Source organism: Diplocloster hominis, from assembly GCF_032380655.1.
Classification (GTDB): Bacteria; Bacillota; Clostridia; order Lachnospirales; family Lachnospiraceae; genus Diplocloster; species Diplocloster hominis.
The window spans coordinates 173,014-288,356 of record NZ_JAWDIY010000001.1 but is presented as its reverse complement, the minus strand read 5'-3'; the positions used below and the strand labels follow the sequence as shown (position 1 = coordinate 288,356).

Here is a 115,343-nt window from a genome sequence, read left to right as displayed (position 1 = left end):
TATCTCTCCCAGTAATGTGAACAAGGAGATTATCTCACGGCTGAATGAACGGGGGATCTTTAATCTGAAAGATGGGGTCGGCCAGGTGGCGGAGATGCTGGGATTGTCTAAAAATACGGTTTATCTGCATTTGAGGAATCATAAGTAGGAGCTGGCTTTGGCGATTGCCGTGGGCCGGGATGAACCCGTAGGAGAGGGGACTGGCATCTTTCGGTAGGAAAGCCAAATTTAATAGTAACTATGTGGAGAAAGGGGCCTGTCCCCGGATGCCGGTCTGTTCGAGGAAAAAAGCGCCTGCTCCCTCGGATTCCGTATGGGCCTAGCCAACATCCGGGGACAGGCCCCTTTCTCCACGCAGTTACTATTAAATTTGGCTTCCCTACCGAAAGATGCCAGTCCCCTCTCCTACGGCCGTCAATACGAATGAAATAACATAAAAAATATGAGAAATGATTGACATTTCTATATTTCCAGTATATGATGATCCTATAGAGCGAACCGGTTCGCTCTCTGAAAAAGGAACAGGAGGGATTTCGGTGGCAGCTACCATAAGAGACATTACAAAAATGACCGGCCTATCCCTGGCTACGGTGTCCAAATATCTGAACGGCGGTAACGTACTGCCGGAGAACCGGGCACTGATCGAGCAGGCTATTCGTGAACTTCGCTATGAAGTCAACGAAGTGGCCAGAGGACTGGCCAAGAATAAGACCAAGACGATCGGAGTACTGATCCATCATTTGGATAATATATTTGCCAGTACGATTATAGCCAGAATAGAAGACATTCTGAGGCAGCACGATTATGGAACGATCGTGTGTGACTGCCGGGGGGATCTGAATCTGGAGGAGCAGGAGATCCGGTTCCTTCTGAATAAACGGGTGGACGGGATTATCACACTGCCCACATCAGGAAACGCGGAATATCTGCAGCCGGCGGTCGAGCGGAAAGTACCTGTTGTATTAATAGACCGTACATTTGGTAACGGTATGTTCGATACGGTTCTGGTCGATAACCGCGAAGCGGTTAGGGGAGCGGTTTCGGTATTAATTGGGAAAGGACACCAGAGAATCGGTATGATCTGCGGTGGTGATCAGGAGTATACGGCGAGAGAGCGGCTTCGGGGTTACTTTGAGGCATTGGAGAGCGCCAACCAAAAGATTGAGGACAGACTGATCAAGCGGGGCGAACTTTCGGTGCAGCATGGGTACCGTGGAATGAAGGAACTGCTGGAGATGGAAGAACGGCCGACTGCGGTATTCCTGAGTAATTACGAGATTACTCTGGGGGCGATTGTAGCATTAAATGAGAGTGGGCTTAAGTTCCCGGAGGATATATCGATTGTGGGATTTGATAATATGATGCTTTCCCAGGTAATCCGTCCCAAACTGTGGATGGTCGTGCAGCCTATGGATGAGATCGCGGAACAGGCCGCAGAATTGATGCTGAAACGCCTGGAATTTGACATAGAGGGCGAACCGGTTAGCGTTCATCTGAAGACAGAACTGATCTGTGGGGATTCCATAAGGGAGATTTAATACATAAATTTGCCGGTTTATCATTTACCTACATAAATCAGCCTGGTGAAAAAAGGAAGAATAAAAAGAAAGGAAGAGAAGATTATGCCACTGGTTACAACAGAACAAATGTTACTGGATGCAAGAGATGGAGGATATGCGGTAGGCGCCTTTAACGTGGAAAACATGGAGATGGTGCAGGCGGTCCTGGCGGCAGCGGAGGAGTTAGGCGCTCCGGTTATTATGCAGACGACCCCCTCCACAGTGAAATACGCCAGCCTGGATTATTACTATTCCAATGCGCTGGCGGCGGCGAGGAACTCCGGGATTCCGGTTGCGATTCACCTGGATCACGGCAGCAGCTTTGAGCTGGCCATGCAGGCGCTCCGTGTCGGATATACCTCCCTTATGATCGATGGGTCCCACAGCGTATTTGAAGAGAATATCGCGGTGACGAAGCGTGTAGTGGACGCGTGCGCGCCATCCCGGGTTCCTGTGGAAGCGGAACTTGGCAAAGTGGGTGGGAAAGAGGACGATCTGGACGGAGGAAATGGCGGCTATACAGATCCGCTGGAGGCCAGGGAATTTGCAGAGAGAACAGGCGTGAACTCGCTGGCTGTGGCGATCGGAACCGCTCATGGTGTATACAGCGGAGAACCCAGGCTGGATCTGGAGCGTTTAAGTGAGATCCGCAAGGTGGTGGACATTCCGCTGGTGCTGCACGGTGCGTCCGGGTTGTCCGATGATGCAGTAAGGGAAAGTATAAAAAGAGGAATCTGTAAGGTGAATTTTGCAACAGAACTGCGGATCGCCTACAGCGACGGCGTAAAAAAAGTGCTGGCAGAAGCACCGGAGACTTTTGATCCGAAGAAATACGGCGCCGTGGGACGTGAAAATGTAAAGCAGCTGGTCATGAACCGCATGAAGGTCTGCGGCTGTGACGGAAAAGCCTGAATGACAAGGTGATAGCGGGGGATTAGGATGGATCAGTTACTATTGGGAATCGATATTGGAACTTCAGCGTGTAAAGTAGCGTTGTTTGAACCGTCCGGTAAGGTTTTGGCCCAGTCAAACCAGGGCTATCCGATCTATTATCCGAATCCGGGCTGGGTGGAGCAGAATCCGGAGGAATGGTGGGCGGCGATCTGCAAGGGAATCCGGGAGATCATCGAAACGGCGCAGATACGGCCGGAACAGATCGCTGGTGTCGGGATAGACGGACAGAGCTGGTCCTGTATACCGGTGGACAGAGATGGTAAATGTTTACATAACACACCTATATGGATGGATATAAGAGCCAGAGACATTGCCGGACGAGTGACGCAGGAGATCGGGTTCGACCGGATCTTCGGGGTATCGGGCAATGGATTCGAACCTGCCTATACCACACCTAAAATGATCTGGTTCAAAGAACAGAGGCCGGATATCTATAAAAAAACAGATAAATTTCTGCAAAGCAACAGTTATATCGGGATGAAGCTGACCGGTGTGGTGTCCCAGGAGGTCTGCCAGGGGTACGGATTGCATTTCTTCGATATAAATACACTGCGCTATGACGCGGAGCTTGCGAAGGATATGGGGCTTTCCGTGGAAAAGGTACCGCCGCTCTATGCCTGCCATGAAGTGATCGGGACAGTCAATGCTAAGGCGGCGGCCCAGACCGGACTGGCGGTCGGGACCCGGGTAGTCGCAGGCGGCCTGGACGCGGCGTGCGGAACGCTGGGCGCAGGGGTATACCTGCCGGGCCAGACCCAGGAACAGGGCGGCCAGGCGGGAGGGATGAGCATCTGTGTGGACCGGGCGACACCGCATCCGAAGCTGATTCTGGGCCCCCATGTGGTGCCGGGCCTGTGGCTTCTTCAGGGCGGTACGGTAGGCGGAGGCGGAGTCCTTAGATGGTTCAAACAGGAACTGGGAGCTGGAGATTCCTTTGATGACCTGACCGCACTGGCGGAGAAGATTCCGGCCGGAAGCGACGGAGTGATCTTCCTGCCTTATATGTCCGGCGAGCGCTCGCCGATCTGGGACCCGGATGCCAAAGGTGTATTCTATGGTCTGGGATTTGACAAGACCAGAGGACATATGGTGCGGGCTGCGCTGGAAGGCGTAGCGTTTGCGCTTCAGCATAACCTTGCCACAGCGGCAGAAACCGGAGTGCAGGTAGAAGAACTGGTCGCCATGGGAGGAGCTGCGAACAGCCGGCTGTGGACCCAGATCAAAGCGGATGTAACCGGAAAAACGATTCAGGTGCCCACTTCGGATACGGCAACCACCCTGGGCGCAGCGATATTGGCCGGTGTGGGCGTGGGCGTGTATGATAACTTCGCGCAGGCGGTGAGGGAGACGATCGTCATAACCAGAGAACATAAGCCGGATATGGAAAAACACCGTTTCTATCAGAAATCCATGGAGCTTTACCTGGAACTATACGAAGATCTGAAGGGAACCTTCCATAAATATCACTGAAGCGGCCCGCCGCAGGCGGAGAGTTTCGCAGGCGCACTATTTCATTTCAAAATTTCAAATCGATACAACTAACAGGATAATATGAAAACGGAAAAGTGAGGTTAGATCATGAAAGCAGGAGTTGTTCATGCAAGAGAGGATATCCGCTACGAGGAAATACAGACCCCTTCCCCCAAAGCCGGCCAGGTTCTGATTAAGGTAAAATATACCGGGATCTGCGGATCTGATGTTCCGAGAGTAAACGGGGATGCCTGCCATTTCTTCCCCAATGTGCTGGGCCATGAGTTTTCCGGAGTGGTGGAAGAGACCGGCGCAGGCGTTGCCAGCGTGAAGCCGGGCGACCGGGTAGCCGGTGTACCCTTGGTTCCCTGTATGCAGTGTGAGGACTGTCAGAAGGGAAATTATTCGCTTTGCAGGAATTATAGTTTCATCGGTTCCAGGGAATACGGAAGTTTTGCGGAATACGTGGTGGTGCCGGAACGCAACGCGGTGAAATTTGAGGACAACGTATCATTTGAGCAGGGGGCCTTTTTCGAACCATCTACGGTGGCTCTGCACGGCTTACTGCGTGTGAATTACCAGGGAGGCGGTACCGTGGCGATCCTTGGCGGAGGGACCATCGGGCTGTTCACGATGCAGTGGGCGAAGATTTTCGGCGCCAAAAAAGCAGTGGTATTCGATATCAGCGGGGAACGTCTGGCCCTGGCCAAAAAACTGGGGGCGGATGACGTAATCAACACGCTGGAAGAGAACTATATGGAAAAGGCGCTGGCCCTGACAGACGGAAGAGGATACGACTACGTATACGAAACCGCCGGAAATACGGCGACTATGCATATGGCGTTTGAAGCGGCCGGAAACAAGGCGCAGGTTTGCTTTATCGGGACGCCGACGAAAGAACTGACCTTTACGGTAAAAGATTGGGAAAATATGAACCGTAAGGAATTTACCCTGACCGGTTCCTGGATGTCCTACAGCGCTCCGTTCCCGGGCAGGGAGTGGGAATTGACTGCTCATTACTTTAAAACAGGAGAGCTAAAGTTTGACGAATCCCTGATTTACAGGAAAATCCCCCTGAGCAGGATTGACGAGGCATTTGCGATGTATAAAATACCCGGGCAGGTGAAAGGGAAGCTTTTAATTGATTCAGAAGCATAAGACCGGGAAAACGCCAAAAGACAAATTACTGATTTATTTCAATAAGTAAATAAAACGTTAAAAATGTGAGAAGGGGCCAAGAGCTCATTATTTAAAATTCAAATCAGAAAAGAGGTAATGTAAAATGGAAAACCATGTAATTCCCGAAGACGCGGTCAATCCCGCAGAAGTACCGCAAAGGCTCCTGTATACCGGGGCTAAAATGCCCGGAGTCGGCATCGGAACCTTCGGGTCCGACCGGTTCGGAGCGGATGACATAGCGAATGCGGTAGAAGATGCAGTAAAATCCGGCTATCGCCTGATCGACTGTGCCTCCTGCTACGGAAACGAGGACAAAATAGGTATCGCGCTGGAAAACGCTATGAAATCCGGTATCAAGAGGGAGGAACTGTTCATCACCTCCAAATTATGGAACGATATGCATGGAAAAGGAGATGTACTGCTCTCATGCGCTAAGACATTAAAGGATCTGAGGCTTGATTATCTGGATCTGTACTTTGTCCACTGGCCGTTCCCCAACTATCATCCGCCGGGATGTGATGTGGACACCAGGAATCCGAATTCCAGGCCATACATCCATGAAGAATTCATGGAGTGCTGGCGGCAGATGGAGCGTTTGGTTGACATGGGGCTGGTAAAACACATCGGTGTATCCAACGTCACGATTCCGAAACTCCAGCTAATCTTAAGAGACTGCCGGATCAAGCCGGCCGTCAATGAGATGGAACTGCATCCCTGCTTCCAGCAGCCTGAGCTCTACGATTTCTGCAAAGAAAACGGCATAGAGATCATCGGCTTCTGTCCCATCGGTTCTCCGACCCGTCCGGACAGAGATACAACCCCGGACGATATCGCGGACATCGAGCTGCCGGAAATACAGGCGATCGCAAAAGCCCACGGTGTGCATCCGGCCATCGTATGCCTGAAATGGGCGGTACAAAGAGGCCACACACCGATCCCGTTCTCCATTCACCGGGACCAATATCTAAGCAACCTTCGCTGCAGCTTCGAAGATCCCCTGACCGAAGAAGAATTAGAACTTCTGAAAGGTGTGGACAAAAACTGCCGTCTGATCAAAGGTCAGGTATTCCTCTGGGAAGGCGCAGGCGACTGGGAAGACTTGTGGGATCTGGGAGGCGAGATTCCGGGCTGGAACGGTTATACCAAAAAATAGGAGGCCCATATGATAACAGCAGTCACATTAAACACATCAATAGACAAGGCCTACCAGGTCGAGGATGTAATAAAAGGGACCGTCATGCGGGTAAAAAGCTGTAACAACACAGCCGGCGGAAAAGGGTTAAACGTAGCCCGCGTAATCAGGATCTGCGGCGAAGAGATACTGGCAACCGGCTTCTGCGGCGGACATGCCGGCGCCCTGCTGGAGGAGATGTTAGATAAAGCAGGTATCGCATACGATTTTGTCCATACAGCGAAAGAGACCCGGAACTGCCTGAACATCCTGTCCCAGGACGGTGTCTCCACCGAATTCCTGGAGCCCGGTGAACCGGTCTCCGAAGAAGAGATCAGCGCCTTCCTGAAAAAATACGAATCCATTGTCGGCAAAAGTAACGTGATCACGCTGTCCGGCAGTATCCCCCAGGGCGTCCCGGCAGATATCTATGCCACCCTGATCCGCATCGCCAAAGACAAAAAAAGGAAAGTGATCCTGGACACCAGCGGTGCGGCGCTGACTGAAGGGATCAAAGCGCTGCCCGACATGATAAAACCCAACGCGGATGAAATAGAAACTCTTCTAGGCATATCCATAACCAACCGGGATGACATCATCCGGGGAGCCGTCAGACTTCACGACATGGGTATCCCTTATGTGGTAGTCTCTCTGGGAAAAGAGGGTGCTGTCTGTGTATCCGGCCAGGGAATCCAAAAAGCCGTCCCACCGGCCGTCAACGCTATCAACACCGTAGGCTGCGGTGACTCGATGGTAGCCGCCTTTGCGGTAAGCTTTGAACGCGGATACAGTCTTAAAGAGGCCCTGAAATACGCAGTCGCGGTCTCCGCGGCCAATACGCTGACGACCACAACAGGGCATTACCACCCTGAGGATATGCGAAAAATCTATCATCTGATAGAGGTTGAGGCTTTATAAGAGGACTGCGCCCGGACGGACCGGGAGGGCCAAGAAAACTGGAAGGGCCGGGAATGCTGCTGCGGGACAGACCGGATTCTGCCAGACGAAGGGGAGCGTCCGCCGGTTTGGGCGGGAAAAAAGAGCGGGCTGTGAAATGCTTCGGCCAGACATAAGAATATCCAGCTGCGAAGGGATGAGAACCTTTTATTCGCAGGTCCGGGCCAAACTCGCCAAAAGGCGGCTCAAACAGTGGCCCGAACCTGCAAGGTTCTCCTCCCTTCTCCGCAGGATATTCTAATGTCTGGCCTCAAGCATTTCACAGCCCGCTCTTTTTCCCCGCCCAAACCGGCGGACGCTCCCCTTCGTCTGGCAGAATCCGGTCTGTCCCGCAGCAGCATTCCCTACACTGGTAAAGCTTTGATGCCTGAATTTTGAGACAGCCTCCCCGGCTTTAGAGATATCTTAGATTTATGCGCCTCCTAAGCCACATTCAACAAAGTGTATAAGGTTTCATTTCTGTCCGCTGTATGTGCGCAGAGATGAATAGTTTGATAACATGTAAACCAAAATACACCATGCAAACTGAAATACACCATTCAACAATACTACGAAACCATAAACCTTACGGAACATGGAACAAAGCCTTTTATAAAGCAGGGAGTGGAGGGAAGCGGTCCGGCCTTTTGCACCGGGCGGCAAATCCCGTGGGGCCAAATCACTTGAGGCCGGGCCTTAGAATGGCTTACGCAGAAGGTGGGAGAACCTCGCAGGGCCCGGAACACTGTCCGAGCCGTCCTTTGGCGAGTTTGTTCCGGACCCTGCCAATAAGAGGTTCTCCCGCCTTCGGAGTTAGCCATTCTTAGGTCCGGCCGAAGTGATTTGGCCCCACGGGATTCGCCGCCCGGTGCAAAAGGCCGGACCGCTTCCCTCCACTCCCGGAACTCCGGAACTCCCGGAACTCCCGGCCCCCGTCCAGCCCCGCCCCTTGCGTAAATCCCATATATCCGGTAAAATAGGAGACAAGTGATTAAACTTGGGAGGGATAGCCATGTACCGGGTTTTATTGGTGGATGATGAAGTTCTGATTCGTGAGGCAATTCAGGAGAACATCAAGTGGGAGCAGCTGGGGTTTGAACTGGCCGGGGCTTGTAAAGATGGACGGGAAGCGATGGAAGAAATCCGGAAGAATCCTCCGGATTTATTATTGACGGATATTTATATGCCGTATGTGGACGGCATGGAACTGACGAAATTTGTGTATGAGAATTATCCGAATACCAAAGTGGTTATTATCAGCGGGTATGATGAATTCGAATATGCGAAGCAGGCAGTGAAGTATCAGGTGGTGGAATACGTACTGAAACCGGTCACTGCTTTTGAACTCACAGAGACGTTGATGAAGATTAAAGAGAGCCTGGATGAGGAGAACCTCCAGAGCCAGAATATTAAGAAAATACGGGGAGCTTATATGAGCAACCTGCCGGTTCTGAAAGGACGCTTTCTGAACAGCCTTCTGCTGGGAAAACGGCTGAAGGAAGAGATTCGGGATAAAATGGAGGAGTTCGGTATCTGTCTGGAGGGCCGGGCTTTTACCACGGTTATGATTGAGGGGGATGATCTAAGCGCGTTTACGGATAATTATCCGGAGGAGAAGAATGATCTGGCCCTGTTTGCGATCTTTAATGTGACCGAAGAGCTGGTTAACAGCTTTGGAAACGGCGTGGCGTTCCAAAATGTGGAGGACAAGACGATCCTGATACTGGCCGGGGCGTCGGAAAGCGATCTGGAAGAGAGAACCGCAAAATTCTGCGAGACGGTCAAAGAGACGATCTATCGGCTGCTGAAACTGGAAGTGACATTGGGAGTCGGCAATACGGTGGGTACGATGAGCCGCCTGAGTGAAGCGTTTTCCGGAACAAAGATGGCGCTTGAGTACCGGTTCCTTGCCGGCGGCGGACAGGTACTGTATGCGAAAGAACTGCGTAACTTGTCAAAACCCGGGAATGTCAATATTAACGAATGGGCGGACCGTATTGTTCTGGCGGTGAAGTCCAATCATGAGTCGGAACTGCGCAGGGAGGTTCTGGATTTTATTAAGGCCCTGAAGGAGGTCTATGTGCCGAAAAACCGGAGCATGATTTACGTGCAGAACATTATTATGTCTGTCATGAATGTTCTGGATGATTCGGATCTGGCCGACAGTCCGATTTACACCACGGAAAATGAGATGATGTCCCGGATCTATGGGGAAGAACATCTGGATGATATCGGGCGGCATCTGCTGGATTTCTGTCAGGAAGCTGCCAGGGCACTGTCCGATGAGCGGGATAGCTACTGCAAACGCCAGGCGCTGCGGGCCCTGGATTATATTGATAAAAATTATAAGGACCCTAAGGTGTCGTTAAACTCGGTCTGCACCTATCTGGCTATGAGCACCAGTTATTTCAGCTCCGTGTTTAAGAATTTTACCGGCGAAACATTTATTGAGGCATTGACCAGAAAAAGGATGGAGAAGGCAAAGACACTGATAGAGAATACCTCCATGAAAGCCTACGAGATCGCGGAAGAAGTCGGTTACAGCGACCCTCATTATTTCAGCAGTATATTTAAAAAGACTACAGGCAAGACACCAACGGAATATGCGAGAGAGAAGAGAGCTTATGTCGGATGAGAAGGAGAAGTGGCAGTTGAAGCTGAATCCATTGTTTCATTTTCGAAGTATCCGGACGACGATCCTTGTTTCTTTCTCTGCGCTAATCGTATCCGGACTGCTGGTGTTTTTGCTGCTGTCCCTTGATTACACCACGGACACGGTGCTGAATAATTCTTCCAGCTATACCCTGCAGCTGATTGATCAGGTAAATGCGGATATTGATTCCTATATCAGTTACATGGACAACCTGTCCGATATGATGGTCGGAAGTGTGGATGTCAGGAATTACCTGTTCCGCTACAACAGTGAGGAAAATAAAGAGGCCATTACCCAGCGGCTTCTGAATACATTTAAGACCTTGAAGGACTCCAGAGAGGATATTTATAACATTGGGATCATCAGCAATAATGGTGCATACCTGATTAACGATGGAACGGACAAACTAAATGCCTATATGGATTATCGTGAGATGGACTGGTATCAGAAGGCGCTGCTGTCGGATAAAGAGGCGGTGATTTCCAGCTCCCATGTGCAGAATGTGGTTCAGAATGATTATAAATGGGTGGTCACATTGAGCAGGGGATTAGTGAACCCGGTGAGCAATCAGGTAGAAGGGGTTTTCTTTGTGGACCTTAACTATAGCTCCATTAACGATCTCTGTGAAAAAATAAGCCTTGGAAGCAAGGGTTATATCTTTGTGGTGGAGGAAAACGGAGGTATCGTCTATCATCCCCAGCAGCACCTGCTGTACAGCGGCTTGAAAACGGAGAGAGTGGACGAAGTCCGTAATTCTAAGACCAATTCATTTATTACGGATGAAGGGGACAACAGTAAATTATATACCATATCAAAATCCGACCGTACCCACTGGACCGTTGTGGGGGTAGCCTATCTGGAAGAACTGTTGGGAAACCGCAAGGAGACACAGTTGACCTATATGCTGATTGCTGCGGCGCTTTTTGTGGCAGCGGTCCTGATCGCTATTCTGCTCTCCAGCATGATCACCAAGCCGATGAAGGCCCTGGTGAAGTCCATGAAAAAGGTGGAGCAGGGGCAGTTTGAGAATGTGACGCTTCAAACGGTTGGTCACAATGAAATTTCGGCACTGACCAATTCCTTTAATATTATGACAAAGGAGATCCATCATCTGATGATCCAGAATATGGAAGAACAGGAGCAGAAGAGGAAGAGTGAGCTGATGGCACTGCAGTCCCAGATCAATCCCCACTTCCTATATAATACCCTGGATTCTATTATCTGGATGGCGGAGGGCGGCAAAAACCGTGAGGTGGTACTGATGACCTCTTCACTGGCGAAACTTCTGCGCCAGAGCATCAGCAATGAAGAGGAGATCGTGACCATCGCAAACGAGGTGGAATACACCCGCAGCTATCTGACGATCCAGAAAATGCGTTATCAGGACAGGCTGGAATTTTCTATCGATGTGGATCCGGATGTCCTTGACCTTAAGATTGTAAAACTGGTACTTCAGCCTTTGGTGGAAAACGCCATTTACCATGGTATAAAATATAAGGAAACCAAGGGAATGATCTGGGTGACAGGGCGTAATCTGGGTTCCATTATCGTGATCCGTGTGGAGGACAACGGGATCGGCATGACGCAAGAACAGCTGGCCCATGTATTTGAGAAGAAAACAAACAGGAAATCCAATGGAGTGGGAGCGGGCAACGTGAATAAGCGCCTGCGGCTCTACTACGGCCCTGAGTATGGCCTGACCTATGAAAGCCAGCTGAATGTAGGGACTACCGTAACGATCCGGATCCCGAACTCTGCGTGGGAGGAAGAAAATGAAGAAGAGCTATAGAAAATGGCTGATCATAGTCAGCAGTATCCTGTGTCTTGGTCTCCTTTTGTTTCTTATTTATAATATACAGACACACAAGGAGAAAAAAGTGATCCATATGGTGTATATCCCTAAGCTCATTGACGAGACTAACGATTTCTGGACCGCGTTGATCGAGGGAGCCAATATGGCGGCCAGGGATTACGACATTGATCTGGTCATAGACGGAGGGACTAACGAGACCGATTATGAAGATCAGAACAGGCGGATACAGAACGCGATCGACAGCAATGCGGATGTGATCGCAGTCTCTCCGATCTCCTACACGAATTCGACGGAGATGGTGAAAAAGGTAAAAGAAAGCGGGATAAAACTTATTTTCGTAGATTCTGGAGTGGATGAGGATGTGGCGGATGCCCTGATCGCCACTGATAATTTCGCGGCAGGCATGAAGATGGGGAAATTCATGCAGCAGAGTCTGGATGAGGATTCCCAAATCGCCATCGTCAGTCATGTAAAAGACGCATCAACGGCCATTGACCGGGAGAGAGGCCTTCGGGCAGGAATCGGCCCTTACGAAGATCAGATCGTGGAAGTCGTCTACTGTGATTCCAATTATCAGAAGGCCTACCGCCTTACCAAGGATCTGCTGGAAAAGTATCCGGATCTGGATTATATCGCGGGACTAAACGAGTATTCTGCCGTAGGCGCAGCCAGGGCTGTTGATGAAATACAGGGGGAGGCATCCCAACGGGTGAAAGTAATCGGATTCGATAACTCGATAGAACAGATTAAGTTTTTGGAAAAAGGGGTTTTTCAGGCGATCGTGGTTCAAAAATCTTTTAATATGGGCTATCTGGCCGTAGAAACCGCGTTAAAGGTTTTGAAGGGGGAAAATGTCCCACCGGTTATTGACTCCGGTTCGGAATTGATTACGAAAGAAAATATGTATACAGAGCAGAATCAGAAACTTTTGTTTCCATTTTTTGATAAATAGGGGACTGGAATTTTATCGATCGGAGAGACTTTTAGGGGGATTTTTTTCAATGGGAAAATAGTTCTTGTTAATTGAAAAAAATGTTCTTCCTTGAGATATATATTATTTACTATGAGAACTTAGCAGCCGTATTTTGGGAGCTTATGAGCCATATATGAAAATTTCGGCGGGGTATTTTCGAGCGCTGCTTTTTTATGTTCTTGCATATATCTCAAGGAGAACGGTTCAATTCTTAATAGGTATAACAGATCTTCAATACTTAATTCTTGTACATCCGGGCTTTAAAGGACTCGATAGAATCTGACCGGGCAGCTAATTTCAGCCAACGCTTTAACGTCTCAGAATCCGTTTCCGATTGAATGGCGTTTTTTAATTCAGCTGGAACCACCGCGCAGCATTCTCCCAGTAATTCGAGTATATCTTCCGCCTTCCCCTGGGCTTTACCCTCCTCATAACGTTCCTGGCCTATGTCGGCCAGAACCTGTTCTTCATCATATTCTGTCAGGATTGAATTCATCACTTCCGCCCTCCTTGTCAACAGGATTTCTCTCAATATTCCCTCACCAATGCACTCGTCTACCGCCTTCTTAACTGCCTCGCTGAAGTTCATTTCTCCGCGGTAGGTTTTTACCTTGCCGACCAGGATCGCATATTCTTTCAGGGTGGGGCACCGTTCCATTAAATGGGTATTATGACCATAATTGATATTGAGGATCTGTACCTGTAATTCCATTTTAGACTGCTCATTCCCATGAATAAAAGCATCGGATAACTTCAGCCATTTTTCTTCCCCTATCTCCTGGTCACCATTGTAAAATACGATGTAGACAGGGGTCGGCAGGGTTACCAGCTTTGTACCGTAGATATGCTTTCCATGCAGAATCCCCCGGAACATATCTGCGAAATAAAGCAGGCCGCGGACCGGCAGGTTCGGATTCATAGTGCTTTGATGCTCGTACAGAGAAAGGATATCACGGATCAGATAGGCCACATCATTTTTCATCTTCATCCAGATGGCATCATCCAGGGTCTTGATTTCCAGTTCCTCCGCGTTCCTGTAATCCGTATGGTTTAATGCGTTATACAGCTCGAGGCCGTACTTCTTTTCGGCAAACAAAAGGCGGAACAGCCGGTCCTTATAACTTTTGTTCGTCCCGATGTAATCGGTTGTGTTCATATTTTTTCCTCCTTGATGTGTTTTCAAGGAAGAAACAGGACTCTGTCATATCTATTTTGTTTCGCTGTGTTATTTATAGGAATATTATACATTGACGAGCAGCGGATGCTGCGAGCCAGCCCGTAGGGCATGTATTAATGGGATACTGCAAAGTATACACTAACGAGCAGCGAATGCTGCGAGTCCACTCGAAGGGTATGCATTAATGGGATACTGTAAAGTATAAGATTATTATAAGGGAAATAACAGAATACTACAAGCAATGAATGATTCGTTTCCTGAATGCCGGAATCAAATGCTTTCCAGCAGATATACAGCGTATTTGCGCGAAGTGCAAAATAGAGATCAAGAAGCTGTTTCTTCCTTAGATGTGTTCCCATATTATGTCATTTTTGGAAGATGCCGCTTACGCGGCCCGCCGCAGGCGGAGAGTTTTGCAAGCGAAACTTATTTATGTTCTTGCATATATATCAAAGAGAACGGTTTAATTCTTAATAGGTATAACAGACCTTCAATACTTAATTCTCGTACATCCGGGATTTAAAGGACTCGATAGAATCCGACCGGGCAGCCAATTTCAGCCAACGTCTTAACGTCTCAGAATCCGTTTCCGATTGAATGACGTTTTTTAATTCATCTGGAACCGCCGCGCAGCACTCTCCCAGCAATTCGAGGATAGCTTCCGCCTTCCCCTGAGCTATACCCTCTTCATAACGTTCCTGGCCTATATCAGCCAGAACCTGTTCTTCATCATATTCCGTCAGGATTGAATTCATCACTTCTGCCCTCCTTGTCGACAGGAAATCTCTCAATACTCCCTCTCCAATGCACTCGTCTACAGCTTTTTTAACCGCCTCCCCAAAGTCCATTACTCCGCGGTAGGTTTTTACCTTACCAACCAGGATCGCATATTCTTTCAGGGTAGGACATCGCTCCATTAAGCGGGTATTGTGACCATAATTGATATTGAGGATCTGCACCTGTAATTCCATTTTAGACTGCTCATTCCCATGAATAAAAGCATCGGATAACTTCAGCCATTTTTCTTCTCCTATCTCCTGGTCACCGTTGTAGAATACGATGTAAACAGGAGTCGGCAAGGTTACCAACTTTGTACCATAGATATGTTTTCCATGCAGTACACCCCGGAACATATCCGCGAAATAAAGCAGGCCGCGAACCGGTAGGTTCGGATTCATAGTACTTTGATGCTCGTACAGAGAAAGAATATCACGGATCAGATAGGCCACATCATTTTTCATCTTCATCCAGATGGCGTCCTCCAGGGTCCTGATTTCCAGTTCCTGCACATTCCTGTAATCCGTATGGTTTAATGCGTTATACAGCTCAAGGCCGTACTTCTTTTCGGCAAACAAAAGACGGAACAGCCGGTCCTTATAGCTTTTGTTCGTTCCGATGTAATCGGTTGTGTTCATAAGTTTTCCTCCTTGATGTGTTTTCAAGGAAGAAACAGGACTCTGGTATATCCATTTCATTTCGCTGTAAATTTATGGGAACTTTTACATTGACGAGCAGCGGATGCTGCGAGCCAGCCCGTAGGGCATGCATTAATGGGATACTGTAAAGTATACATTGACGAGCAGCGGATGCTGCGAGCCAGCCCGTAGGGCATGTATTAATGGGATACTGTAAAGTATACATTGACGAGCAGCGGATGCTGCGAGCCAGCCCATAGGGCATGTATTAATGGGATACTGCAAAGTATACGTTAATCGGATACTGTACGGTATAAGATTATTATAAGGGAAATATAAGATTACTACAAGCATTGAATGATTCGTTTCCTGAATGCAGGAATCATGCTTACAGGTAAATATACAACGTTTTGAGCGAAGTGCAAGAAAAGATATCGAGAAGCTGTTTCTTCCTTAGATTTTTATATTATGTCATTCAAATAAATATATGTCAAGAACTGTAATTTTCTCTATTAAAAGAAGAAAAAGATCCTCAAAAGAGGTAAGGGGGAAAATATTCTACAACTTCGTAAGATTTTTACCCTTTTCCATAAGATTCTCTATTAAAACGTTCATAATTTAGACATATAATAGACACATATCAGAGAGACAGTAACGAGTTCTGAAGAGAAATGGATGGTGAGATAGTGGGCGACGTAATATTGACAATGAAAGGGATAGACAAGTCCTTTCCAGGTGTCCATGCACTAAAGGAAGTAGACTTTGACCTGAGAAAGGGAGAAGTTCATGCGTTGATGGGCGAGAATGGTGCCGGAAAATCCACGTTGATGAAAGTGTTGACGGGCATTTATTCCAAGGACAGCGGAACGATCACTTTTGAGGGGCAGGAAGTGAACTTTACCACCCCGAAAGAGGCACAGGATATTGGAATATCCATCGTGCACCAGGAACTGAATATGATGAACCATCTGACGGTGGCGCAGAATATTTTTATCGGCCGTGAGAAGATGAACGGCAAGCTGATTAATGATAAGAAAATGAACGAGGAAGCGGCAAAGCTGTTTGAGAGATTGAATATCAAGATCAATCCGGCGGAGAAGATGGGGAACTTAACCGTAGGAAAACAGCAGATGTGCGAGATCGCGAAGGCAATTTCCAGAGATGCGAAAGTGATTATTTTCGATGAGCCCTCGGCGGCTTTGACGGAGGCGGAGATCGACGAGCTGTTCAAGATCATCCGTGACCTGCGGGCGAAGAATCTGGGGATCATCTACATTTCCCATCGTATGGATGAGATTAAGGTAATAACGGACCGTGTAACGGTTATGCGTGATGGTGAGTATGTGGGAACACTGATCACTGAGAAGTGCACGAAAGACGATATCATTAACATGATGGTCGGACGTGTAATCTACGAAGACCCGAAGGAAAAGAGCAATGTACCGGACGACGCGCCGGTGGTGCTGAGTGTGAAGAACTTAAATGCCGGTAAGATGGTAAGGGATGTCAGCTTTGATCTGAGAAAAGGCGAGATCCTGGGATTCTCCGGGCTGATGGGCGCTGGCAGAACAGAGACGGCCAGGGCGATCTTCGGAGCAGATAAGATCGACAGTGGCGAGATCTTTGTAAATGGGAAAAAGGTAGTGATCAAGAGCCCTCAGGATGCCGTTAACGCCGGTATCGGATATCTGTCGGAGGACCGTAAGAGATATGGTATCATCGTGGAAAAGACCGTTGCGGAAAATACCACGATGGCTTCGCTGGAACACTTTACCAATGGTTTGTTTATAGATAAAAGCAAAGAAAAAGAAGCTGCGGTGGAATATGTAGACAAATTAAAGACCAAAACTCCTACCGTGGATACGAAAGTAGTCAGCCTGTCCGGTGGTAACCAGCAGAAAGTCGTTATTGCCAAATGGCTGGTCCGGGATTGTGATATCCTGATTTTTGACGAACCTACCCGAGGCATCGATGTGGGTGCCAAGAGTGAGATCTACCATCTGATGAATGAACTGGTAGCACAAGGGAAGTCCATTATTATGATATCCTCTGAATTGACAGAGGTGTTGAGAATGAGCGATCGGATCGTTGTCATGTGCGAAGGCAGAAAGACTGGTGAACTTTCTATCGAAGAAGCGAGCCAGGAAGCAATCATGCGCGCAGCAACATTGAGAAATTAGGAGGGTAAAAGAAAATGGAAAAAAGTGTTGAAAAGAAAACCAGGGCAATGGGAACACAGAAGTTAGTTGCCATTGTAGCAATGGTAGCGTTGTTCATATTCTTCAGTATATTCGGTAAGGGATTCTTCAAATACAGTACGATTGTCAGTGTATTTGACTCGGCTTACTACATTGGTTTCATGGCAATCGGTGTTACATTTGTTATTATCACAGGCGGTATTGACCTGTCCATCGGTACCTTGTGTATCTGCTGTTCCCTGATCGGCGGTACCCTGTATCAGGCAGGGGTTCCCATGGCATTGGCCCTGGTCCTGATCATCGTGATCGGCGGCGTGTTTGGACTGGCCAACGGACTTATGGTTTCCGTGATGGGGCTGCCGGCCTTCATAGCCACATTGGGTACGATGATGATAACAAGGGGGCTCGGCTCCATCGTTACAGGAACCGCATCCGTATCCTTCCCGATGGGAGATGAGGCAGGCGCATGGTTTAAAAATATCTTCAAGTTCCAGCCTGACTGGCTGCCCCAGAACATGGCGGCAGGTATTCCTACCGGTTTCATCCTGTTGATCGTATTGGCTGTCATTATGGCGATCATTTTAAATAAGACCCGGCCCGGCCGTTATATCCTGGCTCTGGGCAGCAATAAAGAAGCTACCAGATTATCCGGTGTCAACGTAGTAAAATGGGAAACCCTTGCATTTATCATCAGCGGCCTGTTCGCTGCTCTGGCAGGTATCTCTTATGCAGCTATCAACGTAACCCTGATGCCTGGTACCGGAAACGGATTTGAGCTGGATGCCATCGCCGGTGTTGTAATCGGCGGAACTTCGCTCTCCGGTGGTGTTGGATCTATCGCAGGTACCCTGATCGGTGTATTTATCATGGCAATCCTGAAAACAGGCCTTCCTTTCGTAGGACTGCAGCCTCACTATCAGTTGTTTATCACCGGTTTCGTATTGATCATCGCAGTATTTGCCGATGTAGCCAACAGAAAAAAACAGGGTAACTAATCCATTCACAATATCATCTACTTATTTATTATGTTATTAACTGTCCTGCAATAGGGCAGGCAGTTATTATAAATCTATCAAATCAAGGGAGGATTTAAAGAATGAAGAAAAAAGTAATTAGCGTACTTTTATGTGTAGCCATGGTAGCAGCTATGGTAACAGGCTGCGGAAGCAAGACCGAAGAGCCTGCAGCAGAACCCGCAGCAACCGCAGCTCCTGAAGCTCCGGCAGAGACCAAAGCACCGGAAGCAACCGCAACACCGGAAGCTACGGAAGCTCCCGCTGAGAGCGAAGCTCCTGCAGCAGCAACCGGCGACCTGAAACCCGATCCCAGCGTAGATTACAGCGCACTGAATGTGCAGGTAGTTGCAAAAGGTTTCCAGCATGACTTCTGGAAAGCTGTTAAATTAGGCGCTCAGAAAGCTGGAGAAGATTACAAATTATCCGCAAATCCCGCTGACAGCTTCGTTGGACCGAACAGCGAGCAGGATATCGCTCAGCAGGTTGAGCAGGTGAAGAACGCAATCAACAAGAGCCCCGACGCGATCTGCCTGGCAGCTCTGGATACCAAATCCGTTCTGGATTCCATCAAACAGGCTCAGACCAGCGGTATTCCGATCGTAGGTTTTGACTCTGGTGTTCCGGATGCTCCGGAAGGCGCTATCGTTGCGAATGCTTCCACCGACAACTATGCAGCAGGCGGACTGGCAGCAGATGAGTTATACAAACTGATCAAAGATAAAGTAACAGATCCCGCTGAAACCGTAAGAATCGGTGTGGTTTCCCAGGAAGCGAACTCCCAGTCTATCGTAGACCGTACTCAGGGATTCCTTGACAAAATGGTTGAGCTGATCGGCGAAGGCAAAGTTTCCATCATCGGACATGACAAATTCAAAAAAGAAGTTGCTGATGCTAAGGTTATCTTAGAGATCGGTATCCCTGCAAACGTAGTAGACGCTGACTGCCAGACCGCTGCTTCCAAGATCATGAACGAGTCTGACCTGATCGCTATCTATGGTTCCAATGAATTCGCAGCTAAGAACATCATCACCGCCAACAAGAACTTAAACGTTCTGGGCGCTGACAAAGTTATCGGCGTTGGATTTGACTCCGGTAAAGTTCAGCTTGACGCTGTAAAGAATGGTATCTTCGCTGGTTCCGTAACACAGAACCCTGTACAGATCGGTTACAAAGCTGTTGAGCTGGCTATCATGGCTGCAACAGGACAGGAAGTACACGATGTTGACACCGGCTGCTTATTCTACACCGCTGAAAACATGGATTCCGAAGAGGTAAAACCTTGCCTGTACGAATAAGATTTGGTATAATTGCTTAAGGAATTGTTTCTGAGCATGGATAAACGAAATGCCCCGTTCTTCGGGGCATTTCATTTAGGTAATTTTAGGAATCGAAACGATTTTTTGGGTCAGAATAGGTTCCTGTTACAATCCCGTTTTATTACTATCGTATAAAAAAGAGGAGGATTATCATCATGTTAAAAGGAGTACCAAAAATCTTATCTCCTGAGTTACTGAAAGTATTATGCGAAATGGGTCACAGCGACCGTCTGGTTATTTCAGATGGAAATTTCCCCGCGGAGAGCATGGGAAAAGACGCTGTCGTAATCCGCTGTGACGGGCATGGGGTACCGGAACTGCTGGACGCGATCCTGCAGGTGTTCCCGTTGGATACTTATGTGGAGAAGCCCGTGAACCTGATGGAAGTCATGAAAGGTGATACCGTTAAGACCCCGATCTGGGAGACCTACAAAGAGATCGTGGCGAAACATGATGACCGCGGAGCGGATGCTATCGGACAGATCGAACGTTTCCAATTCTATGATGAGTCTAAAACAGCTTATGCGATTATCGCAACAGGTGAGAGCGCGCTATATGCGAATATCATGCTACAAAAAGGGGTCGTTACGGACTAATCTGCCGTATTCCCCTGAATTTCAGGATCGAACCTGCAGCAAGAGAGATTGTGAACCTGCCTGAAGTGCCAGGTGGGTTCTCGATCTCTTATTTTTATGGGAATTACTTCTAGAGAATAAGAAATATGGAAGGCGCCATCGTCAAAACAAATTTCTTAAATTTTTCTTATAACTTTTTAAATCCTCTTGTAATTCAAAGAAAGCGTGCTATGATAAACTTGAATTTTGCAAGAAATAAATCTATTCTTTACAATCAGGCTTGTCCTGTGGTATAACAGGTTTTGTTTGTTGGATTCAAAAGGGAGAGGAATCCATGGCGCAGTAATTGCGCCACAGGAGGTAATTATGAAGAAATTTGCGAGTTTGCTGGCGGCTTTTGGCATGATGGCGGGATTGTTGTCCGGCTGCGCCGAGGCCCAGGTACAGGCAGAGGAAAGCGAGATTGAACGGATCGACCCGATCGCAGTCAATGGAATTGACTACCAGTCCGTATTCGGCATAACGCTGGAGCCGGGAAGCGAGATCGTGATGATCGCCAAGGGGAATGCCAACCAGTATTGGAAGGCGGTCAGAGACGGCGCGGAACATGCGTTGGAGGATCTGAATGTTTCTCTTGGATATGAGGGATCGGATCAGGTCAAATTGGTCTATGAAGCACCCGATGTGGAAAATGATGTGGAAGATCAGATCAATATGCTCGATGAGATACTGGAGAATCAGCCCGCGGCACTGGCGCTGGCGATTATAGACATGAAGTCCTGTGAATTCCAGCTGGAGCAGGCGCAGGAAAATGACATACCAGTGGTTGCTTTCGATTCCGGCAAGAACAGCGACATCGTTCAGGCTACCTGCGCTACGGATCACTATGAGGCAGCCGCCCGGGCGGCTCAGGAGCTGTGCGACGCGATCGGCGGAAAAGGGCAGCTGGCAGTTCTGCTGGCAGATGATTCCTCGGAGGCTGGTGTCCAGAGGAGAAACGGGTTCATGGATAAGATCCGGATGGATTACCCGGATGTGGAAGTGGTGAATGTCTCTTATATGCTGGATCAGGATATGACGGCGGAAGAGATCGCGGAGCAGGTGATCCGGCAGTATCCGCAGCTGGACGGCTATTTCGGCGGCAATGAGGTGGCCAGCATCGGTATCCTGAACGCGGCCGATAAGCTGGCGGACAGCCAGCTGAAGATCGTAGGTTTTGATTCCGGCCAGGAGCAGATCGAAGCGGTAAAGGAAGGACGTGAGATCGGGTTTGTTTCACAGAAACCTTACGCTATCGGATATACGACCTTTGTGGCTGCTGCCCGGGCAGCCTCGGGTATGCCCAATGCATCGGAGATAAACACAGGTTTTGTGTGGGTAAATGCGGATAATCTGGAGAATGACAGCATTGCCAGAAATTTATATGAATAATAGAAAAAGATCCTCCCCGCAGGAAAGTTATTTTCCGCCGGGAGGATCTTTTTCTGATCAAGGGTATTTTCTTGTAAAGTTTACATAATATTTACAGAAGCTTTATCAGACATCAAAAATAAATATTAAAGAGCGGCATAAGTCCTTATCTGCCAGTGAATCGTGGGAAATATTAACATAAAATATCAATTTTACATTATGTAAATTAGGAATGTGTAAAATGGTTGATTTATCCTTGCAGAATGTGTATAATAAGACAAAACTGAACAAAATTCATAAAGGCAAAACTGTCGAAAGGCAGTGACGCAAAGCTATAGGGTCTACGTCTTATAAAATGAAAAGATATGACGGCCAGTTGCGACTTTTCAGTTTCCGGATAAAGGGGGACTGTTTACTTGCGCTGTGCTTGACTGAAATTTTGCGAGAAACAGGACGGTATAGAGAAACAGAAGGAGCCGGACTGTTTTTTTAGCTTTGAGCACTTAAGGCCCGAGAAATAGGAATATCCCTGTTGTGTAAAATCGCAGGGGTCCACACAGCGGAGAAAAGGGAGATATTGCGGAAGCGGATCGCCGCAGGTATAGAGTTTCCCAAGTGAAACTCTATGTCAAAATTCGCAGGAATAGGAAAGCAAGCAGGGATTTTATGAAGAAGCTTATGACTAAAAATAATCGCGGATTTACCCTGGTGGAAACCATCGTAACCTTGATCATACTGGTAATCTTGTTATCAGTCGCGGGCCTGGGGCTCACGGCTTATATTCGTCACGCGAATTATATTAGAAACAATAATTATGCGGAGACGATTTTTTATGCTGCGCAGACATCCTTAACCCACTATAAGGCAAACGGCCAGTTAAAGGATCTTCAGATTCTGATGGAGGATGAGAGCAAAAATGGAATCAACAAGGGTATGGTGGACATCAGCCGCATAAAGAACCCGGAGATAACGGGCGATCAATATGAAAACCGTCTCTATTACCTTATGATATCAAAGGATGAGAGCAGAAACGATGAGGCCTCTTTGGCGCTGCTGGACCTTCTGTCCGATTATATTTACGACAGCTCCATCCTGGACGCTTCCATCTGCCTGGAGTTTGATCCCTATGACGGCACCGTGTATTCGGCGCTTTACTGCGACAGGCAGCAGGCTTTTACATATGGGGAATCCACCGACACCGAGACCGGAATATCCGACCGTTCCGAAGAAATCAGAAAAGACAAATCTATCGGATTCTACAATGTGGATATGTCAAGTGCCGCTCCCGGCAGCAAGGGAAAGACCGCCCTCAACCGTGTACAGCTGATCAATGATGAGCGTTTAACCCTGAATTGGGCTATGAGCAAAGAATTCGAGCATCTGAGTTCCTTTTTAAGCTACTCCATCGATATCTATGACAGCGAGGAAAAGAGGCCGCTGCTGTCTCTGGCCGTGAACTCCGATGGTTCCGGACAGCCGGAAAAGGATAACTGGATCAAAGCCTATGAACCGGATGAGGACAGCCTGCCGGGGGCTGCAGATACCCGGAACCGTATCTACTGTGATGTCACCTGTCACGTCTATGACGCGGATGGAAATGATGTTCAGAAAGTGATTTCGAACGTACCGTTTTATGCTTATGGGGAAGAGGACAATTCCCTGACCATTGTACTGGACGCGCTGGACCTGGCAGCTCTAAAAGCACCCGCAGCCGGTGAGGCGGACCAGGATTCCAATACGGAAAAAGAAACCTTCAGCATTACCAGACTGGGCTTACAGGCTGAAAATATCTACGCCAGGGTCCAGGCTTCCGGAAAACCATATAAAACCAGCGCGTGGAAACAGAGTGGACCGGAAAACGCGCTGTTTGCAGACAAAAAAACCGATAAGAAAGAGACCGGTGAAGTAACTTATACTGTTAAAAACTTCAGGCATCTGAATAACATACGGTATACGGAAGACGCGAAAAAGACAGCTGCCGAGAAGATTACCTATATCCAGGCCCAGGATCTGATCTGGGCTGGAGAGAAGGGAATACTGGAACGCGGATACGTATATGAGAACGGACAGAAGCCGGAGGGGATCGCCATAAGTCCGGAGTTCCCGGAGGGGGCCGCGGCGGCCTTTGTCCCGGTTCCGGAGCTGAAGAGGAACTCTACGGTTAAAGTGGAGACCGGCCTGCTGCAGAAAAAATATAAGATTAACGGACTCGTATTGTATGAAGCTTCTTCACAGACGGCTGAACCGGCCGGTGATCTGGGGCTGTTCCGGATCAATTCCGGCACGGTGGAGAATCTGACTTTCCGGAATGCCCATGCGGCGGGTGAAGATTATGTAGGCATCGTCTGCGGGCAAAACTATGGGAATCTGGCAGGAATCAACGTGGCAGGCAAAGTGACCGGCGGAAATTATGTGGGCGGTATCGCCGGTTATATGGAGCCGCCGGCTGCTGCCGGAACCGGCGCCGGAGCCAGGGCGGAGAAGTGCGAGAACTATGCAGCCGTGAAAGGACGGGAAGCGGACAGCTTTTACATCGGCGGTATCGCCGGCTATAACAAGGGCGGCACCATAAAAGAATGTATCAGCGCGCCTGCCGACAATCCGTATGATGAGGAAGGAAACCTGGATTCCGGCAAACTGACCGGAATGTTTGTGGGGGGAATTGCCGGATACAACGACCACGGGTATATCGAGAACTGCGGTACTGTGAACCGGGATGAAAATGAAAAAAACGCGGCGGCCTATGTGATAGGAAACCGGTTTGTCGGGGGGATCGCCGGATACAATGCGGGGAAAGCCGTGGCAGACGGCGATGAATACATGATAGCGGGAAGCAGGAAAAACCAGGCAAATGTGGTGGGCGCGGAATATGTGGGCGGGATCGTTGGCGTAAACGGCGAACTGGATATTCCGGAGGACTTCAAACCCGATCCGTCCTCGGCGGATTTCGAAGAGCAGGTGAAGGCCATTCGTCCTCTCAAACGCTTCTCACAGGACGTGATCGTCAGAGGATGGATCAACGAGGGAATTATTACGGCCTGCGGATATGTGGAAGATGACACCATAACCGATCCTATGGCCCCTGATGTGGAGCGGCCGGGATATGCCGGAGGAATCGCAGGCTTCAACGCGGGAGTCCTGGAAAGCTGCTACAGCAAAGTAAACTCCGCCAATAACGGAAAGGATCTGGTGGACGAGGCCTACGTCCTGGGGGGAACCGGGGACTATGCCGGAGGACTCACGGGATACAACTGCGGCTACATCGACAGCGGCGGAAGCGATCTGAATGTGCGCAGTATCGTGGGCGGCAGGAATTACGTAGGGGGAATCGCAGGACAAAATGAACAGGCGGAGGATACCGCATCCGGCAGCGACATCGCTTACAGCGGCCGGATTACCGGATATGTGCTGGGTGGCGGGTACATTCGCGGGGAGAATTTTACCGGAGGCTATATCGGCCTGAATACGACTCCGGAACTGTTCACGGATATACATGGAAAATTGAACCGGATACAATCAAACCCGAATCTGGTGGAAGGCAGCTACTATGTGGGCGGCGCCTTCGGCGGACTTATCATGGCGGCTGATTCCGGCCGGGAGATCGTTATAGACTGTTCCGTGAATAACTTTCTGGGGGATGTGGTATCCCAGGATACGGAGGAGCCGGAGAAAGGGGCCTGCGTCGGCGGCTATGCCGGCTACACCTGCCTGACACAAAACGACCAGTCGGCGTCTGACCGGATCGGCGAAATGATCCGGCGGTTAAGCTCCGTCGGGTCGGTGGATGACATCCTGGCGGAGGATTCTGCGGGAAGCCATACGGACGGCAGGCTGATCTTCGAGGGAAGAGCTGATGAGTATAACAACCGTCTGAAGGGGGTTACAGCGCCCCTCTATGTGGGCGGGGTTGTGGGTTATAATGTACCCTATACCAGGATGGAGATCAGGAATATTCAGAACAGCGCCATTGTTCAGGCCCAGAGGGCGGTTAAGGATTCCTCCCTTGACAGCAGGGAAGACGTCACGTTTTCCTATGCCGGCGGGATCGCGGGAATCGTGACACAGAAGATGGTCATTGATAACTGCCGTAATGTGGAGAACGGGAAGGTTCTGGGCAAAGGCTACTACACCGGGGGTCTGGCGGAAGTAAACCGGGGAACGATCGAGAATTGCGGAAATATCGGAACGCTGAGCGGCTCGGATCATATCGGTTCGGTGGCCGGTCTCAATAAAGGGACGGTGCAAAAATGTACGCTGACCGGCCAGGTGACCGGCGGCAGTGAGGTAGGAGGCCTGGTGGCCTATAATGATGAGGACGGGCTGATCCGGGACAGCGGGGTGAACTACGAGGGAAAAGACAGCGCAGTGCGCGGAAACGGAAAAAATGTGGGCGGTATTGCTGCCCGGAACCGGGGAACCATCACCTCCTGTTTCATCCGAAGCTCTATCGGCATATCAGGAACCGGAGAAAATGTAGGAGGGATCACAGGGCAGAATCTGCCGGAAGGCCGCATTTATCAGACCACGTCGTATTCGGATGACAAGCCTGCCATAGCCGGAGCGGATAACGTAGGCGGGCTGGCGGGTTATAATCAGGGGAAACTGCAGGGGGTCCGGGATTCGGATGACCAGATGCTGATCAACTATGAGGTACAGGCCGCGTCCGGCAGAGCCGGAGGTATCGCCGGGTATCAGGACCAGACCGGACAGATTTCGGGATGGATCATTTCAGGAATCGTTCATTCGGACAGCGGTCTGTCCGGTGGAATCACAGCGGAAAATGACGGCCGGATTCTCAACTGTACGAATGCCGGAATCGTCCGTGCCAGCGGTGACGTAGGCGGTATCGCTGCCCATAATAATGAAAATGCATGGATCGAATCCAGCCGGTGCAAGAGTTTCGTGGAAACCGTACAGGTACAAGGCGCGGGTTATGTGGGCGGAATCGTCGGCTGGAACAACGGCACGGTAAAGGGCTGCTGGCTGGACAGCACCACTCATGTATCAAACAGCATAACTGCGAAAGCAGAAAACTATATTGGCGGAATCGCCGGATATAATCAGGCAGTGATCGAGGATGCGGGCCGCACAGGAAATGTAACGCAAGTGACAGACACGGGAATCGTGTCCAATGTCACAGACTCATCCATAGGCGGGGTATCCGGCTATAACAGCCCCGGAGCACAGATCCGCAGTTCCGACGGCCGGCTCAGGGTCATGGACCCGTCGGTGAAGTTTGGGACTCAGTCATTGAAGGGGAATATCGGTGGAATTACCGGTACTAATCTGGGAACGATTTCCGGCTATTCCTTCGCAGGAACGGTCAGTACCTATATGGGCGGAGATGCCTATGGGATCGGCGGTATCGCGGGGATCAACGGCAGTGATACACAGGAGGCGGTCATTGAAAACTGCTACCTGGACGGAACTGTAATCGGTAAAACCAGCAGTACATTTGACAGCAAATTATCCGGGGGCTACCTGGAAAGAGGACAGGACGCGGTGTTCGCGGGAGGGATCACGGGTCAAAACAAAAAGATGGGAGTGATCCGGGGTTCTGGTTTAAAAAGTGCCGCCAATTCCACGGTAAAACTGATGACAGCCAACAGTTACGCCGGTGGTATCACCGGGGATAATTATGGAACCATCACTGACAGCGGGGCTTCCGGCTATGAGAATAAAAGCTACCCGGTATGGCTGGGCGACACTTCTGCGACCAACAAAAACGGCCGCGGCATTCTGGGCGGAATTACTGGAATCAACGCGCCCACGGGCCGGCTGACCGGCTGTTCCACAGGAAGCGACTGGAGGATCGTCAATAATTACAGCAAGACCGAAGGGGATTATACCGGAGGAATCGCCGGGGTAAATCAGTCCGGGTATGAGATCCTGGAGTGCGAGAACAGAGCCCTTGTCTACGGCGGCTGGGGGGCCGGCGGTATCGTCGGCGGCCAGATCAACCGGTTAAACAGCGGTACCATGATATCCAAATGCACCAACCGGGGAAACGTAAATACGACTTACAGTGACAGCGGCGGAATCGTGGGTCACTGGCGGGAGCTGGGCGGTACCGTAACCGAGTGTGTCAACTATGGTGAGATCAGCACCAACGGGAATGACAGCGATGCCGGCAAATCTATGTTATCCATCGGCGGAATCGTCGGTTCCGGGTGGATCAATCAGAACAATATGGAAATCAATGTGATCCGCTGCGGGAATGAAGGCTATGTCCACGGGGGAAACACGGGAAATATGTCCGTGGCCGGGATATGCGGGGGATTTAATACGAATCAGAACAAGCTGAACCTGTTTATTGCGGACTCCTACAATGCCGGCATGGTCGGTAACAGCAGAGGAGAACGGGCTTCCGGGATCACAGCGGGGGCCGGGAACAAGAAAAATTTAAATATAAAGCTGTACCGGTGCGTAAATTACGGTATGGGCAGCACCAGTAAAAATTATTACGGGATCGGAGATATTTCCGGCAGCACCTTTGACATGAACTATTGCCTGAATACGGTAAATACAGCGATGGCATCTGCGGTCAACGGGAAAAACAATTATTACATCGGATATGAAACCGGTCAGAAGAATTCCGGACCGCCTTACCAGTTGTCCTACTATAACAATTCCAGCAGAAAGAATGTCTGGAATTATAAAAACTGCTCTGTAAATGAACCGCAGGCCCAGCTCACACTGAAAGCCAACGATTACGAGTGGGCGAAGCTTCAGTTCCAAAATCTGTATCTGCCTGCCGATTATGGTTATGACGCGGGACGGCTGAAACAGGATTTCTCCCAGAGCAGTACCATAAGCAGAGAGGATACCGGCGATTTTGACATTTACCGTTTGGCCTATTCCTATCCAGCGGGAGGTTTAAAACAGCTGAATCCGCCGTGGACAGCGAAGATAACGCCCGGAACGGATGATTTCTATACCTTGTCCTGGGAGCCGGATACGGGAACCCAATTATACACGGACCGGTATGAGATCGTGATTACCGGTAAAAAGGACGGAGACGGCGTGCCTGTTTTTACAAAGACCATGTATGCAAGCGGAATGCAAAATCATATGGATTTCCGTGTGGACCAGGAATGTGATTCTTTTGATATTTCCATCCGCGGGATCTGCGATGATGACAGATATGCGGCGTCAGACACCATAACCTTGAAGGACCAGAAGGCCAGAAAGACGCTGCCGGCACCGGAGCTTGTATTGTACCTGGGCTTTCAGTCCGCCGGCAGGATAGAAGGAAACCTGATGATCGAGAACCCGGAAGACTATGCGGATATTCCGGGCTGGAAGATACAGGTATTCAGCGGCAGCAGCACGACGCCGCTGGTGGATACTAAGACCGGACGAAACTCCATCAATCAGGATAACGACCATTTGTACACCCAGGGCGGCACAGGGGATTATACGTTCCGGGCGGTTGCCAGTGCGGACGGATATAACAGTTCCCAGTTCTCTTCCATACAGTATATTATGTCGCCGAACAGCGTTCGAAAAGCAACAGTGACGAATCAGGGTACATTCCGCGGCACCTCCGCGGAGGACTTTAACTACCAGATGCAGATGCGTATGCAGGATACCGATTTTCACCGGGGCATAGTTTACCGGGTGGATATGATCATCCGGGATCAAACGGCAGGCAAAGATAGCGGACGGGTCATAGCCAGCAGTATTGTCTCACTGCAGAGAAACGGTGCGCTGGCCGATGTGGAGCTGGAGCTGACCTCCCAAGAGCAGATCGACGCGCTGATGAACCGGGGGGCCGGGGAAGAGGTTATCATCCGGTATTATCCCTGGGAGAGCGGTATCGCCAAATATTATTATCCGAAGAACGGGCAGATGCAAAGTACTGTGCTGGAGCACTTAAATGCTTACAGTTCCTATGGCGAGTACTCGGCGAAAGGCCTTCCTTCCCGCCAGGAGCCGGTTCCTTTGATCGATGCAGATTACACAGTGGATGATTCCACAGGCCGGGCGATCTATCGTTTCCGGTGGGATCAGGGGAACCTGAACCCCAACGGATATGAAGTGATGCTCACAGGTTACAGCGGAGGTGCGGGGGCGGAGATCCAGACGGTACTCTATCCCAGGCAAAAACTGAATACGAATCTGCTGCAGATCGACGGGACCAACTGGAATTACAGCAGAGTGGAGCTGACGGTGACCCGTAACGGGCAGGAAGGCGTGTCAGTATCCAGTACCGGAAGCGCAGTGTATCCGCTGACCCTGCGGCTGCCGTCGGTAACCAGGCCAACGGCTTCCCTGATGGACGTGGATGAATTAAAATACCGGATTTCCTGGGGAGGTTTGACCGATACATCAGCCTTAGCCGGGTATAATCTGATCTTTACCAAACAGGGGGATTCCGCTGTCACGGCTTCCCTATCGTCGGGAGCCGGGGTGACACAGAAGGATGTCCAGATCGAGAGCGGAGAGCTGGCCGCGTTTAAGGCCGGTGATACAGTCCTGGTCAGTGTGGTGGCGGTGGCAAAACCCAACTCCGGGTATCAGAATTCCTATGCCAGCGACGCGGTTACGGTAATCGTCCCGACGCGGATGGAGCCTCCGGCGGTCAGCGGCTTCGGCCTGTATCACCAGAACAGCTCCGGAGCTGAGCAGGAGGTGGAGGTCTATCCAAATATCCCGCTGATCGAATTCGGGAATCCGGGCTTCAAATTCCGTGTAACCGGCACGGCCGGAGACGGATATTATAAATGTGAGTATGCGGTCCGGGATGGGAAAACCCCGGATTATGAACCGGGCGGAGCAGATTCGGAAGCCGCGGTGATGAGAGGGACGCTTTCCGCGTCGGAGATTACCTTCGGGAACCTGTCCGCGGGAGCGGACCGGGCCGCTCTGGGGCCGGAGAATGCCGGAAAATATCTCTGGATACGGGTGCGGAGTGCATCTGACGGACAGGTGAGTTCCAAGTGGACCGGATGGCAGATCTATCAGCTGCCGAAGGGGCTTATGGATGTGCCGGTATGGACGGCGTCGGCGCAGACCATCGAACACAGTGAAACCAGAGTCCTGGAGTCGGACAGCACCAGCAGTACGGAAAAGATCAGAGTTAACCATCCGGTGCTGGCATTCCAGCCGGTACAGTTTGCGAAGCAGTATGATCTGGAGATTACGCAGCAAAAGGCAGCCGAAGGCGGTAACAGCGGCAGCCCGCCCCAGGAAGAGACATATCGGTTCCGGGTCGGAGTGGACGGCGACGGTGCGGCAGCAGTGAATGTGCTGAACCAGGATGGTTCCGTGGGCGCAGCGCTGACCGGGTCCGCCAGGCCTGACGCGCCCCAGACCCAGGTGTTTACCTTATATGAAAATACGCTGACAGGAACGGACACCGCAGTACAGGGAACATACCGGTATACGTTAAAATTGCAGGCGCTGCTCTACATCACTACGGACAGTACCGGGAACATCAGCTATCAGCTGCAGCTGCCGGACGGCAGGGAGGTGGATGCCTCAGGAAAGGAAAAAGACGGAATCCACGAGAATGCGCAGGCCTATACGCCGACCGGTAAGGCGGTAATCCAGGCAGTTCCGGATGATGCCGGCAGGTACGACGTATTGGAGAGAAGCACCTGGATCAAAACAGACAGCGGATATGATATCATAAGTGAGCCGGTCCCTTCGGTCAGATCAGCAGAATCCGGAGGTGATGAAAATGGTTAATTGGCGGAAGATGAGAAAGGAAAGGGCGGACGGTCAAAAAGGGTATACCATGATCGTGGTGATGTGTCTGATGTGCCTGTTCGTGGCCCTGTCCCTTTCGATTCTGCTGTCCGCGACCCTGATCGTCAGCAGGGCGAACCAGTCCTTTGCCCAGGAGCAGAGCCGGATCTCGGCGATTACCTTCAGTGAATGGCTGAAGGAGCAGCTGGGTATGGACCCGGCGGACAGTGCGTTCTGTGCGAAGATAAACCAGCAGCTGGAAGATCCGTCCTGGTTTGATTATGACCCGGGGACGGCGGGACACGGAGCGTCGGAGACGATCAAGAAAACGGATGCGGTATTGTATCCGGACGATCCTGCCTTCCCGGCGAATGAAAAGTTCGGCACTATATCCACGCAGATCTATTGGGAGACCGCAGACCGGAATGATCCGGATAAACTGCACTGCGAACTGGTTATTATCGTAAAGTGCGAGGTGGATGACCAGCAGTACAGCATCACCGGCAGATATGAAAAGACATACCGGGCAGTGGATCAGGGCCAGGCGGTGACAAAGGATGACTGGCTTGGTACCTGGAGCCCGTCGGGGAGGGAATAAATATGAGAAAAAATCAGGAGGGATCTACTTTGGTGGAGGTCCTGGTATCCTTCTCCATACTGATGCTCTGCATGGCTATGATGTGGCAGTCGGTGGTATTCTCCGGGAACCTCTCCCAAAAGGCCGAGGAGATCTGGAAAAAGACGGAGGCCGCTTCCAATGCCTATTATACAGGGCAGGACGGGGATCATCAGAGGATTCACGTCAGCATGTTCGGGGAGGATATGGGAGAAGCCGATATGGGAGTGACGAAAACGGATCAGCCCGCGGACAGACAGATCTATTATATAAATGATTAGCGGACCCGGGAGAGTTCGGAGTATGAATCCGGGCCATTCAGGATGGGTAAGAGAACAACAGGTATAACAAAATTACGAAGCGGGTGAAGGAGGTGGCGGAATGAAGAAAAAGCAGAATAACAGGGGCGTTACCATGGTGGAAGTCATTGTGGCCTTTGCGCTGTCGGCCATCTTCATGGCTGCCGCTACCGCACTGATCTCGCCTTACACGAAGATCTATCTGAGGCTGAACGCCATGAACCGGGTGGAGGATGAAGTCAGAATCGTGTCGGAGACAATCGTGAATGAACTGACCTACGCTACTGGTTATGATACCGGCGGATTGTATATTCTGGAGGACCCGGATCTGGCAGGGTTTTCACAGATCAAGTACAGTGATAAGAGCGGCAATCCGGCCACGCTTCGGGCGGATAAAGAGAAAGGGCTGATCATCGACTACGAGGGGATCAAGTATCCGAACTCGGAGGATTACCTCTATGAACCGACTACCTGGTACTACGGGAAAGGGTTCTACAAGAAAAATGAGGTAACGGAGCTCAAATTTGAAAAGTGGGCAGACAACGACAATAAAATAAAGTATACTTTAACTGTTGAAAGCCCTTATTATTCCCGGACTGTGACCGGGTATCTGGAATGCCTGGACCTGACGGCGGATAAGATTACGGTTGGAACGAAGTAAGCCGGAGGATAGCCGAAGGTGTGGCGGAACGGGTTCGAGGATGTTCAGTGGTTGCTTTTGTGAAGGGTAAAGATGAGACTGGGAGTTGCGGTGTGTATGGAATCTTCATCGGAGTAGGTAACAAAAAGTAATCACTTTTATTATAAATTTCTAATAAAATAATTTTAAGGAGGATTTTCAAATGAAAATGATTCAGAAAATGCGCAATGCGAGGGAAAACAAAAAAGGATTCACGTTAACAGAGATGATTGTTGTATTGGTTATTATCGTTATTCTGATCGCTCTGCTTGTTCCTACATTAGTAGGTTATATTGATAAGGCGAAAGAGAAGAGTGTAATGGCAGAAGGAAAGAGAGTATTAGATGCTACACAGACTATAGTATCAGAAGCGTATGGGTTAGATTCCACTCTCCCGGGTCTGACAAAGAATACAGCTTTTTACGTTACAGGTCAGTCATCATATAGTGCAGAGACAGCAACTGATAACATTGGACTTAGAGTAGCTAGACTTTCAGAATTAAAAAATAATGTTACAGTTAAAATTACAATAAACACAGAAAATAAAGTAAGTGAATTAATAATTAATGATGGCGGAAAGGCGGCTAAATATGATGGAACCAAGTGGACCTTAGGTAAGGATACAGATACTGGAATGAGTGCAACTAATCCTAATCCTTAATTTCTCAATATAATTTGGAGCGTAATTATTATGAAAAACAATGTAAGAAACAGAAAAGGCTTTACCTTAACTGAAATGATTGTGGTATTAGTTATTATAGTTATATTAATAGCTCTACTGGTACCTACACTTATTGGTTACATAGATAAGGCAAAATACAAAAGTGTTATGGCAGAAGGCAAAATGGTATTGACGGCTACACAAACTATAGTTTCAGAGGACTATGGTGAAGGAAATCCAGTCGGTAGCAGTGAAACACCAGCAACTCCTGGAAACTTGATATTAACAATAAATGCATCTGATACTACTGGTTTGTCAGGTGAAATTGCAACTCTTGCAGAGATGAAAGCGGGCACACAGGCACAAGTCAAAATTGTGGATAATAAAGTTCAAAAAATAATATTCCATGATGCTGACAAAGCAGCAATATACGATTTAACCTCCACGACTGACAAATGGACTACAGGTAAAGCAGCAGATGATGATTTCAAATTTGAATAATTACTAAATGAAAAAGATGTAGAGAAAATGGGTTGTAAATGGGGTGGTAAAATGAGTAAGAGGAAACACAGTATATTAAAAAATATAAAAGGTTTTACTGCCATAGAATTATTAGCAGGATTAACAATAGTTCTAATAATACTCATAATTTTTATCCCAATAACCCTGCACTACACCAACAAGGCCTCCGCCAGGTCCATCCTGGCGGAAGCCAAAAATGTAAAACTCTCCATGTACTCCGTAGGCCTGGACTGCCGTGCCACCAACACCCCATTCCAGGATGGAAACGGAACCTACGGATTTGCCCCCGGCATTCTGAACGAAGTCAAAGAAACCGCTGATTGCCAGGGAGATATCTACCTGCTAAAATGGGATGCCGACACCTGTCAGCCCGAACAGTTCTTCTACATAGAAAACGGCTATATGGTAACATACCAGAAAGTAAATAACGAAAACCAGTGGGATGTTTTAAAGCTTAATCATCTCATTAACGGCAGCTAATGACCCTCTAACCAAATTTGAAAATAATTTCTACAGATAATTCAGAACCAAATATTATCCAGGGAATTACTATATATGTATAAAATCCAGCAGACAGGTTCAGTATGTATACCTAATGGAGCAGCGAATGCTGCGCCCCAGTCCGAAGGACATGTATTAAGGGATGCTGTAAAGTATACCTTATAGAGCAGCGAATGCTGCGACCCGGTCCGAAGGACATGTATTAAGGGATGCTGTAAAGTATACTTTATGGAGCCAATATCCTGCGCCCCCGCACGCAGCGCAAGTGTTACGGGGGATGGAAACAGTTAACCATTATCACCAGTTAACATACAACTGCCAGAAGGGAGGCATAATCAATGCCCAACCACCAGAGAAAAACAAGAGACGCAGCCGTCCATTCCCGGAAGGGCTTCACCCTGACCGAGATGATCGTAGTTCTGGTCATCATCGTGATTCTGATAGCGCTTTTGGTCCCGACCCTCACCGGCTATATCGACAAAGCGAAGGAAAAAAGTGTTATGGCTGAGGGCCAAAGGGTCCTGACTGCGACCAGAACCATCCTGGCAGAGCACTACGGAAACGAGGAGGACGTCTCTGTCTCCACTTTCCGCATCAACGATCCATTAAAGGATACGGATCTGGCAAAAGAGATCGTAGCCCTGGCGGAAATGAAAACGGACTCCCTGGCGGAGCTGGAGATCGAGAAGAACCAGATCGAGAGCCTGATCTACCAATCCGGAAATAAAGCAGCATTCTATTATGCCCCAGGCCATGTCCCTGAGGGAGAGAATGAGGGCTGGACCGTTAAAAACGGGGAGTTTATCCGGTAGATTACTCATATTCCTATGACATTAATTGCGAAAGAGGCCCTATGATACAACTACTACAGACGATCATTGCCATTTTAATATTTCTCTTCGGAGCATCGCTGTTTTCCTTCCTGAACGTGGTGATCTACCGGGTACCCCGTAAAATATCCTTTGTGGGCGGGCGCAGCTTCTGCCCGGACTGCAGACACGCGCTGGGGGCTCCGGACATGTTCCCGGTACTCAGCTACCTGTTCCTGCGGGGGAAGTGCCGGTACTGCAAGGCTCATATTTCCCTGCGCTATCCCATCGTGGAAATCCTGGGAGGACTGTCCTCCCTGCTGTGCATGACGGTATATATAGACTGGGAAGGGAATCTGTGGATGGGATTCCTGCGGTTTCTGACCGCATTTGCCCTGCTGGCGGTCCTGACTGTGGTAGCCTTTGTGGACTGGGATACGATGGAGATCCCAAATGGTTTCGTTCTGGCTGCCGCCGTCTGCGGCCTGGTTTCCTTTTTTACATTTCCGGAAACAGGGTGGTTGGAACGGCTGATCGGTATATTCGCAGTCAGTGTGCCATTGCTCCTGATTACACTGTTAGTTCCCGGTGCCTTCGGCGGCGGGGACATTAAGCTTATGGCCGCCTGCGGTCTTTACCTGGGCTGGAAGCTCTGCCTGACGGCCTTTGCAGCTGCAGTTCTGACAGGAGGTGCTTACGGAGCCTACCTTCTGCTTTCCAAAAAGAAGGGCCGGAAGGACCATTTCGCATTCGGTCCATTTCTGTGTATGGGAGTTGTGTTTGCCGTGTTTTGCGGACGGATGCTGATTGACTGGTATTTACAGTTTTTATAGAATAGAAGAATCATGAAATTGAAAATAACAAAATTATTATTACTAATTACGAAATAAGAACCAAGTTACGAAATAAGAACCAAGTGATCAATCTAAGAAAAGGAATCAATCTAGAAAAACCACGAATCCAAATAGAAAATAGGTGAGAACATGCCGAGGTATAAGTATACGGCCAAGGACCTGGACGGAAAAACAATCCGGGGAGAGGCCGAGGCCCCCGGGGAAGACGAGCTGTACGAACAGCTGCGGGAAGGAAATAAATACCTGGTCTCCTGTGATGAGGTAACCAGGGAACACAGCGAGCGACGATTGAAAGCCGATGTGCTGGCGGATTTCTGCCGGCAGCTGGGCACGCTTCTGAATGCCGGAGTGACGCTTGTGCGGACGTTAAATATCATCGCCCAGGAGGAAGGCCTGAATCCCAAGACGAAGAAGGTCTATAACGAGATCCTGCGCCAGATCCGCCAGGGTATTCCCTTGTCGGAAGCGATGGAAGCCCAGGGAAATGTATTTCCCGACCTGCTGGTACATATGATGCGTTCCGCAGAAGAGAGCGGAAGTATCGATCAGACGGCGCTTCGTATGGCCGATCATTATGATAAAGAGCACCGGATGAACGGCAAAGTCAAAAATGCTATGATTTATCCGGCTATTCTGCTGTTCCTGCTGGTGGTGGTGATGATCTTCGTCATGGTATACATCATTCCGCAGTTTAAGCCCATCTTCGATATGCTGGATGAGGTGCCGTTTATCACCAGAATCGTGCTGGCCTGCAGCGACGCGTTTATCAACCGCTGGGTAGTGATTGTAGCTGTCATCGTGATTGCGGTATTCGCCGTTCATCTGCTTCTGCGCCTGCCGAAAGTGCGGTACGGCTGGGATGCGTTAAAGTTAAAGCTGCCGAAGGTCGGTAAACTGCTGCGGGTAATCTATACCGCTCGTTTTGCCAGAACTTTAAGCTCCCTGTATGGCAGCGGGATACCTATGCTGCTGTCCCTGCAGATCGGACGCAGGACGGTAGGAAACAGATACATCGAGGCCCAGTTTGACGCGGTTATTGACCAGGTGCGCCGGGGCGAACCCCTCTCAAAGGCGCTGCGGGAAGTGGACGGGCTGGAGCTTAAGCTGTCCTCCACGATTCTCGTGGGAGAAGAGACCGGAAGCCTGGAAAATATGCTGAACTCCATCGCAGAGTCGCTGGAATTCGACGCAGATCAGGCTTTGAGCAAGATGGTTACCATGATGGAACCGGTCCTGATCATCATCATGGGCCTGGTCATCGGATTTGTCATGATCGCGGTGCTGCTGCCCATCTTCCAGTCCTACAACGCAATCGAAACATACGGAGCATAGTACAGCATATCTTGCGGAGCAGCTATGCCGTCGATTCGCAATCACGCTTATGATACGGATATGGGATACTCTGTTTAGCGAAACTTAGATAACGCTGTACCAGACAGGAGGAAATAAAACGTGAATACGTCCATCTATTTATCAAATCAAAATATACAGATCCTGACCGGCTCCGGCGGCCGCTCCAAGGTATCCGTGAAAAATGTGTTTCAGGCCAAGGCGCCGGAGGGCAGTCTGATCAACGGCGTCATAACCAGTGAAGCCGAACTGGCCGAATGCCTGGGCCGGCTCTGGAGCCAATACCGCCTTCCCAGGACCAATGTGGGACTGGTTATCGACAGCACCAAGTTCGTCACGAAGATCCTGACCCTGCCCGCGGTGAAGGGGAACAAGCTGCAGGAGCTGGTAAAACGGGAATTTTCCGATCTGGGCGACCGGGAAAAGCTCCTGTTCGACTATATGATCCTGAACAAAGATTCCAAGGGCAGGATGCTTAAGATACTGGCCGCGGCTGCAGAACGGGACTTTATCGGCAGCTACGTGCAGCTGTTTGAAAAGTTAAAAATCAGTATCTCCAGTGTCAATGTGGCTCTGGCTGCGGAGTTAAAAATTTTGGATATCCATCCGGCGCTGCGCGGAAGAACCTGTATCCTGGAGCTTTTGGATGGGGATAATCTGGTTAATACATTGATCGTAAACGGAGAATACAAGTATTCCAGCCGTTCCAGACTGTTCCAGGAACATGGAACCGAAGGCTTTGCGCTGGATATCGCCAGGAATGTAAGCGGTATTCTTCAGTTCCACGCTTCTGAACGCAGTGAGTACGCGATTACGGATGTATTTTTAGGTGGATTTTCCAAGGAAAATGAAATGCTGTGTGTGGACAGTATCCGTTCTCTGAATGCAAATCTTCAGACGGCCCTGTTCCCGGACACCCCAGCTGTGGCTATGCCGCCTGCCGCCCACGATCCTGCGGGACCAGACGGCCAGAACGGCGCGGCGGCTCTGCGTGACTGTATCTACGCGGCCGGAAATTTTGTGGTGAGGTGAGGTGGAAGGATGAGTGCAGCAGGAAAAGATATGAACTTTTACGTACAATATAAAAAGAAACCAAAGACTGCGGGCAATGGGAAAAAGGTCTGGCTGAAAGCGATTCCGATCGCGGTCACGCTGATCGTGTGTGTCGTGGCCAGCACGGTTCTGGTTGTCAGAAATATGGGCCTTCAGTCCCAGCTGGATGAGGTGAACGATTATATTACAGATCCTGCTGTAGTCGGGGCTTATACCCAGTCCCAGGATCTGGCCGGACAGATATCCGTGATCAGCAGCTATGTGGACCAGGACGAATATGCGCTTCAGGCCATTGACTCGTATCCGCTTCCGAATAGTTCGGTGACGAACGCGATCAAGGAGTGCGGGGAAGGGCAGGTAACCATCGATATTCAGAGCTATCAGGCCCCCACCGGCAGTTTTAATTTTACGGCGGAAGCGGTTGACGTAACCACGATCAACCATTTTATTGACAGACTGGAGGAATCGGAGCTGTTCGCCAAAGTCGAATATTCCGGTTATGTCTTCGTCAACGAGACCCAGAATTACCTCATCAATGTGAGCTGCTATCTGAATGAAATGGCCGGAAAGTGAGGGGAAGAATATGACAACGAAGTTAACGAAACGGGATAAAGTGCTGCTGTATTTCCTGGCCATATTTCTCATTATAACCGGATTTACCGCACTTCTGATCATCCCTTCCTGGAACAGAGCGGATGAATTAAGTACGAATCTGGAAGAAGCACAGAGCACAAGGGACAGAATGGATGCTTCCATCGCCATGATCCCCCAGTACACGAACGAACTGGAAGAGAAACAAAAGCAGAGGGATCAGCTGATAGCCGATCTATATCCTGTAATGGAGAATCAGGCAGTGGATAAGATGATCACGAACCTGATCCTGGATTACGGTCTGGAAGCCAAAGATTTTATCATTTCCGTAGATCCCCAGATGCGGCAGTTCGTGCCCTACAGCCTGTCGGCTATGGGATTAAAAGCCATGACCTCAGCCCAGGGACAGGCGGAAGAGATAATCAGCCAGGGAACTTCGGCCAATGCGGAAAGTGAGCTGGACGGGACTTCCTCCGGGGACGATGCTTCCGCACAGGGAGCTGCCGCCGCGGACGGTTCCTCTTCTTTGAATACCGGAACCGCCATGGAGATCTACACTTCTGATGTATCCGTGAAAGCAGTCGGCTCCCGGGAGAAGCTGCAGAGCCTGTTGGATTATATCATAAATGAGGAGCCTTCGATCCGAATCACCGGATATAACTTCGCAAGTGAAGCAGGCGCTTATGAAACCGGGGAGAACGCGGGAATGTCCACACTGACCATAACCATGGAATTATACATGTGCTACAAATAGAGAAGGTAAGAGGGAAAATATCGTGAAAAATATTCCGATTGGTGAAGTATTAAAAGAATCTGGTTATATTACGGAAGAACAGCTTCAGCAGGCCCTGGCCTACCAAAAGGAGCACCGGGGACGACTGGGAGAGGTCCTTCTGGAGCTGGGCTTCGTTACGGAGCGTCAGACACTGGAAGCCCTGGGGAAACGGCTGAACTTAAAGACCGTCAATATATCCGAATACCCGGTGGAAGCTGATGCGGTGGCCCTGGTCCCCCGTCCTCTGGCCATGAAATACCATATGCTGGCGGTAAAGACCGAGGGGCAGACGCTGTATCTGGTGACCAATGATCCGCTCAACTATTATGGGCTGGAAGACATCCGCCAGCTGACCGGAAAAAACGTGGAAGTCCTGCTCTGCGAGCTGGCTCCGCTGAATAAAGCCATCGATTATTATTATTCAGAGGTGGACGCCAGGCAGGCAGCCCAAAATGCGAACCAGAGCAGTGAGCCTCAGATCGAGGAACTGGAGGTGGCGCAGGAAGACGACGACGCGCCGATCATACAGCTGTTAAGCAGCCTGCTCCAGAGAGCATATAATACCAACGCCAGCGATATCCATATAGAACCCTTCGAGGATAAGACCCTGATCCGGATGAGAATAGACGGTACTATCATCGATTATGTCACACTCCAGAGATCCCTGCATCCGTCCCTGATCGCCCGTATTAAAATCCTGGCGGACATGGATATCGCCGAAAAGCGGGTGCCCCAGGACGGTCATTTCCGAACAAAGGTGAATGAAGAATATATCAATATCCGTGTGTCCGTCATCCCTACCGTATTCGGGGAAAAGGCGGTGCTGCGTCTGCTGTCCAATAACTCGGCCATCGACTACTCCGACCAGTTCGGTATGGATGAGGCCAATTATAAGAAGTTCCAGCGGCTGCTGCGCTCTCCCAATGGAATCATTTACCTGACCGGCCCTACCGGATCTGGTAAAACGACCACGCTATACATGATCCTGGAGTATCTGTCCAGAAGGCAGGTGAATCTGTCCACCATCGAAGATCCGGTGGAAAAGAACCTGGCCAAAGTCAATCAGATGCAGGTGAACAATACGGCGGGACTTACCTTTGATGTGGGACTGCGGGCCCTCCTGCGTCAGGACCCTGATATCATTATGGTCGGTGAGACCCGTGATTCCGAGACGGCGAATATCTCCATCCGGGCGGCCATCACGGGCCATCTGGTGCTCTCCACCCTTCATACGAACAATGCGGTGTCCTCCATCGTGCGTCTGCTGGATATGGGACTGGAACCCTATATGATATCCAGTTCGCTGATGGGCGTGGTCGCCCAGCGTCTGATGCGGAAGGTCTGTCCGTACTGTTCCGCGGAGGAAGATCCGACTGCAGAAGAAGCGGAATTATTAGGCCCTTTTGTACCCAGAGTCCGCCGGGCGAAGGGGTGCAACATGTGCAATAACACAGGATACCGCGGCCGTACCGCCATTCATGAAATGGTACTGATCGACGATCAGATCAGGAAAATGATTACCAACCATACTTCTATGGAGGAAATAACGGAATATGCGGTAAGGGAACAGGGAATGAAGACACTGAAAGAAAGCGCTGTGGAGCGTGTAAAACTGGGAATCACTACGGTGGATGAACTTCTTAAGGTCGCTTATTACTCTTAAGGGAATCGCCCATAGAGAAACAGATCAAATATAGTAAAGCTATAGCAAAAAGTAAAACTTCAGGAGGTATTGGAATGCCGGGGATAGAGCAGATTATAATGACTGCACGGGATCTGAAGTGTTCAGATGTGCATATATCAGAAGGGCTTCCCATGGCCGTCAGAATTCATGGAAAGCTTCAGCAGGCGCCCTTTCAGTTAACCGATGATGAGACCAGGGAAGCCATTCTCTCGATGGTTCCTGATCCCATGCGATCCCAGCTGGAGGCCGGGGAGGATCTGGACTTCGCGGTCCAGACTTTTGATGGCCACAGGCAGCGTATCAATGTGTTCCGGCAGCAGGGGAAGCTGGCGGCCACGATCCGTCTGCTGAACAGCACGATCCCCACGCTTGAGGAACTGGGGCTGCCACCGGTGCTGCGCGAGATGGCTTCCCAGCCCAGAGGGCTGATCCTGGTCACAGGCCCCACCGGCAGCGGTAAATCCACTACGCTGGCCGCCATGATCGACTATATCAATAACAGCCGGTCCGATCATATCCTGACCATCGAGGACCCGATTGAATATGTCTACAAACAGAATTTGTCCGTAATCCATCAGCGGGAAGTGGGCAGGGATACCGGAAGTTTCGCCTCGGCTCTGCGCTCTGCGCTTCGTGAGGACCCAGACGTGATCCTGGTCGGTGAGATGCGGGACTATGAGACGATATCCGCCGCCGTCACGGCCGCAGAGACCGGCCATCTGGTCATGTCCACCCTGCACACCACCGGGGCGGCCCAGACCATTGACCGTATTATCGATGTCTGTCCGCCGGAGGGCCAGAATCAGATCCGGACCCAGCTGGCCAGCATCCTTCAGGGGGTGATTACCCAGTGCCTGCTTCCCACGGCGGACGGCCAGGGAAGATGCGCGGCCACGGAGATCCTGGTCGGCACCGACGCGGCGCTGAACCTGATCCGTGAGGGAAAAGGACATCAGATGAGCTCGGTGATGCAGTCCGGCGCGGCGCTGGGAATGCACACACTGAACGGCGATCTGGTGCGTTTGGTGAATCTGGGTAAGATACGCCGGGATGTGGCTGTGCAGTATTCCAATGACCGAAAAGACCTGAACCAGTATTTCGGATAATCAGTTAGGAATAATATTCCAGATAAAAGGACAAACTTCTTGAGAAGAGAAGGGAGTCCTTTTGGTTTTTCCAAAATTTTACGAAAAGATTACGCAATATTAACGAAATTTAGAATCTATGAAAATCTATTTTTTAACAATATAGACAAAACTGGAAAAGATGTTATAATTATGTACAGAATGTCTATTTCTTAAAATGAGGAAAGGAGTAAGCATGTGAAGAAGAGCAAACGAAGCGTATGGAAAGCATTTGCCATGATTACGCAGTTTACCATTAACATGCTTGTCCCTATTTTTTTATGCGGCTTTTTAGGAATATGGATTCACCGCACCTTTGGGATTCCGGCGGAGATTCCGCTTTTTTTCCTGGGAGCGCTGGCGGGTTTTAGGAATGTCTATATCATGGCGAAGAGTGTGTATGACGATGACAAAGGGGCTAAGAAGAAATGAAGCGTTTGAGCCTTGTGTTAAAAGAACTTTTTATCGGAATACTGGTATACGGAATTGTGGTGATGGGGATCGGCCTGCTGATTGCCAAGGATAAACCGCAGTATGCCTTTGGGCTGCTGATCGGGCTTCTGACGGCGGGAGCCATGGCTTTTCATATGGAGAAGGCGCTGAACCGGGCGCTGGATCTGGGAGAGGCCGGGGCGCAGAATCACATACGAAAGACCTACATGATCCGTACGGCATTCGTCGTGCTGATTTTCGGCGTTACGGTATATTTTCACCTGGGAAGCGTATGGTCCTGTTTCCTGGGAGTGATGGGTTTGAAAGCAGCGGCTTATTTGCAGCCGTTTGTTGATAAACTGCCTTTTTTAAAAGAGGCGGGCTCTGAAGGGGATCAGGGCGAGAGGGGTAATAAATTAATAATGAAAGAAGGTGAGTAGATGGCACATATGATGGCGGTCAGCCATCTGTTGGCGACGTCCTCGGAGAATGTGGACTTCATGGTCCACGGCTTGCTGAAATACCGGCTGTTCGGACAGGATCTGTGGATTACCACCACTCATGTCAGTATTCTGATTGTCATGTTGCTGCTGATTATTTTCTTTATCGTGGTACACAGGAAGATGAAGAAAAAAGATCCGAATGAGGTACCGGGCGGATTCCAGAACGCGGTTGAGCTGATTGTGGAGATGGTGGACGGACTGGTCAGCGCCAATATGGGCAAGAATGCAAAGAAATTTGCCAATTACATCGGGACCATTTTTATCTTTATCCTGATCAGTAACATTTCGGGATTATTCGGTATCCGGCCGCCCACGGCAGATTACGGAGTTACGCTTCCTCTGGCGCTTATTACATTTGTGATGATTCATTATAATGATATCAAGCACAACCGGAGCGGAGCCTTTACCAGCCTGCTGGAGCCGATTCCGTTATTTCTGCCGATTAACCTGATCGGGGAAGTGGCGGTGCCGATTTCCATGTCCCTGCGTTTGTTCAGCAACATCCTGTCTGGGACCGTTATGATGGCGTTGGTTTACGGTTTACTGCCGATTTTTGTAAAGGTCGGTATCCCCGCATTCCTGCATATTTATTTTGATTTGTTCGCAGGCGCGATTCAGACATACGTATTCTGTATGCTGACCATGGTTTATGTCAATGACAAATTATCAGACGAATAAGAAAAGAGTTTAAGGAGGAATTTACTATGAATATTACAGGTCAGGATTTAATTTTAGCTTGTTCCGCAATCGGTGCGGGTCTTGCAGTTATCGCAGGTATCGGGCCTGGTGTAGGCCAGGGTTATGCAGCCGGCGCGGCGGCAGCGGCAGTTGGAAGAAACCCGGGTGCGAAAGGGGATATTACCTCTACCATGCTTTTGGGACAGGCCGTAGCCGAGACTACCGGTCTCTATGGATTGTTGATCGCCTTCCTGTTATTGTTCGTACAGCCTTTGACCTGAGAAGGATCGGACAAAATTATGAGAGGGAACACCCTTCGGGTATACCTGTATGTCCTGAAAAACGGACAAATTAAGGAAACACCCTTCGGGTATACCTGTATGTCCTGAAATACAGGACAAATTAAGGAAAGGAGGTCGAACCTTGGAACGATTATTTGGGCTTGATATGCAGCTGATCGCGGATACCCTGCTGACAGCTATCTCCGTGTTTGTATTGTTTACACTGGCGTCCTATCTGTTCTTCGATACTGTCCGGGATGTGCTGAAGAAGCGCCAGGACCGGATTCAGAGCGATCTGGACACCGCATCCAAAGAAAAATCCGACGCGCTTGGCTATAAAGCGGAGTACGAATCGAAACTGCGTGACGCGGACAGGGAAGTGGAGGAGATCTTAAGCGCAGCCAGAAAGAAAGCAATGCAAAGCGAGTCAAAAATTATAGATGAGGCCAAGGAAGAAGCGGCCAGAATCATAGCGCGGGCCAATGGCGAGATCGAGCTGGAGAAGAAGCGCGCGCGGGATGAAATGAAAAAGGAAATGATTCAGATCGCCACCCTTATGGCTGGAAAAGTGGTGGCGGCTTCCATCGATGAGAAGGCGCAGAATCTTCTGATTGAGGAAACGTTGAATGAGATGGGTGATGAGACATGGCTAAGCTAGCGGCGGCGACCTATGGGAATGCGCTCTTTGAGCTGGCCGTGGAGGAATCGAAAGTGGACCAACTGAATGAGGAGGCGGAAGCGGTGCTTCAGGTCTTAAAGTCAGAGGCGGGGCTTTCGAAGCTGATGGACCATCCCAAGATTGTCAAAGAAGAGAAAAATAAAATATTAGAGAGCATATTCAAAGGCAGGGTCAGCGATGACATGGTAGGCTTCCTGCTCCTTCTGCTGAAAAAAGACCATTATGCGGAAGTGATTCCCACCATCGAATATTTTCTGGCGGAAGTGAAGGAATATAAGAAAATCGGTATCGCCTACGTGACCACGGCGGTAGAATTGAGCCAGGCCCAAAAGAAAGCGGTGGAGGCGAAATTGCTTACCACGACCGGTTATCTGACCTTTGAGATGCACTTTTGTGTGGACGCGGCTTTGATCGGCGGCATGATAATCCGTGTAGGAGACCGGGTAGTGGACAGCAGTGTCCGCTCGAAACTCATGGATCTGTCAAGGGACCTGATGAAGCTGCAGCTTGCCTGAACAACAGAAATGGTATACAAATAACAAGTAAAGAGGGTGAAAACACTCCATGAATCTTAAACCAGAGGAAATAAGTTCGGTTATAAAGGAAGAAATTAAAAGATATTCCACACAGCTTAACGTCTCCAATGTGGGAACCGTCATACAGGTAGCAGACGGAATCGCCCGTGTCCATGGCCTGGAGAGCGCCATGCAGGGGGAATTGCTGGAATTCCCGGGGGACGTGTACGGTATGGTGTTGAACCTGGAAGAAGATAATGTGGGAGTCGTATTACTGGGTGATACGAGCAACATCAGTGAGGGTGATACCGTGAAAACTACCGGCCGGGTGGTAGAGGTGCCGGTAGGCGACGCGATGATCGGCCGGGTGGTCAATTCCCTGGGACATCCCATCGATGGAAAGGGACCAGTCCAGACCGACAAATACCGCAGAATCGAGCGGGTGGCATCCGGCGTTATCTCCAGAAAGTCCGTAGACACGCCGCTTCAGACAGGAATCAAGGCGATCGACTCCATGGTACCCATCGGAAGAGGCCAGCGTGAGCTCATTATCGGTGACCGCCAGACAGGTAAGACGGCCATCGCTATCGATACCATTATCAACCAGAAGGGGCAGGGAGTAAAATGTATCTATGTGGCCATCGGCCAGAAGGCCTCGACTTTGGCTACGATTGTGAAAACACTGGAAGAATACGGAGCCATGGATTACACTACCGTGGTAGCGTCTACGGCCAGTGAACTGGCGCCGCTTCAATATATTGCGCCATATTCCGGATGTGCGATCGGTGAAGAGTGGATGGAAAACGGGGAGGATGTGCTGATCGTTTATGACGATTTGTCCAAGCATGCGACCGCATACCGTACCCTATCCTTACTGCTTCGGCGTCCGCCTGGACGTGAGGCATATCCCGGGGATGTATTCTATCTGCATTCCAGGCTTCTGGAGCGTGCGGCGAAGCTGTCCGACGAATTAGGCGGCGGGTCCCTGACCGCGCTTCCGATCATCGAGACACAGGCAGGCGACGTATCCGCTTATATTCCTACCAACGTGATCTCGATTACCGATGGCCAGATTTATCTGGAGACAGAGATGTTCAACGCAGGCTTCCGCCCTGCAGTCAATGCCGGTCTGTCCGTATCCCGGGTGGGCGGTGCAGCTCAGATCAAGGCAATGAAAAAGATCGCGGCGCCGATCCGTGTGGATCTGGCCCAGTACCGTGAGCTGGCGGCGTTCTCCCAGTTTGGCTCCGAGTTGGATGATGATACCAGGGAGAAGTTAGCCCAGGGCGAACGGTTAAAAGAAATCTTAAAACAGCCGCAGTATAAACCTATGGCCGTGGAATACCAGGTCATCATTATCTTCGCGGCGGTCCATAAATATCTGCTGGATATTCCGGTAGACAGCATTCAGGATTTCGAAAAGGGATTATTTGAATTTATCGATACGAAATATCCGGAAATACCCGAACAGATCCGGACGGATAAGCAGATGTCGGAGGAAACCCAGCAGCAGCTGGAAAAAGCAATTCAGGAGTTTAAAGCGAACTTTGGTAAATAAGCGAGGTGAAAACAGATGGCCTCTATGAGGGATATCAAACGCCGGAAAGGCAGTATACAGAGTACTCAGCAGATTACCAAAGCCATGAAGCTGGTATCCACCGTCAAGCTGCAGAAAGCCAGGGGCAAGGCGGAGAATACCAAAGCATATTTCGAGAGCATGTACCGGACGGTGACCTCCATGCTGGCCCGCTCGGGGAACATCGACCATCCCTATCTGAAAGGCGGGGAGTCTTCGAAAAAGGCAGTCATCGTGATCACTTCCAACCGTGGCCTGGCCGGCGGTTATAACATGAACGTCGCCAAGCTGGTGACCGGGTCGGGATTTCCGAAAGAAGATGTGGAGCTCTACACCATCGGAAACAAAGGCCGGGAATATCTGGCCGGTAAGGGCTATCTGGTCCGGGAGGACTACTCCGATGTGATCAATGAACCCATCTACCGGGATGCCATGGATATCGGGAAAAAGGTGCTGGAATCCTTTGCAGCCGGGGAAGTCGGGGAGATTTACCTGGCCTATACCTGGTTCAAGAATACGGTGGTCCACGAGCCTCGGATGATGAAGCTTCTGCCCATCGAGATCGGGGATGTGAAGGAAGAGGATACCGGTTCTTCGGCTCCCATGAATTATGAGCCGGAAGAAGAGACAGCCCTGAACATGATCATACCGAAATATGTGACCAGTCTTTTGTACGGCGCGCTGCTGGAAGCGCTGGCCAGTGAAAACGGGGCCAGAATGCAGGCCATGGACGCCGCTACGAGCAATGCTGAAGAAATGATAGAACATTTATCCTTGTTGTATAACCGTGCCCGTCAGGGTTCCATTACACAGGAAATAACCGAAATAATCGCGGGTGCGGAGGCGATCAGCTGATGCCGGCAGCCGTGAAAGGAGTGAATAAGATGGCAGATAACAATAGAGGAAATATCGGAAAAATCACTCAGATCATCGGTGCGGTACTTGACATTAAGTTCAGTGAGGGACAGCTTCCTGAAATTAATGAGGCAATCCATATTGTCAATACGAACGGCGAAAAGCTGGTCGTGGAAGTATCTCAGCATCTGGGTGACGATACGGTGCGCTGCATCTCCATGGGCCCTACGGACGGACTGGTCCGGGGCATGGACGCCGCGGCCACCGGCTCCCCTATTATGGTACCGGTCGGCGAGCGGACGCTGGGACGGCTGTTCAATGTGCTGGGTGAGCCGATCGATGAGAAGCCGGCCCCCTCGGATGTGGAATACTTACCGATCCACAGGCCGGCGCCTGACTTTGAAGAGCAGGCGACATCCACAGAGATGCTGGAGACCGGAATTAAGGTCGTGGATCTCCTCTGCCCTTACCAGAAGGGTGGAAAGACCGGGCTGTTCGGCGGCGCCGGTGTTGGGAAAACCGTGCTGATCCAGGAGCTGATCCGAAACGTGGCTACCGAGCACGGCGGCTATTCCGTATTTACCGGCGTAGGCGAGCGTACCAGAGAGGGAAATGACCTGTATTACGAAATGCAGGAATCCGGGGTAATCAATAAAACCACCATGGTGTTCGGCCAGATGAACGAGCCGCCGGGCGCCAGAATGAGGGTGGGACTTACCGGTCTTACCATGGCAGAATATTTCCGCGATCAGGGCGGAAAGGATGTACTGCTGTTTATCGATAATATTTTCCGATTTACCCAGGCGGGCTCTGAGGTATCCGCGCTGTTAGGGCGTATGCCCTCGGCGGTAGGCTATCAGCCCACGCTGCAGACGGAGATGGGTGCGTTACAGGAGCGGATCACATCCACGAAGAATGGCTCCATCACTTCCGTGCAGGCAGTCTATGTGCCGGCTGATGACCTGACGGACCCGGCTCCGGCCACGACCTTCGCCCATCTGGACGCGACCACGGTACTGTCCCGTTCCATCGTGGAATTGGGTATCTATCCCGCGGTAGATCCGTTGGAGTCCACTTCCCGTATTCTGGATCCCAGAATCGTCGGGGAGGAGCACTATCAGGTGGCCCGCGGTGTGCAGGAGATCCTGCAGCGCTATAAGGAATTGCAGGATATCATCGCGATCCTGGGTATGGATGAGCTGTCCGAAGAGGAGAAGCTGGTCGTATCCAGAGCCAGAAAGGTGCAAAGATTCCTGTCCCAGCCGTTCCATGTGGCTGTACAGTTTACCGGCCTGGAAGGACGCTATGTTCCCATAGCGGAGACGATCCAGGGATTTAAGGAGATTCTGGAGGGCAAGCACGACGATATTCCCGAGAGCTATTTCCTGAACTGCGGAAGCATCGACGACGTTTTAGCCAAGGTGAAACAGGGGTGACCATATGGCAGACGATAGATTATTTCGATTAGAGATCATATCTCCCGACCGGGTGTTCTACCAGGGCGACGTGGCGATGGTAGAGCTGACGACCAGTGAGGGGGACGTAGGTATCTATAAGAATCATATCCCCATGACCATGATCGTTGTCCCGGGCATCGTTACGATTACCGAGGAAGAGGGACAGAAAAAAGCGGCCCTGCATTCCGGGTTTATCGAAGTTCTTCAGGATAAGGTGACGATTCTGGCGGAGCTGGCCGAATGGCCCGATGAGATCGACTTAAACCGTGCGGAGGAAGCCCGTGTGCGGGCGCAGCGCCGGTTGGAGACCGCTGACTCCAGCATGAATATGATCCGGGCGAATATGGCGCTTCGAAAAGCGCTGGTGCGGATCGAGCTGGCGGAAGGAAAACAGAAATAGAAACGAAAAAGCATTCAGATAGTAAGAAAACCCCTGCCGGGATGGTTGGTTCTGATATCCCGGCAGGGGCTTTCTTATGGCCGTTTACTGCATTTTCTTGTATTCTGTAATATCAAAACATGTCAGGAGGTAGGCGTCCAATTCCCCCCATTTCATGGGGGATGCCTTTGCCCGGGTCCAGACTCCATACTGCGGATTATAGATTTCCCCTACTCCGCCGGATAAAGGACAGGTTTTACAGGGAGTCTCCCTGCCAAAAAACGTTTTGTAGCAGGTCATGCCGGGTTTTGCTTTAGGGTCCAGTTCCCGGGTTTTAAGATTGAGATATAATAATTCGCAGGTGTCCTGTTCGATGGCATAGATATAGGCGTCCTGGGTGTCCAGGATCGTGTTGAGCCGTATAGCCAGTTCGCTGTCATGTTTTGTAGTACGCTTCTTCAGCAAAAAGGTAGTCAGAAGCTGGGAAATCAGGGTCAGTGTCGCAATCTCCTCTTTATTCCATAAACGCATTCCCGTACATTCGTCAAAACCCACGAACCCATGGAAAGCATCTCCCTCTAAGATAGCGCATTGGAGCGTAGAACAAATTCCCTGGCTCTCAAACAACGCCGTCTGCACAGGGGTCAGAGAATGGATGTCCCGGCAGTAGAATACGGAATGATCTTTGAATAAGTCCCGATAACCCTCCACATCCGCATAAGGAAAATGCTGCAGGTTCTCCTTTTGTGATGCGATCCCATCGTTACACCATTCATAAGTATTATCGCAATAGGTGCCGTCGTCAGAGTCTTCGAAAATATAGGCCCGGCTCACGTCAAACCGCTTTCCTACGATTTCCAGAATCAGCTGGATCACATGATCGATATCGCTTGTATCGTACAGAACCTGGAATACATAGTTCACCAGATCTTTTGGCGCCTCCGATGTGTCCAGGTCGGAATCAATCGTTGCTCCCAGGGAAGAATACCCGGTATCCCCGACGGTACTGCCGTGCTCTTTGTCAAACAGCAGATATTGGTTTTTTCCCTGTTTTTTTGCCTGGTACAGGGCCAGGTCGGCGCTGTGATACAGGGATTGGAAATTTTTCCCGTCATCCGGATAAATAGCAATACCCGCGCTGCAGGTGACTTCAATGGGGCGTTTGCCCTGCTGAAACAGACGCTGGAACAGTTCCAGTAAACAGGCTGCCTTCTCAGCGGCCATCTCCCTGGAAGTGATATTCTTTAAAAAAATCATAAATTCGTCTCCGCCGATCCTACCTACCACATCCGTTTGCCGTGTCAGTTTTTTCATTCCGGCTGCTAGCTCTGAAAGGACGGCATCCCCAAACAGATGGCCCTGGGTATCGTTAACTTTTTTGAAGTTATCGGTATCAATCATTAGCAGGGCGCAGGGCTCATCCGGGTTATCCCGCAGGTAATTACGGATCTGCCGTTCACTCTCCTCACGGTTAAGAAGGCCGGTCAGGGCATCTCGTTCCGCCCGCTGCCGCAGGTCGTCGATCATCTTTTTATCATTGTCGATATCGGTGATGATTCCCACTGCCTTGATCGGTTTTCCGGTGCTGTCATACTGATCGGTATATCGAATCCTGCACCAAATATACATACCCTCCGCATTCAGAATACGGATCTCTGCATCAGACAGAGAAACACCGTCTTTGGCATTGGCCATAAGCCTCTTCAGAGCAGTGATATCATCAGGATGAACATGTCTGGCAAAGGACAAATCGCGATTCGTCCCATCGCAGTTCGGATCATAACCAAACTTTTTCTGCCAGTTTGCGGAATAGAGAATAGTATCGTTTCCTATATCCCACTCGAATATAATATCGGTTGTCTGGTTCAGGATAATCCGATGCCGCTCCAGGGAGAGACGCAGTTCTTCCCGGTCATTTCTGGAATCAGTGACATCCAGCAGGATACAGAAGATCCGTTCTTCCCCTTCTTCGTTTTGATTCAGCTGAGCGTTGTCCAATACCCATTTAAATTTGCCGTTCTTGCACAAAACCCGGTAATTGGACGAGCATTTCCCAGTCCTGCGAAACTGTTCCGCTGTTTCGGCCAAAATATCCTGTCGGTCAGCTGGATGAATCATTTCAATAAAATGGTCATGAAATCGTTCCGTAATCTCCTCCCGTGAAAAACCAAAGAGATCTAAAAAGCCCTGGTTGACTTCCACCAAAGTAAAAAAACGATCATTGAGACACTGCTGAACGCCTCCGGGGATATTGTTCAGCAGCGTTTGGTATTCACGGCTGTGCTGTTTTCCCATGTTGTTTTACCTTCTTTATAATTTTACGCCGCAGCTATCATAACCAAACATCCTGCGATACTTGCGGAAAAGGACATCTGGTCAGGATATATGCAGCTTATCCTTGCTCATATGCCTATATAATGATAGTATACCAAACTACATGGAAGATAGCAATCCTTTGTACAACACCCGGTGTGCGATAGCTGGTTTGAGTATGAGTTTCAGCAGACAGGGTATATTACATTTTGAAAAACTCATCCGCAGCTTCCATGATAAAAATATGACTGCTGGAAAAAAACACCACCCGTCACCAGTAAATGAATAAGGCCTCCTGAAAATGTCAAAACTAAGAAAAAGAGTACCACTTAGGAGGTCTTTAAAATGAAGAAAGTATTAGTTGGACTTGTATTGATTCTATGGGTCCTGGCCGGTGTCCAGTTATGGAATCTGTACGGAGTCCGGGATCAGGGAAAAATAGTAGAAGCTTTCCACAGTTCCGACTTTATGAATACAAAGAGTGTAGTGGAAGGCAGCGGCCGCCTGAACACCACTTATCTGAGCCTGAGCGGAAGAAAAACGATGGTTCAGGACATAGCCAATATCCTGGGGATTCATGAAAACTATACGCTGACGGAGACTTACGAAGACGGACAGGCCAAGACGGTTCTCCATGTAAAAGCCAAACAGGCTGAAACTACGATCCAGATTATCACCAATGAACAAAAGCACGATGCGAATGTAATCGACGCCAAACAATATCTCCTGACAGATATCACCCTGTACGATCTGGACAGCGCCCTGGGCTATAAAGAAATACTGGATAAAATCTACGAGGACTACCGGATAGACACCGAAGTATCTCTGAATCTGATCGGTACCCATCCCGGTCAGATGCCCCTGAATGAGCGCAACACGATGGCGGACCGGCTGTTAGAGCAGATCGAGGGCAAGGTAGTCTCCGAACACCGGGATGAAGAACTGTTCACCATCTATGCATACACCAAGTTAATCAAGGATTATGATATGCGAAGCGGAGAACCGGTGAATGTGAATATAGCCTTTAACTACGACGAATCTCAGAATGTAACAAATGTATACCTCTCTACCCCAATAATCCGGGAAGACTACTAAGTTTATGGGAATGGAACGGCCGAAACAATTCGGCCCCCATTCCTTTTTCATACATTAGGTTTTAGGTACTCTAATTCCACTTAAAAGTTTTAGAGCACCAAAGTACGGATGGCCCCCGCCCCTGCCCTCTCCGGCCCATCTTCCAAATTCCTGAGGACAATACTTGAATAATTCAGCAAGAAAGGTTATTATGTTACATATACTGTTGTATCGGTTTATTGATAGAGAGTAAGGGCATGAGGTAATACAACCATGAAAGATACAGACATTCATCAGGCTCCGATCGGGGTGTTTGATTCCGGGGTCGGCGGCCTGACCGTTGTCCGGGAGATCATGCGTCAGATTCCCCAGGAGCGGATCGTGTACTTCGGGGACACGGCCAGAGTCCCCTACGGAAACAAGTCAAAGGATAATATCATCCGATATTCCAGGCAGATCATTCGGTTTTTAAGGACTCAAAATGTAAAGGCGATCGTGGTAGCCTGCAACACGGCCAGTGCCTGCGCGCTGGAGGAGATCCGCCCCGAGCTGGAGCTTCCGATTATCGGGGTGATCAAACCCGGAGCGAAAGTGGCGGCTAACACCACCAGGAATGGGCGTATCGGGGTGATCGGCACGGAAAGCACGGTAAAAAGCCAGATGTATACGGATTTTATACACGACCTTAATCCGGATATCCAGGTGATCGGTAAGGCCTGCCCTCTGTTTGTGCCGCTGGTGGAAGAGGGATGGCTTAAGGACCCTGTGACAGAAGAAGTGGCGGGCCGGTATCTGGAGGATATGAAACAGGCGGACGTGGATACCTTGATTCTGGGGTGTACCCATTATCCCCTGCTGCGCTCTACGGTTGGCAAGGTGATGGGCGGCCGGGTGACTCTTGTAAATCCTGCCTATGAGACGGCACTGGAATTAAAGGAACTGTTACGAAGAGAAGGAATCGCCGCAGTGGCCTCTGGCTCTGCGCAGGAGGTGTGGCCGGAACACCGGTTTTTTGTTAGTGATCTGGCAGACAAATTCAAAGATTTTGCCAAATCGATTCTGGCCTGTGAAATTAGTCAGATCAGGCAGATTCCCATTGAAAATTATTAGGAGAAACATATGACAGACCAAGTTTTATTAAGTATATCCGGCCTGCAGTTTATGGAAGGTGAAGGGGTAGAACCGGTAGAGGTGGTAACGGTTGCGGATTATTACAGGAAAGAAAAGAGCCACTATCTGATCTACGATGAAGTACTGGAAGGCATCGAGGGAAAGATTAAGAATATCATTAAGGTAAAAGAACATGTACTGGAGGTCACGAAAAAAGGCCTTGCTAACGTACATATGGTATTTGAAGAAAATAAGAAAAATGTGACCTATTATACCACTCCCTACGGCAATCTTCTGATCGGCCTGATGGCTACCAGCGTTGATGTCAATGAGAGCGATAAAAATATTAATATCCAGGTGGAATACCAGCTGGAAGTGAACTACGAGTTCCTGGCAGACTGTACCATAACCATGAATATTAAAAGCAAAGAGGCCGGGGATTTTTCGCTCCAGCAGTAACAGTTTACTCCTGAAATGAAAATGAGAACAGACATGATAAATGAGGACAGCTAAGAAAAGAAAGACAAAAAATACCAGATTCAGTAATACGGTAAGGATGCCGTTTACTCGATCTGGTATATTTCATTCTTCTATGCATTTATTTTCATAATTATCCCGGCAGCAGTCTGCCGGAATTCTTATGTGTGATTCGGTCTGTTAAGGCGTGCAGCTTTATTAACTGGAAAAAGCTTATTTGGTATTCTTATCCACATAATTTTTCGCTTTGTTTCTCATCCGTTTGAAGAAGCCCTGTTTTTTCTTCGGCGCCTCCAGCGGACCGCGGATTCCGCGCACACTGGTTATGTAGATTCCGCTGACAACAGCTTTTACTTCCTTTTTCACGGGAACCAGTTCAAAGATCGATTCCTCACAGACCAGAGACATAACTTTAGGACCAACTTTAGCTTTTACAATCGGAAGTTTGGAACGGCGCAGCCACTTAGGTGTCTGGTCAATCACCATCTGGGGCAGTCCGGATTCCTTCATCCGCATTCGTTTCTTATCAATAATCAACATGCTGACATTCTGAGCCATGGCGTCCATCTGTTCTTTTTGGGCTGCCTGTTTCTTCTGGGCTCTTTTACCAAAGAAATATAATGCAACAACTGCGACAATCAGCACTCCAAGTATCACTAACAAAACAATAGTTAACGTATTCACGGTATCCCTCCTACTTTCCTGACAATTTCATATCGCTTGTCTTCCCGCGTAAATAATATTGTAGCATTGATTTGCGCCGTGCGCAAGCATTCCCAACCGCAAAATGAAAAAAATAATGGGGCCGGCCCTCCCCGTTGAAAAACAGAAAAAAACATCTACAAAAAAGGATGTTTGTGGTATCATATACGAAAAGGAGGATTCCGCTATGCTAGAGACAGCGTGGGGTTATGTTGTTACAGGCTGGGATTGGATCATGAGTAATCTGATTTATATTAATATTATCCTGGCTATATTGATTGTATTTTTCCAGCGGCGTGAACCGATGACGGTCTGGGCATGGCTTCTGGTGTTATATTTTATACCGATACTGGGGTTCCTGCTTTATCTGGTTCTGGGACAAGATCTGCATAAAAAGCATATGTTCAAGATGAAAGAGATCGAAGATGAGATGAACTATGCGATCCGAAAGCAGGAAGAAACGATATATAAAAATGAGTTTGAACCGGAAAATGAGGAGATGAGCCGTTTTTCCAACCTGATCCTGTATAATCTGGAGGCTTCCCATGCGGTGTATACCACTGATAATGAGGTTTCCATTTATACGGATGGAAATGACAAGTTAAAGGCGGTGCTGGAGGAGATAAAAAAAGCCAGGCATTATGTCCATCTTCAATATTATATTATTAAGAACGATGAGATGTGGAAGCCTATCGAGGATCTGCTGGAACAGAAGGTGAAGGAAGGGGTCGAGGTAAGAATCCTTTACGACAGTATGGGATGCAGGTCTATGAAAGCATCGGACTGGAAACGGATCCGGTCCAAAGGGATCATTACGGGGGAATTCTTTCCCGCTGTTCTGAAGAAATTTCAGATGCGCCTGAACTACCGGAATCACAGGAAAATTATTATTATAGATGGTAAGACTGCGTTTGTCGGAGGGTTTAATATTGGCCGGGAGTATCTGGGGCTGAACCAGAAGAAATTCGGCTACTGGCGGGATACCCATTTGAAAATCAGCGGTTCGGCAGTCCTCTCACTCCATATCCGTTTTATACTGGATTGGAATTATGCCACCAAACAAAATTTGTTCGTTCAGGATAAATATTTTGTGGAGCAGGAGGATATGGTAAAGGGCAGGAACGCGATTCAGATCATATCCAGCGGCCCGGATTCCAAAGTGCCCAATGTCAGGGATAATTACCTGCGGCTGATCCATATGGCCCAGAATCATATCTATATCCAGACCCCGTATTTTATACCGGATGAGTCGGTACTGGACGCTCTGAAGATCGCCGCGTCGTCCGGGGTGGACGTGCGGGTTATGATCCCGTGCAAACCGGATCATCCGTTTGTATACTGGTGTACGTATTCCTACATCGAAGATCTGCTGGAGGCCGGAGCCAAATGCTATACCTATGACGACGGTTTCCTGCATGCTAAAACCCTGACGGTGGACGGGATGGTCAGCTGTGTGGGAACAGCCAATATGGATATCCGCAGCTTTAAACTGAACTTTGAGGTGAACGCTACAATCTATAACCAGGATACGACCTATAAGCTGGAGCAGATATTCCTGGATGATCTGAAACGGTGTACCCATGTCACACCGTATGTGTATGCCAGCCGTTCTCTGCTGATCCGCTTCAAGGAGCAGTTCTGCCGGCTGCTATCTCCGCTGCTGTAGAAGTGAGCCGGCTGCTATCTCCGCTGCTGTAGACGTGAGCTGGCTGCTATCCCCGCTGCTGTAGACGTGAGTTGGCTGCTATCCCCGCTGCTGTAGAAGTGTACCGGCGGTTAACCCTGTTGCTGTAGAAGCCGCTGGACGTTATAAGATTTTGGGCCTTCTTTCTATTAATTCTACGACTTAACATAGATTTAACATAAGCACGATGAAAATTTTACAACTGAGTGATATGGTTTAAAAACGGTAATATAAAATAGAATTTTATAAAAAGGAAATTTATAATAACAGAAATGTTATAGAAACAGTATATTATAGAAACAGTATGTTAAAGAAACCGAAATGATAGAGATACCGAAACAGCGGAGAAAATGAACGGGAGCAGGTGCGACGATGAAAACGATCCTGGCAGTCGATGATGAAGAACATATCCTGGAATTAATCGCATATAACCTGGAGGGCGGCGGATATGAGGTGCGAAAGGCCGAGACCGGGGAAGAGGCGCTGGAAGTGCTGAACAGGGAAAAAATAGATCTGGTATTGCTGGATCTGATGCTGCCGGGAATCGACGGAATCGAAGTGCTGAAGCAGATTCGAAGTGATCCGGTGAAGCGGAAGATGCCGGTTATTATGCTGACGGCCAAGAGCGATGAGATCAGCAAAGTAGTCGGCCTGGAGCTGGGGGCGGACGACTATCTGGGAAAGCCCTTTGGTGTCCATGAGCTGCTGGCCAGAATAAAGGCGGTCTTAAGAAGAAGCGGCGGAGAGCTGGACAGGTCCTCTCAGGAGGAAGAAGTGCTGGTGGTGGATCATATCGTGATCAATAAGAGCAGCCGTGTGGTTTCCGTTGACGGGAAGCCCGTGGAGCTGTCGCTGAAAGAGTTTGAGCTTTTGTATCTGCTGGTCAGAAACCGGGGACGGGTACTTTCAAGAGATATGCTTCTCGAAAAAATATGGGGATATGACTATCTGGGTGAGACCCGGACGGTGGATGTCCATATCAGGAATCTGAGAAAGAAGATTGAAAAGGATGATAATCATCCGCAATATATCATAACCGTGCGGGGCGTCGGATATAAATTCGCCCGGGAGAGCGTATGAGACGAAAAATATTTATCACATATCTGATACTGATCGTTGTAACCCTGACCGCTGCTGTCGGGGTATTTTGGTTTAAGGGATATCATTTTATCGATGACCAGAGCGCTGTGCAGTACGAGAGCCAGGCCCGAATGCTGGCGGAGATCTTTTCGGTCCAGGAAGAATATGATCATATGGACTATCAGGAATTCGTGGACACCTATGGCAGGGAATACGGGGTCCGGATCACGCTGATTCAGCAGGACGGCACTGTGGCTGCAGACTCAGAGGCGCTGGGGAGCCTGGGTAATCATGATAACCGGGAAGAGGTGCAGGAGGCGCTGCAAGGGGTGACCGCCAGTGCCAGGCGTTATTCTGAAACTATGCAGATACAGACTTTCTACACCGCCGTACCCGTCACCACGCCGGGATTCCAGGGAGTATTGCGGGTATCCGTGCCTATGGCAGAACTGAACAGCCTGACGGCGGAACTGCTTCAGACCGTGCTGGCCGCGCTGGTATTTATCTGTATCGTGGCCCTGCTCATGGCGGACTGCTTCAGCCGGTATCTGATCCGGCCCCTGGATGAGGTGACAAAAGCGGCGGAAGAGATCGCCGACGGCAATTACGGAGGGAAAATCCATACCCGCCAGAATGGGGAGATCGGCCGCCTGGCCTATACGTTCAATGAGATGTCCCAGACACTTCGGATACACGTGGACCGTCTGGAACGCCGGAACCGGGAACTGGAGGCCATGCTCTGCAGTATGGACAGTGCGGTGGCCGCCATCGATGACCTCAATACAATCCTGTTCTATAACGACGGTCTGGTGAAGCTTACCGGGAGCGGTACACGGAACCTGACAGGACAGGCCCTTTACAGCGTGATCCGGAATTCGCTGATATTTGATGTGGTGGACGGAGTGCGCAAAAGAGGGGACAGCTTTGTACAGGAGGGAAGGATCAGCAACGGGCAGGAACGCTATATCCGTGTGATGGGAACGCCGCTGCACGAGCTGGAGAATAAGAACCTGGGCGTTTTGCTGATTCTTGAGGATATCACAGAGATCAAAAAGCTGGAAAATATGCGCAGCGATTTTGTCTCCAATGTGACCCATGAGCTGAAAACGCCGCTGACCTCCATCCGGGGATTTGTGGATACGCTGAAAAACGGAGCTATTCATAACGAAAAGATCGCCATGAAATTTCTGGATATTATCGACATCGAATCGGAGCGTCTCTATCATCTGATTCAGGATATCCTGCTGCTCTCTGAGATTGAATCAAAAAATGACTATCAAATCGAATTCTGTGAGGTCAATCAAGTGATCGGAGAAGTAGTCGAACTGCTGGAACCTAAGTGTAGTGAGCATACCCAGCTGATTTTCCATCCACAGGCCTATGTAAAGCCTTACCCCTGCAACCGGAACAGGATCAAACAGCTGCTGATCAATCTGGTGGACAACGCGATCAAAAATACTGAGGTGGGTCAGGTTCAGATCTCTGGTTACAGCAGTGACCATGAACTGCATCTGGAGGTTTCCGATACCGGTATCGGCATCAGGGAAGAGGCACTCCCCAGGATTTTTGAACGCTTTTACCGTGTGGATAAAGGCCGTTCCCGCAAACAGGGCGGAACCGGCCTTGGACTCTCGATCGTAAAACATATCGTGGAGATGTATAACGGAAATATTCAGGTCACCAGTAAGCCCAACGAAGGGACGATATTTACCGTGACACTTCCTTATTGACAGACATCGGCACCAAAGACCGGATGGGGGAAGGGCAGATGGAACCGGCTTAAATACCGGATGCCTCGCGGATCTCACGGATCACCTCCTCCGGGATCTGCGGTATGTCAAAATCAGCTTTCGCAATGTAGAAGCCCTGCAGATAATCCACACCACATTCTATGAGGGTTAGAAGCTCTGCCTTCGTCTCCACGCCCTCTGCCAAAACTTTGATGTTCCGGTCTTTGGCGTAGGAGATCAGATTCGTCAGAAGGGCATGGCGGTCATCGTCGTGATCGATATCGTGGATGATGGAGATATCCACCTTCACCAGGTCAGGGTTCACGTGGATGAGCACGGTTTCGCTGTTGAATCCTGTTCCAAAGTCATCGATGGCGATCTGCGCCCCCCATTGGCTGACGATCTTCTGCTTCGCGTGGATAATGTCGGAGCCGAACTCTTCACTCTCGGTTAACTCCATGACGATGCGCGGCAGCAGACTGTTATACTGGTTGGTGAGATAATCCAGATCGGTTGGCGTCAGCATCTGATTGCCGATGGAATTGATGAAAATGTGTTCCTCGCTGCCGATTTTTCCGATCCTTATCTGATGGGTGAAGGTTTCCAGAGCTTCAAACCATGTGAGCTGTTCCATCTGATAGAGCTTGGACTGGGATTTTGCCAGCCGGAATAAGGTCTCCAGGTTTGCCAGCTGCTCGATCAGCGGGCGCATCAGCATTTCATACCCGTACACCTCTCCGGTGACTGCGGATATGATCGGCTGGAAGGCATAACGCACCAGCCGGTTCTCCAGGAAACGGTTTAAGTCATCCTGTCCCCAGATCAGAATGGATTTTTCCTTGTAGGATTCCGCTTCGAATTCATAGATCATGCCTTTGACCGTATGCTTGATGTGATACATGGCGAAGTCGGACAGACGGAGCAGTTCCGAATAATTGTCGGAGTCCTCGGGATACCACGCCATTCCGCCGGATGCCCGGACCCTTAAGGTGACGCCGTCCGGCATATCGATGTAGGTCTCAGACAGAACGGACCAGGCTTCATCGATGTAGGCCTTGACCTCTTCCTTTGTCTCATAGCCATAGAGAAAGACGTTAAACTCGTCGCCGGAACGCCGGCCGATTAAAGCGTTTTTATATTTGAGGAAACAGGTCAGGTGGTCGGCAAAGGTTTTAATGTAGCGGTCGCCGGAATCATGGCCGTAGGAGTCGTTGACAAACTTTAAGTTATCCAGATCAAACATGATAAGAGCAGCCACTTTAAGCTCATCTTTGTGATCCCGGAACAGTGTTTCTATGCGCCCGTCCAGGGCACGGCGGTTATAGATATTAGTCAGGATGTCATAGTCGCGCTCATAGGCCAGCTGCTGCTGTGCCTTGATATTCCGGGTGACATCCATGAAGGCTCCTAAGAATAGCTCCCCTTCTGTTTTGTAGAACAGACGTACATAGACATCGTCCGAATCCTGTTTCTGCAGATGATAAATATCCTTATCGGCATCATAAGGATTGGCAAGGGTGAGTTCCATTCGTCTGCGGAATTCAGACAGAAGGATATAAGTATCATTTACAGGCACATCCTCCCAGCCCAGTACCAGAAACAGCGTGCGGCTGCAGAATACCAGCTCTTCTTTTTCATAATACTCATATACGCCCACGGGCAGATTTGCCATGTTGATAATCTTGGAAGTCCGGGCAGCGGCTTCCGCCGCACGGCTGCTCAGATCCTCTATAACCGTGGTGAGCGTATCGATCTCGTTTAACTTCACACGGTTTAGACGTATGGGTTTCGTGGGATCGCTCTGCCGCAGATCCTCGATCAGATTGGTGATCGGTGAGGTGGTAGCTTTGGCAGCGATAAAGATCATCACCATACCGATGACAAATGCCAGAAGCAGGGCAGCCAGGAAAAGCCCCTGAATCCGGTAGGAGAAGGACAGCAGATTACTGTCATCCAGGATACCGATCAGAACCCACTGGTTTTTGACAAACGGCGTGTTTACATCATAGAGCTTTAGGGGCTGTGCAGAGGCATAAATGGTCAGATCCGTCTTGGATTTCGCATCAAGTTTTACTATATTGTTATAATCATAGGGTATGGTTGTTATGGCCCCCGGAGTGCTGAAATATGCCTGATAGACAGGACCGCTGGACACCACAGGCTCATATGTAAGGCCGTCATCACGGGTGATTCCCAGTAGATAAGCGCCGGCTTTGCCTGAGGCCAGTTCGTCGTATTTTAACTGGCTGGCCAGATAATCCAGGGTAATATCCACACCCAGAATCGCCAGTACCTCACCCTGTTCGGAGAGCAGAGGAATGGAATAGGTGATAATTTGTCTGTCCATTTCCGACATGTGAAACGCGCTGCTCCAGAAGGCAAAATACCGGCTGTCCCGGTTTTCGGCAGGAACATCCTCTGCCGCCTCCAGGGGGGCATAGAAGAAACGGGCATTATCAGCTGCTGGGTCTGCGAAGGTGAAGGAGGAACTCCAGAAGCTGTCCATAGGGATATTCATGGACTGGGCGATGGCCGGGAGGCCTCTTTCCAGCAGCAGGTCGGCATTGGAGTCCGAATAGGTGGCCGGATCATAGTCCCGGACATAGAAACCGGGATAGGAGGTGAGATCCCCGTCCTCCGCGGGAGCGTTCAGAATCAGAAACGCTCCGGTTACCGAATTACTGCGGAGCATACTGATGATGTGCGTGGCTGATTGGGCCAGGATGGTCTGACACAGTTCGGAATCCTGCAGGACTGCCTCTTCCATGATGCTGTTCTGCTGCGCTTCGCTGCGGATGATCTTGCCCACTTCGCCTGCGCAGGCCTCGGTCTTGGACCAGCGCTGTATCATCTCGTTTTCCAGATATACTTTTCGTCCGGAAGTCTTTTCATTTAAAATATCAAATGCGTTGGCCCTGGTTTCTCCCAGGATATTTCCTCCCAGAAAAACCACAAAATAAATTCCCAATTGAATCAACAGCACGGCCACTAACAGGAGGATCAACTGACTGAAAATCGTATGACCCTGTTTTTTGTGGGTGTTTTGCTTCATTCAGGCATCCCCCTTTGCTGTTGAATTAAGGTGTGCATTACTTGCTGATCGCCTGGTTGAGAGCCGTTTCAAAGGTATTAAGCCAGTTTTCGAAATTCTCATCCGTATTATACCGGGCCACTGCGTCCGCGCGGGAGGTACCCTGGCTCATCAGATTCTGTATCTGTTCCAAGTCCGCGTTGGCCTGGTCCATCATGGAATACTCTACGATATTGCGGGCGTCAAAGCCATTCTTGAACGCCTTGCTGGTATAGAAGGTGTAATTCTGTGTCATGGATACCCCAATGTCCAGGCTGGACCGGACGATATCGGAGACCGGCTGTTCGCTGTCCGCGATAGCCTGATCGATGGCAGACTGGCTATTACCTTCATAGGTGACGGGGAGGTAACCGGAACTCATGGCAAACCGGACATTCTGTTCCGGAGCGGTAAACCATTTTAAGAAGGTGACGGCTGCTTTTTCCCTTGTCTCGTCGGATTTGGTCACTACCATACCGGCTCCCTGCTGGACCGCCATAGCGTTATCGGTTCCTTCAAAATTAGGCAATGGATATACGCTGCCTTCGATCGGATAGGAAGTGCCGTCCGAGGATGTCACTTCGGTAGGGAAATAGGTGGCGCCGCTGGAAGCGCATACCATAGCCACCAGATCTCCGGTTTTCATATCGTCGCTGCGGAAACGTCCGTAAGCGCCGTAATAGCCATTAATATAAGGAACATAAAAGTTGTCCCACAATTTCCGCATCACTTTTTCATTGACCTGAAGGTTCACTTTACCGCCGGAAACCTGGAACAATTCAGTCCCCAGCTGTTTACTGCCTATGATGATATAATTGGCGAACGCGTCACGGCCAAAGAATACTTTCCCGTCATCCGGCACATCCGGGGTCTGCGCATCCGTCCATTTATAATACTCTTCCGCAGCTTTGGCAATACCTTCCCAGGTACTCAGTAAAGTAGTGTCGATTCCGGTCGCACTGCTGAACTCCTGCCATGCGGTATTATTTAACATGAGTAATTCTGTTGATTTGGCCACCGGGAAGATTTTGAGATCCCCATCGTCGCTGAACCGGCCTTCTTCCAGATAGGAAGCGACATATTTGTCCATCTCTTCCTGTGATAAATAGGAAGAAAGGTCAGCCGCCATATCCATCTGATCAATCTCATAGGCCGTATCGGCATAAGCCGCAAATACATCGGGCACCTCATCTGCGCCGATCTCCCCATGGATCGCTTTTAATACTTTATCCGTCAATTCGGAGATGGTTCCCTGATTCTGGGAATCCACCACGATTTTCTGCTCCGCGCCGACCGTTTCATTAAATTCCTGTACCAGTTCATCAAAAATCTGCTGTTGAGCTCCATTATAATAGTGCCAGACGATCACGCTGGTAGGAGTTTCTGATTTGGAGCTACTGCCACATGAGGTTAAACCCAATGCCACGACCAGACCCGACAGTAGAACAGCCGTTATTTTACGTATTTTCATAGTGAATCCCCTTATCCTGTTTTTAGATGTTAGTTCTATTATAGCAGGTGCGAATATTTTTTCAATTCATTTTAAAAGGAGGGTATAAAAAGAAGAAATCCAGATACTTTCCTGGAAAATAGAAATCAGCCTGACCGGTTGGCTCCGGTCAGGCTGATGAATGAAAGGAAACGGGAATTATTTTACTTCAATTTTCCGGGGTTCGGGTACGACCGTTTCCAGTTTGGGCAGCTTCAGCTCCAGAACACCATTGATATAGGAAGCGTCAATATCGGAGGTGTTAATATTCGAAACATCGAAGCTTCTGGAGAAGGAGCCGTATCTGCGCTCACGTCTTACATAGTTGTCGTTTTTCGTTTCGTTTTCTTCCTTGTGTTCCGCATGGATCGTCAGCGTATTGTCGTTTAAGTCGATGTGAATATCTTCTTTGGCGAAGCCAGGAAGATCCGCCTTCATTGTATAGTGATCTCCGTCATCGATAATATCCGTCCGGAACTGGGAAAGATTCTGGTCCATATCTCCGAAGAAATTCTTCTCCAGATTGTCCAGATAGTTGAATAAATTATCTTCTCTGCGGCTAAAAGGCATTAAGTTTAACATATGAATTCCTCCTTTTATAATGTTGTAAACTTCTTGCTAAAGAGTTTACATAACTGTTTTTTCTTTACGATTATATAGTAGCTCTGAATTGTGTATAAATTGTGTAGTAAATGTGATAAAAGTGTGAAATTTAGCACTCAACGAGCGAGAGTGCTAACAAAACCGATTTTACACAAAATTTACATAAGGAAAATACGGACTTAATAGGAAACGATTAAATTTAGATACCGTAGAGAAGAAAAATAAAACAAATCAGACAAACAATATCTTGAGGAGGATATGTGTAATGAAAAAGACAATTGCGGCTTTATTGACAGGAATCATGATGATAGGATTAACAGCCTGCGGTTCTGAACCCGCAGCAAACGATGCCGGACAGACAGCGCCCACACCGGACACGGCAGCAGAAGCTCCGGCGGTTACCGCAGAGACCACACCGGCGGACACGGACGCCACACAGTCGGGGGCAGCCACGGATGAACTGTCCGGGACGATCACCATGTCAGGTTCCACATCTATGGAAAAATTTGCAAACGCTCTGGCGGAGGCTTTTAATAAAGCGCATCCCAATGTAACCATCACCCCCGAGTTCACAGGCTCTTCCGCCGGTATCGAGGCAGCCCTGGCCGGCACCGTGGACATCGGTAATTCCTCCAGGAATCTGAAGGAGGAAGAAAAAACGGCAGGAGCGGTAGAGAACATCGTAGCCATCGACGGAATCGCTGTAGTTGTGGATCCGGCGAATACGGCCACCGGCTTGACCAAGCAGCAGTTAAGTGATGTATACACCGGAGCCATCAAGAACTGGAAAGACGTGGGCGGTGCTGACCAGCCGATCGTAGTAGTGGGCAGAGAAGCAGGGTCAGGTACCAGAGGCGCTTTCGAAGAAATTCTGGACATTGAAGAAAAATGTGCGTACTCCAACGAGCTGGACAGCACAGGCGCGGTAGTGGCCAAAGTGGCTTCCACCCCCGGCGCAATCGGATATATTTCCCTGGATGTACTGGACGACAAGGTAAAAGCAGTGGCACTGGACGGGGTAGAACCTACAGTGGAGACGATCAAAGACGGCAGCTATTTCCTGAGCAGACCTTTCGTAATGGCTACCAAGGGTGCGGTCGCAGACCAGAGCCCGCTGGTACAGTCCCTGTTCGAATATCTGAAATCAGAGGAAGGAAAAGCTTTAGTTGAATCTGTTGGACTGATTTCCGTCGACTAAGTTCGAGAAATCAATGCCGCAGGAAATGCGACTCTGGAGGAACGCGCAGAGCGCATACCTGAATTGAGTCGCAGTAAATGCGACTCTGGAGGAAAAGATGACAGAACAAAAAACGGGTAGCTTCTCCATTGTCGGAAGCTATAAAACAAAAAAAACGATAGAAAAGATTGCACAGGTGGTATTTACCATCTGCGCATTCTTCGCCGTACTGGCTGTTTTTTCCATTACGCTATATATGATTATGAACGGGACACCGGCTCTGCATAAGATCGGACTCACCGATATCCTGTTCGGCTCCGAGTGGGCCCCTACCGCGTCAGATCCCAAGTTTGGGATTCTTTCCATCATTCTGACCTCGATTCTGGGAACGGCTATGGCGATCCTGCTGGGAGTTCCCATCGGTGTGATGACAGCGGTTTTCCTGGCGGAAGTAGCGCCGAAGAGACTGGCGGCGATCGTAAAGCCTGCGGTTGAACTGCTGGCCGGTATTCCTTCCGTGATCTATGGACTGCTGGGTATACTGATTCTGAATCCTCTGATGTATAAATGGGAACTGGCTCTGTTCAAGGGCTCTGAGACCCACCAGTTTACCGGAGGAGCGAATCTGCTATCAGCAGTGCTGGTTCTGGCGATCATGATTCTGCCCACGGTGATTAATATCAGTGAATCCGCTCTGCGATCCGTCCCGGACCACTTAAAGGCGGCTTCCCTCGCCATGGGAGCGTCCAGGATTCAGACTATCTTCAAAGTGATTCTCCCCACGGCAAAATCGGGCATTATCACGGCAATCGTACTGGGTGTCGGCAGGGCGATCGGGGAAGCCATGGCGATCACACTGGTATCCGGCAGTTCGGTGAACTTCCCTCTGCCCTTTAACTCCGTACGTTTTCTGACCACGGCAATCGTGGCGGAGATGGGCTATGCCGCCGGAGAGCACCGGCAAGTACTGTTTACCATCGGTCTGGTACTGTTTGCATTTATCATGCTGATCAATATCGCTCTGACCAGAATATTAAAGAAGGGAGCGTGTGAACGTGAGTAACAGTATCTGCAGAAAACGTGTACGAGTGTCAGACTACATTCTAACGGGAATTATCTACATGTGTGCTTCCGTGTCCATCCTTCTGCTGGTCGGAATCGTGGGATATGTATTTGTAAAAGGAATCGGCCAGATCAACTGGAATTTCCTGACCACGGTTCAGAGTCCCACCAAGGGGACCTTCGGTATCGCGGGGAATATTGTAAACACGCTGTATATTATTATCATCACACTGCTGATCGCTACCCCGATCGGAGTGGGCTCTGCGGTTTACTTGAATGAATATGCAAAACCCGGCCGGATCGTAAGACTGATCGAATTCACGACGGAAACCTTATCCGGCATTCCTTCAATTATATTCGGGCTATTCGGCATGGTGTTTTTCGGCACTACCCTGAAATTAGGCTACTCCATTCTGACCGGGGCCCTGACACTGACCATTATGGTATTACCGCTGATCACCAGAAATACCCAGGAAGCGTTAAAGACCGTACCGGAATCCTACCGGAGCGGCTCCCTGGGAATCGGCGCCACAAAATGGTATATGATTCGTACCATACTCCTTCCCTCATCCATGCCCGGGATCGTAACCGGTATTATTTTGGCGATCGGAAGAATCGTAGGCGAGTCCGCCGCTTTATTGTTTACAGCAGGGAGTAGTTTTCTGCTGCCCAAAGCCGGAGAGTGGCTGGAAAAAATCACAGAATCCGGCGGAACGCTGACGATCCAGCTGTATCTGTGCATGAACAATGCGCAGTATGGGGAAGCTTTCGGGATCGCGCTGGTACTTCTCATCATCGTACTGGGCATCAATATTCTGACAAAATACCTGTCAAAACGTTTCGATGTTAACAGCCGGAAATAAAAGCCGCAGCGAGTGCGGCGCTGGAGGAAATGGTTACACCATACCTGAATATAGCCGCAGCGAGTGCGGCACCTGGAGGAAAGTATGAAGAACGCGAAAATCAGTATTCGTAAATTAAATTTATATTATGGGCAGAATCATGCTCTGAAAGATATAGATATGGACATCAGGTCCAATGCCATCACTGCGTTTATCGGTCCCAGCGGATGCGGGAAATCCACATTTCTGAAAACCCTGAACCGTATGAACGATCTGGTGGACGGCGTAAAGATAGAGGGAGAGGTCCTTCTGGACGGTGAAAATATCTATGACAGCAAAGTCGACACCACGCTGCTGAGGAAAAAGGTAGGAATGGTATTCCAGCAGCCGAATCCATTTCCTATGAGTATCTATGACAATATCGCATACGGCCCCAGGATTCATGGAATCAAATCCAAGGCGGACCTGGACGAAATAGTGGAAAGAAGCCTGCGGGGCGCAGCTATATTTGATGAAGTCAAAGACCGGCTGAAAAAGTCAGCGTTAGGACTCTCAGGAGGCCAGCAGCAGCGTCTGTGCATAGCCAGAGCCCTGGCTGTAGAGCCGGAGGTCCTGCTGATGGATGAGCCCACCTCCGCCCTGGATCCCATATCCACATTAAAGATCGAAGATCTGATGGTAGAATTAAAGGAAAAATACACGGTAGCGGTAGTAACCCACAATATGCAGCAGGCCAGCCGTGTCTCTGACATGACGGCATTTTTCCTGTTGGGAGATGTCATCGAATACGGCGAGACCCTGCAGATCTTCAACAATCCCAGGGAAAAGGAAACAGAAAACTATATTACCGGACGTTTCGGTTGATAGGAGAGAACAGACATGACCACAAGAGTAGTATATTTGGAAGAATTAAAAGATTTAAATAATGACGTCATCAGAATGGGGACATTTCTGGAAAACTCCATTGACGATATGGTAACCGCTCTGCAAAACATGGACAAAGATCTGGCCCGGGAAATTATCGAGAAAGATGATTTTGCCGATGATCTGGAACGAAGCATCGAGCAGCAGTGTATCCACATCGTGGCAAAACAGCAGCCGGTCGCCACAGACCTGCGCAGAATCACTTCCTTTATGCGCATCATATCCGACCTGGAGCGGATCGCGGACCACTGCAGTGATATCTCCGAATATATCTTAAGTATCGCCGACGGTCCTGAGATTCCCATGCCCGACCATATCGAAGAGATGATCAGGGAAATGAAATACATGGTAAAACAGACCATCGACAGCTTCGTCGAAGAAGACGAACAAAAAGCGGTTGAAGTAGTGAAACACGATGATGTCGTGGATGATTATTTTGAAAAAATCAAGGATGAACTCTGTACGGCGATGAAGCATAATCCCAGTCAGATCCGGCAGTATGCGGACTATCTGATGATCATCAAATACGTAGAGCGTATGGCCGACCACGCTACGAATGTGGCTCAATGGATCGGGTTTATTGTTACGGGAGATTTGGTGCTGTGACAGTTAAGGACGGCTTCAAGTCATTTGAACCCACGAAAGGTGCCTCCCGGTTTCAAAAGGCCCCGCCGCTTCCCTCCCTTGGTATAAATAGAATTAACCTGGTGTAGTTGATTACAGGACAGAGAGTATTGAAAGATAAAAACCTTGAATATAAGCCCGAGTAATGCTATATTATAGATAAGAGGAATAACCGCCCACAAGTTGGGTTGGCCTGTTATTGAGATAGAAATTCCACCCCGCTACTGGTCAAAGTTTAGGGGTGGTTTTTCTATGTTTAGCTATCGACATATCATGTAAATAAATGTCAGTAATGCCAATATAAACATCCCAAAGGCTATAAGGTCCTTAAAACTGAAATGCTTCATAGACATCACCTCCATTCTATGTAGAATGAAGGCCAACACCACCCTGCAACACGGTTATTCCTTATGTTAAAATATATCATAATTCACATTATCTGTCATCGTCAATAATAGCTGAATGAACCCCCAAAAATATACCCATAAATTTATATACAATCAGCCTTCACCAAAGCAGGTGTGGAATGGGCGGGTCTGCGGCGTGGGCTCCTTTGGAGGCTTTGGGGGCCGGCTCTCATCCTGGCGGGCGGGAGGCCTTGCGTTCGTTCCGGCACATAAGGCGCCCGTGTGAAATCTTAATGGAATGCGGCCGGGCTGTTATGGGCGACAGACTGCGTTCCCTGCAGTCTGTCGGTGGCTTCTGAACCGTGAATGCATCAGGCATTCGCGGTGAATAAGCCACGAACCCATAACAGCCCGGCCGGATTCCATTTAGATTTCCCCGGGTAACAGCCTTAAGTGCCGGAACGAACGCAAGGCCTCCCGCCCGCCAGGATGAGAGCCGGCCCCCAAAGCCTCCAAAGGAGCCCACGCCGCAGACCCGCCCATTCCACACCGGGCCCAACAAGAAAAATGTCGATTGGCGAACATAGTCGAGTATGTTATAATCTGAAATAGAAAGTGAGGTGCCTTATGGAGTTTACGCATTTACACGTCCATACGGAGTATAGTCTGCTGGACGGTTCGAATAAGATAAAAGAATACGTGGCCCGGGTGAAGGAGCTGGGAATGGACAGCGCGGCGATCACAGACCATGGGGCGATGTATGGAGTGATCGATTTTTACCGGGCGGCAAGAGAAGCCGGGATTAAGCCGATTCTGGGATGTGAGGTCTATGTGGCCCCGAATTCAAGATTCGATAAGGAGACCACCGGCGGGGATGACCGGTATTATCATCTCGTCCTGCTGGCTGAGAATAATCAGGGCTACAGCAACCTGATGAAGATCGTTTCCAAGGGGTATGTGGAAGGGTTTTATTACAGGCCCCGGGTGGACATGGAGGTGCTGCGGGAATACCACGAAGGAATTATCGCGCTGAGCGCGTGCCTGGCCGGTGAGGTGCAGCGGTATATTCAAAAAGGTCTGTACGAGGAAGCGAAAAAGACCGCATTAAAATACGAAGATGCTTTTGGAAAAGGGAATTTCTTCCTGGAACTTCAGGATCATGGAATTCCGGCCCAGAAGACAGTGAATCAGCAGCTGGTCCGAATGAGCCAGGAACTGGGGATCGAACTGGTCGCTACAAATGATGTGCATTATACATACGCGGAGGATGAAAAGCCCCACGATATTTTATTGTGCATCCAGACCGCGAAGAAGCTGGCGGATGAGGATAGAATGCGCTATGAGGGCGGACAGTATTATGTCAAGTCTGCGGAAGAGATGGAGGCGCTGTTCCCTTATGCCAAACAGGCGCTTGAGAATACCCATAAGATCGCAATGCGCTGTAACGTAGAGATCGAGTTCGGCGTTACGAAGCTGCCGAAGTATGATGTGCCGGAAGGATATACCTCCTGGGAGTACCTGAATAAACTGTGCTTCGACGGCTTTGCCGGAAGATATCCCGACGACGACGGGACCCTGAAAAAGAGACTGGAATATGAGCTGGATACCATCAAAACCATGGGATATGTGGATTATTTCCTGATCGTATGGGACTTCATTAATTATGCGAAGAGGAATGACATTATGGTGGGGCCGGGGCGTGGGAGCGCGGCCGGCAGTATCGTATCCTATTGCCTGGAGATTACGAATATTGATCCGATCCGCTATAATCTTTTGTTCGAACGGTTCCTGAATCCGGAACGGGTATCCATGCCGGATATTGATATCGACTTCTGTTTCGAACGAAGACAGGAGGTCATAGATTATGTGACCAGGAAATACGGGAAGGACCGGGTGGTGCAGATCGTTACCTTCGGTACCATGGCGGCCCGGGGTGTGATCCGGGATGTGGGCCGGGTCATGGACCTGCCTTATGCCCTGTGCGATACCATCGCGAAAGCGATCCCCATGGAACTGGGAATTACGATAGATAAGGCGCTGAAGATGAATCCGGAGCTCCGCAAGATGTATCAGGAGGATGATCAGGTGCACAGCCTGATTGATATGTCCAAGAGGCTTGAGGGTCTGCCGCGCCATACTTCCATGCATGCGGCCGGTGTGGTGATCAGCCAGAAATCAGTGGATGAATATGTACCGCTGTCCCGTGCGGCTGACGGTTCGATTACCACACAGTTTACCATGACGACGTTAGAGGAGCTGGGGCTTCTGAAGATGGATTTCCTCGGCCTGCGGACCCTGACGGTGATCCAGAACGCGGTGAAAATGGTAGAAAAAGGCCATCTTCTTAAGCTGGATATGGAAAAAATAGATTACAATGATCCCGATGTGCTGGCCTCCCTGGGGACAGGAAAAACAGACGGGGTGTTCCAGTTGGAAAGCGGCGGGATGAAGAGCTTTATGAAGGAACTTAAGCCCAGGAGCCTGGAGGACATTATCGCAGGTATTTCCCTGTACCGTCCGGGCCCTATGGATTTTATCCCACTCTATATTAAAGGAAAGAATTCGCCGGAGAGTATCACCTATGACTGTCCGGAGCTGGAATCCATTCTGGAACCCACCTATGGCTGCATCGTCTACCAGGAGCAGGTGATGCAGATCGTGCAGAAGCTGGCAGGCTATACGCTGGGCCGAAGCGACCTGGTTCGCCGGGCCATGTCCAAGAAAAAAGTAGCGGTCATGGAGAAGGAACGCAAGAACTTTGTCTACGGAAATGAGGAAGAAGGGGTACCCGGCTGTGTTAACCGGGGGATCGAAGAGAAAACGGCCAATAAAATATTTGACGACATGATTGATTTTGCCAAATACGCGTTTAACAAGTCCCACGCGGCCGCGTATGCGGTGGTGGCCTATCAGACCGCTTATCTGAAATATTATTATCCGGTGGAGTTCATGGCTGCCCTGATGACGTCCGTCATAGATAATCCGGGCAAGGTGTCGGAGTATATCCTGACCTGCCGCCAGATGAATATTCAGATTCTGCCGCCTGACGTGAATGAGGGCGAGACTCATTTCTCCGTTTCAAACGGTAAGATCCGGTACGCGCTGTCCGCAATCAAAAACGTGGGCCGGCCCATTATTGACGCGCTGGTGGAGGAGCGGGAACGAAATGGAACCTTCGCCAACCTGAAGGATTTTCTGACCAGAATGGCCGAAAAGGACATGAACAAAAGAGTGATCGAAAATCTGATAAAGGCAGGCGCGCTGGACAGCCTGGGCGGTACCAGGAAGCAGTTTATGATGATCTATGTGCAGGTGCTGGACAGTGTCAATCAGGAACGGAAATATTCCATGACCGGCCAGATGTCCCTGTTTGATCTGGTGGAGGAGGAGGACAAACAGGCGTTTGAGATTCAGCTTCCGGATGTGGGGGAATATTCCAAGGAAATGAAGCTGGGATTTGAGAAGGAAGTGCTGGGCGTGTATATTAGCGGCCATCCTTTGGAAGAATATGAAGAGAAGTGGAGAAAGAATATTACCCAGGTTACTACGGACTTCCTGCCCGATGAGGATTCCGGCGCGGCCAAGGTGCGGGACGGCGCGAAAGCGATTATCGGGGGCATGATCACCGGTAAAACGGTGAAGCCTACCAGGACCAATACTATGATGGCTTTTATTCAGATCGAGGATCTGGTGGGTACTGTGGAGGTTATTATCTTTCCCAGGGATTATGAAAAATATAGCTCAATACTCATAGAGGACAGCAAAGTTTTCGTATTAGGACGTATTTCTGCGGAGGAAGAAAAAGCAAGTAAGCTGATCTGCGAGAAGATTATCCCGTTTGACACCATTCCCAGAGAGCTCTGGGTGAAATTTCCCGACCTGGACGCCTTCCGAGTCGGGGAACAGGATCTGTATGATACACTGCGGGATTCCGACGGACAGGACCGGGTGGTGGTCTATATAGAGAATCCCAAAGCGGTAAAACGGCTGCCTCCGGCCAGGAATATCAGAATTAATCCGGAGCTCCTAAGCAGTTTAACTACAAAATATGGAGAAAATAACATTAAAGTTGTTGAAATGAGTATTGAAAATAAAAAAGAAATCCTTTAGAATGGAAAGGAAATGTGAACAAATTAACGAAAGATAGTTCGAAATATATGGGAGGAATTCAGCATGGCAAAAGAGTTATCCTCCGGGTCCGCAATGCCCGGTATCGAAGGCAATAAGGAAATCAATACAATCGGTGTCCTGACCAGCGGCGGCGACGCCCCCGGAATGAATGCGGCGATCCGTGCGGTTGTCAGAAGGGCAATTGATCAGGGAAAGACAGTCAAGGGCATTTTAAAAGGATATAATGGTCTGTTAAACGAAGAAATTATCGATATGGATAAAAGAAAAGTATCCGACATTATCCAAAAGGGCGGCACGATTCTCTACACCGCGCGCTGTGCTGAGTTCCGTACTCTGGAAGGGCAGCAGAAGGGAGCGGAAGTATGCCGCAAACACGGTATCGAGGGCCTGATCGTTATCGGTGGAGACGGTTCCTTCCAGGGCGCGCAGAAGCTGTCCGCACTGGGGATTAACACGATCGGTGTGCCCGGAACCATTGATCTGGACATCGCCTGCACAGAATATACCATCGGATTCGACACGGCGGTGAATACCGCTATGGAAGCCATCGACAAAGTACGGGATACTTCCACGTCCCACGAGCGGTGCAGTATTATCGAGGTAATGGGCCGTAATGCCGGTTATATCGCGCTATGGTGCGGAATCGCCAATGGCGCGGAAGACATCCTGCTTCCTGAGAAATATGATTATGATGAACAAAAACTGATTAATAATATTATCCGGAACCGGAAACGTGGCAAAAAGCACCATATCGTTATCAACGCCGAGGGAATCGGACATTCCGAGAGTATGGCGAAACGGATCGAAGCGGCCACCGGGGTAGAGACGAGAGCTACCATCTTAGGCCACATGCAGCGGGGCGGCAGTCCGACCTGTAAAGACAGAATGTACGCGTCCATCATGGGAGCCTACGCCGTGGATCTTCTGTGCGCCGGTAAGACCAACCGTGTCGTCGGCTACAAAAACGGCGATTATGTTGATTTTGACATCGACGAAGCACTGGCTATGAAAAAAGATATCCCTGCATACCAATATGAAATCAGTAAGGCGCTGTCAAGATAATGATAACAAGTACGCATAACCAACAAGTCAAACATGTCATGCAACTAAATAAAAAACCCCGGCTTCGGAAGGAAGAAGGGGTTTTTGTCGTAGAAGGTTTTAAGATGCTAAAGGAGGCCCCGAAGGACCGGGTCGTGAAGGCCTATGTAAGTGAATCTGCACTTGCGGAGCCAACCTGTCAGGAAATGCTTGAGGATCTTTCCTTTGAAGCGGTGGAAGATCATGTATTTACGCAGATGTCTGATACTCAGACACCTCAAGGGGTTCTCGCCATCATCAGACGGCAGGAGCCTGATCCGGACCAGCTGCTGGATCAGCCGGACCCATTTCTCCTGCTGATCGAAAACCTTCAGGATCCGGGTAACTTAGGGACTATGATCAGAACTGCGGAGGGAGCCGGTGTCACCGGTATCCTGATCAGCCGTGAAAGTGTGGATCTGTATAACCCCAAGACGATCCGCTCCACCATGGGTTCTATTTACCGGGTCCCTGTCCATATCGCTGACAGCCTAACCGGTCTTATTCCCCTGCTGCATCAGCGGGGGATCAGGACGTACGCTGCGCATCTGCGCGGTACCGAATCCTACACGGACGCCGACTATCGGAAAGGAACTGCATTCCTGATCGGAAATGAAGGGAACGGACTTACAGAAGAACTGGCCGATGCAGCGGATCAGTACATCCGGATTCCCATGGAGGGACAGGTAGAATCCTTGAATGCCGCCATGGCTGCGGGAATATTGATGTATGAAGTGAAGAGGCAGAGAACAGGCTCTAAATGAAGGAGATTCTGAATTGGAAAATACTGCAAAGGTGTTACTATATATAATGCCCGCCGCTCTGTGCGCTGATCTCATAATACCCTTCCTGCTGGGGCCATTTTATAAAGGTTACAGTCAGCTATATCAGGTTATGAGTGTATTAGGTAATCATAATTTTTTCTTACATAGATTATATAATACGTGGCTTGTACTTTTAGGTCTGATCATAATGGCCGGCAGTGTGCAGTTATACAAGCTTATCGTCTTTGTTTCCATGCCTGTGGCGATTGCGCTGATGACCATCCTCCTTCTATACGCAGTTGGGGGCTGCATACTTTCCGGGCTGTTTTCCGTCGGCCAAGACAAATCCCTTGAAAGTATCCCGGCAAAAATCCACGGTATAGGGGCAGCAGTTGGATTTATGATCTTAACATTAGCTGGCCTTACGGTTTCTGTCTATTTTTACAAAATAAATGCGTTGCCCTGGATGGCGGCAGGCGTTATCAGTTTTCTTTGCTCAGTAATGTTTTTTGTTTTATTTATAATGGCAGATAAACCAGCCTATGCGAATTCCATCATCTCTCTGGAAGGTTTATGGCAGCGTTTAAGTCTGGTGTTCATGTATGTGCCTATTATACTGCTTTGTTTCTATATTTTATGATCAAATAGAGAGGGTTCATAACTTAGATTAAATAATCAATTGATTGAAACAAAGCATAAAAATGTTATTTAAATAAGTGTTTCTTCCTATTATAAAAAGTCCTTAAAAAAATCGGAATTGGTTGCAGAATAATAGAAAACAAATATTATGTTAACTAGAACCTGGGCTTGTGCAATTCTGCGTTGATCTGCCATAAGAATGTAGTTTATATCCTAAAATTCCAGAAATTTTTACAGAAACATGAAATTCGTATAAATAAAAATAGCTATAACATGTAAAGTATTATAAAATAAAATAACAGAGGTTAAAATATTTACTGGCCCTTTTACTAAGCGTACAGATAGATGTCTCGATGGCAGCCAGTAAGGCGTATAATCATTTAAATGAATATGGGAGGAGAAAAAATGGCAACTGGTTTCTTGTTAATAGCACTGATCGTTTTTATAATTGTAGCACTTGGCTGTGCTGGGATAGCGATATATTTTACTAGAAAGAAAAAATAAGGCGGTAAGATTGGACCAACAGAAAATAGGATCAGAAATAATAATGTATTTACCAAATGAATATTTCAGATTTACCAAATTATGTAAACAAATAAAAAGACCCAAATTTGGGGTCTTTTTATTTATCAAACGAGTTCTTAAAAAAGTTAAATCAGATTCTTAAAAAAGATAAATCGGGTTCTTAAAAAAGATAAATCGGGTTTAGCACCAAAAATCTAAATCATTTGTTTTAGAATCTGGATTTTTCGTAATTATAAGGGATACTGGTACCCACTACCACGTCCTCTATTTTATCGAGAATCAGCCAGTCATCCATATTTCCCTGGTGGTCAAATTCCATTACCGGTATCGCCTGGACATCTTCAAAAGCAACCAGACATAGACACTTTTTATGCCAACGGGTCTTTTGCTTTTCAGATAAATTCAGCATGGGCTGAAACTCATCCAGTATCCTGGAAATTTCCTCATCAGACAATTTTACAAAATTTTTCACATCCTTAACTACTGCTCTGGCAGAAATCTGTTTTGTCCCCTTCTCCATAAAATAAAGCGTTTCCCCGGCAAATACTCTGCTGTGAGGGATTTTTCTTCCTGCCGCTCCCCGGACTACCATTGTTTTCGTACCAGACATAATCTTATCAAGAACTTTTTCCCCCTTTGCCCCGGCATTATCACAATAAACTAAATGAACCATTTTTATCCTCCTATACTCACACAACCTTACATTTCCAAAAGGAACAGCTCATTCCTTTTTTTATTATCTGGGATATCCTTATCGTACCACCAATTAATCGAAATTTCCTCTCATTTTCTGCACAATACAGATAGTTTTAAAATAATTACTTAAAGACCATACTTCCCTAAAATCTTAAAAATCATCCATCTGTTTAACAGAAATGCGGAGATTGAAATTGAAGGGCGGAATCTATTGCAGTACTTGCTATACAGAAATTGCCATCAATGCCTGTAATTTCAATTTCTGGAATCTGATTTTTCCTCAAAATTCCTTGCAGCTCTGGATTAGAAAAAGCACTGGCTGTTTCTTTGCACTGGAAAAAGAATCCGCTGATAATTTATTATTTTTTATACACCGCATGGAAGCGGGATCAATACGGCCGCCAAGTGTTCAACTATAAAAAAATAATTATCGCCCATTCTTTCATATTTCGCCAAAATCCCTCCAAAACCCTTAAAAATCTCATATCCAAAATTACACAAGCCTCCCCAAAAACCACCTCTCTATCCCCATTTTTTCAGTCTCAAACATACCCCCCAACCACCGGTCAGATACCAAAAAAGCCCAGGTTATCCCCACCCGTCCTGTATCCGTTCTCTGGATCAGCCGGAATCTCTTTTTGACAGCTCCTAAATTTACAGCTCATTTTTTGTAGATAATCACCCCTTGACAAATAAATTTAACTTTGCTATTATAAGTCCGTAATAAATTTAATAAAATTGTAACAATTGTAATAAAAACGCAATTGTTCAGGAGGACACAATGAAAGCGAAATGGACGAAAACCCTGGCTTGTGTGATGGTTTGCACATCCTGCCTTGTGGTTCCATCTATGGAAGCGCTGGCATCCGGGGGATTGGCTGGAATCCAGAGAGATCTGGTTTCGGTCAGCACATCAGATATTACGCCGAAAACTGTGGTTCTACCGACTGCAACACCAGAAATCAATCCAACCGCATCACCGCAGACTGATCAAGGTGATAAAGTAATGGCCCAGGCAGGGGTGGCCGCCGATCTTGCGCAAAGCACACCGGCTCCCCAGGACGCTCAGGTTCCGGCAACGACAGGAACGGGTGATCCGGCAGATGAGGCCGTGACAGGAGCTGTGGATGCGCCGGCCGAAGGGCAGGCAGAGACATCCGAGTGGTCCGCCCGCCTGATGGCGAAAGTGGACGAGTCGCTGAATATCCGCGCAGAGGCCAGTGAAGAATCAGAGCTGGTCGGAAAATTATTTAAAGGCGGAGCGGCTGACATCCTGGAGCGGGGAGATGAATGGACGAAGATTTCGTCCGGGTCGGTGGAAGGCTATGTAAAGAATGATTATGTAGCATTTGACGATGAGGCAAAAGCCTTAGCGGAAGAAGAAGCAGTTACAACGGCGACGGTCAATACCGAAACACTGAAAGTTCGTTCCGAGGCCAGCACGGAAGCATCCGTACTTGGACTTGCGGCAAACGGAGAGCAGTATACAGTTACCGAGCAGAATGATGAGTGGGTAACCGTAGAATTCGGATCGGAGCAGACCGGTTATGTAGCGAAAGAATATGTTACCGTAGAAGTACAGCTCGGTGAAGCGAAATCCGTAGAGGAGATCGCGGAAGAGCAAAGGGCTGCGGAAGCAGAAAAAGCAAAACAGAACGGTAAAGAGGTAACGCAGAAGGAAGCCGTATCCGCAAATGCGGATGAAGCGACCATACTGGCCGCCATCATCCAGATGGAAGCAGGTAATGAAAGTTACGAAGGCAAGCTCGGTGTGGCCAGCGTAGTTATGAACCGTGTACGAAGCGGCAGATATCCGGGTTCCATCAGCGGAGTGGTATACCAGAGCGGACAGTTCCCTCCGGCACACAGTGACCGGATGCAGAGCATCATCGCCAACGGACCCAGCGGTTCCTGTATGGAAGCTGCTCAGGCGGCCATCGGCGGAGCCGATAATGTAGGAGGAGCGACCCAGTTCCGTCCCGCAAGTTCCGGAGCAGACGGAACAGTGATCGGAAATCATGTTTTTTGGTAATCGCTTCGAAATATAAATTGTAAAATTGGAAACCCTATATAAACCAACACTGGTTTATGTAGGGTTCTTTTTATTTCATAGAATGCGGAGAGTTTCGCAACCGAAACTCATTTATATCATTGGCCTCCCCGTTTTTGTAATAGCAGACGGTTTATGTAAAGTCTTTTTTAAAAATATTGTAATTCAAAACAAATTATAGTAAGATAAGGGGAAAGGAGCGATGGACATGGACGCAATCATTTGGCTGGCTTTATTTGTGGTACTTTTGATCATTGAGATCATTACGCTGGGGCTTACTACGATATGGTTTGCAGGCGGTGCGCTGGTAGCTTTTATCGCAGCGGCGCTGGGAGCGAATCTGGGTATACAGCTGGCCCTGTTTTTTATGGTATCACTATTTTTACTGTTTGTCACAAGACCGATCGCGGTACGGTATTTTAACAAGGATCGGGAGAAAACGAATGTGGATAGTCTGATCGGCGGGAAAGGCGTTGTGCTGGAGACGATCGATAATATACACGGATTAGGGGCTGTCTCCCTGAAAGGGAAGGTATGGACGGCCAGAACTACGGATAACGCGGTTATGATAGAGAAAGATGAGATCGTAACAGTGAAAGCTATTGAGGGTGTGAAGCTCATAGTAGAAAAAACAGAAAAGAAAACGGAGGAATCAACATGCCAGGAACAGGAGTAGGAGTAGGGATTTTAATTGTAGCCATTGTTATAATATTGCTGATTGTTTTGGCGTCCTGTGTAAAGATTGTGCCGCAGGCTCAGGCCAGGGTTTTAGAGCGTCTGGGAGCTTATCAGGGTACCTGGGGCGTCGGTATTCACTTTAAAGTACCGTTTATTGACCGCATTGCCAAAAAGGTGACATTGAAAGAACAGGTGGTGGATTTCGCACCGCAGCCGGTTATCACGAAGGATAATGTTACCATGAGAATTGATACGGTCGTATTTTTCCAGATTACGGACCCGAAGCTTTTTGCTTATGGTGTGGAGAATCCGATCATGGCGATCGAGAATCTGACCGCTACGACCCTCCGTAATATCATTGGTGATCTGGAACTGGATCAGACTCTGACTTCCAGAGAGATCATTAACGCTAAGATGAGACAGTCCCTGGATGAAGCCACAGATCCGTGGGGTATTAAAGTAAACCGTGTGGAACTGAAGAACATCATTCCTCCGGATGCGATCCGGGATGCCATGGAAAAACAGATGAAGGCAGAACGTGAACGCCGGGAGTCTATTCTTCGCGCGGAAGGTGAGAAGAAGTCTGCGATCCTGGTAGCGGAAGGCCAGAAGGAATCTGTAATTCTGCAGGCGGAGGCGGAGAAACAGTCCGCGATCCTGCGCGCGGAAGCGAAGAAGGAAGCGACCATCCGGGAAGCGGAAGGTCAGGCTACCGCCATCCAGAAGGTACAGCAGGCCAATGCCGATGGTATCCGCTTTATCAAGGAAGCCGGTGCGGATCAGGCAGTTCTCCAGATCAAGAGCCTGGAAGCATTTGCAAAGGCTGCAGATGGGAAAGCCACAAAGATTATCATTCCGTCCGAGATTCAGGGAATTGCAGGTCTGGTAAAATCGATTACCGAGGTTGCCGGTGACAAAATACCGGAATAAAAACGTAAGCTAAAGGGGTGTTCCGAAATTTGCAGCCGCATATTTTGGGACGCCCCTGTTTTAGATTTTGCAGAAAATATGTATCGCTGCGTGCAAAGGAGGCGGCATCATGGAACCGGTGATAGATCTGACGAAAGAGTATGGGCTGGTGCTGGAGGGCGGAGGCGCCAGAGGGGCTTACCAGGTGGGGGCCTGGCGGGCGCTTAAAGAGGCCGGGGTGAAGATCAATGCGGTGGCGGGCACTTCGGTGGGCGCGCTGAACGGGGCCCTGATCTGCATGGGGGATATCGATAAAGCGGAGCATCTGTGGAGGGAAGTCTCTTATTCCCAGGTTATGGATGTGGATGATGTCCTGATGTCGCAGATATTCATGGGCACCGCAGATCCCATAGAGACGATGAAGGAAATGATGCGTTTGCTGAAGGACGGCGGAGCCGATATCACACCTCTTCGCAATCTGATCGAAGAAAATGTGGATGAGGAATATATTCGGAAAAGTCCTGTGGCGTTTTATCTGCTTACCTTTTCCATCTCCGAGTTAAAGGAGCTGGATCTGGGGATCGGGGATATTCCGCAGGGGATGCTGAATGACCTGCTGATCGCCAGCGCCTATCTGCCGGTGTTCAAGACGGAGCGGCTCCATGGAAAGGTATACATGGACGGGGGGATGTTCAACAATGTACCGCTGCCGTCCCTGATCAACCGGGATTATAAGGATATCATCATGATCCGGATCTTCGGGCCGGGCAGGGAGAAGAAGGTAAAGATCCCGGAGGATGCTACGATCTACAGCATTGAGCCCCGGGTACATCTGGGGAACATTCTGGATTTTGACCACCGAAAGAGCGTCCGGAATATGAAAATCGGGTATTATGACGCGAAACGGCTGCTCTACGGCCTGAAAGGAATGATTTACTATATTGATCAAACGCAGGAAGAGTGTTATTATTTAAAGCAATTGGTGGATTTGAGGCCGGAGACGCTGCGTTTCGTATCGGAGGCTTATAAATTGGATAAAGACCCGGCAATGCTTTACAGGAACCTGTTTGAAGTGATTCTGCCGGTGATCGCATCGGAGTTAAAGCTTGAGAAATGCTGGACCTATGACGAGCTCTATCTCACGATGATGGAGGCGACAGCCAAGCTGTTCCGGGTTCAAAAATATAAGATTTATACCGATACAAAGCTTTTGGAGCTGATCCGGAGCAGAGCCGGAAAATTAGACACGCTAGAAGAAATTCCGGTATTCGTCTATCTGATACTGAACATACCGGGGGAAGAATAGGAAGGAGAACACAATCATGGATTTAAAAGGAAGAAATTTTTTGACGCTGAAAGATTTTACGCCGGAGGAGATTCAATATCTGATCGACCTTGCAGCTGATTTGAAAGCGAAGAAAAAACAGGGAGAGACAGGAGAAAGCCTGAAAGGTAAAAATATAGCGCTGCTGTTTGAAAAACCGTCAACCAGAACCAGATGCGCGTTTACCGTGGCCTGCGTGGATGAAGGAGCCCACCCGGAATATCTGGGTAAGGATGATATCCAGCTGGGACACAAGGAAAGCGTGGAAGATACGGCTCGGGTTCTGGGACGTATGTTTGACGGCATAGAATTCCGCGGATTTAAACACGAAACTGTGGAGAAACTGGCACAGTTCAGCGGTGTACCGGTATGGAACGGTCTGACCGACACCTATCACCCGACCCAGATCCTGGCCGACTGCCTGACCATGCAGGAGCATTTCGGCTATCTGAAAGGCCTGAACTTCGCATATCTCGGAGACGGAAGAAATAATATGGCCAACAGCCTGATGATCGGCTGCGGTAAACTGGGAATCAATTGCAAGATCGTGGCTCCGAAGAGCCTGTGGCCGTCGGATGATCTGGTACAGTTATGCCAGGACTATGCCAAAGCGGCGGGAAGCACAGTGGAAGTCACCGACCAGGTGGACGCCGTACAGGGGGCTGATGTGCTGTACACGGACGTATGGTGCTCCATGGGAGAAGAAGAGAAGGCGGCTGAGAGAGTCGGCCTGCTGAAACCCTATCAGATCAATAAGGCTATGATGGAAAAGACCGGAAAAGAGACCACGATCTTCATGCACTGCCTGCCGGCAGTAAAAGGCAATGAAGTGACGGAAGAGGTGTTCGAATCCCCTGCGTCTGTGGTATTCGATGAGGCGGAGAACCGGATGCATACCATAAAGGCAGTTATGGTGGCTACTCTGGGAGAGAGATAAAGCATGAGCGGCACAACCCAGAGCAGCACAACCAGAAGCGGTAAAACCAGAACCGGCACAACCAGAAGCAGAGTGCTGGCGGCACTTCGGGACACAGAGGGCTATTTATCCGGCCAGGAGCTCTGTGAGCGTCTGCAGATCTCACGGACAGCTGTGTGGAAAGCGGTCCAAAAACTGTCGGATGACGGATACCGGATCGAGGCGGTGCAGAATAAAGGCTACCGGCTGCTGTCCCTGCCGGAGACGCTGTCGGCGGAGGAACTGGAAAGCCGCCTGAAAACCCGCTGGCTTGGTAAAAAAGTTTACGCTTATGATACCGTGGATTCCACCAACAACCGGGCAAAACAGCTGGCCATGGATGGGGCGGAGAACGGAGCGGTGGTATTATCCGAGATCCAGACAGCCGGCAAGGGGAGACGCGGCAGAAGCTGGTGTTCCCCTCCCGGCAGCGGAATCTGGATGTCCTTGATCCTGAAACCGAAATTCATGCCGGAATGCGCGCCCATGCTGACGCTGGTCATGGCTCACAGCGTGGCCATGGGAATCCGTGAGGCCACCGGCCTGGAAGCGGGCATCAAGTGGCCCAACGATGTGGTGGTGAACCGGAAAAAAGTCTGCGGCATCCTGACAGAGATGAGCGCGGAAGTGGACTACATTCATCATATCGTGATTGGCTGCGGCATCAATGTCAATATCGGCGGGTTCCCGGATGAGATCGCGCAGACGGCTACCTCCCTGCAGATCGAGGCAGGCAGGACATTTTCCCGCGCCGCGGTGGCGGAACATGTCCTGAACTGGTTTGAAAAGGATTATGAGATCTTTTTAAAAGATCTGGACCTGTCCGGCCTGAAGGACATTTACAATGAACTTCTGGTGGGGAAAGACGGTATGGTCCGTGTGATGGAACCCAAAGGGGAATACAGCGGTATATCCAGAGGGATCGATGAGCGTGGAGAGCTTCTGGTGGAAAAAGAGGACAAGACGCTTCAGAAGGTATACGCCGGAGAAGTTTCTGTGCGCGGTGTATACGGGTATATATAAAAGGGAGACAAGTCATGGGACAACAGGAAAATATGGTTCTGTGCGGCGCGAGTGCCTACGAGAGAAAATACTATCTCAATGAGGAATTCGAAACGCTGCCGGACTCCATCAAAGATGAGCTGAAAATCATGTGTGTCCTGTTTACGGAAGACGTGGGCGGGATTCTGACACTTCGTTTCACGGAGGATGGAACCCTGGAATTTGTGGTGGACGCAGACGAAGGGGATCTGCTGTACGATGAGATCGGCAGCGCCCTTAAGATCAAAGACATACAGCGGACCAGGCAGGATCTTCTGGAATCGCTGGAACTGTTCTACAAAGTATTTTTTCTGGGACAGGGAATCGATATCGAAGAGGAGGAGTAAGAGATATGCTATTAGTAATCGATGTGGGAAATACAAACATCACCCTCGGCGTATTCGACGACGATGAGCTGATCGGTACGTTCCGGATGACGACCAAGCTACCCAGGACATCCGACGAATACGGAATCTTTATCTGCAATCTGGTGGAACACCGGAACCTGAAAGTAACGGATATCACCGATATCATTATCGCGTCCGTAGTGCCGGATATCATGTATTCCCTGACCAGCGCGATCATCAAATATTTCAAAGTATCCCCGATCGTCGTGGGTCCCGGGATCAAAACAGGAATTAAAATCGTAACTGAAAATCCAAAAGAAATCGGCGCCGACCGGATCGTGGATGCGGTAGCGGCTTATGAACTATACGGCGGGCCGGTCCTGGTTCTGGACTTCGGCACAGCCACCACCTATGACCTGATCACTGCGGAAGGAGCCTTTATCGCCGGTGTCACCTCACCAGGAATCCGTATTTCCGCAAAAGCGCTGTGGGAAGATGCGGCCAAGCTCCCGGAGATCGAGATCAAGAAGCCCGATTCCATATTGGCCAAAGAAACCATCTCCAGTATGCAGGCAGGGCTGGTATACGGCCACATCGGCCAGACCGAATACATCATCCGCCATATGATCGCCGAGTCCGGCCTGACCAATGTAAAAGTAGTAGCCACCGGCGGCCTGGGCAAACTGATCGCCGACAGTACCGAATGCATCGACATTTACGAACCAATGCTGACCTTACAGGGATTGAGATTAATCTATGAAAAATGTAAAAACAGATAAACAAACTTTCACAACAGACCAAGCGGAAAAAGAACCCAAATCCGTCAATAAAAAGAAAAAACTGCTCATCGGAAATGTAGAGCTTGATAACAATTTGATTTTGGCACCAATGGCAGGGGTAACAGACCTGCCATTTCGATTGCTCTGCAAAGAGCAGGGGGCTGGCCTTCTGTGTATGGAAATGGTCAGCGCCAAAGCCATCTTCTATAAAAACAAAAACACGGAAAACCTGCTCCGGATCCATCCCGACGAGCCCCCGGTATCCCTCCAGCTCTTCGGCTCAGACCCGGTCATCCTAAGCGAGATGGCCAAACAAATCGAACCTCTGCCCTTCTCCATCCTGGACATCAATATGGGCTGTCCGGTGCCCAAAGTAGTCAACAACGGCGAAGGCTCCGCCCTGATGAAAAATCCCGCCCTCGTAGAACAGATACTGACCCGCACCGTAAAGGCCATCCAAAAACCGGTCACCGTAAAAATAAGAAAAGGCTTCGACGACGCCCACATCAACGCCGTGGAAATCGCCAAAATCGCGGAAGCCTGCGGTGTCGCCGCCATCGCCGTCCACGGCCGCACCCGGGAACAGTACTACTCCGGCAAAGCCGATTGGGACATCATCCGCCAGGTCAAAGAAGCCGTCCGCATCCCCGTCATCGGCAACGGCGACATCACCACCCCTGAGAGCGCTCTTCAGATGCAGACCCAAACCAACTGCGACGCCCTCATGCTGGCCCGCGGAGTCCGCGGCAATCCCTGGCTCTTCCGTCAGATCCTCACCTACCTGGAAACCGGAAAAACCATCCCCAAACCCACCCAGGAAGAAATCAAAACCATGATCCTGCGCCACGCCACCCTGGCCTGCCAATACAAAGGTGAAAACACCGCCATTCGGGAAATGCGCAAACACGTCGCCTGGTACACCGCCGGAATCCCGCACTCCGCCGATCTGCGCCGCCGCTCCAACGACATGGAAACCCTGGACGACCTAAAACACCTGCTGTCCTTCTAAAACACCTGCTGTCGTTCTACTTCCCACGTCCAAAAATGCTGTAATTAAAGCAGGGATTGAGGAGACGGTTGGGGTGCGGGCCAGCCCGGCCGGCCCGCACCCCAACCGTCTCCTCAATCCCGGACCTCATAATAATCGCACGTTCTGCACATATAATCAGCAAAGGACAAATATACTAGCAGTAATAAAACGATCCGGGGCATGATAGAATGATGAACGGCTATGCTTACACATATCTGATGCCGGCCGGGCAGAATAAAGAAATTCCGGTCCCTGCTTATCTGGAATGGCTTCCGGGAAAGCTCAGGACATATTTTCAGGAAAAGTATTTTTACAAAAAACTGCCGGTGCAAAAAGAACAGATGGAAGTATTGAAAGTGGAGGGGCAGAAGCTGACGCTCCCCTATACATACGACAGACTGAAAAAATTTTCAAAGGAAGATATCACCAATATTTTAAACCGTATAATAATGCGGGAAGGCGTGCAAAATATCGTGGTGGAAAAGAAGCTGGAACCCTATCTGGACGATTCGCTGCTGATCGATGGCCGGCTGCTTCCCTATCTCATGATCCGGGAGGGGACAGCTTGGGTGTGTCACAGGCATCATATTGACCGGAGAGGATTCCAGCCGGTCGTGGTGGACTCCGGTGACTCAGATACGGAATACGTGCTGGCGCAGATTGGACAGGACCTGAATTTTCTGACGCTCCTGACCAGCCGCCCCGAATTCTTCGAAGAGTATGTAGAACAGCTATATGCCCAGACGGGTCTGATGGCAAGTGTACTTACAAAACCATTGTACGGTCAGATTCAGGGAAATGTAGTGCTGGATCTGAACAAGGAAGCGGACCGGGATTACCGCTACTATCCGGAGAACGCGGTTGTGCTGGACCTGACCGGTATGGAGAAAAAACGGCGGGATATCATGGCGAAACGGCGGGATATCACGTTTTACAACCGTTTTGATATAGCGGATGGGGATAAAATTATCGACAACCGTCTGCTTCAGGCGGCTCTTTGCGGGGAATGCACCTGGATCAGCAAATGTGAGCTGGACAGCATGCGCCTGGAGATAGAAGAGTTTCATCTGAAGATACGAAGGTTAAGTGTACAAACTTCGTAGATTTGTGATAAGGAACAGTGTTAGGAAATGGTAAAACAGTGCTGGATACAATGTTAAGAAAATCCATGGAAAAGCGATAAAAACATTGGCTTGACAAGGGTTGGTCTATAGGCTATAATATCATGATTGTTAAAGTAAATTAAAATAGTTATGGATTAAGTCCGGAGTAACTATTTACCGCCGTCCTTTCTTACGGAAGGGGTGCCGCCCAGCTTATACAGAGCAGATGCGGGAATAAAATTCATCAAGTTAGATAGATACAGGAGGGTGTAGATTACATGGAAGAAAAGAAGAACCTACTAACCTATGCAGGTCTTAAGAGCCTGGAAGAGGAGCTTCAGGACCTGAAGGTGGTTAAACGCAAACAAGTAGCGCAGAAAATCAAAGAGGCCAGAGAGCAGGGGGATCTGTCGGAGAACGCGGAATACGACGCAGCCAAAGACGAACAGAGGGACATCGAGGCCAGAATTGAAGAGATCGAGAAGATTCTCAAGAACGCGGAAGTGGTCGTGGAAGATGAAGTGGACCTGGATAAGATCAATGTAGGATGCAAGGTGAAGGTCTACGATGTGGAGTACGACGAAGAGATGGAGTTCAAGATCGTAGGTTCCACAGAGGCCAACAGCCTGGAGGGTAAGATCTCCAATGAATCCCCGGTAGGAAAAGCACTGCTGGGCGCCAAGGTTGGCGAAACGGTATCCGTAGAAGCCCAGGCCGGCTGTATCCAATATAAAATATTAGAAATCCAGAGATCCAACTAAGGAGTGAAAAATTTTGGCTGAACAAAAGAATGTACAGGAACAGGACATCAATCAGCTGCGGAAGATCCGCCGGGAAAAGCTGGAAGAATTACAGGCGAACGGAAAAGACCCGTTTCAGATCATGAAATATGATGCCACGCATCATAGCCAGGAAGTGAAGGATAACTATGAGACGCTGGAAGGAACGCAGGTATCCGTGGCGGGCCGTGTTATGTCCAAACGTGTGATGGGAAAAGCGTCTTTCTGCAATATTCAGGATCTCAAGGGGAATATCCAGTCTTACGTAGCCAGAGACAGCATCGGGGAAGAGGCCTATAAAGAGTTTAAGAAATTTGATATCGGAGATATTGTAGGTATAAAAGGCGAGGTCTTTACCACTAAGACCGGAGAGATCTCCATCCATGCGGCACAAGTGACCCTTCTGTCCAAAAGCCTGCAGATTCTTCCTGAAAAGTTCCATGGGTTAAAGGATACAGATATCCGTTACCGCCAAAGATATGTGGATCTGATCATGAACCAGGAGGTAAAAGATACCTTTATCAAACGGTCGAAGATTATCAGTACGATCCGCAGATTCCTGGACGCGCAGGGCTTCATGGAAGTGGAGACGCCCATGCTGGTATCCAATGCCGGAGGCGCGGCAGCCAGACCTTTTGAGACACATTTTAATGCGCTGGATGAGGACCTAAAGCTTCGGATATCGCTGGAACTTTACCTCAAGAGACTGATCGTCGGCGGGCTGGAGAGAGTCTACGAGATCGGAAGAGTATTCCGTAATGAGGGACTGGACACCAGGCATAATCCGGAATTTACCTTAATGGAGCTATATCAGGCGTACACGGATTATAACGGAATGATGGACCTGACTGAGAACCTGTACCGATATGTGGCTCAGGAAGTTCTGGGCACCACGAAGATCGTTTATAATGGGGTCGAGATGGATCTGGGCAAGCCTTTTGAACGGATTACCATGGTCGACGCTGTCAAGAAATATGCAGGGATTGATTTTGACGAGATTCAGACCGAGGAAGAAGCCAAGGCGCTGGCGAAAGAGAGAGGAATCGCTTTCGAGGCCCGCCATAAGAAGGGTGATATCTTAAGCCTGTTCTTTGAGGAATATGTGGAAGAACACCTGATTCAGCCGACCTTTGTGATGGATCATCCGGTGGAGATCTCGCCGCTTACCAAGAGAAAACCCGGGAATCCGGATTATGTGGAGCGGTTCGAGTTCTTTATGAACGGGTGGGAGATGGCGAATGCTTATTCCGAGTTAAACGACCCGATCGATCAGAGAGAACGGTTCCGGGCGCAGGAGGAATTACTGGCTCAGGGTGATGAAGAGGCCAACCATACGGATGAGGATTTCCTGAACGCGCTGGAGATCGGTATGCCGCCTACAGGTGGGATTGGTTATGGTATTGACCGGATGTGTATGCTGATGACGGATTCTTCAGCGATCCGGGATGTGCTGCTGTTCCCCACGATGAAGAGTATCGGTGGCTCCGATGCGCCTAAGAGATCGGAAAAAGCTGCCCCGCAAGAAGCTGTATATGCTTCGGAGGCATCTGTAAAAGCTTCGGAAACATTTGAAAAAGTTCCTGAAGCGATCGACTTCTCTAAGGTTAAGATTGAACCGTTATTTGAAGAACAGGTGGATTTCGAGACCTTTAGCAAGTCGGATTTCCGTGCGGTGAAGATCAAAGACTGCGCTGCGGTTCCGAAAAGCAAGAAGCTGTTACAGTTTGTGCTGGATGATGGGTCCGGTACGGATCGTACGATTTTAAGCGGAATTCATGATTATTATGAGCCGGAAGAACTGATCGGAAAGACAGCGATTGCGATCGTTAATCTGCCGCCGAGAAAAATGATGGGGATTGACTCCTGTGGGATGCTGATTTCCGCAGTTCATGAGGAAGATGGGCATGAAGGACTGAATCTGCTGATAGTGGATGACCGTATTCCGGCTGGAGCGAAGTTGTATTAAAGAGTTTGGTTTTGAAAATTTATTTAATGAATAGATGGAGACGAGCCGGTTGGTGATTAAATTGCCAGGTGGCTCGTTTTTTTGTTAACGGAGAATGGCAGGAAGGATAGCTATTACATTTATTACCTGTATTTTAAAGTAGTGCAAGCTATTTATGGGGGATTTCATGTTATATTGACAATAGCAAACAGTAGGAGGTAAAAAGCTTTACTGGAGCATTCAAGATATGGTGTGTGCAGACGAATGGATGACTTTATCGTTTCAATTATGTATTTGGGGATGTGACGATTAAGAAAGCGGAGAAGGCACAGGGCCTACTGAAGTGTACATGGAATGTTACGCTTTCCTAATTTTTCTGTTAGGCAAAAATGAGAAAATATTGATTTTGGCTGATAGAATCAAAAGGCGAAGAACGATTGGAATTAGAAAAGTGTTGTATAGATCTGGTTCAGTGTGTTCCTAAGCTGATTCGGATCGATGATCACGTAGTAGGATAACTACATAGCTTTAGATTAAAAGAACTAATATGGTGAAAGATGCCTGGGAAGGCATCAGAAGGAAGCCGCTGCCTGTCGTTAGTCTTATTTTCAAACTGTCGTTAGTCTTATTTTCAAACAGAATTGATTGTTAAATACCCCCGTGGTATAATGTTAAATATATTTTTCAATCCTCTAGTGTCTGCTTTCTCCTATAAATTTAATGCTTATGGGATATAGAGTGGTATGTCAATGTTATTTCTATCGAAGTGCTTTGCAAAATGAATCATATTTTTATTGTAAGCTTGAGGATTTCTCTGAGTTTGTATAAAACATGATGGGTGATATTAATATCCTGTATCATGTTCAGTATAATTAGTTACGTGTTAAATTAAAAACGAATTAAGGTGGGACAATGATTAAATACTTCTGTAAAAAGTGTAACATTGATGCCGGTAAGAGTGAATGTCCCGTCTGTGGAGAGCGAACTGAAGTTAAAAGCAAAATTTACTGGTGTGAATATTGCCAAATTCCGACCTACGACGAAGAATGTCCTATATGTCATTCCCTTGGCAAATATTTGACTTCGGATGTTAGACCTGTCTTTCCGGAAGAAAGATTATTATTAGAAATTCTAATTGATAAACCGCTGGCTTTCTTAAAAGATTCTGTCTGGAATGGTGTGGGTAATAGATATTACGTAAATGGGAAGAAGCTTTCATTTTCTGTTTCTAAGGTGAAAGAATTAAACCCGAATGATATTAGAGAACAGCTGGAACACTATAGAGATCAAAATAGTTATGATTATTTTGACATAATCATCGGACGCTGGATTCTTGCGAACGCAGATCATTATAATTTTATATCGTCTGAGGCAAAGCAGTTTATCCAGGAGTATTCCAGGCGCTTTGTTAAAGGGAATACGAATGCAGCCTTTATTTCTTTTTCAGGGGGAAAGGATTCAACGGTGGTAAGCGACTTGGTGCGAAAGGCATTAGGGACGCCGTCTATCATACATATATTTGGGAATACGACACTAGAATTCCCTCAGACATATGAATATGTGCAGCGATTTCGGGAGGCGAATAGAAAAACACCAGTTCTTCGTGCAGAGAACAAAGAACAGGATTTTTTTCATTTATGCGAGACGTTTGGACCGCCGAGCCGTACATTGCGCTGGTGCTGCACTATATTTAAAACGGGTTTTATTGGAGACAAAATCAAGAAAACGTTTGGGGATCTCAATACGATACTAACGTTCTATGGTATTCGCAGAAGTGAATCGTCAAGCAGAAACAATTATGAGAGATCCTCTATTGGGAAGAAAATCAGTAAACAGCTGGTTGCGTCACCAATTATTGACTGGTTCGATTATGATATTTGGCTGTACATATTAACGACAAAAATTGATTTTAACGACGCATACCGCTTGGGCTACACCAGGGTAGGATGCTGGTGTTGTCCGAATAACAGTCAATGGTCGCAGTTTCTTGCCGGCATATATTTGCCCGATCAATCGAAGCGGTTCCATGAAATACTTTTGGACTTTGCCACGAAAATGGGAAAAGAGGACCCGGAAGATTATGTGAATAGTGGCGGCTGGAAAGCGCGGCAAGGCGGCGCGGGCATTGAATTGAGTAAAAATGTTGCAATAGATTTCAAACCATGCGCCACCGATGCGAAAAGCTTTCATTATATTTTAAATAAACCGATCACAAAAGAGCTGTATGAATTCTTCAAACCATTTGGGGAATTGAATTTTGATATGGGAAAGTCCCGTTTAGGCGAAGTGTACGTTTTAGACGCAAAAACGAAACAGCCGCTTATGAAGCTGCAGGGCAGGCTGGAGACAAATGAACTGCGAATTTCTATTCTTAGTACCCCGATTGCGGCTAGGACGAAAACCGTTGAAATAGAGTTGAAGTTTAAATGCCAGATTACCAAATTTCAGCTTTGCGCCGGATGTCATGCCTGTGAAAATGTATGCAGATATGGAGCGATTCGGCTTGTCAAATGTGGTGAATCAGATACGGATTACCGCTATGAAGTTGATGCGGATAAATGTGTTCATTGCTTTAAGTGCATTAATCATTACACAGGCGGCTGCTATATGAGAAAGGTACTATTGCCCAGAGGAAAGGGATATTCTGAAAATGAAAGATAAATTGAAAAAGGTAACACTGAAAGGGAATGCGTCTTTTAATTGAGAAACGACGTGTTTAGCGCAAATTGCCTAGCAATAATGAGGAGAAGCTTACAAAATATTACTAGAAACGGAGTACTTTATGTTTAAAGTTAAGTGGGATGCTCAGAATAACGGAATTATCTTGAGCGATAATATACCTGATGAAGAAGCAATACCGGCACCTCGCCCGGTTTATTTACAGGAATTACAGATTCTCGAGGTGAATAAAAAATACTGTCTTCCAAAAACAGACAAACCTATTTGTTGGAATATAGATGCGCGATATTATTATAAGGGTCAGCCATTTTTTGAAAGACGAGGAGCAGGTATCTATACGAAACCTACGGTTGTATACAATGATGGGTTTACTTTTACAAACCTGGAGGAAGTTGATATTGATAAGCTGCTTAAAATCAACCGGGAAGCAATAGAAACCATTGAGAATGAAGCGATGGATTTTATTTTAGGGTGCTATGATGCTTTCAAAGGAAAAGTAGATGACTTTGTTGTTGCTTTTTCTGGAGGTAAGGATTCGCAGGTTATCTTGGATTTGGTAACAAGAGTTCTACCAGTAGAGTCATTTAAGGCAGTATTCCAGGATACGGATATGGAGCTTCCGTGTACATACGACATTGTTGCATATACGGAAGAGGATTATAAATATAGATTTCCACACTTCAAGCTTTATCACGCGGAGAGTGATCGTAAGGCTATTGATTTATGGAAACAGTATGGACCGCCGAGCCGGATGAATAGATGGTGCTGCGCTGTTATGAAAACAACTGTTTTCAGAAGAACTATGAAGGAAATACATAATACAGATATTCAGCCTAAGGTAGCAGTATTTGAGGGGGTTAGAGCAGATGAAAGCACAAGAAGAGAAGCATATGAGCGTATAGGCGTTAATGTAAAACATCCTAATTTGATAAATTGTAGAGCTATCTTTAGATGGAACAATGCGGAAATTTTCCTATACCTTTTTGCAAGGGATATAGAACTGAATCCGGCCTATAGAATGGGATTAAATAGAGTAGGATGCGGCGTTTGTCCGTTCGCCTCGGATTGGTCAGAATACTTAATTCGAAGAATATATCCGGATATATCCAAGAAATATGTGGAGGTTATAGAAGAAATGGCCAGGAATCTTGGCTTGAATTCGAATGAAAAGATCAATAACTATATCAGCTCAAACAATTGGAAGAAAAATGCCGGAGGAAGAGGACTGATTCCAGATGGCTCCAGAGTTGACCTTATCAGCAAGGAACCGAATTTCGAATGTGTAGTAACTCAGCCTAAATCAGATTGGAGAATATGGCTCTTTGCTTTATGCCAGTATGTTTCCCGTGAAGAAAATGGCATCGTAAAAGGAGAAATGAATTATAACGGGGAGCTCTACCGATTTAGCGTTGAAGAAAAGGAAAATACAGTCAGATTTATAGTTGAGGGAACGGTGAATAAGCCAGCTTTACATGGTATGCTTTCAAGAGTTCTTACAAAGACTGCTGGCTGTGAGGTTTGCGGAGTCTGCGAAGCTGAGTGTCCTACGGGTGCACTCACGGTAAGGAACAAAGTTGAAATCAATAAAAATATGTGTGTACATTGCCATAAGTGCCTGGAAGTAAGCTCACGAGGTTGTATTATTGCACACAGAAAACAGATTAATGAAGGTGGTATGCTTGTGAAGTCTGCAAATTTGAGGACAAGCGGTATTGACAGATATTCCACTTTTGGATTACGTGACGAATGGGTAGATGTATTCTTTGACAAGGGGAATGACTGGTTTGGAACTTATCCGAATCTGGGATCCAAGATGATACCAGCCGCCAAGAACTGGTTAAGAGAAGCAGAACTGATTGATGAGAAGGAAAATAAAATCTCAGATAAATTTGATATGGTTAAAGGATTATATAACCGTAATAAGCTTGCTGCATGGCAGATTATCTGGGTTGGTTTGGCTTATAACTCGGCAATCGTAAATAGTTTTGTTAAATCTATAAAGCAGGAGATTCCGTATACCAGGGATGATATTGTTGCAATTATGAAGGAGGACTTTCCGACACTAAATGATAATACAATAAAGAATCCTACAAATGCATTGATTACGATGCTGAGATATTCGCCGCTTGGATATTGTACAAATATGCAGACAGAAGCGCAGAATATATATGTGGCAGAATTACAAATGGCAGGAAATTCGACGAAGGGCATCAGAAGAATATCTCCCGGTTATGTTTCTATACCAGCGCTGGCATATTTGTTGTACAAAGGAGCTAAAGAAACAAATTATTATGATATTATAGTAAGTGACCTTCTTATTCCAGAAGTATTAAATCCTTATACTGTATTTGGAATGACAACGATGAATCTTATTCCGGCGTTAAAAGCATTAACCCAGATGGGAGTACTCACCGCCGATTTGACCGGCGGATTAGAGAATGTGCATCTAAACAAGGATATGTCGCCGGATGATGCGCTGGCTGCCGTAATTAAGAGAGTGTGACGAAAGATGGAAGAATGTTATTACTGTAAGACAACCTTGTCAAAGGATGATAAGGCTTTGTGCAAAAAATTATTAGGCAAGAAGATAAAACAGTTTTTCTGCAGAGAACATTTGGCGGAAGTGTTAGATACAGACGAGGAAACACTTACTAAAAAGGTAGAACAGTTTAAAGAAGAGGGCTGTACACTATTTTTGTAGGAGGAAAAGATGCAATATTCAGATATTATAGGAATTGAACCGTTTTTTGATTCCACTTTCAACATGACAGAAGAAAGGGAGAATTATTGGAAACAATTCATTACAAATGAAAAATTTGAATCCAATCTCAAAGAGATCGTAAATGCGTTCACTTCCCCGACAAGTGATCAGCATAAATCTATTTGGGTACAAGGTACTTATGGAACTGGAAAAAGCCATTCTACATCTGTAATCAAGCATCTTTTGTGCGATGATTTGGATGATATAAAAGATTATGCAGAAAAATTGTCGAATCCTCAACTGAAAGCTATGCTTTTAAATTTTCGCAAAAAGGAACGTGTATTTCCGGTTGTTCTTAAAGGCACATATTCTATTGTAGATACGGAAGAACTTAAATATACCGTTCAACGTGCTGTTGTGCAGCAGTTGGAAGATGCAGGTGTTTCAATGACGGTAAAGTCTGATTTTCAGGCTGTAATTGAGATGCTAAATGATAAAAAGTTTGATTCTTTTTGGCAGATTATGCTTACAAATGAGCTATACAGATATGCATCTACGGTGGAAGAATTAAAAGAACTTCTGAAAAACGGAGACGTTGAAGTATTAAAAGAAATCAATATGGCCTTAAAGAAATCAAATATGATCAAGGCCACACCCGATATTAAGCAGTGGCTTACAGAAGTAATGGATGAGCTGCGTAAGCAGAATGTGGCGCAATATCTTGTAATATTTTGGGATGAGTTTACATCATTGCTTGAGATAACGGAAAGAAGAAGTATCCTTAATTGTATACAGGATATCGCGGAACTAAGTAAGGCCCCTAGAAAAGACGATAAGAATAAATATATTGGTGTCTATGTTTTTCTCGTTACCCATAAAAATATGGAGGCAATTGATAGTTATAAAGACCTCAAGGAAGACGAAAAAACTATGGCTAAAGCACGTTTCCTTGGACTGAAATATGACATGCAGGATATTACAACTTACCATATTTTGTCAAATGCTATAAAGATAAAGGATACAACAAAATATGATGCGCTGGTCGAAGAGAGGATGCAGCTTCAGTCGGAGGTGGCAGAAGCGTTGAAGGAAATCGTTGCTCCAATGGATAAACCTGCTCAAACACAGGCAATTATTAAGAGACTGTATCCGTTCCATCCATATACGGCATATCTTGCGACATTTGTATCGAGAGCGATTGGTTCCGTTGAAAGAAGTATATTTGAATTTTTGAATGATGATAATAGAGGTTTCAAGGATTTTATAAAGAACGACATTGATTCCGTGGAATATCTTACTGCAGATAAAGTATGGGATTTTTTTTCTGAGGCATTTTCAGAAGATCGTACGAATAATTTTGATGCGATAATGAATAAATTCTCAATGTATTCAACAAAATTGAAAGATACTGATGTTCCGGAATTGTCGGTATTCAAGGTTATCCTTTTGCTCAATCTTTTGAACCGTGTAACACAATTGGATGATGGGGAACAGGAAAAAAGTCTGGTTCATCCGAGTAAGCGTAACATCTTGTATGTGTTAAGCGGAGCATGGACAAATGAAGAGATTAACAAAGCTCTTACAGCAATTGACGAAAAACAGATCATATTAAAAGGGCCTGATGATGTTTATGAGGTATCCTCATCTGCATTGTCATTAGAAAAGATACAGGCCGAAAAAAATAAGCTGTATAATAAGTATGAAGATGTCAGTGTGCTTCTTGATGAATACGTTGGCTATAAGAATGATATTACCAAAATCATATCAAATACTGACGGATTCAATCGTGCTATAGAGTTCTCATTGATTTGGGGGAATTCACAGGCTGTCTCTATGGAGGCCAAGCTATTGAAGAACTTCAAAAAGAGCTATGCTGCCAAAGTTGCAATCTTTGTGTTCAGAGGTGAAACACCCACTTACGACAATAAGTCCAATCGGGCGGAAAGTGCATTGGAGACTCAGAAAAACATAATTCAAAAACTTTCGCAAAAAGATACAATGAAGAACATTGTTTTTGTGATTTCGGATGTTTTTTTGGGCCAGCAGCGATTTGAGGGAGTTATTGATGCGAAAGCCCGTGAGAATGTTGCCAGAGAAACGAAATTGGAGGATCCTTCTCCATATGAGAAGAAAGCAAGCCACTGGATGGAAAAATGGAGAACGGAAATCATCGATGGATCAACAACTATTATATTTAGAGGAGAACGTGTTAATACGACAACATTCAAGTCTGCATGCAATGCCGGATTGATTTCGGATGTGGCTAGAATATTCACGAATGGAGCAGAGAGGATACCACAGGTAGCAAGTGCAAGTACTGGTTGGAAACAAATATATGCCAAGAAAACAGTTGAGAAAGTTTGTTATGCTGTTAATAGGAAGGAAATAGAGAGCTTTAGCGGAGCTGAATCCGCAGTATCGCATTTATTAAAAGACAAGTCAGGTAATTGGATATTCGATGAAAATTTGAACTATATAGGTCACTATGATGCTACCAATCCGATGACGGTCCTAGTCAAAGCTATTGATGATAAGATAGCAGAATTGCGCAACAAAACTGTGGTTAATATAGGTGTAGACTTTAAGTTTTTAACGGAGCCGCCTTATGGATATTACAACAATTATATTTGTATGGCAGCTGTTGCTTTGGCTTTTAGGCGTTTTATAGAGAAAATGTATTTATCGGACCAGGGAAGCCTTGTATCAGCAACTATCATGCGGGACATTATTAATGCAGCATTTGATTTTTGGATTGGTGGGAAGCAGGATGCTAAGCTTAGAGTAAGATTTTCTACTGCGGAAGAAAAAGATCTTATTGATCTGATTCAGTCGATATTTGGTGTTAAAGGGGATGGAATCTCCGAAACAAAATGGGCGATGCGAGCTAGCTTTGAGTTTAAATATAAATCACCATTATGGGCATTAAAGTATATTGTTGATAAAGGGGCAGAGTTTAATTCCGTTATTGATGCCTTATTCTCATTGGCTAATGCTACGGGGGATAGTATCACTCAGGAGGATGTATCTGATTTATTAGAATCTCTAAAAAAACAGAAGACATCGATTGCACTAACGCTTGAAAGGATAAAGGATTCAACTTGTATCTATGCATTTGTTGACAGGTGTTTGGCAAAAGTAAAGATTAAGTTAGATGATTATTCTAATCTGTTTGCCTATCTAAATCAGAATCTTTCAGATGCAATTGTATTTTGGCGGGAAGAAGATGTAGAAAAACAGATTTTGCAGTGGTGCGTACTGCAAAGCAAGCAATCAGCACCGGTTGTGAATCCAACTCCGCCGGAAGAAGGTTTCGAAGATAGTTATGATGATGCAGATACTGATAACGATAATCCGGTAGATGGTGGTCAAAACGAAGACTATGATAATGAAACATTTGCTGGTCCTGGTTTTGAGCCGATTGAGATTACACCGATTGCTATTGGAAAAACGCATGCGACTATAGAAGCGGCAACAGCAATGATTAATGAGAAAGAGTTTGGAGATGGAGAGGCAAAACAAATTCTTGTGAAATTGTGTAAAGAGTATCCAGTTGTATGTTCTGCGGTAATGAAATTACTGAGTGAGGAATAATAATAAATGGATGTTGGAGCACTAAAGAGAAAATTAATTGAAGACAAAGAGAAAAACACGTACTCTTATAGGAGGTATCCGGTTCGTTTTTTGTTCATGGAGCTGAACAATAATACGCAGAACGAAATCGAGGATCTCGTAAAGAGTTCAAATGGGGAACTTCTGGAGTTAAGTGATTATATAATGAAAAAGGACGATGGCTGGATGACCAAAAGCAGGTTTATTCAAATCATCAGGAATGATACGTCACAAACCAAAGATACATTTGTTGTGGGGTTCTCTGAATTGATCCGATTTTTCTCCAAAATGGAGATAGAGTCTACCGTTCTGTCTTTGTTCGATATTGAGAACAGCAATATTACGGATCCCATCAGCGCTCAGAGAAGAATTTACTTAATCTGTTTTTCTATGAAGGATAACGTATATAAGGTGCTTCAGAAGAGCTTTGCCCGAAAGGATTTAATTGATCCATTTATAAACTCAGACTATGAATTAAGCGGTAAGTACCGGGAGATATGTTTTGTATCCAGTGATTATGCTGCTAATATTAAAAAGAACAAAATCACTACAAGCGTTGAATGGATAGGTTTATGGCGGCATGCGGTAATTATTGATTTTACAATTCCGATCTGGTGTTGCTCTGAAAGCCTATATGAGTGGCACAGCAAGGCTTCTCCGGATAATGCTTTTCAGATAGATGTCGTATATAATACTAAGGACTATCTTCAAAAAGCATATTCTTTTGAGGTTGAAATCCCATATGAAGCGGTAGATGAGGAATATTGGGAACAACTTTGCACCGAGTATACCCGGCAAGCGTCAGGCATGGACATGCAAGGGCTGGTTTCACATTCTCTTGGCATAGATGCAAGATCCACAAGTGCGCTGGCAGGCAAATTTTTAACAACGGAAAGTGCATATGAAAAGTGGCTGCTTAAATGTTATGTGGTGGCCTACTTACCAAACACATTTTTAGGTTTCGTCCTGAAAGTGTTAAAATCATATTCTAAAAAGGAATTTTTAATAAAAATTTGGCAGCAGGGTTATTGGATTCATGATGTTTCACAATTGGATGAACGTTTAACGATAATCAGGGAAATAAATAAGTTTGCGGGAACAATGCCGCCCGAAAATGAAATACAAGAAGTAATCTATGATGGAGTGGTAAAAGAGCTTGGTATAGAGATTGCCTTAGATGTAAAACAGAATGGAATTCAACTTGCTGAGTTGGGCAAGTTGACCGGAAGGGATATCGCTGATCTCAAAGACCGTTTATTATCCTATTATATGAGATTTTTTAAACCAGCATTTACGGGTTTAAGTAAGAAAGAAAAAGAATTTGTTATCAATCTCTGCTCAAATGGAATTTTAGATAAGGCAGAGGTGAAAAATGTATATCCGGCTTTATATTTTTATCTATATAGTCAGGCGGAAAACCAAATAAAAGAAAAAGACGAGTTCAAATTCTACATGCAGGCGTATAGAGAAAGTAAAATTGCAGATAAGGACAATCCGTTTCTGCAGCGTTACTATGATGATGGATGTGCTAACTCCACAAATCTTTATAGTATGTATTATGCGATTCATCATCAGGAAGTAGCCATTGAAGAATATTCGGAAGATTCGGATATATACATATTGGATGGCGTGGGCGCTGAATATTTACCGCTGATAGCAGAACTGTTGAGGATGAATGAATATGTTGTGGAATATTGCGATTATGCAGTGTGTCATTTACCATCTATAACCGATATAAACAAGGATTATCTTGCTGCTGTGCCTTACAAAGAATGGTTCCTTAATTTTGACCGGGAAGTAATACATGGTGAATTCTATAAGACTGCGGTAAATCTTAGAAAGGCTTTCGATATTTTAGAGGAAAAGATGAAAGATATCACTTTAGAGTCATCCGGAAGACGTATTGTTATAACAGCTGATCACGGTGCTACAGCAAGAGCGCGATGGACAGACGCAAAAAAGAAATATAATTTTTCTGCAGCAGATCATGAAGGCCGCTGTTGTAAGGTGTCAGCGAAATCAGATTATGAAGATACGAATGATTACATTGCTTATGAGGATGTGATTAAGCCCGGAACACCATATGTCATATCGCTAAATGATCAATCTTTGTATAACAGGCCGCGATATGAAGATCATGGTGGGGCAACAATAGAAGAAATGTTAGTACCAGTTATTGTGGCGGTACCACACGATGTAAACAGTATTGCGTATAAAGTATTGGAGGATAAACTTGAGGTAAGCGGTTTGGATAAGCTGGTATCATTCACAATTATTCCGGATCCAGAAGGGGAATCCTATGTTATTGAGGCTGATATGAGTAAGCATGTCCTGAAAAAGTCAGGCTTTGTATATTCCACAGAATTATTGTCAGGAAAGGAACAAGACATTACTGTAGTCGTTGCGGACAAGGAATATGAATTCCGCACTAAGAACAGAGCTAAGAGTAATTTAGAAGGAGACGACGGATTTGATGACTGATTTAGATCTTAAGATCAAAGACATTTTTCCGGAAGAATCTATGCACAAGACCCCGGATCGGTATAGCCTTTTTTCAGGCGTAAATGTACCTTCATTTATAAAAGATTGGTTAATCAAAAGGTTTTCCAATGATGATGTTATCTACACGGAAGGATTATACGATTTTATTAAAAAGCATATTCCAACAAAGGATAGCAATATCAGAAGTAGACTTCTGAACGGTGAAGTAATACAGATACTCGCAAGAATTATATTTGAATCAGATATAAAGAGCGGAGAACACCGCTTCCAAATTCCGGATATAGGAATTAAAAGCGGAGAAGGAAAAGTTTCACCATATCTCGCACGTCAGGAAGATCTCCTCAAGGAAGGTGAGAACTGGGGAGTAATAACGATGCAGTATGTAGAGCCCGATGGAAAAGAAAAAGGTTATGCTGAAATGGTTAAGTTCAAGCCTTTTCGTCCCTATAAGCCGGATTTCGAGTATTATTGCCAGGCAAGAGAACGGTTTACTTTAGAGGAGTGGGTGGATTTTCTCATTTGCAACATGGAATATAATCCCAACTCTTCATCTTTTGAATCACTAGATCAGAAATTGCTGTTTTTAACAAGGTTGCTCGTCTTTGTTGAGCCAAATCTCAATATGATCGAGCTAGCACCAAAAGGAACCGGTAAGTCATATATATTTAATAACCTGTCAAAATACGGATGGCAGATCAGTGGAGGAAAGATCACCAGAGCTAAACTGTTTTACGATATGAGTAAAAATACTCTTGGCATCATTCCTTCATATGAATTTGTGTCACTGGATGAAGTAAAGACAATATCGTTTGATAACCCTGAAGAAATACAAGGAGCACTTAAAAATTACATGGAGCAGGGATCCTTCACTGTTGGAAAATCCAAATTTACTTCTCTGGCCGGACTGATTCTTCTGGGAAATATAGATCTGGGTTCTGATAGACGTCCTTTGAATAATCATTATTTTGAGGAACTTCCGGAGGCATTCCAGGACCATGCGCTGATTGACAGATTTCATGGATTCATTGAGGGCTGGTACCTTCCCAGAATCAGTGAGGACTTGAAATTAAATGGATATTCGCTAAATGTTGAATATTTCTCGGAAATTCTTTCATATAGCAGGACACAGTCTTTCTACAGCGCAATAGTAAAAGATCTTTTGGATATTCCAATGAACGCAGATACACGTGACACAAACGCTGTGATTAAGATGTGCTCCGGATATCTGAAATTATTATATCCGCATGTGCGAAAAGCATCAGACATATCATCTGAGGAGTTCAGGCTGGTATGTTTCGACCCTGCTTTTGAAAAAAGAAAAATTATCAGGCAGCAGTTGGCAGCTATAGACAGAGAATTTACCGATCGCATGCCTGATATTAGAGTAAGAGGCGTATAAATGATATATTTTGATAATGCGGCCACCACCGTAATGAGTGAAGCATCACTGCGTGCATTGATCGAGATTTCTTCCAAGCAATATGGAAATCCATCATCTGCTTATAGCTTTGGACGAATAGCGAAAGAGTTACTGGAAGATTCCAGAGCGATCATTGCCGATTGTATTGGAGCAGAAGCTGAGGAGATTTTTTTTACTTCTTGTGGTACGGAAAGCGATAATTGGGTAATTAGCCAGGCAGGATCAAGATGGAGCAAAGTTATTACGTCTAAGATCGAGCATCATGCTATTCTGCATCCGGCAGAAAAATGTGGGACAGAGGGCGTCCGTGTAAGCTTTCTTGCTGCTAATAATCAATGTATTATTACAAAAGATGAATTAAAAAGAAACTTGGATGGTACCCCTGTCCTAGCTTCTGTGATGATGCAGAATAATGAGACCGGGGTGATTCAGCCCGTCAAAGAATTAGCCGAGATCGTACATTCAGATAACAATGAATCGGTTTTCCATACGGATGCAGTTCAGGCTGTTGGGCATATGAGAATCAATGTTAAAGAAATGGGTATAGATATGCTTTCGGCTAGTGCTCATAAGTTTAATGGCCCTAAGGGTGTAGGCTTCCTCTATATAAGGAAGGATTGTATAGTCAACCCTTACATACTTGGTGGGGGGCAAGAGAACGGATTACGTTCCGGAACGGAAAATGTAGCCGGTATCTACGCTATGGCAAAGGCCCTTGAAGATAATATGAATAATTTAGAAGAGAACCGTATTCATATAAAGTATTTGGAGCAGCTTTTGATGGAATTATTATCTGCTGCTGGTATTAATTTTATGGTAAATGGAGACAGTGCTCATAGGGCGGCAGGAATAATTAATATTGCTATTACAGGCCTTGATGGTGAAGGCTTGTTAAATATGTTGGATATGCATGATATCTGCATTTCTATCGGTTCCGCCTGCAATTCGAATTCTCAAAACAGGACTCATGTCCTAAAAGCCATGGGAATTTCAGATGAACAGATTGATTCCTCTGTACGTATTTCCATAGGTAGATATAATACGGAAGATGATGTCCGGACTTTGGTTAAGTGGATAATAAAATATCATAATATTGCAACGATGACAGAAGCTTAGGTGGTGTTTTGATGCCGGGATGGAATTTAAAAGAAGGTACGCTGGTAGAAAGCAAAGTAAATGAAGATGAACTATGGTCTTTGTTTAACTATGTATTTTCCGATGCCTGTAAGAAGACGAATACATATAAATTTGGACTAATAAAATCTATCTGTGATCAAATATATGATTTATATGAAGAGGAGCTAGGATACTTTTTACCATATGACAAGCTCTTTTCTAAATTTGCAGAAAATTATTGGAATCTTGTAAATAAATATGATATTAAACAAATGTCATATAATGGAGTGTCGGAGTATTCGAAGGTAGAAATAATTATTAAGGATGCGGTAAAGACTTATGATATTCCCGAAAATGTATTATTCCAATCCTTAAATGATGCTGAAAGACTAAATATAACGAAGACAGTAACAAATGAATGTAAGCGCTGTGTCATTGGCGCTCTTTATAACGATTTTGAAGGCAAACTGTATGCATTTAACCTTCGGGGAAAGGGATTATACCTGGGCTATGAGGCATATCGTTTTATATCGAAGTATAAAATGGAAATTGAACGCTTGAACTATTATGCGTGGGCCCGTTTCCTTGAAAAAATTAATGATGATAATGCATTGATAAGGGTTTTAGAGAAGCTTGAACTTGCAACACCACAAAGGAAAGATTTGTCAGTGTACAGGGAATTACTTTATAAGGAATTTCAAGAAGACAGATGTTTTTATTGTGGAAGAAAATTAGACAAGAACATTCATGTGGATCACTTTATTCCTTGGTCATTTGTCAAAAATGATAACTTATGGAATTTTGTTTTATCATGCCCGAGATGTAATGTACGTAAGAGTAATAATTTAGTTAGCCAAGATTACCTTGTTAAGATTGAAAATCGAAATAATATAATAATGGAAGAATCCACACAATCTTCTTTTATTAAAGATGAGTTCTGCGGATATTATCCCGGCTTACTGGACCGAATGTGGAAATATGCCAGAATGAGTGGAATACGAGAACGGAGTGATTTTTTAGAGGCATCTACGGAGTTAAAATTATAGTAATTTGACTACTTCGAACTTTATAAAGACAGAGTGGATGATCTTTTGGCCAAGCAGGTTAAAATATCTAAGGCAGACCAGGCCCCCCAGGTTGGAAGTGATTAACCGGTACATTGAGGAAAAACTGACGTATTATAAAGCGATTGCCGAACCCATGGCATACGACAGGAACCCCGACAGGGAATCTCTTGAGCTGAAATTCAGGAAACTGATAAAAGGTAATTACACATAGCACAGGAGGAGGATCATTTATCATGGTAGAAATCTCAAAACAGGATTGGAAATTATATCGGGAGAGACTTCCGCAGTGGCAGGAGCGTTACATGGAGCAGCTGACAAAGGAATATATCGATTTGCTAAGCTCTCCGGGAAAAGCCTCTGACCATTTCTGGGAGCTCGAGAAGAGGGTAAAACAGGACAAGAAGCATCCAGGTGTATTGATCGAGGTGAGAAAATCAACTGCATTCTGGGATATTGCAAGTTTTGTTGGATATAAAGTTATTACAATGGATGAACTGGATGGCTTCAGTGCGGAGCTGATTGATGCGGTAAAGCTGATCCTTAGCAGGTTGATGTAGTTTGTGTATTAAAATATAATGTTTGCTATGGCTGGCATAGAGCAGCCAAACGTATTTAATCAGGAATCTTTGGTTTGATGGTTTTAAAAAACTATGTATTGTATGAAGAAGCAAATTTAATGGAATCCCTGAGTGGACAGGTGAGGTTGAAAAGAAAATGAACATACAGATTTTCGGCACAAAGAAGTGCAACGAAACAAAGAAAGCGGAGCGCTTTTTCAAGGAGCGCGGCATCAAGTATCAGTTTATCGATATGAAAGAAAAGGGCATGAGCAAAGGAGAGTTTACTTCTGTTGCTCAGGCGAATGGCGGAATAGAAAAAATGATTAACTGGGAAGGCAAGGATCAGGATACGCTTGCGCTGATCAAGTACATTGCCGATGAGGATAAGCTGGAGAAGATTCTGGAGAATCCTCAAGTGATCAGGACCCCGGTGGTCAGAAATGGAAAGCAGTCTACAATAGGCTATCAGCCGGAAGTGTGGAAGGGATGGAGCTAACCAGAAAGAAGCTCAAAAAATACTATTAAGGGCTATCGGCCAGCTGATCATTCAGCTGGTGCGATAGCCCTAATTTTGGGCCGTATTTCCAGATATAATAAATAAGCTAAAACATACACCTAACATACACCTAACATAACCTCGTCATAACTTCTCCGAAATCTCATGAGCAATACTCTTTAAAGCTGCCAGGTTCCGTTCATGATTCATCCACATTCGCGACGCGGGACCTGATATACTGATCGCAGCATAAGGCTGCCGGAACGAATCATATATCACATCAGCCATGCATACGAGGCCGATCTCGCTCTCTTCGTTATCTACGGCATACCCCTGCTCCCTGATTTTCCGGATTTCAGCAAACAGCGCATTCCCGGAAGTGATTGTTGTATCGGTAAGCCGGGTAAACTCGGTCTCGTTGATATACTCCTGAATACGTTCATCGGAACACACGGACAGCAATATCTTTCCGGAAGCGGTAAGATGAGCCGGCCGGCTGTAACCGATATAAGAGCCCATATGAAGGGAAGTATTAGTACTGACAACTTTATCAATAAACACGATATTTAAACGGTCCTTCCATATAGAAATATGGGCGGTTTCCTCCGCTTCGTTTGATAAGCGCTCCAGATAGGGATGCGCCAGCTGAATGATTCCATAATCTTTTTCCACGATCTTACCCAGGGAAAAGAGTTTGAGGCCCAGCCGGTACCTTCCGGTTTCCATGCGTGTAATATAATTGCGGCTTTCCAATGTATATAAAATACGAAAAACAGTACTTTTCCCGATACCGGACAAATCTACAATTTCATTAATTCCAATCTCAGAATTTTGTGCAATGATCTCCAATACAGTAAGTGTATTAGCCGCGGATTGAAGTAAATACCGGCTGTCATTTTCTTTCGCGTCCATGAAATCATCTCCTGTTCCTTAAAATGTTAGTACTTTTAAATTGTCTGTACTTATAAATATATCTGATTTAAGAAAAAGTAGCAAGTTAATTGCTGAAATAGGCTGAAATATATTGAAGAATGACGACTGGAAGCGGAACAGGCACCTTTCTGTGCAAAGCTTCCTGGCTGCTTGTTTTATTTCGAAAGAAACAAGTAATCTCTCATTTTACTAAGCTGCCGGAAATAAAATGAATGAAAGAAATAAACAGGAAAGAAATAAACAGGAAAAAAATAAATGATGAAAGAAATAGTGAAGGAAAGAAATAGTGTAGGAAAGAAATAGTTGAAATATACCTCAGAGTATGCTATTCTGAAACAAAAGATTCGAATAAAGAAATACAAATTCGCATAAAGAAATAGCAAAGGAAATAAATATATATTAATAAAAAAATAGTAAAAGAAAAATAAGATATTAAGGAGGATGGAAAGCATGAAAAAAATTGTTGCAATTAACCTGGGCTCCACATCAACAAAAATTGCTTATTATGAAGATGAGAATTGCATCTTCAAAGATAATATTAAGCATAGCCCGGAGGAACTGGATGAATTTGCGACGATCTGGGATCAGCAGGATTACCGGATGGAGAAGATCGTAAACTATCTGAACGAAAAGGGGATTCTCATTTCAAACCTGGATGCGGTTGTCACCCGCGGAGGGCATACACAGCCGATTGTAGGCGGTGTATATCGGGTCAGTGAGAAAATGCTTCAGCAGTCCGGAAGCGAAAAATATGGAAATCATGCGACGGATGTGGGCCTTCGTATTGTGAAGGAATTTTCAAAACAAGGCCCTCAGGCTTTTACTGTAGATCCGCCTACAACGGACGAGTTTGAACCGCTGGCGCGTTACAGCGGCATTCCCTTCATCCAGAGACGGAGCAGCTTTCATGTATTGAACCATAGAGCGGCCGGAATGCAGTATGCCAAAGACATCGGAAAAAACTACGAGGATCTGAATCTGGTGGTTGTCCATATGGGCGGAGGTATCAGTATAGCGGCTCATAAAAAAGGGAAATTGGTAGATGCGAACAATGCGATTGACGGTGATGGGCCGTTCTCAACGAACCGCTGCTGTACTGTGCCCATCGGTGATTTGATCAAGCTGTGTTATTCCGGGGATTATACATATCAGGAGATCCGCAAATTAATCAATGGACAATCCGGCCTGATGGGCTATGTGGGTGAGAATGACGCCAAAATCGTACAGGACCGGGCCATGGCAGGAGACGAGAAGTGCAAAGAGGTTATGGAAGCCATGTGCTATCAGATCGCAAAAGAAATTGGCGCGGATGCCACTGTACTGAAGGGAGACGTAGATGCGATTGTATTTACGGGCGGAATGGCCTATTCTGATTGGATCGTAGGCATGGTTTCCGATTATGTCCGTTATATTGCTCCTGTAGCGGTGTATCCGGGAGAATATGAGATGCAGTCTCTGGCCTTGAACACATTAGCCGCGTTAAACGGGGAAAAAGAAATAAAAGAATTAAAATAGGGGGAATCACTATGTTTCATAATTTTAAGGAGCTTGAAGAGTATATTCTGGATCAGGGGATCAAAAAGCGTCTGGTGCTGGCAAATGCGCATGATGAGGATGCGCTGGAAGCTGTCGTTATGGCAGTTAGAAAAGGGGTCATAGATGCGACTCTTATAGGCGTTTCGGACAAAATAGCAGATATCCTGGATAAATTGGGAGAAGATTCTTCCGGGTATGAGATCATCGACTGCCGGAATGAGAAATCGGCGGGACAAATGGCCTGCCAGATGGTAAAGGATCAGAAAGCGGATATGCCCATGAAAGGCTTAATGCAGACGGCTACTTTTATGAGGTGTATTCTGGATAAAGAAAAATATGGATTTGTTCCTGAGGGTTCCCTGTTAAGCCAGGCCACCGTTATGGAATATGAGAACCGGCTGATGATCGCTACCGACTGTGCGGTTAATGTATCACCGGACTATAATGATAAAGTTAAAATTATTAAGAATGCGGTGAGACTGGCAGGAAAACTGCGCATCGATTGTCCAAAGGTGGCGGTAGTGGCGCCTGTCGAGACCGTGAATCCGAAGATGCCTGCCACGGTGGATGCTGCGCTTCTAAGCAAAGCGGCCGAACGGGGGCAGATAAAAGGCTGTATCATTGACGGGCCATTGGGTATGGATAACGCCATATCAGAAGACGCGGCCAGGCACAAAGAGATTAACAGCCCGGTGGCCGGCCGCCCGGATATTATTCTTATGCCGGATCTCTGCGCCGGAAATATATTTACAAAAACGATTTATTACTTTGCCCATCTGATATCAGCAGGCACGCTTACAGGTACCTCGTGTCCTGTGGTTATGACCAGCAGAACGGATTCTCCCGAAGATAAATATAATTCCATTTTAATTGCTGTTATGCAGTGTTTATAAGACTGATTTTCAGGCCGGGTTTTTACCCGGTCTTTTTTAGTACCATAAACGCTTCGCGGGGATCGCACTGAAGCGGAAAGGAAGATTTTGGGCATATACGTGCGATGCATAAAAAATAGTCAGCAAGGTATTTTCGAGAGGTACTATTTTTTATAGGTAAACGCATAAAGTATCCCAGGTGAAACTTTATTTAAAAGAAGAGAATTCTCTATACGAATTAAAAATTCAACAAATGAAACACCGAAATCTTGTAAAAAATATCTAATGACATATTTTACCTATTATATTATAATAACGTTAAGTTCAAATAACGAAGTTAAGATTCGTATAAAGAAATAAGGAGGCAATAAAATGCACAAGATCAAATTTTATGGAATAGGAGGGCAAGGCGCGGTTACAGCTGCTAAAATTTTATCCATTGCTGTATCACTGCATCAGAATGAGTACGCAATTACAGTTCCTGCCTATGGACATGAACGCCGGGGGGCTCCGGTGTTTGCGCACATTATTGTGGATGATAAACCCGTTTTGCTGAATTGTTATGTTTATGAACCGGATATCGTAGTTGTATTTGATGAAAACCTGATCGATATGGGTGTGGATGTGGGCGAAGGATGTACGGAAAATACGATACTTGTAATCAATTCCGGAAATGAGGAAATGATCCGGCGGTATAAAGATACATATGGATTTAAGAAAGTATATGCATGTAATGCCACGGAAGCTGCCCTGAAAAATATCGGGTTAAATATACCGAACAGTGCGATGCTGGGAGCTTTGGCCCACAGCGGCGTCGTTGAGATCGAAGCGGTAGTCAGTGCGGTAACGGAAAGTTTTGGAAAGGTTGGTGAAAAGAATGGAAAAGCAGCAAGATATGCCTACGAGCACACCTGTGAAGCGTAGAGTATTGGGACCGTGCTCCCACGTGTTAGTGGCGGCAAATACAGGAAGCTGGCGTATGGAACGGCCGCAGGTAGACGAAGAAGCATGCATCCGCTGCGGTATTTGCGCGAACTACTGTCCTACCGCATGTATCACGGTGAACAAAGAGGGGGATCCTCTGGAATTTGACTGGCATTACTGTAAGGGTTGTGGTATTTGTGCAAATGAATGTCCCCGGCAGGCATTATCCATGATACCGGAAGGGAGTGGTGAATAATGGGAATTAAAATGTTTGATGGTAATGGTGCGGCGGTGGAAGCGATCCGTCTGGCACGTCCGGGTGTGATAGCGGCTTATCCGATTACCCCGCAGAGCTCCATTGCGGAGCATCTGGCCGACGCTGTGGCGGAAGGGGCGATCAAGGCGGAATATGTCCGTGTGGAATCCGAGCATTCGGCCATGTCTATTTCCATCGGCGCCCAGCTTACCGGTGTCCGTGTGGCGACAGCCACCGCTTCCGTAGGTCTGGCCCTGATGCATGAAGTCTGCGGCGTGGCAGCCGGATGCCGTGTCCCCATCGTGATGCCGGTGGTGAACCGTTCGCTGGTGGCTCCCTGGTCTTTGTGGTGTGACCACTCTGACACGATGGCGGAGAGAGATACGGGCTGGCTTCAATTTTACGCTTCCACAGTACAGGAGATTCTGGATCTGCAGCTTTGCGCATATCGGATCAGTGAGCATGAAGATGTTATGATTCCCTCTATGGTCTGTTTCGATGGATTTTATCTGTCCCATTCCATGCAGAGGGTGGATACTCCGTCTGATGAAGAGGCATGGGACTTTGTAAAGCCGTATGTGAAGAAAAATATGTATCTGGATACGAAGGACGTGATGTTTATCAATGATTTGTGTCCCACCGTTGAGCATACGGAGATGAAATATCAGCAGATGATGGGCTTTAAGAGCGCGGCCGAAGTGTCGGATGAAATATTTGCGGAATACGAAAAACGATTTGGCAGAAAGCTTAAGCAGGTGGAAGCGTACCGTCTGGAAGATGCCGAGGTGGCTGTGGTGACGATCGGTTCCATGTCCGGTACCGGAAAATATGTCGTAGAGCAGTTACGGGAAAAAGGGATAAAGGCCGGCCTTCTGAGAATCTGCATGTTCCGCCCGTTCCCGGACCGGAAAATCCATGAAGCACTGAAGAACATCCCGGTAATTGGCGTGATCGACCGTTCCTGCGGTCTGGGCGGCGCCCAGGGTCCGGTCTGCTCGGAAGTAAAAGCGGCGATGTACGGCGAAAGCTCTAAGATATATGGCTATATCGGCGGAATAGCCGGCCGTGATATATCAGACGGTTCATTCCGGAAGATATTTAATGAGCTTCTCGAGATCAAAGAGGGTAAATCCGAAACAGTTTCTACCTGGTTTGACGTAGAAGAGAATGCCATGAACATAAGGGAGGTGGAAACAAATGCTAACGTATAAAACTCAGCCAAAGGGTGCGGTTTCGCCGGGGATCAATACCTGTCAGGGATGTATGATTGATGTTATTTTCAGAAACGTTCTCGATATTATGGGTGAAGATACGGTACTTGTAATCCCACCCGGATGTTCCGCTCAATTTTCAGGCTGTGGGCCTGAGGCGTCGGTAACAGTACCTGGTATCCAGGGAAATCTGGAGAATTCCGCAGCGATTGCAGCCGGAATTGCAGCCGGATTCAAATATCAGGGCAACGATCATACGCAGGTTGTGGCGATTGCCGGAGACGGCGCCACCGTAGATATTGGAATCCAGTCCCTGAGCGGAGCCATGGAACGTAATGATAATATTCTGTATATCTGTTATGATAATGAAGCATATATGAACACCGGCATACAGGGGAGCAGTTCCACGCCGCTTGCGGCCAGTACGACAACCACTCCGGCAGGAAAGCCTGTGAATAGTAAAGATTTGATGCAGATCGTTATGGCGCATCATGTACCGTATGCAGCCTCCGCTTCCATAGCCAACCTTCCGGATCTTCGGAAAAAGGTGAAAAAAGCAAAAGAAAGAAAGGGCTGCCGTGTGCTGCACATTATGAGCCCCTGTCCTACCGGCTGGGGATATAAAATGTCCAAGACGGTGGAGGTTGCCCGGGAAGCGATACAAAATGGGTCGTGGGTTCTTATGGAATATGAAGACGGTAAAGTGAAACTTGGCAAAAAGCCTTCTCAATTAGGGAATGTAGAAAAATATTTCTCCATGCAGAAGAGATTTAAAGGGGTAACGCAGGAGGAGATGGAAGAGGTCAGCAGACATCTTGTAGAGAGATATGAGTATCTGGAAAAGCTGGCGGCACTTTAAACGTTTCGGAGGGTTTTCAATATAGGAGGAGGCTCATATGAGTAAAGCAAAAAAAGTATATCTTCAACTGATTATTGTGGTTGTATTTTATGTGATCTGTTCTCACATTTCGCCGCCAAACGGGCTTACGGAAGCGGGCTGGAAGGCATTGCTTCTTATGATCTGCTGTGTTTATACCTGGGTTACCGAGTTTATCCCCATCGGTATATCATCCTGTTTCCTGCTGATGCTGCCGGCATTTCTGCAGATTGACAGTACCTCGAATGTCCTTGTGAACTTTGGTATTACCACCATGTTCTTCGTGATGGGCGCCTTGATTATCGCTAAGGTATTTATCGATACCGGGCTGGGTTACCGGATTTCCCTGTACATAACCCCATTGCTGGGGCCGAAAAGCAAAATGGTCCTGCTAAGCCTGATGCTCTGCGGCGGCCTGATATCTTCTGTGTTGGTTGATATCCCCACAGCGATTATTCTGGCGGGCATTGCCCTGCCGATACTGAAAGAAAGCGGCTGCGAACCCGGAAAAAGTAAATACGGCAAGGCGGTTATGATGGGCATTCCGATCGCGGCAGCTCTGGGCGGCATCGCGACGCCGGCTGGAAGCGGACTGAATATCCTCACCATTAACCTGTTAAATAATGTGGCTGGTGTCAACATTACCTTTGCGCAGTGGACCCTCATAGGAGCGCCGATCGCTCTGGTACTGCTGTTCGTGGCGTGGTTCGTGATCTGTCTGATCTACAAGCCGGAGATCGAAACGGTCAAGGGACTGGATGATATCAAGAAAAAGCGGGCCGAACTGGGCCCCATGTCCAAGAACGAAAAGAAATTCCTGGTTATCTTTATCTGTGTTATGGTTCTTTGGTTTACGCAGTCCATGACCGGAATCGAGACAGCCTTCGTATCCCTCCTTGCGGTGAGTATTTTCTTCCTTCCCGGATTTGATCTGATCAACTGGGAAAAAGCCAGGGACGCGGTCAGCTGGGAATCCGTCCTGCTTATGGGCTCCGCTAACGCGCTGGCGATGGTTCTGAGTACCCAGGGGACCGCGGAATGGATCTCCAACAGCATCTTAGGAGCTGTCAGCGGGGCTTCACTGGCCGTATTACTGATGGTGGTGACCGCCTTCGGCATC

General features: G+C 47.5%; 93 protein-coding genes and 1 riboswitch (2 of these 94 only partly in view). Of the genes, 83 read left to right on the top strand and 10 right to left on the bottom strand.

The genetic code is table 11. The annotated features are described in order from the left end of the window. From ABC831_RS01140 to ABC831_RS01095, 10 genes are all read left to right on the top strand, one after another. Positions 1–148, top strand: the end of a protein-coding gene (locus ABC831_RS01140; protein ID WP_158350788.1) for a helix-turn-helix transcriptional regulator. It extends 509 nt beyond the left edge of the window; only the last 148 of its 657 coding nucleotides appear in the window; the start codon falls outside the window, past its left edge; it ends in the stop codon at positions 146–148. Positions 149–536: 388 nt separating this feature from the next. After that, the gene (locus ABC831_RS01135) at positions 537–1,538 is read left to right on the top strand and encodes a LacI family DNA-binding transcriptional regulator (protein WP_343246456.1); all 1,002 of its coding nucleotides are present in this window, start codon (positions 537–539) and stop codon (positions 1,536–1,538) included. An 84-nt stretch (positions 1,539–1,622) separates the two neighbouring features. Then, positions 1,623–2,471, top strand: a complete 849-nt coding sequence (gatY, locus tag ABC831_RS01130; RefSeq protein ID WP_343246455.1) for a tagatose-bisphosphate aldolase subunit GatY — start codon at positions 1,623–1,625, stop codon at positions 2,469–2,471. 27 nt (positions 2,472–2,498) lie between these two features. Next, a complete protein-coding gene (locus ABC831_RS01125) occupies positions 2,499–3,983 on the top strand; it encodes a xylulokinase (RefSeq protein ID WP_343246454.1) in 1,485 nt (494 codons plus the stop codon). A gap of 108 nt (positions 3,984–4,091) precedes the next feature. Beyond that, positions 4,092–5,141 (top strand): galactitol-1-phosphate 5-dehydrogenase, encoded by a 1,050-nt coding sequence (locus ABC831_RS01120; protein ID WP_343246453.1) that lies wholly within the window; start codon positions 4,092–4,094, stop codon positions 5,139–5,141. Positions 5,142–5,265: 124 nt separating this feature from the next. Next, complete coding sequence (locus ABC831_RS01115; RefSeq protein WP_343246452.1) at positions 5,266–6,315, top strand: aldo/keto reductase family protein; 1,050 nt, start codon at positions 5,266–5,268, stop codon at positions 6,313–6,315. A gap of 9 nt (positions 6,316–6,324) precedes the next feature. After that, a complete protein-coding gene (gene pfkB, locus ABC831_RS01110) occupies positions 6,325–7,251 on the top strand; it encodes a 1-phosphofructokinase (RefSeq protein WP_343246451.1) in 927 nt (308 codons plus the stop codon). Positions 7,252–8,281: 1,030 nt separating this feature from the next. Continuing rightward, positions 8,282–9,904 (top strand): response regulator, encoded by a 1,623-nt coding sequence (locus tag ABC831_RS01105; RefSeq protein ID WP_343246450.1) that lies wholly within the window; start codon positions 8,282–8,284, stop codon positions 9,902–9,904. Continuing rightward, on the top strand, positions 9,894–11,711 hold the full coding sequence (locus ABC831_RS01100) for a cache domain-containing sensor histidine kinase (protein ID WP_343246449.1): 1,818 nt from the start codon (positions 9,894–9,896) through the stop codon (positions 11,709–11,711). Before ABC831_RS01105 ends, ABC831_RS01100 begins: the two co-directional genes overlap by 11 nt. Beyond that, entirely contained in the window at positions 11,695–12,687 is a 993-nt protein-coding gene (locus ABC831_RS01095) for a substrate-binding domain-containing protein (RefSeq protein WP_343246448.1), read from the top strand. Before ABC831_RS01100 ends, ABC831_RS01095 begins: the two co-directional genes overlap by 17 nt. Positions 12,688–12,946: 259 nt before the next feature. Here the strand turns inward: ABC831_RS01095 and ABC831_RS01090 are convergent, their stop codons facing one another. Both ABC831_RS01090 and ABC831_RS01085 read right to left on the bottom strand, forming a co-directional pair. Then, a complete protein-coding gene (locus ABC831_RS01090; RefSeq protein ID WP_343246447.1) occupies positions 12,947–13,864 on the bottom strand; it encodes a hypothetical protein in 918 nt (305 codons plus the stop codon). A 518-nt stretch (positions 13,865–14,382) separates the two neighbouring features. Then, entirely contained in the window at positions 14,383–15,300 is a 918-nt protein-coding gene (locus tag ABC831_RS01085) for a hypothetical protein (protein ID WP_343246446.1), read from the bottom strand. Positions 15,301–15,986: 686 nt separating this feature from the next. Between ABC831_RS01085 and ABC831_RS01080 the strand changes: the two genes are divergently transcribed. From ABC831_RS01080 to atpC, 30 genes are all read left to right on the top strand, one after another. Then, entirely contained in the window at positions 15,987–17,480 is a 1,494-nt protein-coding gene (locus tag ABC831_RS01080) for a sugar ABC transporter ATP-binding protein (RefSeq protein ID WP_343246584.1), read from the top strand. A gap of 14 nt (positions 17,481–17,494) precedes the next feature. Then, positions 17,495–18,493, top strand: a complete 999-nt coding sequence (locus ABC831_RS01075; RefSeq protein ID WP_343246445.1) for an ABC transporter permease — start codon at positions 17,495–17,497, stop codon at positions 18,491–18,493. Positions 18,494–18,594: 101 nt separating this feature from the next. Then, a complete protein-coding gene (locus ABC831_RS01070; protein WP_343246444.1) occupies positions 18,595–19,809 on the top strand; it encodes an ABC transporter substrate-binding protein in 1,215 nt (404 codons plus the stop codon). 176 nt (positions 19,810–19,985) lie between these two features. Next, positions 19,986–20,426: an RbsD/FucU family protein gene (locus ABC831_RS01065; protein ID WP_343246443.1), complete on the top strand. Its 441-nt coding sequence runs from the start codon at positions 19,986–19,988 to the stop codon at positions 20,424–20,426. A gap of 345 nt (positions 20,427–20,771) precedes the next feature. Continuing rightward, positions 20,772–21,836: an ABC transporter substrate-binding protein gene (locus tag ABC831_RS01060; RefSeq protein ID WP_343246442.1), complete on the top strand. Its 1,065-nt coding sequence runs from the start codon at positions 20,772–20,774 to the stop codon at positions 21,834–21,836. A gap of 270 nt (positions 21,837–22,106) precedes the next feature. Then, positions 22,107–22,199: riboswitch (cyclic di-GMP riboswitch) on the top strand. 294 nt (positions 22,200–22,493) lie between these two features. Beyond that, positions 22,494–31,508, top strand: a complete 9,015-nt coding sequence (locus ABC831_RS01055) for a prepilin-type N-terminal cleavage/methylation domain-containing protein (RefSeq protein ID WP_343246441.1) — start codon at positions 22,494–22,496, stop codon at positions 31,506–31,508. Further along, positions 31,501–32,106 carry a hypothetical protein gene (locus ABC831_RS01050; RefSeq protein ID WP_343246440.1) on the top strand — a complete coding sequence of 202 codons (606 nt, stop codon included), beginning with the start codon at positions 31,501–31,503 and terminating at the stop codon, positions 32,104–32,106. Before ABC831_RS01055 ends, ABC831_RS01050 begins: the two co-directional genes overlap by 8 nt. A gap of 2 nt (positions 32,107–32,108) precedes the next feature. Beyond that, positions 32,109–32,405 (top strand): prepilin-type N-terminal cleavage/methylation domain-containing protein, encoded by a 297-nt coding sequence (locus tag ABC831_RS01045; RefSeq protein ID WP_343246439.1) that lies wholly within the window; start codon positions 32,109–32,111, stop codon positions 32,403–32,405. Between the two features lie 100 nt (positions 32,406–32,505). After that, entirely contained in the window at positions 32,506–33,084 is a 579-nt protein-coding gene (locus tag ABC831_RS01040) for a pilus assembly FimT family protein (protein WP_343246438.1), read from the top strand. Between the two features lie 181 nt (positions 33,085–33,265). Beyond that, positions 33,266–33,763, top strand: coding sequence for a prepilin-type N-terminal cleavage/methylation domain-containing protein (locus tag ABC831_RS01035; protein ID WP_343246437.1), 498 nt, complete (start codon positions 33,266–33,268; stop codon positions 33,761–33,763). 30 nt (positions 33,764–33,793) lie between these two features. Next, positions 33,794–34,264 carry a prepilin-type N-terminal cleavage/methylation domain-containing protein gene (locus ABC831_RS01030; RefSeq protein ID WP_343246436.1) on the top strand — a complete coding sequence of 157 codons (471 nt, stop codon included), beginning with the start codon at positions 33,794–33,796 and terminating at the stop codon, positions 34,262–34,264. 51 nt (positions 34,265–34,315) lie between these two features. Then, positions 34,316–34,765: a hypothetical protein gene (locus ABC831_RS01025; RefSeq protein ID WP_343246435.1), complete on the top strand. Its 450-nt coding sequence runs from the start codon at positions 34,316–34,318 to the stop codon at positions 34,763–34,765. Positions 34,766–35,124: 359 nt separating this feature from the next. Next, positions 35,125–35,598 carry a prepilin-type N-terminal cleavage/methylation domain-containing protein gene (locus ABC831_RS01020; protein ID WP_343246434.1) on the top strand — a complete coding sequence of 158 codons (474 nt, stop codon included), beginning with the start codon at positions 35,125–35,127 and terminating at the stop codon, positions 35,596–35,598. Between the two features lie 41 nt (positions 35,599–35,639). Beyond that, positions 35,640–36,428: a prepilin peptidase gene (locus ABC831_RS01015; RefSeq protein ID WP_343246433.1), complete on the top strand. Its 789-nt coding sequence runs from the start codon at positions 35,640–35,642 to the stop codon at positions 36,426–36,428. 150 nt (positions 36,429–36,578) lie between these two features. Then, a complete protein-coding gene (locus ABC831_RS01010) occupies positions 36,579–37,781 on the top strand; it encodes a type II secretion system F family protein (RefSeq protein ID WP_343246432.1) in 1,203 nt (400 codons plus the stop codon). Between the two features lie 120 nt (positions 37,782–37,901). Further along, on the top strand, positions 37,902–38,831 hold the full coding sequence (pilM, locus tag ABC831_RS01005; protein ID WP_343246431.1) for a type IV pilus biogenesis protein PilM: 930 nt from the start codon (positions 37,902–37,904) through the stop codon (positions 38,829–38,831). A gap of 30 nt (positions 38,832–38,861) precedes the next feature. Further along, entirely contained in the window at positions 38,862–39,425 is a 564-nt protein-coding gene (locus ABC831_RS01000) for a hypothetical protein (protein ID WP_343246430.1), read from the top strand. Positions 39,426–39,435: 10 nt separating this feature from the next. Beyond that, positions 39,436–40,197: a hypothetical protein gene (locus tag ABC831_RS00995; RefSeq protein ID WP_343246429.1), complete on the top strand. Its 762-nt coding sequence runs from the start codon at positions 39,436–39,438 to the stop codon at positions 40,195–40,197. Positions 40,198–40,219: 22 nt separating this feature from the next. After that, positions 40,220–41,881, top strand: a complete 1,662-nt coding sequence (locus ABC831_RS00990) for a GspE/PulE family protein (protein ID WP_343246428.1) — start codon at positions 40,220–40,222, stop codon at positions 41,879–41,881. A 74-nt stretch (positions 41,882–41,955) separates the two neighbouring features. Beyond that, on the top strand, positions 41,956–43,008 hold the full coding sequence (locus ABC831_RS00985; protein ID WP_343246427.1) for a type IV pilus twitching motility protein PilT: 1,053 nt from the start codon (positions 41,956–41,958) through the stop codon (positions 43,006–43,008). Between the two features lie 216 nt (positions 43,009–43,224). Further along, positions 43,225–43,458: an AtpZ/AtpI family protein gene (locus tag ABC831_RS00980; protein WP_343246426.1), complete on the top strand. Its 234-nt coding sequence runs from the start codon at positions 43,225–43,227 to the stop codon at positions 43,456–43,458. After that, a complete protein-coding gene (locus ABC831_RS00975) occupies positions 43,455–43,898 on the top strand; it encodes a hypothetical protein (RefSeq protein WP_343246425.1) in 444 nt (147 codons plus the stop codon). Before ABC831_RS00980 ends, ABC831_RS00975 begins: the two co-directional genes overlap by 4 nt. Continuing rightward, positions 43,899–44,639 (top strand): F0F1 ATP synthase subunit A, encoded by a 741-nt coding sequence (gene atpB / locus ABC831_RS00970; protein WP_238726386.1) that lies wholly within the window; start codon positions 43,899–43,901, stop codon positions 44,637–44,639. Between the two features lie 26 nt (positions 44,640–44,665). Next, positions 44,666–44,920, top strand: coding sequence for an ATP synthase F0 subunit C (atpE, locus tag ABC831_RS00965; protein ID WP_158350840.1), 255 nt, complete (start codon positions 44,666–44,668; stop codon positions 44,918–44,920). Positions 44,921–45,062: 142 nt separating this feature from the next. Beyond that, on the top strand, positions 45,063–45,578 hold the full coding sequence (atpF, locus tag ABC831_RS00960; protein WP_343246424.1) for a F0F1 ATP synthase subunit B: 516 nt from the start codon (positions 45,063–45,065) through the stop codon (positions 45,576–45,578). Further along, positions 45,566–46,114 carry an ATP synthase F1 subunit delta gene (gene atpH, locus ABC831_RS00955; protein WP_343246423.1) on the top strand — a complete coding sequence of 183 codons (549 nt, stop codon included), beginning with the start codon at positions 45,566–45,568 and terminating at the stop codon, positions 46,112–46,114. Before atpF ends, atpH begins: the two co-directional genes overlap by 13 nt. A 49-nt stretch (positions 46,115–46,163) precedes the next feature. Further along, the gene (gene atpA, locus ABC831_RS00950; RefSeq protein WP_343246422.1) at positions 46,164–47,672 is read left to right on the top strand and encodes a F0F1 ATP synthase subunit alpha; all 1,509 of its coding nucleotides are present in this window, start codon (positions 46,164–46,166) and stop codon (positions 47,670–47,672) included. 15 nt (positions 47,673–47,687) lie between these two features. Then, positions 47,688–48,545 (top strand): ATP synthase F1 subunit gamma, encoded by an 858-nt coding sequence (gene atpG / locus ABC831_RS00945; RefSeq protein ID WP_343246421.1) that lies wholly within the window; start codon positions 47,688–47,690, stop codon positions 48,543–48,545. A gap of 29 nt (positions 48,546–48,574) precedes the next feature. Continuing rightward, positions 48,575–49,981, top strand: a complete 1,407-nt coding sequence (atpD, locus tag ABC831_RS00940; RefSeq protein WP_343246420.1) for a F0F1 ATP synthase subunit beta — start codon at positions 48,575–48,577, stop codon at positions 49,979–49,981. A 4-nt stretch (positions 49,982–49,985) separates the two neighbouring features. Further along, positions 49,986–50,402: an ATP synthase F1 subunit epsilon gene (gene atpC / locus ABC831_RS00935; protein ID WP_343246419.1), complete on the top strand. Its 417-nt coding sequence runs from the start codon at positions 49,986–49,988 to the stop codon at positions 50,400–50,402. A gap of 84 nt (positions 50,403–50,486) precedes the next feature. On the opposite strand, the gene ABC831_RS00930 is transcribed toward atpC, so the two are convergent. Then, the gene (locus ABC831_RS00930) at positions 50,487–52,676 is read right to left on the bottom strand and encodes a sensor domain-containing diguanylate cyclase (RefSeq protein ID WP_343246418.1); all 2,190 of its coding nucleotides are present in this window, start codon (positions 52,674–52,676) and stop codon (positions 50,487–50,489) included. Positions 52,677–53,039: 363 nt separating this feature from the next. On the opposite strand from ABC831_RS00930, the gene ABC831_RS00925 reads away from it, so the two are divergent. The 3 genes from ABC831_RS00925 (at position 53,040) to ABC831_RS00915 (ending at position 55,337) form a co-directional block, all read left to right on the top strand. Continuing rightward, positions 53,040–53,789 carry a YwmB family TATA-box binding protein gene (locus ABC831_RS00925; RefSeq protein WP_343246417.1) on the top strand — a complete coding sequence of 250 codons (750 nt, stop codon included), beginning with the start codon at positions 53,040–53,042 and terminating at the stop codon, positions 53,787–53,789. 252 nt (positions 53,790–54,041) lie between these two features. Then, a complete protein-coding gene (gene murI / locus ABC831_RS00920) occupies positions 54,042–54,878 on the top strand; it encodes a glutamate racemase (protein ID WP_343246416.1) in 837 nt (278 codons plus the stop codon). A 9-nt stretch (positions 54,879–54,887) separates the two neighbouring features. Beyond that, positions 54,888–55,337: a YwiB family protein gene (locus ABC831_RS00915; protein WP_343246415.1), complete on the top strand. Its 450-nt coding sequence runs from the start codon at positions 54,888–54,890 to the stop codon at positions 55,335–55,337. Positions 55,338–55,568: 231 nt separating this feature from the next. Here the strand turns inward: ABC831_RS00915 and ABC831_RS00910 are convergent, their stop codons facing one another. After that, positions 55,569–56,039, bottom strand: coding sequence for a hypothetical protein (locus ABC831_RS00910; RefSeq protein WP_158347281.1), 471 nt, complete (start codon positions 56,037–56,039; stop codon positions 55,569–55,571). 205 nt (positions 56,040–56,244) lie between these two features. Between ABC831_RS00910 and cls the strand changes: the two genes are divergently transcribed. The 3 genes from cls (at position 56,245) to ABC831_RS00895 (ending at position 60,551) form a co-directional block, all read left to right on the top strand. Further along, positions 56,245–57,723 (top strand): cardiolipin synthase, encoded by a 1,479-nt coding sequence (cls, locus tag ABC831_RS00905; protein ID WP_343246414.1) that lies wholly within the window; start codon positions 56,245–56,247, stop codon positions 57,721–57,723. Between the two features lie 390 nt (positions 57,724–58,113). Then, a complete protein-coding gene (locus tag ABC831_RS00900) occupies positions 58,114–58,821 on the top strand; it encodes a response regulator transcription factor (protein WP_343246413.1) in 708 nt (235 codons plus the stop codon). Further along, the gene (locus tag ABC831_RS00895; protein ID WP_343246412.1) at positions 58,818–60,551 is read left to right on the top strand and encodes a HAMP domain-containing sensor histidine kinase; all 1,734 of its coding nucleotides are present in this window, start codon (positions 58,818–58,820) and stop codon (positions 60,549–60,551) included. Before ABC831_RS00900 ends, ABC831_RS00895 begins: the two co-directional genes overlap by 4 nt. A gap of 49 nt (positions 60,552–60,600) precedes the next feature. Here ABC831_RS00895 and ABC831_RS00890 read toward each other — a convergent pair whose 3' ends face one another. The 3 genes from ABC831_RS00890 to ABC831_RS00880 all read right to left on the bottom strand — a co-directional run bounded on the left by ABC831_RS00890 (position 60,601) and on the right by ABC831_RS00880 (position 65,692). After that, on the bottom strand, positions 60,601–63,603 hold the full coding sequence (locus ABC831_RS00890; protein WP_343246411.1) for an EAL domain-containing protein: 3,003 nt from the start codon (positions 63,601–63,603) through the stop codon (positions 60,601–60,603). Between the two features lie 37 nt (positions 63,604–63,640). Beyond that, positions 63,641–65,092 carry an extracellular solute-binding protein gene (locus ABC831_RS00885; RefSeq protein WP_343246410.1) on the bottom strand — a complete coding sequence of 484 codons (1,452 nt, stop codon included), beginning with the start codon at positions 65,090–65,092 and terminating at the stop codon, positions 63,641–63,643. Positions 65,093–65,269: 177 nt separating this feature from the next. After that, on the bottom strand, positions 65,270–65,692 hold the full coding sequence (locus tag ABC831_RS00880) for an Hsp20/alpha crystallin family protein (RefSeq protein WP_343246409.1): 423 nt from the start codon (positions 65,690–65,692) through the stop codon (positions 65,270–65,272). A 286-nt stretch (positions 65,693–65,978) separates the two neighbouring features. On the opposite strand from ABC831_RS00880, the gene ABC831_RS00875 reads away from it, so the two are divergent. From ABC831_RS00875 to ABC831_RS00835, 9 genes are all read left to right on the top strand, one after another. After that, a complete protein-coding gene (locus ABC831_RS00875; RefSeq protein ID WP_343246408.1) occupies positions 65,979–66,911 on the top strand; it encodes a phosphate ABC transporter substrate-binding protein in 933 nt (310 codons plus the stop codon). A 97-nt stretch (positions 66,912–67,008) separates the two neighbouring features. After that, on the top strand, positions 67,009–67,953 hold the full coding sequence (gene pstC, locus ABC831_RS00870; RefSeq protein ID WP_343246407.1) for a phosphate ABC transporter permease subunit PstC: 945 nt from the start codon (positions 67,009–67,011) through the stop codon (positions 67,951–67,953). Continuing rightward, on the top strand, positions 67,940–68,815 hold the full coding sequence (gene pstA, locus ABC831_RS00865) for a phosphate ABC transporter permease PstA (RefSeq protein WP_343246406.1): 876 nt from the start codon (positions 67,940–67,942) through the stop codon (positions 68,813–68,815). Before pstC ends, pstA begins: the two co-directional genes overlap by 14 nt. 84 nt (positions 68,816–68,899) lie before the next feature. Continuing rightward, complete coding sequence (pstB, locus tag ABC831_RS00860) at positions 68,900–69,658, top strand: phosphate ABC transporter ATP-binding protein PstB (RefSeq protein ID WP_343246405.1); 759 nt, start codon at positions 68,900–68,902, stop codon at positions 69,656–69,658. A 15-nt stretch (positions 69,659–69,673) separates the two neighbouring features. Beyond that, positions 69,674–70,324, top strand: a complete 651-nt coding sequence (gene phoU, locus ABC831_RS00855; RefSeq protein ID WP_158350890.1) for a phosphate signaling complex protein PhoU — start codon at positions 69,674–69,676, stop codon at positions 70,322–70,324. A 992-nt stretch (positions 70,325–71,316) separates the two neighbouring features. Next, entirely contained in the window at positions 71,317–74,799 is a 3,483-nt protein-coding gene (locus tag ABC831_RS00850) for a DNA polymerase III subunit alpha (RefSeq protein ID WP_343246404.1), read from the top strand. 63 nt (positions 74,800–74,862) lie between these two features. Continuing rightward, entirely contained in the window at positions 74,863–75,882 is a 1,020-nt protein-coding gene (gene pfkA, locus ABC831_RS00845) for a 6-phosphofructokinase (RefSeq protein ID WP_343246403.1), read from the top strand. Next, a complete protein-coding gene (locus ABC831_RS00840; RefSeq protein ID WP_343246402.1) occupies positions 75,882–76,664 on the top strand; it encodes a TrmH family RNA methyltransferase in 783 nt (260 codons plus the stop codon). Before pfkA ends, ABC831_RS00840 begins: the two co-directional genes overlap by 1 nt. A 13-nt stretch (positions 76,665–76,677) precedes the next feature. Continuing rightward, the gene (locus ABC831_RS00835; protein ID WP_343246401.1) at positions 76,678–77,304 is read left to right on the top strand and encodes a DUF998 domain-containing protein; all 627 of its coding nucleotides are present in this window, start codon (positions 76,678–76,680) and stop codon (positions 77,302–77,304) included. Between the two features lie 732 nt (positions 77,305–78,036). Here the strand turns inward: ABC831_RS00835 and ABC831_RS00830 are convergent. Together ABC831_RS00830 and ABC831_RS26455 are read right to left on the bottom strand one after the other, a co-directional pair. Beyond that, a complete protein-coding gene (locus tag ABC831_RS00830) occupies positions 78,037–78,501 on the bottom strand; it encodes a hypothetical protein (RefSeq protein WP_343246400.1) in 465 nt (154 codons plus the stop codon). A 193-nt stretch (positions 78,502–78,694) separates the two neighbouring features. Further along, positions 78,695–78,877, bottom strand: a complete 183-nt coding sequence (locus ABC831_RS26455) for an isochorismatase family protein (protein WP_425524554.1) — start codon at positions 78,875–78,877, stop codon at positions 78,695–78,697. A 428-nt stretch (positions 78,878–79,305) separates the two neighbouring features. On the opposite strand from ABC831_RS26455, the gene ABC831_RS00825 reads away from it, so the two are divergent. From ABC831_RS00825 to ABC831_RS00725, 21 genes are all read left to right on the top strand, one after another. Further along, on the top strand, positions 79,306–80,556 hold the full coding sequence (locus tag ABC831_RS00825) for an SH3 domain-containing protein (protein ID WP_343246399.1): 1,251 nt from the start codon (positions 79,306–79,308) through the stop codon (positions 80,554–80,556). Between the two features lie 226 nt (positions 80,557–80,782). Continuing rightward, positions 80,783–81,250 carry an NfeD family protein gene (locus ABC831_RS00820; protein ID WP_343246398.1) on the top strand — a complete coding sequence of 156 codons (468 nt, stop codon included), beginning with the start codon at positions 80,783–80,785 and terminating at the stop codon, positions 81,248–81,250. Next, entirely contained in the window at positions 81,232–82,182 is a 951-nt protein-coding gene (locus ABC831_RS00815; RefSeq protein ID WP_343246397.1) for an SPFH domain-containing protein, read from the top strand. Before ABC831_RS00820 ends, ABC831_RS00815 begins: the two co-directional genes overlap by 19 nt. 109 nt (positions 82,183–82,291) lie before the next feature. Continuing rightward, complete coding sequence (locus tag ABC831_RS00810; RefSeq protein WP_343246396.1) at positions 82,292–83,467, top strand: patatin-like phospholipase family protein; 1,176 nt, start codon at positions 82,292–82,294, stop codon at positions 83,465–83,467. A 16-nt stretch (positions 83,468–83,483) separates the two neighbouring features. Further along, positions 83,484–84,422: an ornithine carbamoyltransferase gene (argF, locus tag ABC831_RS00805; protein ID WP_343246395.1), complete on the top strand. Its 939-nt coding sequence runs from the start codon at positions 83,484–83,486 to the stop codon at positions 84,420–84,422. A gap of 3 nt (positions 84,423–84,425) precedes the next feature. Continuing rightward, entirely contained in the window at positions 84,426–85,463 is a 1,038-nt protein-coding gene (locus ABC831_RS00800) for a biotin--[acetyl-CoA-carboxylase] ligase (RefSeq protein ID WP_343246394.1), read from the top strand. Between the two features lie 14 nt (positions 85,464–85,477). Next, a complete protein-coding gene (locus ABC831_RS00795) occupies positions 85,478–85,828 on the top strand; it encodes a DUF6145 family protein (protein WP_343246393.1) in 351 nt (116 codons plus the stop codon). A gap of 5 nt (positions 85,829–85,833) precedes the next feature. Next, on the top strand, positions 85,834–86,607 hold the full coding sequence (locus ABC831_RS00790) for a type III pantothenate kinase (RefSeq protein ID WP_343246392.1): 774 nt from the start codon (positions 85,834–85,836) through the stop codon (positions 86,605–86,607). Positions 86,608–86,668: 61 nt separating this feature from the next. Next, complete coding sequence (gene dusB / locus ABC831_RS00785; protein WP_343246583.1) at positions 86,669–87,616, top strand: tRNA dihydrouridine synthase DusB; 948 nt, start codon at positions 86,669–86,671, stop codon at positions 87,614–87,616. A gap of 209 nt (positions 87,617–87,825) precedes the next feature. Beyond that, a complete protein-coding gene (locus ABC831_RS00780) occupies positions 87,826–88,740 on the top strand; it encodes a hypothetical protein (protein ID WP_343246391.1) in 915 nt (304 codons plus the stop codon). A gap of 278 nt (positions 88,741–89,018) precedes the next feature. Beyond that, the gene (gene greA, locus ABC831_RS00775) at positions 89,019–89,501 is read left to right on the top strand and encodes a transcription elongation factor GreA (protein ID WP_343246390.1); all 483 of its coding nucleotides are present in this window, start codon (positions 89,019–89,021) and stop codon (positions 89,499–89,501) included. A 13-nt stretch (positions 89,502–89,514) separates the two neighbouring features. After that, a complete protein-coding gene (gene lysS / locus ABC831_RS00770) occupies positions 89,515–91,485 on the top strand; it encodes a lysine--tRNA ligase (RefSeq protein WP_343246389.1) in 1,971 nt (656 codons plus the stop codon). An 891-nt stretch (positions 91,486–92,376) separates the two neighbouring features. Then, a complete protein-coding gene (locus ABC831_RS00765; RefSeq protein ID WP_343246388.1) occupies positions 92,377–94,125 on the top strand; it encodes a phosphoadenosine phosphosulfate reductase domain-containing protein in 1,749 nt (582 codons plus the stop codon). A gap of 121 nt (positions 94,126–94,246) precedes the next feature. Then, the gene (locus ABC831_RS00760; protein WP_343246387.1) at positions 94,247–96,646 is read left to right on the top strand and encodes a phosphoadenosine phosphosulfate reductase domain-containing protein; all 2,400 of its coding nucleotides are present in this window, start codon (positions 94,247–94,249) and stop codon (positions 96,644–96,646) included. 207 nt (positions 96,647–96,853) lie between these two features. Further along, positions 96,854–100,435, top strand: coding sequence for a DUF6079 family protein (locus ABC831_RS00755; protein ID WP_343246386.1), 3,582 nt, complete (start codon positions 96,854–96,856; stop codon positions 100,433–100,435). A gap of 6 nt (positions 100,436–100,441) precedes the next feature. Then, the gene (pglZ, locus tag ABC831_RS00750; RefSeq protein ID WP_343246384.1) at positions 100,442–102,934 is read left to right on the top strand and encodes a BREX-4 system phosphatase PglZ; all 2,493 of its coding nucleotides are present in this window, start codon (positions 100,442–100,444) and stop codon (positions 102,932–102,934) included. After that, positions 102,927–104,354, top strand: a complete 1,428-nt coding sequence (brxL, locus tag ABC831_RS00745) for a BREX system Lon protease-like protein BrxL (protein ID WP_343246383.1) — start codon at positions 102,927–102,929, stop codon at positions 104,352–104,354. Before pglZ ends, brxL begins: the two co-directional genes overlap by 8 nt. After that, positions 104,355–105,491: a cysteine desulfurase family protein gene (locus ABC831_RS00740; RefSeq protein WP_343246382.1), complete on the top strand. Its 1,137-nt coding sequence runs from the start codon at positions 104,355–104,357 to the stop codon at positions 105,489–105,491. It abuts the gene before it with no gap. Positions 105,492–105,502: 11 nt separating this feature from the next. After that, positions 105,503–106,537, top strand: a complete 1,035-nt coding sequence (locus ABC831_RS00735; RefSeq protein ID WP_343246381.1) for an HNH endonuclease — start codon at positions 105,503–105,505, stop codon at positions 106,535–106,537. Between the two features lie 254 nt (positions 106,538–106,791). Continuing rightward, positions 106,792–107,115, top strand: coding sequence for a multidrug transporter (locus ABC831_RS00730; RefSeq protein WP_343246380.1), 324 nt, complete (start codon positions 106,792–106,794; stop codon positions 107,113–107,115). Positions 107,116–107,272: 157 nt separating this feature from the next. Beyond that, complete coding sequence (locus ABC831_RS00725) at positions 107,273–107,614, top strand: arsenate reductase family protein (RefSeq protein ID WP_343246379.1); 342 nt, start codon at positions 107,273–107,275, stop codon at positions 107,612–107,614. 144 nt (positions 107,615–107,758) lie between these two features. On the opposite strand, the gene ABC831_RS00720 is transcribed toward ABC831_RS00725, so the two are convergent. Continuing rightward, positions 107,759–108,526, bottom strand: coding sequence for an IclR family transcriptional regulator (locus tag ABC831_RS00720; RefSeq protein WP_343246378.1), 768 nt, complete (start codon positions 108,524–108,526; stop codon positions 107,759–107,761). A 471-nt stretch (positions 108,527–108,997) separates the two neighbouring features. On the opposite strand from ABC831_RS00720, the gene buk reads away from it, so the two are divergent. From buk to ABC831_RS00685, 7 genes are all read left to right on the top strand, one after another. Continuing rightward, the gene (buk, locus tag ABC831_RS00715) at positions 108,998–110,062 is read left to right on the top strand and encodes a butyrate kinase (RefSeq protein ID WP_343246377.1); all 1,065 of its coding nucleotides are present in this window, start codon (positions 108,998–109,000) and stop codon (positions 110,060–110,062) included. Between the two features lie 11 nt (positions 110,063–110,073). Next, on the top strand, positions 110,074–110,976 hold the full coding sequence (locus ABC831_RS00710) for a phosphate acyltransferase (RefSeq protein WP_343246376.1): 903 nt from the start codon (positions 110,074–110,076) through the stop codon (positions 110,974–110,976). A gap of 351 nt (positions 110,977–111,327) precedes the next feature. Continuing rightward, a complete protein-coding gene (locus ABC831_RS00705) occupies positions 111,328–111,879 on the top strand; it encodes a 2-oxoacid:acceptor oxidoreductase family protein (protein ID WP_343246375.1) in 552 nt (183 codons plus the stop codon). Then, a complete protein-coding gene (locus tag ABC831_RS00700) occupies positions 111,869–112,135 on the top strand; it encodes a 4Fe-4S binding protein (RefSeq protein ID WP_343246374.1) in 267 nt (88 codons plus the stop codon). Before ABC831_RS00705 ends, ABC831_RS00700 begins: the two co-directional genes overlap by 11 nt. Continuing rightward, entirely contained in the window at positions 112,135–113,346 is a 1,212-nt protein-coding gene (gene porA / locus ABC831_RS00695) for a pyruvate ferredoxin oxidoreductase (RefSeq protein ID WP_343246373.1), read from the top strand. The genes ABC831_RS00700 and porA overlap by 1 nt, the downstream gene beginning before the upstream one ends. Beyond that, positions 113,333–114,205, top strand: a complete 873-nt coding sequence (locus ABC831_RS00690) for a thiamine pyrophosphate-dependent enzyme (protein WP_343246372.1) — start codon at positions 113,333–113,335, stop codon at positions 114,203–114,205. The genes porA and ABC831_RS00690 overlap by 14 nt, the downstream gene beginning before the upstream one ends. A gap of 37 nt (positions 114,206–114,242) precedes the next feature. Further along, on the top strand, positions 114,243–115,343 hold the 5' portion of the coding sequence (locus ABC831_RS00685; protein ID WP_343246371.1) for an SLC13 family permease. It continues 291 nt past the right edge of the window; 1,101 of the gene's 1,392 nt are visible here — the first part of the coding sequence; its start codon is at positions 114,243–114,245; the stop codon falls past the right edge of the window.

Bases quoted from the DNA above. Each gene is read 5' to 3' on its own strand.
- pstC (WP_343246407.1), top strand. From the start codon at position 67,009: ATGACAGAACAAAAAACGGGTAGCTTCTCCATTGTCGGAAGCTATAAA.
- ABC831_RS01025 (WP_343246435.1), top strand. From the start codon at position 34,316: ATGAGTAAGAGGAAACACAGTATATTAAAAAATATAAAAGGTTTTACT.
- ABC831_RS00815 (WP_343246397.1), top strand. From the start codon at position 81,232: ATGCCAGGAACAGGAGTAGGAGTAGGGATTTTAATTGTAGCCATTGTT.
- ABC831_RS01115 (WP_343246452.1), top strand. From the start codon at position 5,266: ATGGAAAACCATGTAATTCCCGAAGACGCGGTCAATCCCGCAGAAGTA.
- ABC831_RS01125 (WP_343246454.1), top strand. From the start codon at position 2,499: ATGGATCAGTTACTATTGGGAATCGATATTGGAACTTCAGCGTGTAAA.
- ABC831_RS01065 (WP_343246443.1), top strand. From the start codon at position 19,986: ATGTTAAAAGGAGTACCAAAAATCTTATCTCCTGAGTTACTGAAAGTA.
- greA (WP_343246390.1), top strand. From the start codon at position 89,019: ATGGAAGAAAAGAAGAACCTACTAACCTATGCAGGTCTTAAGAGCCTG.
- ABC831_RS00765 (WP_343246388.1), top strand. From the start codon at position 92,377: ATGATTAAATACTTCTGTAAAAAGTGTAACATTGATGCCGGTAAGAGT.
- atpC (WP_343246419.1), top strand. From the start codon at position 49,986: ATGGCAGACGATAGATTATTTCGATTAGAGATCATATCTCCCGACCGG.
- murI (WP_343246416.1), top strand. From the start codon at position 54,042: ATGAAAGATACAGACATTCATCAGGCTCCGATCGGGGTGTTTGATTCC.
- atpG (WP_343246421.1), top strand. From the start codon at position 47,688: ATGGCCTCTATGAGGGATATCAAACGCCGGAAAGGCAGTATACAGAGT.
- pfkA (WP_343246403.1), top strand. From the start codon at position 74,863: ATGGCAAAAGAGTTATCCTCCGGGTCCGCAATGCCCGGTATCGAAGGC.
- ABC831_RS01045 (WP_343246439.1), top strand. From the start codon at position 32,109: ATGAGAAAAAATCAGGAGGGATCTACTTTGGTGGAGGTCCTGGTATCC.
- argF (WP_343246395.1), top strand. From the start codon at position 83,484: ATGGATTTAAAAGGAAGAAATTTTTTGACGCTGAAAGATTTTACGCCG.
- buk (WP_343246377.1), top strand. From the start codon at position 108,998: ATGAAAAAAATTGTTGCAATTAACCTGGGCTCCACATCAACAAAAATT.
- ABC831_RS00720 (WP_343246378.1), bottom strand. From the start codon at position 108,526: ATGGACGCGAAAGAAAATGACAGCCGGTATTTACTTCAATCCGCGGCT.
- ABC831_RS00690 (WP_343246372.1), top strand. From the start codon at position 113,333: ATGCTAACGTATAAAACTCAGCCAAAGGGTGCGGTTTCGCCGGGGATC.
- ABC831_RS00880 (WP_343246409.1), bottom strand. From the start codon at position 65,692: ATGTTAAACTTAATGCCTTTTAGCCGCAGAGAAGATAATTTATTCAAC.
- ABC831_RS01000 (WP_343246430.1), top strand. From the start codon at position 38,862: ATGAACTTTTACGTACAATATAAAAAGAAACCAAAGACTGCGGGCAAT.
- ABC831_RS01020 (WP_343246434.1), top strand. From the start codon at position 35,125: ATGCCCAACCACCAGAGAAAAACAAGAGACGCAGCCGTCCATTCCCGG.
- ABC831_RS00925 (WP_343246417.1), top strand. From the start codon at position 53,040: ATGAAGAAAGTATTAGTTGGACTTGTATTGATTCTATGGGTCCTGGCC.
- ABC831_RS01105 (WP_343246450.1), top strand. From the start codon at position 8,282: ATGTACCGGGTTTTATTGGTGGATGATGAAGTTCTGATTCGTGAGGCA.
- atpA (WP_343246422.1), top strand. From the start codon at position 46,164: ATGAATCTTAAACCAGAGGAAATAAGTTCGGTTATAAAGGAAGAAATT.
- ABC831_RS00740 (WP_343246382.1), top strand. From the start codon at position 104,355: ATGATATATTTTGATAATGCGGCCACCACCGTAATGAGTGAAGCATCA.
- ABC831_RS00895 (WP_343246412.1), top strand. From the start codon at position 58,818: ATGAGACGAAAAATATTTATCACATATCTGATACTGATCGTTGTAACC.
- ABC831_RS00810 (WP_343246396.1), top strand. From the start codon at position 82,292: ATGGAACCGGTGATAGATCTGACGAAAGAGTATGGGCTGGTGCTGGAG.
- ABC831_RS00995 (WP_343246429.1), top strand. From the start codon at position 39,436: ATGACAACGAAGTTAACGAAACGGGATAAAGTGCTGCTGTATTTCCTG.
- gatY (WP_343246455.1), top strand. From the start codon at position 1,623: ATGCCACTGGTTACAACAGAACAAATGTTACTGGATGCAAGAGATGGA.
- atpH (WP_343246423.1), top strand. From the start codon at position 45,566: ATGGCTAAGCTAGCGGCGGCGACCTATGGGAATGCGCTCTTTGAGCTG.
- ABC831_RS01070 (WP_343246444.1), top strand. From the start codon at position 18,595: ATGAAGAAAAAAGTAATTAGCGTACTTTTATGTGTAGCCATGGTAGCA.
- ABC831_RS00890 (WP_343246411.1), bottom strand. From the start codon at position 63,603: ATGAAGCAAAACACCCACAAAAAACAGGGTCATACGATTTTCAGTCAG.
- ABC831_RS00730 (WP_343246380.1), top strand. From the start codon at position 106,792: ATGGTAGAAATCTCAAAACAGGATTGGAAATTATATCGGGAGAGACTT.
- ABC831_RS00790 (WP_343246392.1), top strand. From the start codon at position 85,834: ATGCTATTAGTAATCGATGTGGGAAATACAAACATCACCCTCGGCGTA.
- pfkB (WP_343246451.1), top strand. From the start codon at position 6,325: ATGATAACAGCAGTCACATTAAACACATCAATAGACAAGGCCTACCAG.
- ABC831_RS00975 (WP_343246425.1), top strand. From the start codon at position 43,455: ATGAAGCGTTTGAGCCTTGTGTTAAAAGAACTTTTTATCGGAATACTG.
- ABC831_RS00705 (WP_343246375.1), top strand. From the start codon at position 111,328: ATGCACAAGATCAAATTTTATGGAATAGGAGGGCAAGGCGCGGTTACA.
- cls (WP_343246414.1), top strand. From the start codon at position 56,245: ATGCTAGAGACAGCGTGGGGTTATGTTGTTACAGGCTGGGATTGGATC.
- ABC831_RS01095 (WP_343246448.1), top strand. From the start codon at position 11,695: ATGAAGAAGAGCTATAGAAAATGGCTGATCATAGTCAGCAGTATCCTG.
- ABC831_RS00820 (WP_343246398.1), top strand. From the start codon at position 80,783: ATGGACGCAATCATTTGGCTGGCTTTATTTGTGGTACTTTTGATCATT.
- ABC831_RS01050 (WP_343246440.1), top strand. From the start codon at position 31,501: ATGGTTAATTGGCGGAAGATGAGAAAGGAAAGGGCGGACGGTCAAAAA.
- ABC831_RS01090 (WP_343246447.1), bottom strand. From the start codon at position 13,864: ATGAACACAACCGATTACATCGGGACGAACAAAAGTTATAAGGACCGG.
- brxL (WP_343246383.1), top strand. From the start codon at position 102,927: ATGACTGATTTAGATCTTAAGATCAAAGACATTTTTCCGGAAGAATCT.
- ABC831_RS00800 (WP_343246394.1), top strand. From the start codon at position 84,426: ATGAGCGGCACAACCCAGAGCAGCACAACCAGAAGCGGTAAAACCAGA.
- ABC831_RS00710 (WP_343246376.1), top strand. From the start codon at position 110,074: ATGTTTCATAATTTTAAGGAGCTTGAAGAGTATATTCTGGATCAGGGG.
- ABC831_RS00915 (WP_343246415.1), top strand. From the start codon at position 54,888: ATGACAGACCAAGTTTTATTAAGTATATCCGGCCTGCAGTTTATGGAA.
- atpB (WP_238726386.1), top strand. From the start codon at position 43,899: ATGGCACATATGATGGCGGTCAGCCATCTGTTGGCGACGTCCTCGGAG.
- ABC831_RS00755 (WP_343246386.1), top strand. From the start codon at position 96,854: ATGCAATATTCAGATATTATAGGAATTGAACCGTTTTTTGATTCCACT.
- ABC831_RS00795 (WP_343246393.1), top strand. From the start codon at position 85,478: ATGGGACAACAGGAAAATATGGTTCTGTGCGGCGCGAGTGCCTACGAG.
- ABC831_RS00985 (WP_343246427.1), top strand. From the start codon at position 41,956: ATGCCGGGGATAGAGCAGATTATAATGACTGCACGGGATCTGAAGTGT.
- ABC831_RS00735 (WP_343246381.1), top strand. From the start codon at position 105,503: ATGCCGGGATGGAATTTAAAAGAAGGTACGCTGGTAGAAAGCAAAGTA.
- ABC831_RS01030 (WP_343246436.1), top strand. From the start codon at position 33,794: ATGAAAAACAATGTAAGAAACAGAAAAGGCTTTACCTTAACTGAAATG.
- ABC831_RS01010 (WP_343246432.1), top strand. From the start codon at position 36,579: ATGCCGAGGTATAAGTATACGGCCAAGGACCTGGACGGAAAAACAATC.
- ABC831_RS00850 (WP_343246404.1), top strand. From the start codon at position 71,317: ATGGAGTTTACGCATTTACACGTCCATACGGAGTATAGTCTGCTGGAC.
- ABC831_RS00900 (WP_343246413.1), top strand. From the start codon at position 58,114: ATGAAAACGATCCTGGCAGTCGATGATGAAGAACATATCCTGGAATTA.
- ABC831_RS00840 (WP_343246402.1), top strand. From the start codon at position 75,882: ATGATAACAAGTACGCATAACCAACAAGTCAAACATGTCATGCAACTA.
- ABC831_RS00780 (WP_343246391.1), top strand. From the start codon at position 87,826: ATGATGAACGGCTATGCTTACACATATCTGATGCCGGCCGGGCAGAAT.
- ABC831_RS01055 (WP_343246441.1), top strand. From the start codon at position 22,494: ATGACTAAAAATAATCGCGGATTTACCCTGGTGGAAACCATCGTAACC.
- ABC831_RS01085 (WP_343246446.1), bottom strand. From the start codon at position 15,300: ATGAACACAACCGATTACATCGGAACGAACAAAAGCTATAAGGACCGG.
- ABC831_RS01060 (WP_343246442.1), top strand. From the start codon at position 20,772: ATGAAGAAATTTGCGAGTTTGCTGGCGGCTTTTGGCATGATGGCGGGA.
- ABC831_RS01015 (WP_343246433.1), top strand. From the start codon at position 35,640: ATGATACAACTACTACAGACGATCATTGCCATTTTAATATTTCTCTTC.
- ABC831_RS01035 (WP_343246437.1), top strand. From the start codon at position 33,266: ATGAAAATGATTCAGAAAATGCGCAATGCGAGGGAAAACAAAAAAGGA.
- ABC831_RS00825 (WP_343246399.1), top strand. From the start codon at position 79,306: ATGAAAGCGAAATGGACGAAAACCCTGGCTTGTGTGATGGTTTGCACA.
- pstB (WP_343246405.1), top strand. From the start codon at position 68,900: ATGAAGAACGCGAAAATCAGTATTCGTAAATTAAATTTATATTATGGG.
- phoU (WP_158350890.1), top strand. From the start codon at position 69,674: ATGACCACAAGAGTAGTATATTTGGAAGAATTAAAAGATTTAAATAAT.
- ABC831_RS01040 (WP_343246438.1), top strand. From the start codon at position 32,506: ATGAAGAAAAAGCAGAATAACAGGGGCGTTACCATGGTGGAAGTCATT.
- ABC831_RS00885 (WP_343246410.1), bottom strand. From the start codon at position 65,092: ATGAAAATACGTAAAATAACGGCTGTTCTACTGTCGGGTCTGGTCGTG.
- ABC831_RS01120 (WP_343246453.1), top strand. From the start codon at position 4,092: ATGAAAGCAGGAGTTGTTCATGCAAGAGAGGATATCCGCTACGAGGAA.
- porA (WP_343246373.1), top strand. From the start codon at position 112,135: ATGGGAATTAAAATGTTTGATGGTAATGGTGCGGCGGTGGAAGCGATC.
- atpD (WP_343246420.1), top strand. From the start codon at position 48,575: ATGGCAGATAACAATAGAGGAAATATCGGAAAAATCACTCAGATCATC.
- ABC831_RS01100 (WP_343246449.1), top strand. From the start codon at position 9,894: ATGTCGGATGAGAAGGAGAAGTGGCAGTTGAAGCTGAATCCATTGTTT.
- ABC831_RS00725 (WP_343246379.1), top strand. From the start codon at position 107,273: ATGAACATACAGATTTTCGGCACAAAGAAGTGCAACGAAACAAAGAAA.
- pglZ (WP_343246384.1), top strand. From the start codon at position 100,442: ATGGATGTTGGAGCACTAAAGAGAAAATTAATTGAAGACAAAGAGAAA.
- ABC831_RS00760 (WP_343246387.1), top strand. From the start codon at position 94,247: ATGTTTAAAGTTAAGTGGGATGCTCAGAATAACGGAATTATCTTGAGC.
- ABC831_RS00830 (WP_343246400.1), bottom strand. From the start codon at position 78,501: ATGGTTCATTTAGTTTATTGTGATAATGCCGGGGCAAAGGGGGAAAAA.
- atpE (WP_158350840.1), top strand. From the start codon at position 44,666: ATGAATATTACAGGTCAGGATTTAATTTTAGCTTGTTCCGCAATCGGT.
- ABC831_RS01075 (WP_343246445.1), top strand. From the start codon at position 17,495: ATGGAAAAAAGTGTTGAAAAGAAAACCAGGGCAATGGGAACACAGAAG.
- ABC831_RS00875 (WP_343246408.1), top strand. From the start codon at position 65,979: ATGAAAAAGACAATTGCGGCTTTATTGACAGGAATCATGATGATAGGA.
- ABC831_RS00930 (WP_343246418.1), bottom strand. From the start codon at position 52,676: ATGGGAAAACAGCACAGCCGTGAATACCAAACGCTGCTGAACAATATC.